This is a genomic window from Parabacteroides sp. AF21-43 (genome assembly GCF_003635435.1).
Classification (GTDB): Bacteria; Bacteroidota; Bacteroidia; order Bacteroidales; family Tannerellaceae; genus Parabacteroides; species Parabacteroides distasonis.
This window is the reverse complement of the sequence record NZ_QTMG01000001.1, coordinates 230,686-346,028: the sequence shown is the minus strand read 5'-3', so window position 1 is coordinate 346,028 and position 115,343 is coordinate 230,686. Positions and strand designations below refer to the sequence as shown.

General features: G+C 42.1%; 106 protein-coding genes and 3 pseudogenes (2 of these 109 only partly in view). 61 read left to right on the top strand and 48 right to left on the bottom strand.

Translation table 11 applies throughout. The features are described from left to right. The 5 genes from prfA to lpxA form a co-directional block, all read left to right on the top strand. Positions 1-425: the final stretch of a peptide chain release factor 1 gene (gene prfA / locus DWX84_RS01575; RefSeq protein ID WP_048927563.1), read on the top strand. The gene continues 685 nt to the left of window position 1, outside the view; 425 of the gene's 1,110 nt are visible here — the last part of the coding sequence; its start codon lies beyond the left edge, outside the window; it ends in the stop codon at positions 423-425. A gap of 32 nt (positions 426-457) precedes the next feature. Continuing rightward, on the top strand, positions 458-1,300 hold the full coding sequence (gene pyrF, locus DWX84_RS01570) for an orotidine-5'-phosphate decarboxylase (protein WP_005864353.1): 843 nt from the start codon (positions 458-460) through the stop codon (positions 1,298-1,300). An 89-nt stretch (positions 1,301-1,389) separates the two neighbouring features. Further along, positions 1,390-2,433 carry a UDP-3-O-(3-hydroxymyristoyl)glucosamine N-acyltransferase gene (gene lpxD / locus DWX84_RS01565; protein WP_005864351.1) on the top strand — a complete coding sequence of 348 codons (1,044 nt, stop codon included), beginning with the start codon at positions 1,390-1,392 and terminating at the stop codon, positions 2,431-2,433. A gap of 6 nt (positions 2,434-2,439) precedes the next feature. Further along, the gene (locus DWX84_RS01560) at positions 2,440-3,825 is read left to right on the top strand and encodes a bifunctional UDP-3-O-[3-hydroxymyristoyl] N-acetylglucosamine deacetylase/3-hydroxyacyl-ACP dehydratase (RefSeq protein WP_048927562.1); all 1,386 of its coding nucleotides are present in this window, start codon (positions 2,440-2,442) and stop codon (positions 3,823-3,825) included. A 17-nt stretch (positions 3,826-3,842) separates the two neighbouring features. Then, the gene (gene lpxA, locus DWX84_RS01555; RefSeq protein ID WP_008773552.1) at positions 3,843-4,628 is read left to right on the top strand and encodes an acyl-ACP--UDP-N-acetylglucosamine O-acyltransferase; all 786 of its coding nucleotides are present in this window, start codon (positions 3,843-3,845) and stop codon (positions 4,626-4,628) included. Positions 4,629-4,729: 101 nt separating this feature from the next. Here lpxA and DWX84_RS01550 read toward each other — a convergent pair. After that, positions 4,730-5,586, bottom strand: a pseudogene (locus tag DWX84_RS01550) (PD-(D/E)XK nuclease family transposase). 121 nt (positions 5,587-5,707) lie between these two features. Next, entirely contained in the window at positions 5,708-5,833 is a 126-nt protein-coding gene (locus DWX84_RS22095) for a hypothetical protein (protein WP_255352131.1), read from the bottom strand. Between the two features lie 72 nt (positions 5,834-5,905). Between DWX84_RS22095 and DWX84_RS01540 the strand changes: the two genes are divergently transcribed. Together DWX84_RS01540 and miaA are read left to right on the top strand one after the other, a co-directional pair. Then, complete coding sequence (locus tag DWX84_RS01540) at positions 5,906-6,466, top strand: hypothetical protein (RefSeq protein ID WP_005854369.1); 561 nt, start codon at positions 5,906-5,908, stop codon at positions 6,464-6,466. Beyond that, positions 6,466-7,365 carry a tRNA (adenosine(37)-N6)-dimethylallyltransferase MiaA gene (miaA, locus tag DWX84_RS01535; protein WP_005854367.1) on the top strand — a complete coding sequence of 300 codons (900 nt, stop codon included), beginning with the start codon at positions 6,466-6,468 and terminating at the stop codon, positions 7,363-7,365. The genes DWX84_RS01540 and miaA overlap by 1 nt, the downstream gene beginning before the upstream one ends. Before the next feature lie 127 nt (positions 7,366-7,492). Here the strand turns inward: miaA and DWX84_RS01530 are convergent, their stop codons facing one another. Then, a complete protein-coding gene (locus DWX84_RS01530; protein WP_005854365.1) occupies positions 7,493-7,864 on the bottom strand; it encodes a DMT family protein in 372 nt (123 codons plus the stop codon). A 1-nt stretch (position 7,865) separates the two neighbouring features. Continuing rightward, the gene (locus DWX84_RS01525) at positions 7,866-8,612 is read right to left on the bottom strand and encodes a tRNA 2-thiocytidine biosynthesis TtcA family protein (protein WP_005864345.1); all 747 of its coding nucleotides are present in this window, start codon (positions 8,610-8,612) and stop codon (positions 7,866-7,868) included. A 111-nt stretch (positions 8,613-8,723) separates the two neighbouring features. Here DWX84_RS01525 and DWX84_RS01520 point away from each other — a divergent pair, with 111 nt between their 5' ends. The 5 genes from DWX84_RS01520 (at position 8,724) to rpiA (ending at position 13,348) form a co-directional block, all read left to right on the top strand. After that, positions 8,724-10,172, top strand: coding sequence for a tetratricopeptide repeat protein (locus tag DWX84_RS01520; RefSeq protein ID WP_005864344.1), 1,449 nt, complete (start codon positions 8,724-8,726; stop codon positions 10,170-10,172). Positions 10,173-10,180: 8 nt separating this feature from the next. Continuing rightward, on the top strand, positions 10,181-10,669 hold the full coding sequence (locus tag DWX84_RS01515; protein ID WP_005864342.1) for an NfeD family protein: 489 nt from the start codon (positions 10,181-10,183) through the stop codon (positions 10,667-10,669). Positions 10,670-10,679: 10 nt separating this feature from the next. Continuing rightward, positions 10,680-11,672, top strand: coding sequence for a flotillin-like protein FloA (floA, locus tag DWX84_RS01510; RefSeq protein ID WP_005854361.1), 993 nt, complete (start codon positions 10,680-10,682; stop codon positions 11,670-11,672). Positions 11,673-11,760: 88 nt separating this feature from the next. Further along, the gene (locus DWX84_RS01505) at positions 11,761-12,630 is read left to right on the top strand and encodes a nucleoside phosphorylase (RefSeq protein WP_005864339.1); all 870 of its coding nucleotides are present in this window, start codon (positions 11,761-11,763) and stop codon (positions 12,628-12,630) included. Between the two features lie 13 nt (positions 12,631-12,643). After that, positions 12,644-13,348, top strand: a complete 705-nt coding sequence (gene rpiA, locus DWX84_RS01500; RefSeq protein ID WP_005864338.1) for a ribose 5-phosphate isomerase A — start codon at positions 12,644-12,646, stop codon at positions 13,346-13,348. Here the strand turns inward: rpiA and DWX84_RS01495 are convergent. Together DWX84_RS01495 and DWX84_RS01490 are read right to left on the bottom strand one after the other, a co-directional pair. Further along, positions 13,338-14,084: a nitroreductase family protein gene (locus DWX84_RS01495; RefSeq protein ID WP_005854358.1), complete on the bottom strand. Its 747-nt coding sequence runs from the start codon at positions 14,082-14,084 to the stop codon at positions 13,338-13,340. The two genes, rpiA and DWX84_RS01495, sit on opposite strands and share 11 nt — an antisense overlap. 21 nt (positions 14,085-14,105) lie before the next feature. Next, on the bottom strand, positions 14,106-15,290 hold the full coding sequence (locus DWX84_RS01490; protein ID WP_005854357.1) for an AAA family ATPase: 1,185 nt from the start codon (positions 15,288-15,290) through the stop codon (positions 14,106-14,108). A gap of 77 nt (positions 15,291-15,367) precedes the next feature. Here DWX84_RS01490 and DWX84_RS01485 point away from each other — a divergent pair, with 77 nt between their 5' ends. The 7 genes from DWX84_RS01485 to DWX84_RS01455 all read left to right on the top strand — a co-directional run bounded on the left by DWX84_RS01485 (position 15,368) and on the right by DWX84_RS01455 (position 22,809). Continuing rightward, the gene (locus tag DWX84_RS01485; protein WP_008780034.1) at positions 15,368-16,486 is read left to right on the top strand and encodes a DUF362 domain-containing protein; all 1,119 of its coding nucleotides are present in this window, start codon (positions 15,368-15,370) and stop codon (positions 16,484-16,486) included. Positions 16,487-16,494: 8 nt separating this feature from the next. Next, complete coding sequence (mnmE, locus tag DWX84_RS01480; RefSeq protein ID WP_048927560.1) at positions 16,495-17,880, top strand: tRNA uridine-5-carboxymethylaminomethyl(34) synthesis GTPase MnmE; 1,386 nt, start codon at positions 16,495-16,497, stop codon at positions 17,878-17,880. Between the two features lie 272 nt (positions 17,881-18,152). Then, positions 18,153-19,031 carry a helix-turn-helix domain-containing protein gene (locus tag DWX84_RS01475; protein WP_122377394.1) on the top strand — a complete coding sequence of 293 codons (879 nt, stop codon included), beginning with the start codon at positions 18,153-18,155 and terminating at the stop codon, positions 19,029-19,031. A gap of 115 nt (positions 19,032-19,146) precedes the next feature. Next, positions 19,147-20,259, top strand: a complete 1,113-nt coding sequence (locus DWX84_RS01470) for a site-specific integrase (protein WP_122377398.1) — start codon at positions 19,147-19,149, stop codon at positions 20,257-20,259. A 174-nt stretch (positions 20,260-20,433) separates the two neighbouring features. After that, positions 20,434-21,255: a hypothetical protein gene (locus DWX84_RS01465; protein ID WP_122377393.1), complete on the top strand. Its 822-nt coding sequence runs from the start codon at positions 20,434-20,436 to the stop codon at positions 21,253-21,255. A gap of 100 nt (positions 21,256-21,355) precedes the next feature. Next, entirely contained in the window at positions 21,356-21,733 is a 378-nt protein-coding gene (locus DWX84_RS01460; RefSeq protein ID WP_008773567.1) for a helix-turn-helix domain-containing protein, read from the top strand. A gap of 2 nt (positions 21,734-21,735) precedes the next feature. After that, positions 21,736-22,809, top strand: a complete 1,074-nt coding sequence (locus DWX84_RS01455) for an AAA family ATPase (RefSeq protein ID WP_122377392.1) — start codon at positions 21,736-21,738, stop codon at positions 22,807-22,809. Between the two features lie 1,160 nt (positions 22,810-23,969). On the opposite strand, the gene DWX84_RS01445 is transcribed toward DWX84_RS01455, so the two are convergent. Genes DWX84_RS01445 through DWX84_RS01410 form a run of 8 tightly spaced genes read right to left on the bottom strand, consistent with a single transcriptional unit; the run spans position 23,970 to position 35,502 of the window. Continuing rightward, the gene (locus DWX84_RS01445; protein WP_122377391.1) at positions 23,970-24,992 is read right to left on the bottom strand and encodes a virulence RhuM family protein; all 1,023 of its coding nucleotides are present in this window, start codon (positions 24,990-24,992) and stop codon (positions 23,970-23,972) included. A 27-nt stretch (positions 24,993-25,019) separates the two neighbouring features. Then, positions 25,020-25,529, bottom strand: a complete 510-nt coding sequence (locus tag DWX84_RS01440) for a very short patch repair endonuclease (RefSeq protein WP_122377390.1) — start codon at positions 25,527-25,529, stop codon at positions 25,020-25,022. A 45-nt stretch (positions 25,530-25,574) separates the two neighbouring features. After that, entirely contained in the window at positions 25,575-27,548 is a 1,974-nt protein-coding gene (locus tag DWX84_RS01435) for a UvrD-helicase domain-containing protein (protein ID WP_122377389.1), read from the bottom strand. Beyond that, positions 27,530-29,692, bottom strand: a complete 2,163-nt coding sequence (locus DWX84_RS01430) for an ATP-dependent endonuclease (protein ID WP_122377388.1) — start codon at positions 29,690-29,692, stop codon at positions 27,530-27,532. The genes DWX84_RS01435 and DWX84_RS01430 overlap by 19 nt, the downstream gene beginning before the upstream one ends. Before the next feature lie 7 nt (positions 29,693-29,699). Continuing rightward, positions 29,700-32,009, bottom strand: a complete 2,310-nt coding sequence (locus DWX84_RS01425) for an LlaJI family restriction endonuclease (protein ID WP_233573902.1) — start codon at positions 32,007-32,009, stop codon at positions 29,700-29,702. Between the two features lie 7 nt (positions 32,010-32,016). Continuing rightward, a complete protein-coding gene (locus DWX84_RS01420) occupies positions 32,017-33,999 on the bottom strand; it encodes an McrB family protein (RefSeq protein WP_233573901.1) in 1,983 nt (660 codons plus the stop codon). Next, positions 33,983-35,287, bottom strand: coding sequence for a DNA cytosine methyltransferase (locus tag DWX84_RS01415; RefSeq protein ID WP_122377387.1), 1,305 nt, complete (start codon positions 35,285-35,287; stop codon positions 33,983-33,985). Before DWX84_RS01415 ends, DWX84_RS01420 begins: the two co-directional genes overlap by 17 nt. A gap of 5 nt (positions 35,288-35,292) precedes the next feature. After that, positions 35,293-35,502, bottom strand: coding sequence for a helix-turn-helix transcriptional regulator (locus tag DWX84_RS01410; protein ID WP_122377396.1), 210 nt, complete (start codon positions 35,500-35,502; stop codon positions 35,293-35,295). A gap of 702 nt (positions 35,503-36,204) precedes the next feature. Here DWX84_RS01410 and DWX84_RS01405 point away from each other — a divergent pair. From DWX84_RS01405 to DWX84_RS01370, 7 genes are all read left to right on the top strand, one after another. Continuing rightward, entirely contained in the window at positions 36,205-36,786 is a 582-nt protein-coding gene (locus DWX84_RS01405) for a metallophosphoesterase (protein WP_122377386.1), read from the top strand. A 16-nt stretch (positions 36,787-36,802) separates the two neighbouring features. Then, complete coding sequence (locus tag DWX84_RS01400; protein ID WP_122377385.1) at positions 36,803-37,345, top strand: hypothetical protein; 543 nt, start codon at positions 36,803-36,805, stop codon at positions 37,343-37,345. Between the two features lie 13 nt (positions 37,346-37,358). After that, positions 37,359-38,126, top strand: a complete 768-nt coding sequence (locus tag DWX84_RS01395; RefSeq protein ID WP_122377384.1) for a metallophosphoesterase — start codon at positions 37,359-37,361, stop codon at positions 38,124-38,126. A gap of 806 nt (positions 38,127-38,932) precedes the next feature. Next, entirely contained in the window at positions 38,933-39,844 is a 912-nt protein-coding gene (locus DWX84_RS01385; protein ID WP_005859021.1) for a helix-turn-helix domain-containing protein, read from the top strand. A gap of 84 nt (positions 39,845-39,928) precedes the next feature. After that, a complete protein-coding gene (locus DWX84_RS01380) occupies positions 39,929-41,035 on the top strand; it encodes a site-specific integrase (RefSeq protein WP_118403265.1) in 1,107 nt (368 codons plus the stop codon). Between the two features lie 9 nt (positions 41,036-41,044). Further along, a complete protein-coding gene (locus DWX84_RS01375) occupies positions 41,045-41,410 on the top strand; it encodes a hypothetical protein (protein ID WP_005859029.1) in 366 nt (121 codons plus the stop codon). A gap of 264 nt (positions 41,411-41,674) precedes the next feature. Then, the gene (locus tag DWX84_RS01370) at positions 41,675-42,550 is read left to right on the top strand and encodes a hypothetical protein (protein WP_005859030.1); all 876 of its coding nucleotides are present in this window, start codon (positions 41,675-41,677) and stop codon (positions 42,548-42,550) included. A 30-nt stretch (positions 42,551-42,580) separates the two neighbouring features. On the opposite strand, the gene DWX84_RS01365 is transcribed toward DWX84_RS01370, so the two are convergent. Continuing rightward, positions 42,581-43,438, bottom strand: a complete 858-nt coding sequence (locus tag DWX84_RS01365) for a reverse transcriptase family protein (RefSeq protein ID WP_005859032.1) — start codon at positions 43,436-43,438, stop codon at positions 42,581-42,583. Positions 43,439-43,462: 24 nt separating this feature from the next. Continuing rightward, positions 43,463-43,678, bottom strand: coding sequence for a hypothetical protein (locus DWX84_RS01360; protein WP_005859034.1), 216 nt, complete (start codon positions 43,676-43,678; stop codon positions 43,463-43,465). Between the two features lie 466 nt (positions 43,679-44,144). Between DWX84_RS01360 and DWX84_RS01355 the strand changes: the two genes are divergently transcribed. The 7 genes from DWX84_RS01355 (at position 44,145) to DWX84_RS01320 (ending at position 49,673) form a co-directional block, all read left to right on the top strand. Then, positions 44,145-44,510, top strand: coding sequence for a helix-turn-helix domain-containing protein (locus tag DWX84_RS01355; protein WP_005859036.1), 366 nt, complete (start codon positions 44,145-44,147; stop codon positions 44,508-44,510). An 11-nt stretch (positions 44,511-44,521) separates the two neighbouring features. Then, entirely contained in the window at positions 44,522-45,898 is a 1,377-nt protein-coding gene (locus tag DWX84_RS01350; protein WP_005859037.1) for a DUF3987 domain-containing protein, read from the top strand. Between the two features lie 78 nt (positions 45,899-45,976). Next, a complete protein-coding gene (locus DWX84_RS01345; protein WP_005859039.1) occupies positions 45,977-47,056 on the top strand; it encodes a DUF6371 domain-containing protein in 1,080 nt (359 codons plus the stop codon). A 138-nt stretch (positions 47,057-47,194) separates the two neighbouring features. After that, a complete protein-coding gene (locus tag DWX84_RS01340; protein WP_004316509.1) occupies positions 47,195-47,503 on the top strand; it encodes a MobC family plasmid mobilization relaxosome protein in 309 nt (102 codons plus the stop codon). Next, positions 47,493-48,434: a relaxase/mobilization nuclease domain-containing protein gene (locus tag DWX84_RS01335; protein ID WP_005859041.1), complete on the top strand. Its 942-nt coding sequence runs from the start codon at positions 47,493-47,495 to the stop codon at positions 48,432-48,434. The genes DWX84_RS01340 and DWX84_RS01335 overlap by 11 nt, the downstream gene beginning before the upstream one ends. A 34-nt stretch (positions 48,435-48,468) precedes the next feature. Further along, positions 48,469-48,867, top strand: coding sequence for a hypothetical protein (locus DWX84_RS01330; protein ID WP_005859043.1), 399 nt, complete (start codon positions 48,469-48,471; stop codon positions 48,865-48,867). A gap of 74 nt (positions 48,868-48,941) precedes the next feature. Beyond that, a complete protein-coding gene (locus DWX84_RS01320) occupies positions 48,942-49,673 on the top strand; it encodes a restriction endonuclease subunit S (protein ID WP_106390636.1) in 732 nt (243 codons plus the stop codon). Here DWX84_RS01320 and DWX84_RS01315 read toward each other — a convergent pair. The 7 genes from DWX84_RS01315 to DWX84_RS01285 are packed head-to-tail and all read right to left on the bottom strand — an operon-like array spanning position 49,594 to position 57,166. Next, positions 49,594-50,202 carry a restriction endonuclease subunit S gene (locus DWX84_RS01315; RefSeq protein ID WP_008779798.1) on the bottom strand — a complete coding sequence of 203 codons (609 nt, stop codon included), beginning with the start codon at positions 50,200-50,202 and terminating at the stop codon, positions 49,594-49,596. The genes DWX84_RS01320 and DWX84_RS01315 overlap by 80 nt on opposite strands. 10 nt (positions 50,203-50,212) lie before the next feature. Then, entirely contained in the window at positions 50,213-50,644 is a 432-nt protein-coding gene (locus tag DWX84_RS01310; RefSeq protein ID WP_005859071.1) for a hypothetical protein, read from the bottom strand. A 36-nt stretch (positions 50,645-50,680) separates the two neighbouring features. Beyond that, on the bottom strand, positions 50,681-51,106 hold the full coding sequence (locus DWX84_RS01305) for a hypothetical protein (RefSeq protein ID WP_005859074.1): 426 nt from the start codon (positions 51,104-51,106) through the stop codon (positions 50,681-50,683). Between the two features lie 12 nt (positions 51,107-51,118). Beyond that, entirely contained in the window at positions 51,119-52,120 is a 1,002-nt protein-coding gene (locus DWX84_RS01300) for a virulence RhuM family protein (protein WP_005859076.1), read from the bottom strand. Then, entirely contained in the window at positions 52,113-53,789 is a 1,677-nt protein-coding gene (locus DWX84_RS01295) for a class I SAM-dependent DNA methyltransferase (RefSeq protein ID WP_005859077.1), read from the bottom strand. Before DWX84_RS01295 ends, DWX84_RS01300 begins: the two co-directional genes overlap by 8 nt. Positions 53,790-53,791: 2 nt before the next feature. Then, a complete protein-coding gene (locus tag DWX84_RS01290) occupies positions 53,792-56,956 on the bottom strand; it encodes a type I restriction endonuclease (protein WP_005859079.1) in 3,165 nt (1,054 codons plus the stop codon). 6 nt (positions 56,957-56,962) lie between these two features. Continuing rightward, positions 56,963-57,166 carry a helix-turn-helix domain-containing protein gene (locus tag DWX84_RS01285; protein ID WP_005859081.1) on the bottom strand — a complete coding sequence of 68 codons (204 nt, stop codon included), beginning with the start codon at positions 57,164-57,166 and terminating at the stop codon, positions 56,963-56,965. A 193-nt stretch (positions 57,167-57,359) separates the two neighbouring features. Here DWX84_RS01285 and DWX84_RS01280 point away from each other — a divergent pair, with 193 nt between their 5' ends. Both DWX84_RS01280 and DWX84_RS01275 read left to right on the top strand, forming a co-directional pair. Continuing rightward, positions 57,360-58,187 carry a GIY-YIG nuclease family protein gene (locus DWX84_RS01280; RefSeq protein ID WP_008779797.1) on the top strand — a complete coding sequence of 276 codons (828 nt, stop codon included), beginning with the start codon at positions 57,360-57,362 and terminating at the stop codon, positions 58,185-58,187. A 91-nt stretch (positions 58,188-58,278) separates the two neighbouring features. After that, entirely contained in the window at positions 58,279-58,791 is a 513-nt protein-coding gene (locus DWX84_RS01275) for a DUF6155 family protein (RefSeq protein ID WP_005859085.1), read from the top strand. Between the two features lie 101 nt (positions 58,792-58,892). Here the strand turns inward: DWX84_RS01275 and DWX84_RS01270 are convergent, their stop codons facing one another. The 4 genes and pseudogenes from DWX84_RS01270 to DWX84_RS22135 form a co-directional block, all read right to left on the bottom strand. Next, entirely contained in the window at positions 58,893-59,168 is a 276-nt protein-coding gene (locus DWX84_RS01270; protein WP_005859087.1) for a hypothetical protein, read from the bottom strand. Between the two features lie 2,027 nt (positions 59,169-61,195). Further along, positions 61,196-61,426 (bottom strand): annotated as a pseudogene (locus DWX84_RS21755) (hypothetical protein); the annotation flags it as partial. A 28-nt stretch (positions 61,427-61,454) separates the two neighbouring features. Then, positions 61,455-62,033 carry a metallophosphoesterase gene (locus DWX84_RS01255; RefSeq protein WP_048927558.1) on the bottom strand — a complete coding sequence of 193 codons (579 nt, stop codon included), beginning with the start codon at positions 62,031-62,033 and terminating at the stop codon, positions 61,455-61,457. A gap of 599 nt (positions 62,034-62,632) precedes the next feature. Further along, positions 62,633-62,872 carry a hypothetical protein gene (locus tag DWX84_RS22135; protein WP_082210341.1) on the bottom strand — a complete coding sequence of 80 codons (240 nt, stop codon included), beginning with the start codon at positions 62,870-62,872 and terminating at the stop codon, positions 62,633-62,635. 317 nt (positions 62,873-63,189) lie between these two features. Here DWX84_RS22135 and DWX84_RS01240 point away from each other — a divergent pair, with 317 nt between their 5' ends. Then, positions 63,190-63,798 carry a type 1 glutamine amidotransferase family protein gene (locus DWX84_RS01240; RefSeq protein WP_048927557.1) on the top strand — a complete coding sequence of 203 codons (609 nt, stop codon included), beginning with the start codon at positions 63,190-63,192 and terminating at the stop codon, positions 63,796-63,798. Positions 63,799-63,865: 67 nt separating this feature from the next. Here DWX84_RS01240 and DWX84_RS01235 read toward each other — a convergent pair whose 3' ends face one another. Together DWX84_RS01235 and DWX84_RS01230 are read right to left on the bottom strand one after the other, a co-directional pair. After that, entirely contained in the window at positions 63,866-65,941 is a 2,076-nt protein-coding gene (locus DWX84_RS01235; protein WP_122297668.1) for a BT4734/BF3469 family protein, read from the bottom strand. A 183-nt stretch (positions 65,942-66,124) separates the two neighbouring features. Beyond that, positions 66,125-66,565: a DUF6078 family protein gene (locus DWX84_RS01230; RefSeq protein WP_008773634.1), complete on the bottom strand. Its 441-nt coding sequence runs from the start codon at positions 66,563-66,565 to the stop codon at positions 66,125-66,127. A 362-nt stretch (positions 66,566-66,927) separates the two neighbouring features. Between DWX84_RS01230 and DWX84_RS01225 the strand changes: the two genes are divergently transcribed. The 7 genes from DWX84_RS01225 (at position 66,928) to DWX84_RS01195 (ending at position 76,936) form a co-directional block, all read left to right on the top strand. Beyond that, positions 66,928-69,903, top strand: a complete 2,976-nt coding sequence (locus tag DWX84_RS01225; protein WP_087342607.1) for a type I restriction endonuclease subunit R — start codon at positions 66,928-66,930, stop codon at positions 69,901-69,903. 4 nt (positions 69,904-69,907) lie between these two features. Continuing rightward, a complete protein-coding gene (locus DWX84_RS01220; RefSeq protein WP_008780021.1) occupies positions 69,908-71,188 on the top strand; it encodes a restriction endonuclease subunit S in 1,281 nt (426 codons plus the stop codon). Beyond that, positions 71,185-72,297 carry an AAA family ATPase gene (locus DWX84_RS01215; RefSeq protein ID WP_122377382.1) on the top strand — a complete coding sequence of 371 codons (1,113 nt, stop codon included), beginning with the start codon at positions 71,185-71,187 and terminating at the stop codon, positions 72,295-72,297. Before DWX84_RS01220 ends, DWX84_RS01215 begins: the two co-directional genes overlap by 4 nt. Before the next feature lie 4 nt (positions 72,298-72,301). Then, positions 72,302-73,951 carry a type I restriction-modification system subunit M gene (locus tag DWX84_RS01210; RefSeq protein WP_008780019.1) on the top strand — a complete coding sequence of 550 codons (1,650 nt, stop codon included), beginning with the start codon at positions 72,302-72,304 and terminating at the stop codon, positions 73,949-73,951. A gap of 30 nt (positions 73,952-73,981) precedes the next feature. Next, positions 73,982-74,809: a GIY-YIG nuclease family protein gene (locus DWX84_RS01205; RefSeq protein WP_008780018.1), complete on the top strand. Its 828-nt coding sequence runs from the start codon at positions 73,982-73,984 to the stop codon at positions 74,807-74,809. 96 nt (positions 74,810-74,905) lie between these two features. After that, positions 74,906-76,021: a Fic family protein gene (locus DWX84_RS01200; protein ID WP_008780017.1), complete on the top strand. Its 1,116-nt coding sequence runs from the start codon at positions 74,906-74,908 to the stop codon at positions 76,019-76,021. 21 nt (positions 76,022-76,042) lie between these two features. Further along, positions 76,043-76,936: a HEPN domain-containing protein gene (locus tag DWX84_RS01195; protein WP_008780016.1), complete on the top strand. Its 894-nt coding sequence runs from the start codon at positions 76,043-76,045 to the stop codon at positions 76,934-76,936. Between the two features lie 42 nt (positions 76,937-76,978). Here the strand turns inward: DWX84_RS01195 and DWX84_RS01190 are convergent, their stop codons facing one another. Continuing rightward, on the bottom strand, positions 76,979-78,019 hold the full coding sequence (locus DWX84_RS01190; protein ID WP_121960942.1) for an alcohol dehydrogenase: 1,041 nt from the start codon (positions 78,017-78,019) through the stop codon (positions 76,979-76,981). A gap of 173 nt (positions 78,020-78,192) precedes the next feature. Here DWX84_RS01190 and DWX84_RS01180 point away from each other — a divergent pair, with 173 nt between their 5' ends. The 3 genes from DWX84_RS01180 (at position 78,193) to DWX84_RS01170 (ending at position 79,682) form a co-directional block, all read left to right on the top strand. Further along, positions 78,193-78,735 carry a flavodoxin gene (locus tag DWX84_RS01180; RefSeq protein WP_121960943.1) on the top strand — a complete coding sequence of 181 codons (543 nt, stop codon included), beginning with the start codon at positions 78,193-78,195 and terminating at the stop codon, positions 78,733-78,735. 6 nt (positions 78,736-78,741) lie between these two features. Further along, positions 78,742-79,305, top strand: coding sequence for a flavin reductase family protein (locus DWX84_RS01175; RefSeq protein WP_005864280.1), 564 nt, complete (start codon positions 78,742-78,744; stop codon positions 79,303-79,305). 74 nt (positions 79,306-79,379) lie between these two features. Next, entirely contained in the window at positions 79,380-79,682 is a 303-nt protein-coding gene (locus DWX84_RS01170; RefSeq protein WP_121960957.1) for a helix-turn-helix transcriptional regulator, read from the top strand. Positions 79,683-79,788: 106 nt separating this feature from the next. Here DWX84_RS01170 and DWX84_RS01165 read toward each other — a convergent pair whose 3' ends face one another. After that, entirely contained in the window at positions 79,789-81,075 is a 1,287-nt protein-coding gene (locus tag DWX84_RS01165) for a TIGR01777 family oxidoreductase (protein ID WP_008773638.1), read from the bottom strand. Between the two features lie 149 nt (positions 81,076-81,224). Between DWX84_RS01165 and DWX84_RS01160 the strand changes: the two genes are divergently transcribed. The 10 genes and pseudogenes from DWX84_RS01160 to DWX84_RS01120 all read left to right on the top strand — a co-directional run bounded on the left by DWX84_RS01160 (position 81,225) and on the right by DWX84_RS01120 (position 88,672). After that, positions 81,225-82,052, top strand: coding sequence for an SDR family NAD(P)-dependent oxidoreductase (locus DWX84_RS01160; protein ID WP_121960944.1), 828 nt, complete (start codon positions 81,225-81,227; stop codon positions 82,050-82,052). A 14-nt stretch (positions 82,053-82,066) separates the two neighbouring features. Further along, positions 82,067-82,624 carry a GNAT family N-acetyltransferase gene (locus DWX84_RS01155; RefSeq protein ID WP_121960945.1) on the top strand — a complete coding sequence of 186 codons (558 nt, stop codon included), beginning with the start codon at positions 82,067-82,069 and terminating at the stop codon, positions 82,622-82,624. Continuing rightward, a complete protein-coding gene (locus tag DWX84_RS01150; protein ID WP_009018044.1) occupies positions 82,621-83,166 on the top strand; it encodes a GNAT family N-acetyltransferase in 546 nt (181 codons plus the stop codon). Before DWX84_RS01155 ends, DWX84_RS01150 begins: the two co-directional genes overlap by 4 nt. A gap of 7 nt (positions 83,167-83,173) precedes the next feature. Next, positions 83,174-83,611 (top strand): annotated as a pseudogene (locus DWX84_RS22130) (GNAT family N-acetyltransferase); the annotation flags it as partial. After that, positions 83,591-84,034 carry a GNAT family N-acetyltransferase gene (locus tag DWX84_RS22125; protein ID WP_310592305.1) on the top strand — a complete coding sequence of 148 codons (444 nt, stop codon included), beginning with the start codon at positions 83,591-83,593 and terminating at the stop codon, positions 84,032-84,034. The pseudogene DWX84_RS22130 and the gene DWX84_RS22125, both read left to right, overlap by 21 nt. A gap of 42 nt (positions 84,035-84,076) precedes the next feature. Next, on the top strand, positions 84,077-84,589 hold the full coding sequence (locus tag DWX84_RS01140; RefSeq protein WP_121960958.1) for a hypothetical protein: 513 nt from the start codon (positions 84,077-84,079) through the stop codon (positions 84,587-84,589). 3 nt (positions 84,590-84,592) lie between these two features. Then, positions 84,593-86,134 carry a family 43 glycosylhydrolase gene (locus DWX84_RS01135; RefSeq protein ID WP_121960946.1) on the top strand — a complete coding sequence of 514 codons (1,542 nt, stop codon included), beginning with the start codon at positions 84,593-84,595 and terminating at the stop codon, positions 86,132-86,134. Continuing rightward, on the top strand, positions 86,134-87,771 hold the full coding sequence (locus DWX84_RS01130) for an RluA family pseudouridine synthase (protein WP_121960959.1): 1,638 nt from the start codon (positions 86,134-86,136) through the stop codon (positions 87,769-87,771). Before DWX84_RS01135 ends, DWX84_RS01130 begins: the two co-directional genes overlap by 1 nt. 39 nt (positions 87,772-87,810) lie before the next feature. Next, entirely contained in the window at positions 87,811-88,041 is a 231-nt protein-coding gene (locus tag DWX84_RS01125; protein ID WP_121960947.1) for a hypothetical protein, read from the top strand. A 28-nt stretch (positions 88,042-88,069) separates the two neighbouring features. Continuing rightward, positions 88,070-88,672: a sugar O-acetyltransferase gene (locus DWX84_RS01120; RefSeq protein WP_005854288.1), complete on the top strand. Its 603-nt coding sequence runs from the start codon at positions 88,070-88,072 to the stop codon at positions 88,670-88,672. Positions 88,673-88,692: 20 nt separating this feature from the next. Here the strand turns inward: DWX84_RS01120 and DWX84_RS01115 are convergent, their stop codons facing one another. From DWX84_RS01115 to DWX84_RS01095, 5 genes are all read right to left on the bottom strand, one after another. After that, entirely contained in the window at positions 88,693-88,896 is a 204-nt protein-coding gene (locus tag DWX84_RS01115) for a hypothetical protein (protein ID WP_122377381.1), read from the bottom strand. Beyond that, entirely contained in the window at positions 88,865-90,238 is a 1,374-nt protein-coding gene (locus tag DWX84_RS01110) for an MATE family efflux transporter (protein WP_121960949.1), read from the bottom strand. The genes DWX84_RS01115 and DWX84_RS01110 overlap by 32 nt, the downstream gene beginning before the upstream one ends. A gap of 214 nt (positions 90,239-90,452) precedes the next feature. Then, positions 90,453-92,729, bottom strand: a complete 2,277-nt coding sequence (locus DWX84_RS01105) for a GH92 family glycosyl hydrolase (protein WP_121960950.1) — start codon at positions 92,727-92,729, stop codon at positions 90,453-90,455. Positions 92,730-92,815: 86 nt separating this feature from the next. Then, positions 92,816-93,409 (bottom strand): acyltransferase, encoded by a 594-nt coding sequence (locus DWX84_RS01100; protein WP_121960951.1) that lies wholly within the window; start codon positions 93,407-93,409, stop codon positions 92,816-92,818. A gap of 10 nt (positions 93,410-93,419) precedes the next feature. Continuing rightward, positions 93,420-94,124, bottom strand: coding sequence for an SAM-dependent methyltransferase (locus DWX84_RS01095; protein WP_005854278.1), 705 nt, complete (start codon positions 94,122-94,124; stop codon positions 93,420-93,422). 53 nt (positions 94,125-94,177) lie between these two features. Here DWX84_RS01095 and DWX84_RS01090 point away from each other — a divergent pair, with 53 nt between their 5' ends. Next, positions 94,178-95,575, top strand: coding sequence for an rRNA cytosine-C5-methyltransferase (locus DWX84_RS01090; protein WP_005864240.1), 1,398 nt, complete (start codon positions 94,178-94,180; stop codon positions 95,573-95,575). Positions 95,576-95,691: 116 nt separating this feature from the next. Here DWX84_RS01090 and DWX84_RS01085 read toward each other — a convergent pair whose 3' ends face one another. The 3 genes from DWX84_RS01085 to DWX84_RS01075 form a co-directional block, all read right to left on the bottom strand. Further along, positions 95,692-96,696 carry a DUF4837 family protein gene (locus DWX84_RS01085; protein ID WP_122377380.1) on the bottom strand — a complete coding sequence of 335 codons (1,005 nt, stop codon included), beginning with the start codon at positions 96,694-96,696 and terminating at the stop codon, positions 95,692-95,694. Positions 96,697-96,893: 197 nt separating this feature from the next. After that, on the bottom strand, positions 96,894-97,577 hold the full coding sequence (locus DWX84_RS01080) for a hypothetical protein (RefSeq protein ID WP_005864237.1): 684 nt from the start codon (positions 97,575-97,577) through the stop codon (positions 96,894-96,896). A gap of 5 nt (positions 97,578-97,582) precedes the next feature. Further along, positions 97,583-99,661, bottom strand: coding sequence for an RNA degradosome polyphosphate kinase (locus tag DWX84_RS01075; RefSeq protein WP_005864235.1), 2,079 nt, complete (start codon positions 99,659-99,661; stop codon positions 97,583-97,585). 58 nt (positions 99,662-99,719) lie between these two features. Between DWX84_RS01075 and DWX84_RS01070 the strand changes: the two genes are divergently transcribed. Further along, complete coding sequence (locus DWX84_RS01070) at positions 99,720-100,220, top strand: metallophosphoesterase (protein ID WP_005864233.1); 501 nt, start codon at positions 99,720-99,722, stop codon at positions 100,218-100,220. Between the two features lie 5 nt (positions 100,221-100,225). Here DWX84_RS01070 and DWX84_RS01065 read toward each other — a convergent pair whose 3' ends face one another. The 5 genes from DWX84_RS01065 to DWX84_RS01045 all read right to left on the bottom strand — a co-directional run bounded on the left by DWX84_RS01065 (position 100,226) and on the right by DWX84_RS01045 (position 106,893). After that, entirely contained in the window at positions 100,226-101,344 is a 1,119-nt protein-coding gene (locus tag DWX84_RS01065) for a hypothetical protein (RefSeq protein ID WP_005864231.1), read from the bottom strand. A gap of 62 nt (positions 101,345-101,406) precedes the next feature. Further along, positions 101,407-102,252, bottom strand: a complete 846-nt coding sequence (gene lipA / locus DWX84_RS01060; protein WP_005864229.1) for a lipoyl synthase — start codon at positions 102,250-102,252, stop codon at positions 101,407-101,409. Positions 102,253-102,255: 3 nt separating this feature from the next. Then, on the bottom strand, positions 102,256-104,430 hold the full coding sequence (locus tag DWX84_RS01055; protein WP_009275624.1) for a S9 family peptidase: 2,175 nt from the start codon (positions 104,428-104,430) through the stop codon (positions 102,256-102,258). A 375-nt stretch (positions 104,431-104,805) separates the two neighbouring features. Next, positions 104,806-106,548 (bottom strand): T9SS type A sorting domain-containing protein, encoded by a 1,743-nt coding sequence (locus DWX84_RS01050; RefSeq protein ID WP_008778701.1) that lies wholly within the window; start codon positions 106,546-106,548, stop codon positions 104,806-104,808. 12 nt (positions 106,549-106,560) lie between these two features. Next, the gene (locus DWX84_RS01045) at positions 106,561-106,893 is read right to left on the bottom strand and encodes a lipoprotein (RefSeq protein ID WP_005867279.1); all 333 of its coding nucleotides are present in this window, start codon (positions 106,891-106,893) and stop codon (positions 106,561-106,563) included. Between the two features lie 321 nt (positions 106,894-107,214). On the opposite strand from DWX84_RS01045, the gene DWX84_RS01040 reads away from it, so the two are divergent. Further along, entirely contained in the window at positions 107,215-108,141 is a 927-nt protein-coding gene (locus DWX84_RS01040) for a TIGR01212 family radical SAM protein (RefSeq protein WP_048927536.1), read from the top strand. Here DWX84_RS01040 and DWX84_RS01035 read toward each other — a convergent pair. The 3 genes from DWX84_RS01035 to DWX84_RS01025 form a co-directional block, all read right to left on the bottom strand. Beyond that, positions 108,127-108,621: a DUF4251 domain-containing protein gene (locus DWX84_RS01035; RefSeq protein ID WP_005854264.1), complete on the bottom strand. Its 495-nt coding sequence runs from the start codon at positions 108,619-108,621 to the stop codon at positions 108,127-108,129. The genes DWX84_RS01040 and DWX84_RS01035 overlap by 15 nt on opposite strands. A 114-nt stretch (positions 108,622-108,735) precedes the next feature. Further along, positions 108,736-109,710: a S9 family peptidase gene (locus DWX84_RS01030; RefSeq protein WP_005867275.1), complete on the bottom strand. Its 975-nt coding sequence runs from the start codon at positions 109,708-109,710 to the stop codon at positions 108,736-108,738. Positions 109,711-109,729: 19 nt separating this feature from the next. Beyond that, positions 109,730-110,065, bottom strand: a complete 336-nt coding sequence (locus tag DWX84_RS01025; RefSeq protein WP_005867274.1) for a DUF6565 domain-containing protein — start codon at positions 110,063-110,065, stop codon at positions 109,730-109,732. Between the two features lie 122 nt (positions 110,066-110,187). Here DWX84_RS01025 and DWX84_RS01020 point away from each other — a divergent pair, with 122 nt between their 5' ends. Next, the gene (locus DWX84_RS01020; RefSeq protein ID WP_122144596.1) at positions 110,188-112,866 is read left to right on the top strand and encodes a calcium-translocating P-type ATPase, PMCA-type; all 2,679 of its coding nucleotides are present in this window, start codon (positions 110,188-110,190) and stop codon (positions 112,864-112,866) included. A 154-nt stretch (positions 112,867-113,020) separates the two neighbouring features. Continuing rightward, positions 113,021-113,608, top strand: coding sequence for a hypothetical protein (locus tag DWX84_RS01015; RefSeq protein ID WP_009275619.1), 588 nt, complete (start codon positions 113,021-113,023; stop codon positions 113,606-113,608). Between the two features lie 5 nt (positions 113,609-113,613). On the opposite strand, the gene DWX84_RS01010 is transcribed toward DWX84_RS01015, so the two are convergent. Further along, on the bottom strand, positions 113,614-115,343 hold the 3' portion of the coding sequence (locus tag DWX84_RS01010) for an outer membrane beta-barrel protein (RefSeq protein WP_057326343.1). It continues 385 nt past the right edge of the window; 1,730 of the gene's 2,115 nt are visible here — the last part of the coding sequence; the start codon falls outside the window, past its right edge; it ends in the stop codon at positions 113,614-113,616.

The following is a 115,343-nucleotide window of genomic DNA, read 5'->3' as shown; positions in this document are numbered from 1 at the left end:
CCTTCCGCTCCGGTGGTGCCGGTGGTCAGAACGTAAACAAGGTGGAATCAGGTGTTCGCCTGCGTTATGTCTGGAAGAACCCCATTACAGGTGTGAGTGAGGAAATCTTGATCGAATGTACGGAGACACGAGACCAACCGAAGAACAAAGAAAGGGCGCTTACCCGTCTTCGTTCGTTTATTTATGACAAGGAACACCAGAAATACTTGGACGATATCGCCAGCAAGCGTAAGACCATGGTATCTACCGGTGACCGCTCCGCGAAGATCCGTACGTACAATTACCCGCAAGGGCGTATCACGGATCACCGTATCAATTACACGATCTATAATCTTTCAGCCTTTATGGACGGTGAAATTCAAGATTGCTTGGATCACCTGATCGTAGCGGAGAACGCTGAGCGACTGAAAGAGTCTGAATTGTAAACACATCCAATCATTTCATACTGAATAAGAAAATGAACAAACAACAGCTATTCGAGAATATTAAAAAGAAACAATCCTTCCTTTGTGTCGGATTAGATACAGATATAAAAAAGATCCCGCAACATCTATTGTCGGAAGAAGATCCTATTTTCGCATTCAATAAAGCGATCATCGACGCTACCGCCGATTATTGTGTCGCTTACAAGCCGAATCTGGCTTTTTACGAGAGCCTCGGCACAAAGGGTATGATGGCTTTTGAGAAGACTGTGGCTTACTTACGGGAGAATTATCCCGATCAATTTATCATCGCCGACGCGAAACGTGGTGATATCGGAAATACCTCCGAGATGTATGCCCGTTCTTTCTTCGATCATATCAAGGTAGATGCCGTAACGGTCGCTCCCTATATGGGCGAGGATAGCGTAAAACCATTCTTGATCTACCCGGAGGCTTGGGTAATCTTATTGGCCTTGACCTCCAATAAAGGCTCACATGATTTTCAAATGACGGAAGACGCGAATGGTGAACGTCTTTTCGAGAAAGTATTAAAGAAATCGCAAGAGTGGGCAACCGACGAGCAAATGATGTATGTAGTGGGCGCTACCCAAGGCAAGATGTTCCTTGATATTCGTAAACAGGCTCCGAATCATTTCTTGTTAGTCCCGGGCGTGGGCGCTCAAGGCGGAAGCTTGGCGGAAGTAGCTCAATACGGGATGAACGACCAATGCGGTCTTTTGGTAAATTCTTCCCGTGCGATTATTTACGCGGATAAGACGGAGGCTTTCGCCAACGTAGCCCGTGAGGCGGCACATGCCGTACAGAAAGAAATGGCCGGTTATCTACATGATAAGGGAATTATTCCCTGCAAAGCATAGGCTATATAAAGAATTTTCACCATTTTTGCAAACTAACTGTCTATAAACAGCGGACAGTCAACGAAGATACATATATAATTGAATAAGTAATGGAGTTTTCAGCCCAACAAATTGCCGGCTTCCTGAACGGAACGATTGAAGGAGATCCGAACGTTAAAGTCAGCAACTTCTCTAAAATAGAAGAAGGAAAGCCAGGTACATTGACCTTTTTGGCGAATCTTAAATATGCGCATCATATTTATAATACCGAGGCAAGCATTGTTTTGGTGAATAATGATTTCAAACCGGAACAACCGATAAGAGCCACACTTGTAAAAGTAGAGAACGCTTATGCGGCGCTCGCGATGTTATTAAATTTGGTAGAGCAATCGAAGAGCAAAAAGAAGGGGGTTGATTCTACCGCTTTTATCGCCGCTTCCGCGACCGTGAGCGACGATTGTTATGTCGGTAACTTCGCCTACATCGGAGAAGGCGTAAAAATGGGTAAGAACTGTATGGTATACCCGCACGCTTATATCGGTGATCACGTGACGGTAGGAGATAACTGCGTATTCTATCCGCATGCCACCGTTTACGAGAATTGTACGATCGGCAATAATTGTATCCTTCATGCCGGTAGCGTAGTCGGGGCTGACGGTTTCGGATTCGCTCCCGAAGGTGAGACTTACAAGAAAATCCCGCAATTAGGCAACGTTATTATCGAGGATGATGTAGAGATCGGAGCCAATACGACAATTGACCGTGCGGTGATGGATTCTACGATCATTCGCCGAGGCGTTAAGCTGGACAATCTCGTACAAATCGCTCATAACGTGGAGGTAGGCGAGAATACCGTGATGGCGGCGCAAGTCGGCATCGCCGGTTCCGTAAAAGTAGGAAAGCATTGTATGTTTGGCGGACAAGTTGGTCTGGCCGGACATATCCATGTGGCGGACCACGTCGTATTCGGAGCTCAGGCTGGCGTTATCAGCGACGTGAAGGAAGCGACGACATTGCTCGGGGCGCCGGCGATCAACGCTAAGAACTTCATGCGTTCCAGCGCGATCTTCAACCGTCTTCCGGATATATACCGCTCGCTGGGGCAAATGCAACGGGAGATCGAACAACTCAAGAAAGAAATTAATAAACAATAAAGACCTATGCAAAAACAGAAAACGCTTGCGGCAAGTTTCTCCTTGAAAGGAAAAGGGTTGCATACCGGATTAGATATAGAGATTACGTTTAATCCCGCACCCGAGAACCATGGATACAAGATCAAACGTGTCGATATGGAAGGCCAACCGACGATTGACGCCTTGGCCGAGAACGTGGTTAATACACAACGGGGTACGGTGCTTAGCAAGAATGGCGTTCAAGTAAGTACGATCGAGCACGCGATGGCTGCTTTATACGCTTACGAGATCGATAACTGCTTGATCGAGGTAAACGCACCCGAATTTCCGATCCTAGACGGAAGTTCTCGCTTCTTCTCCGAGGAAATCCAAAAGACAGGGGTCGTTGAGCAAAACGCTCCGAAGGATTATTATATCGTAAAGCACAAGATCGAGGTAAAAGATGAGGAAACCGGTTCTTCGTTGATCATCCTTCCGGATGATAAGTTCTGCGTGAACGTATTGATCTCATTCGATTCGCCCGTGCTTTCCAACCAATTCGCCACGTTGAACGATCTCAGCGAATTCCCGACAGAATTGGCGGCTTCACGTACGTTCGTATTCGTACGCGAAGTGGAGATGTTGCTCAACCACAACTTGATCAAGGGTGGCGATTTAGACAACGCGATCGTTATCTACGACCAAAAGATACCGCAAGAATCTTTGGACAAATTGGCAGATATGCTGAACATCCCTCACAAGAACGTGCAGGAATTAGGTTATATCAATAACAAGCCGCTTGTATTCGATAACGAACCGGCACGTCATAAATTGATCGACGTGATCGGAGATATCGCCTTGATCGGTAAGCCGATCCGCGGACGTGTGATCGCTACCCGTCCGGGACATAAGATCAATAACCAGTTAGCTCGTATGATCCGCAAGGATATCAAGATGAACGAGGTGCAAGCCCCGGTATACGATCCGAACCGTGAGCCGGTGATGGATATCAACCGTATCCGTGAATTATTGCCGCACCGCTATCCGTTCTTATTGGTTGACAAGATTATCGAGGTTGGCGGGAACTATATCGTAGGCGTAAAGAACATCACGACCAACGAACCGTTCTTCCAAGGGCATTTCCCTCAGGAGCCGGTCATGCCGGGAGTTCTGCAGGTTGAGGCTATGGCACAAACAGGTGGTTTGCTAGTCTTGAATTCCGTAGATGAGCCAGAGCGCTATTCTACCTACTTCATGAAAATAGATGGCGTGAAATTCCGCCAGAAAGTCGTTCCGGGCGATACGTTGATCTTACGTCTGGAATTATTGGCACCGATCCGTCGCGGGATCTCTACCATGAAAGGGTATGTATTCGTTGGTGATAAATTGGTTAGTGAGGCCGAGTTCATGGCTCAGATTGTAAAAAACAAATAATAAGATAAAGTACGATAATGAATATATCTCCTCTAGCAGTCGTTCATCCAGAGGCCCAGATCGGCCAGAATGTAACTATCGATCCGTTTGCCGTGATTGAGAAAGATGTCGTAATCGGTGATAATTGCCGTATATATTCTCACGCCGTTATCTTGGATGGCGCACGGATTGGTAAAAATTGCAATATTTTCCCGGGAGCGGTCGTTGCCGGTATCCCTCAAGACATGAAATTCGCGGGGGAAACCACGACGGCGGAAATCGGAGATAACACGACGCTTCGCGAATGCGTGACGATCAACCGGGGTACCGCTTCCAAAGGTAAGACCGTGGTAGGTCGCAATTGCTTAATCATGGCTTATTCGCACGTGGCCCATGATTGCGTCTTAAAAGACCATATTATCATCGGTAACGCTTCGCAAATCGCCGGGGAGGTAGAGATTGATGATTTCGCTATCGTAAGCGGAGGTTCCTTGGTGCATCAGTTCACGCGTATATCCAAGCACGTGATGGTACAAGGCGGTTCTCGTATCGGAAAAGATATCCCTCCTTATACCTTGATCGGCCGTGATCCGATCGTTTATTGCGGTATCAATATCGTAGGTTTACGTCGCCGGGGATTCACGAATCAGCAGGTATTCTTGATTCAAGACATCTATCGCACGCTGTATACCCGAGGCTTGAATAATACGGAGGCGCTGAAAGCGATCGAGACCGAGTACGAGCCTAGCGAGGAACGGGATTTGATCCTCAATTTCATCAAGTCTTCCAGCCGGGGTATCGTAAGAGGTTCGATCGACGAATAAGCGACACGGACATCCGAACAACCAAAAACAAATCGGCGCAAATCCGCATCTTACGATGAGGGGTTTGCGCCGATTCGCTATTTATGTCGCCAAAAGGTTATTTATAGGGTAATTCCCGTGATCTGCCGGATCATTTCAAGATCGATCCCCATAGCTTTCATCTTCTTGGCGTTTTCTAGATTCGCTTCTGCCTTACCTTTCGCCTCGCCTTCCGCCAGTCCTTCCATATGTCCTTCCATATGTCCTTCCATACGTCCCTCAAGCTTCGCCGAATCCAACACGTCATTTTGTATCATGACCGCATTCAAGTGTTCGTCATAAGCGTGTCTGTCCTCAGGAGTCATGGAGTAGTATTTTAATTTTTCTCGAGCTTCGCCTAATCCCGGAGCCATGGTGCCGGGACGGATCGTTCTGTCTTTAAGGTAGTTCATCCATTCCTCTAAGGGAGTGACGGCTACCTTATCGAACTCGTTGACCCGTATAAGTATGTATTCGGGGAAAATCTCGGAAGGTAGCCGGGAAACAATCGCATTCCTCTCTTTCGTGTTGACTACCAATTGATCCTTGGTATGTACGCCGATGAAATGATTCTGCCCGTGATAAAGGTAGTCCTCGCCCAGTGATATGTACTCGGTTATGGTTTTCGCCACGCCATAGAGTACCTGTTCGAGATAATATAGCTTGCGAATATTTTGTATTTTCACGATGATGATCTCGCCCTTGTCGTTAAGCGCCTTGGCGTACACCCTGTTGAACTTGTCATCCTCATGACAGTTGATTACCCTCGCTCTCCAGCAGCTCCACGATGGTAATCTTCTCTCCAAGAAAAAACCGTGAGAAAACCCTCCAGCACACCGAAGTTGGCTTTTTGCCGGAGCAGTCTCTTGATCGCCCAATCGAAACGTATGTATCGGTCTTTTAATTCTTTTATGCGTTGATCCTCCTTTTTTTTATCCATAGTTGATAGGTTTTAAGTTACGGCCCAATAGCGGGCGGTGCCATAAAGATATGTCATTTCGGGCGAAAGACAAAAGATTGATATCTGATACTGTGATTTTTATTATTTACCCATATTACAATTACCTATTCAAGGTGACAACTGCCGCTAATATCTCAGCCGCAGATTCCGTCTCTTTGACGAAGGTTGAAGACGAAGCTACGACGGTCGCCTCAGATACAGGGATCAGACGCGCACCCTCTTTCATTATTTATAGCGACGTATATTGGGTATATCCATATTTTTACTACTTTTGAGGCGATAATAAAACTAAACGACTATGCTATTTAGATTTCTAATCCTATCAGATGAAGCAGATGACTTCAAGCGCGAGATCAAGATTGATTCCGAGTCTACTTTCTTGGATTTGCAAAACGCCATCCTCGACTCTGTAGGTTATACAAAGGATCAAATGACCTCTTTCTTCATATGTGACGATGACTGGAGTAAAAAGACAGAGATCACATTAGTGGAGATGGATACCTCTTCCGAGGAAGACAGCTATGTCATGGCCGATACTCAACTGGAAGAATTGTTGGAAGACGAGCACCAAAAACTACTTTTCGTTTTCGATTATATGACCGAACGTGCCTTCTTCATGGAACTTCGTGAGATCGTTCCGGGAAAAGACTTGGATGCTCCTATTTGCAGCAAATCGGTAGGTACGCCTCCCGCCCAAATAGTTTCTTTCGATGAGTTCGAGGCTAAGAACGGCAGTACGGACGTAGGAGAAGATTTTTACGGGGATTCCGAATACGATATGGACGAATTAGACAAAAGCGGCTTCGACGGTTTAGGCGAAGGCCCGATGGATAATCCTTACGACGACGAGCGCTTTTGATGAATTCCCTCGTTATATTACTTGGGCCGACAGGAGTCGGAAAGACCGAGTTAAGCCTCCAAGTGGCGGAACGTTTCGGCTCTCCGATTATCTCTTCCGACTCCCGTCAGCTCTATAAAGACCTTCCGATCGGCACGGCTGCCCCTACACCGGAACAAATGGCTCGTGTCAAGCATTATATGGTAGGCACTCTCTCGCTTACCGATTATTACAGCGCCAGCAACTTCGAGGAAGACGTGGTCTCCCTCCTATCCGAATTACATAAAACGATCCCGACCGTCGTAATGACCGGAGGCTCTATGATGTACATCGATGCCGTATGTAAAGGTATTGACGATATCCCGACAGTTACACCGGAGATCCGGGATGCCCTATACATGCAATTTGAAACCGAGGGACTAGCCCCTATCCTCGCTGAATTAAAAGAAGCAGACCCTGTCCATTATGAGGAAGTGGACCGGAATAATTATAAACGAGTGATCCATGCCGTAGAGATTTGCCGGATGACAGGCAAGCCTTACTCCTCCTTCCGCACGAACATTAAGAAAGAGCGTCCGTTCCGGATCATCAAAGTAGGGCTTAATAGAGATCGCGACGAATTATGCGACCGCATCAACCAACGTGTAGATCTAATGATGAGCGAAGGATTATTGGAAGAGGCTCGCCGGGCTTATCCCTTCCGTCATTTGAATTCCTTGAACACGGTAGGTTATAAAGAATTATTCAATTACTTCAGCGGAGAATGGACATTAGACCTCGCCGTGGAGAAAATCAAACGAAACTCCCGGGTCTACGCCCGGAAGCAAATGACTTGGTTTAAACGGGACCCAGAAATAACATGGTTCCATCCGGATGAGACCGAAGCTATATTTACACATCTGAGCCAACAGATCATATAGCGTTTTAACAATGCCCATTATAAGGTGTTTACAATGGGCATTATAAACATGCTTGAATAGGCATTGTAAGCATCTTACAATAGGCATCAAGGTTTTCCGCTGATTATCAAAGCCAAATGCAACGACTTTATTTCTTGAAAACCAGATAAACCGCCGCTACCAAGAATACGAAAGCAAGCGCATGGTTCCATTTAAACGACTCCCCCTTAAAAGCGATGGTACTGAAGGCCACGAATACCACCAACGTAATCACCTCTTGGATCACTTTCAATTGAATCAAGTTGAACGGTCCCCCGTTATCCCGGAAACCGATGCGATTCGCCGGTACTTGGAAACAATACTCAAAAAAAGCGAGAAACCAACTAAACAGGATTACGCCAAACAAAGGAAGATGCTCGAACCAGCTAAACTGTTGCTTCATCTTCAAATGACCATACCAAGCGCATGTCATAAAAATATTAGACACGATCAACAATAAAATTGTATAAACACTTTGCATATTATCTTATTTTTCGAGGTAAATAATCTTCTTGTATATTCGTCATGCTCCCCCAAAGGCTGTAACGAGCCTCCGGATTGATCGCTTCCAGACTTCTCAGCAGCTCTTTCATATCCGAACGACTGGAACCCGACTCATAAGGACAGTTCTTCAATTGTTTCCGGTACCCTTTCCATACGGCGACCTGAATCAACTCCCTCTCTTCCACCAGACACATCGGACGGATAATCTCCATATCAAACTTATCCATTCTCAACCGGGGAGGCATTGTTCCGAAAGCCCCTTGGTGGGTCAGGTTCATCAACAGTGTCTCTAGGATATCATCTTGATGATGCCCTAGCGCAATCTTATTGCATTTATGAGCCTTAGCGATCTCAAACAAAGCTTTCCGGCGAGTCCAAGAGCATAAAAAGCAGGGGGATTTGCGAGTGTCCGTAGAAGGATCGAAACTTGTCTCATGGACAATGAAAGGCAAATCATGCTCCTCTGCGCAACTTCTAAGATATTCCCGATCCGAACAATAAGGGATATTCGTCATCACGATATGTGCTACCACGACCTCAAACCGAGGACAATAGATTTTCGACCTGCGCCCCAGTAAATCCACCAAGGCCAAGGAATCTTTTCCTCCGGACAACCCGACCAAGATCCGGTCGCCATCATTGATCAAGCCATAGTCGAAAATCGCTCTCTTTACCTTATCCTCTATCTTGCGAAACAAACGTTCGTCCTCTGTCAATTTTGCCATATACTTCCTTTACGGGCGCAAAATTATATATTTATCTTTTCGATTTGTATGCCTCTACAAAAATATTCTTATCTTTGAAACTGCATAACTATATAATCTAGAATAGACAAAATGAAACGGTTATCCAAAAAGCTGCTTTATACGCTAGGAGTTACACTCCTATGCGGAGGAATGCAACTACATGCGCAAAGTCTTGATCAGGCAAAAAAATTATATAACGACGGGAAATACGCAGAAGCAAAACCTGTGTTCGAGAAACTAGTGAAACAAGCGCCAAGCAATGCCTCTTACAATCAATGGTATGGTGTTTGCTGTTTCGAGACCGGAGATTTAGCAGGAGCGGAGAAACATCTTAAGGTTGCCGTAAAGCGTAGGGTACAAGACGCTTATCGATACCTTGGAGAAGTATACTACCAGACCTATCGTTTTGACGAAGCCGAGGAGATGTTCGACGAATACATCACCCTCCTAACAAAAAAGAAACAAGATGTGGAGCCTTACCAGATCCGTATGGACTTGGCGAACAAAGCAAGCCGTATGCTTGATAAGGTAGAGAATGTCCAGATTATCGATAGCTTGGTCGTTGATAAAGATGATTTCTTATCAGCCTATACCTTAAGCGAGGAAAGCGGTACGTTGACCACTTACCAAGATTTCTTCCAGACTAACGATCCGGGCAACTCATCGGTATACATGAACCAGAAGGGGGATAAGATTTATTACGCCCACTCGACAGACGGTAACCACAATTGTCTTTTTACCCAATCCAAGCTCATGGATCAATGGGGAGACGAGAAACAGTTACCGATGAATATCAATAGTGACGCCGACGATGGGTATCCATTCGTGCTATCCGATGGCGTAACGATTTATTACGCATCCAAAGGGAACGGCTCTCTGGGCGGATATGATTTATTCGTCACTCGCTACAACATCAATTCCGATACTTATCTTACACCGGAGCAATTGGGCATGCCCTATAACTCCCCGTTTAACGATTATATGATGGTGATCGACGAAGCCAAGCAATTGGGATGGTTCGTTTCCGACCGCTATCAACCGGAAGGAAAAGTCTGCGTATACCTATTCATCCCGAATGACAACCGCGAGCGAGTAGATAGCGAGGATATCGAACTAAAACGTGCCCGGGCCTCTATTGCCTCGATCAAGGATTCATGGAAACCCGGATCGAATTACGAAGAGCTTATTCATTTAGCTCATACCGAGATTCCTTATGGACGTATAGAAATAAAGAAAGATTTCACGTTCCCGATCCATGATGATATCGTTTATTACACCTTAGACGATATCCAAAGTCCGGAAGCGAAGAACTACTACGAGAAAGTAGTTTCCATCCATAGACAGATCAAGGAGCTAAATGAGAAACTAGAGAGTTTACGAGCCAGCTACATCAAAGGGAATAAGGCGAAGCGAGAACAACTGAAGCCTACGATTCTTGATGCGGAAGAAAAGTTAAACAACCTGCTCGCTCAACCGGACGAATGGGAGAAAAAGGCACGTAACGCAGAGATCGTATACCTAAGAAACAACCATAAATAAGAAGAACTATGCTACTGGACATAGCCATCATCGTCTTCCTCATGGTAGCGGCCATCCTACTGATACTGGCTGAGATATTCCTTCTTCCGGGAATAACACTCGCGGGTATAGGCGGGGCTATTTTCGCTATCGGCGGAGTCGTTTTCGCTTATACGGTAGGTATATGGGTAGGGCATCTGACTTTATCCTTATCAATCATTACATTCGGAATAATCTTCGCTTGGTTATTGCGTTCCCGGTCTTTTAACAAGATCGCTTTAAAGACAGATATCGATTCCAAGCTGATATCCAGCAGGGATCTCGGAATAGAACCCGGAGACGAGGGGATCACGCTCTCACGCTTAGCCCCTATCGGCAAGGCCCGGATTAAAGGTATTAACGTGGAAGCGAAATCTCAAGACGAATTAATCGATGAGAACACGCCGATCGTAGTGATCAGGGTAGACAGTTACAACGTAATTGTCCGTCCTAAAGAAGAAACAAATATTCACGCTTAATTTTATATATATGGAAATAACCTTTTTGCCACTTATCCTATTGGGGGCCGCAGTACTTCTGCTGGCAATCTTTTTCTATTATGTGCCGTTCCTGTTATGGATCTCGGCCAAAGTATCGGGAGTCAATATCTCCTTGATCCAGTTATTCTTGATGCGTATCCGAAAGGTTCCTCCCTACATCATCACTCGTGCGATGATCGAAGCGCATAAGGCAGGAATAAAGACGCTTACACGCGACGAGCTGGAAGCGCACTATTTAGCGGGTGGACATGTCGAGAAAGTAGTGCATGCGCTGGTTTCCGCGTCGAAAGCGAATATCGACCTTCCTTTCCAGATGGCTACCGCTATCGACTTGGCCGGACGTGACGTATTCGAGGCTGTACAAATGTCGGTAAATCCGAAAGTGATCGATACCCCTCCGGTAACAGCGGTAGCAAAAGACGGAATCCAGTTAATCGCCAAGGCACGTGTCACCGTTCGTGCGAATATCAAGCAATTAGTGGGTGGTGCCGGAGAAGAGACGATCTTAGCCCGTGTAGGTGAAGGTATCGTATCTTCCATTGGTTCATCCGAAAGCCATAAGACCGTATTGGAAAATCCGGATTCCATCTCGAAATTAGTGCTTCGCAAAGGGCTTGACGCCGGAACAGCTTTCGAAATCCTTTCCATCGATATCGCCGATATCGATATAGGTAAGAACATCGGCGCTTTCTTGCAAATGGATCAAGCTCAAGCGGATAAGAATATCGCTCAGGCGAAAGCCGAGGAACGCCGTGCGATGGCTGTCGCCCTCGAGCAAGAGATGAAGGCGAAAGCACAAGAAGCCCGTGCCAAGGTGATCGAGGCAGAAGCGGAAGTTCCCAAGGCAATGGCAGACGCTTTCCGCACAGGAAACCTAGGCGTAATGGACTATTACAAGATGAAGAACATCGAGGCGGACACTTCTATGCGTGAAGCGATAGCTAAACCGACCGGTACTCCATCAAAACCATTAAAGGACTAAAATAGTTATATACATGGAACTATCTCCAAGGGCAGGGTCGCACCTTGCCCTTTTATGATTAAAAGTAAACTTAATTAGCTGATCGAATATGAGAACAATCCCCGCTTCAGAATTAGCGATCCATTCAGATGGTAGTGTTTTCCACCTGCATTTAAAACCAGAACAACTCGCGGATCGTGTGGTACTTGTTGGTGATCCCGCACGAGTTACAACCGTCGCTTCCTATTTTGAGTCTCAGGAATGTGAGGTTTCCAGCCGGGAGTTTCATACCATCACAGGCCAATACAAGGGAAAACGTATCACGGTTGTATCCCATGGCATCGGTACAGATAATATTGATATCGTATTAAATGAGTTGGACGCTCTCGCTAATATTGACTTCTCAACCCGTACGATCAAGCCGGAATTCAAGCAACTTTCCCTAGTTCGTATCGGGACTTCCGGAGGGTTACAGCCATTTGTCCCGATTGGGACTTACGTAGCTGCGGAGAAATCGATCGGATTCGATGGAGTCATTTATTTCTACGCAAATAGTAATTCCGTTCGTGACGCAGACTTGGAATCTGAATTAATAAAACAGCTTGATTGGCGGCTTAGCGGCATATGGCCTTATGTCGTATCGGCAGATCCATCGTTGATCGAGCAAATCACCCGTAATGATATTATCCGGGGAACGACTATCGCAGCCAATGGCTTCTACGGGCCGCAAGGGCGCGAGCTCCGATTGCCCTTGACTGATCCGGAATTGAACCGGAAAATAGAGGCTTTCGAGTACAACGGGCGAAAGATTACGAACTTCGAGATGGAGAGCTCCTCTTTAGCTGGTCTGGCCGCTCTCATGGGACACCGGGCAATGACCGTATGTTGTATTATCGCCGGACGTGTGGATAATCATATGAATACGGATTATAAAGGTTCTTTGGAGGAACTGATTGAAACTGTATTAGACCGTATATAATAATATCAAGACTATGAAGTGGGATCATTCACTAATCGATACGTTGGAATGGGGGAATCAGATCTCCCATAAGGAAGATAAAATAAAGATAGCGGACCTTATCGCATCTAAAGTCGAAAACGGACAAGTCATAGGTGTTGGCTCCGGTTCTACCTCCTATCTAGCGTTGATTCGCATAGCGGAACGTATCCGGACGGAACGTCTTTCCATCTTGGCGATCCCCACTTCATTAGAAATCCGGATGACTTGCGCCCAGCTAGGCATTCCGGTTACCAGCCTGTTTTCCCACAAGCCGGACTGGACCTTCGATGGGGCTGATGAAGTAGATTCCCACTTTAACTTGATCAAAGGGCGTGGAGGCGCCATGTTCAAGGAAAAGCTATTAATCAGTTCCAGTCCGCAGACCTATATACTGGTCGATCCTTCCAAGAAAGTGGAGAGGCTGGGAGCTAAATTCCCGATCCCGATAGAGATTTTCCCGGAAGCTCTCACCTATGTAGAGGACAGACTCCAGCGTTTGAATCCCGGTGAGATAAAACTTCGTATGGGGCAAGGTAAGGATGGACCGATCATTACCGAGAATGGCAATATGATCCTAGACGTATGGATGGACTATATCCCTGAAAATACAGAATCCACTCTCAAGTCGATTACGGGCGTACTCGAGAGTGGACTCTTTATGAACTATAAGGTAGAAGTATTAGGGCTTACTTCATGAATCCTTGTTGTTTCAATACCTTCAAGAGCACCTCGGAGAAATGTTCACTATTTTTCTTCGTATAGCGTACGTCCGTAAAGACCTGCGCCAGTGTTTCCTTATTATTCTCCCTTACAAACTGCTTATTCACCTCTAATGCCTCTTTCTCACTATACAAGGCATCGATGGAAGCCGGAGTAAAGTCCGTATAAGTCTCGTTTTGTACCACAGCCGCCAATGGTAAACGTTCTACTTGAGCGGGTATAGGCTCTGCCGGATAACCCACCGTAACCGTAACGATCGGGACAACCAGACGGGGAAGAGAAAGCGCCTCAATGATCTGGTCCGCATTATAAGCCGTCGTACCCAGATAGCAAATGCCTAAGCCTTTTTCCTCAGCGGCATTGCAGAAACTCTGGGCGAACAACATCGCATCTATCGTCGAAGCGATAAACGTTTGTAAATTATCGAATCCGGCCTCCGCTTTCCTGCACTCCGCCCATTTCACGAAACGGTTCGCATCCGCACAAAAAGTAAGTACCACCGGGGCTCCCGTAATCATTGGTTGGTTAAAATGAGCCGGAGCCAGTTTCTCTTTGTTCGCAGGGTCGCGGGTAACCACGACACTATACAATTGCATATTTCCTGTATTCGAGGCACGAGTAGCCACTTCCAATAATTCATTCAGCAAAGACTCCGGGATATCCTGATCCGTATATTTACGGATACTTCTTCTATTCTTCATGCATTCTAACATAGTAATCCTATTTTTAAATTCTCAATAACTAAATCCTAATATCCATGCCGGCATACGGTTAAACACGCTTTTCGGTAACCCGTAGATAGCCGCATAAGCGTCGGGTACGAAGCGGAGACGATCATATCCCCTTAAGGGATCACCTACGGCGAAGATATATTTACCGCCAATCAAGAAATCTCCGTTCTCCATGAATTCCACGTTCGCCACGGAACGCATCTGGCTTAAGAAATAGGTTTCACACATCAATTGCCGATTCTCCTTATCTCCGAAAAAAGAGATCAGCAAGTTGGTATCCCCCATAAAGACTTTCTGCTTGGCCGGAGTGGTTCCCAGTTGGTCTGCCGAGTAATAAATAAGCCTCACATCGTGAAAGAAACGCAACAGGCTATCGCTTTGCTGACGAAGCATATTTGTCTTACGGGTTACATCAATCGATTTCGGACGTAAAGGAGCCGACTCAGCCACCATCATAAAATATTTTTGAGCTCGTTCCAGATTACTCATCGAAATAGAAACCACCGAAGGCAAATCCCGGCAAATCTCTTTTCTCACTAATTCTTGCAGACGGAAATAATACATATCCGGGTCTTGCCAATAAAAAGGATAACATCCATGTTCCAGATAGTTCCGGTAAATCGGCACAATATTCATCTCCGCATTGATCTCCTTCACCAAATCATGATGGTTCGCTAAGATATCCTCCAACGGAATGGGATCTTTATCCAGAATGCTTTCGTAAGAAAGGAATTCACGGAACGACATCGGATGCATGGTATAAAAAGCAGCCTCATGCCTTAACCCGTTCCGCACCTCTGTCTGCGAGTACAAAGAAGTGGTAGCGAAAACAATCTTTAAGGCGGGGTTGGCATCCAATAAAGTTGAGACCTCTTCCATCCAGCCCGAATAGAAATGGATCTCATCCAAAAACAAATAATGCCCCCCGGCTTGCAGGAACTCCTTAACCGCATCGGTCAATGAATGTGTCTCAAACCAGAAATCATCCAGATTCACATACAGGGCTTCCCGTGAATCTTCAAATTTCAACTTAATATGCTGTAACAACAAGGTAGTCTTACCAACCCCTCGAGAGCCGAAGATGCCGATTAACCGATCCTCCCACTCTATCCGTGCATGCAAATAACGCAGGAATGTACAATTTATTCCTTTCAACAATAGCTGATGATTCCGCTGAAGCAAGTCCATATACAAATCTGTTTTACGCGAATATAAAAAATGTTCCGTGTTTTTCGTACCTTTGTCAACACTAAACCAATAAAAAGATGAATACATCCAAAGTCTACTTTACTAATTTACGCACGACCCCCAGCAGCAACCTGCTGGATAAGATGGAACGTCTGGTAAAACGTGCCGGTATCGCCAATATCGACTTCAAAAATCAATTTGTAGCCATTAAGATCCACTTTGGCGAACCGGGGAATTTGGCATACATTCGTCCTAATTACGCCGCTCGCTTGGTAAGCCTGTTACGTGAATTAGGCGCGAAACCGTTCCTTACCGATTGTAACACCTTATACTCGGGCCGCCGCTCCAACGCTGTCGATCATCTTCAAAGCGCCATGGAAAATGGGTTCAATCCCATGTCCGCCGGTTGCAACGTTATCATCGCCGATGGCGTGAAAGGTACGGACTACCGGGAAATCGAGATCGACGGACAATATTGCAAGGCCCCGAAAATAGGTGCCGCTATCGCCGACGCCGATATCATCATTTCCATGAACCATTTCAAAGGTCACGAGCAAGCCGGTTTCGGCGGTGCGCTGAAAAACCTCGGGATGGGATGCGCCAGCGTAGGCGGTAAACTGGAATTACATTGTGCCTCACAGCCTCGTATTGATACGGAGGCTTGTAAAGGCTGTAACATCTGTGTAAAGCACTGCGCTCACGATGCCATCCATTTGAATAACAACCGAAAGGCCGAAATTGATTACGAGCGTTGTGTAGGTTGCGGGCAATGTGTGGCTCTTTGCCAGTACGACGGTGCCGTAATGGGCGAAGGTGATACTTCCGAGCGATTGAATTACAAGATCGACGAGTACACGAAAGCCGTATTAGCAGACAAGCCCCATTTCCATATTAGTTTTATCATGAACGTATCTCCGGAATGCGATTGCTGGAATCATAACGATGCCGCCATCATCCCTGATTTGGGGATCGCCGCATCTTTCGATCCGGTGGCCTTGGATAAGGCTTGCGCCGATATGGTTATCAACGCTCCTATCATCGGAGGTAATAAATTAGCCGAGACTCATCCTCACGAACACCTTGAGGGAGAGGATAAATTCCATTTGATTCATCCGGATACGAACTGGCAAGCCGGCCTACGTTATGCGGAGGAAATCGGACTGGGTTCTCAAGCGTATGAATTAATAACGGTTTAATAGACGGAATGAGTACAATTTGCGCTATATCTACAGCTCCGGGAGTAGGAGGAATCGCAGTGGTCCGTGTCTCCGGGCCGGATGCTTTCAAGATTTGTGATCGGATATTCCGGCCGAAGAAGGCAGGTAAGAGTTTATCTACCCAAAAGGCTTATACCTTAACGTATGGTTCCATCGTCGGTAACAATGACGAAACCATAGATGAGGTGATCGCCGCTGTTTTCCGTGCCCCCCATTCTTTCACGGGGGAGGATACGGTGGAAATCACCTGCCACGGCTCGACGTATATCCAACAACAAATCCTGCAATCCCTTATCTCCAGCGGATGCCGTATAGCGCAACCGGGTGAATATACGCAACGTGCTTTCATGAATGGCAAGATGGACCTTAGCCAAGCGGAGGCCGTTGCGGATTTAATCGCCTCCACTTCGGCCGGCCAACATCGTTTGGCTCTAAGCCAGATGCGAGGTGGTTTCAGTAGGGAACTCGCCGAACTTCGAAACCAACTGCTCCATTTCACCTCTCTCATGGAATTGGAACTGGATTTCAGTGACCATGAGGAATTAGAGTTCGCTGATCGTAGCGAGCTTCGCACGCTTGCGGATCATATCGAACAGGTCATCTCCAAACTCGCCCAATCTTTCAGCGTAGGTAACGCTATCAAAAACGGTATTCCCGTCGCCATCATCGGTGAGACGAATGCCGGCAAATCTACTTTACTAAACGCCTTGTTGAACGAGGATAAAGCGATCGTCAGCGACATCCACGGAACGACCCGTGACGTTATCGAGGATACGATCAATATCAACGGCCAGCTCTTCCGTTTCATCGACACCGCCGGTATCCGTGAAACAAGCGATACGATCGAAGCTCTTGGTATTGAACGTAGTTTCAAGGCTCTAGACCAAGCACAAATCGTCATCCTCATGTACGACTTAACCCGTGACCTCAAAGATTTCGAGGCTTTCTATCAAGAAATAGCTCCGAGATTAACGAATAAGTCTGTTATCTTAGCGATGAACAAATGCGATGTATTACCCGTATCCTCTCTCCCGACCTTCTCTTTCCCCACCGAAGGCTGGCATCAAATCGCTATTTCCGCCAAAGGCAAGCTGCATATCGCAGAGCTACAACAACTCCTCACGGAAGTATCTTCCATCCCCACCCTCCACCAAAGCGACATCATCGTAACGAATGCCCGCCACTTCGAGGCGCTTACGCATGCGCTGGAAGCTATACATAGGGTACAAGAAGGTTTGAACTCCAGCCTTTCCGGGGATTTCATCTCGCAAGATTTACGGGAGTGTATATTCCATTTATCGGATATCGTAGGAGAGGTTACGACGGATCAGGTGTTGGGGAATATATTTCAGCATTTTTGCATCGGAAAATGATATATCGCAATTAACCGCAACGAATTAGAACAAACCATAACGAAGTCGCTGAATTTCAGCGGCTTTTTTATTTATCCAAAATCCAGTTCATAGCGATTGGATAGTGTTGTTCACCATATTTTTCTACCGTATTTCTACCGCGAAACAAATTGGGGTTTGTCCCCGATGTCACACTGAGGTAGTCAACAACATGTGTTGACAATGGTTTACATAGGTAGACAAAAAGCGAAATTAAAATTATATGGTTTCACTAAAAATATGGAGAAAACAACATGGAAGTAAAAAGAATTTGCCAATGGTGTGGAAAACCATTCATTGCGAAGAAAACAACCACTAATTATTGTAGCCACCAATGTGCCAGTCAAGGCTACAAACACCGAATGAGAGAACGAAGACTCGAACTTCGTGAGTTACAGGATTTGATAGAAGTAAAAAGTAAACTTGACCATCAAGACTACTTTACTTTTGCACAAGCCGCACAGTTGATGGGCGTTTCTCGCCAATACATTTACAAACTCGTCAAAGAGGATAAGTTGAGAGCTTCAAGAATCAGTGCAAGAATGTCAATCATTCGCAGAGCCGATATTGAACTGATGCTCAAAACCCGCCCCTATGAACGAAGAAGAGTAAAAGATGATCTTGATATAACTGAGTACTACACTGCCGAGCAAATTTCCGAAAAGTACAAAGTATCGCAAAAATGGATTTGGGCATATACAAGAGAGAACAATATCCCCAAAATCCGTATTCGCCAGTTCAACTATTACAGCAAAAAGCATATTGATACTGCGTTTGCCAAATACAAGACAGACGATGCACTGACCGAGTGGTACACTCCTGATGAGATTGAACAAAAGTATGGGATGAGTCGAGTTGCCATCCGCTCCCATGTCTATCGTAACAACATCCCGTCCAAAAAAGAACACGGTCAGATATTCTACTCGAAGCTACATTTTGACCTATCCAAGCAGACTGCCGAAGATAATGCTTCGGAGTACTACACCGTGCAGGAAGCCATGAAGAAATACAATCTCACACGGGATTCTGTCTATGGTATTCTGCAGTTCCACGAAATCAAACGTAAGAAGAAAGGTCGTTTCGTGAGATTCCTGAAAGTAGAATTTGATCATGTAATGGGTGTCAGAAAATAAGCCTAAGTCTGAATTTAGGCAGACCAGAAAATGATTCTAAAAATGAGCATTGTCTGTGTCAAGTCATTACGGACATTTGCAGCAAATCAAGTATAAACTAATAATAATTGTAACCATGTTAGAATGTAAAACAGTAACATTGAGAACACGTCCTTTAAAAAACGGGATGCTTTCTTACTATCTGGATTATTATCCAGGCTATCGTGACCAGGAAACAATGAAAACCATCCGCCACGAAGGATTGAACATTTATATTTATGCCAATCCTAAGAACGAGCGCGAACGTAACTTCAATGCCACTATGTCTGAAAAGGCAGAAGCCATCCGATGCAGACGCTTTGAATCTATCGTAAATGACAGGTATGATTTCTTTGACAGGCACAAACTCAAAGCGGATTTTTTGGAATACTACCGCAGACAGCTTCGTAAGCATGACCAAAAATGGGAATTTGTGTACCACCATTTCTACAACTTCGTTCATGGCAAATGTACTTTTGAAGAAATTGATATTGACCTTTGTAATAAGTTTCGTGAGTATCTGCTAAATGCCAAGCAACTCAGGCGTGACGGTCGCATTTCAAAGAACTCTGCTTCCGGCTATTGGTCAACATTCAGGGGACTTTTGAAAATCCTTTATCGCAATCGGCTAATCACAACCAATATCAATGACTTTTTGGATAAAATCGCAACAGAAGATACTCCAAAAGATTATCTAAGTGTGGAAGAACTATACAAATTGGCAGAAACACCTTGCAAAAAGCCGATTCTGAAAACAGCGGCATTGTTCTCATGTCTGACCAGTCTTAGAATCAGCGACATACTATCGTTACAATGGCATGAAATCGTTGACTTTGCAGCTGGAGGAAAATGTGTCCATACAATTACCCAAAAGACCAAAACAGAGGACATCATTCCAATCAGCGACGAAGCCCTGCAATTAATCGGCTATTCTCCGGAAAAAAACGGATTAGTATTTAAAGGATTGAAACGAAGTTGGACACAGCAACCCATGAAAGAGTGGATTCGCGAAGCCGGTATTACCAAGAATATCACTTTCCACTCCTACCGAAGAACATACGCAACACTTCAAGGAGCAGCCGGCACAGACATACGTACCATTCAAAGTAACATGGCACATAAAAGTATTACCACGACACAACGGTACATGAAAGTTGTGGACAGCAACAAGCGTGAAGCCAGCAACAGAATTTCTTTAATCCGCAAGTAAGAGTTAAGGTTCAAATAATCCCGTTTTTATTGCTCAGAATATGATATTTTGCTCTAAATCATACTCTGAGCATATTTTTTCTTAAATCCTGAACGATTATCCATTACAAACAGCGACTATTTGGAAATCTGCATATACATTTGTCTTATTGTAAAACTCAAACAGTATCAGTTTATGACGAATAGTATTAAAATCACTCCTCAACAAACCAGTTTCATACTTTCAGTAAGTGTCATCCTTTATTGGTCAACAGACTCCTATTTATATCTTAATTGCCATATCGACATGATGGAGTATTCCACTCCAGTTATCCTATATATTACGGCAATGATACTCGCTTGTGGAGTACTTAAGCATTTCTTCTTCCGATTCATTACAAAGAATGAATTAAGTTTGTCTTTTGGCAAGCAAGCAAAACCTTTTCCTGCTAAACTAACTGAACAAATTAAGGAGATTGAACCGGAGTGTCCAAACGACAAGGACATAAATCCGGTAAATTTAGTTGCAGAAAGTGTTGTAAAACAAGATTATATGGATAATTATGAAGAACGTGTGGCTGAGGTTGAACGTAAAAAATCCGAAAGACAGGCAGACATTAAACGTGTCATTCATGAATACACCACCTTTGTAATGACTGAATTTCTCTCAAAAGAAAATCTTGAAATTCTGCATGAAAACATAGAGTATTTCGCACACGGACAATCTGAATTATACAAGCCAATCCGTTCAAGATTAGATAATCCCCTCCGTTCTATCGACCTGATGCACTTTGTGTGGAACATCGGAGAGAGATTGAACATTTCTCTTATAGACAGAGCTACATTCATACATATTATATTCCCACATGAATTAAAAGATGCTTCGATTAAATATCTGTCTAAAAATCTCCGGACATGCGGAGTCTGCAAAATAGCACTTGATATTCCCGAAACCGGAGATTATCACTTCAAATGTATGAAGAATGACCTTGAATCGGACTTAGATTCAAGCAATTAGGGTTATTCAACGCAGACCGAAATATTATTGCTTTCTGAGGTTTGTCAGCGTTATATCATTGTGTTGGTTTGCAGCATGTTAAACAAAACAATGTTATATTATGCAAAGAAACAAATTAACATTCAATGACCTACCGGAAGTGGTAGGTGAACTCTGCGAGAGAATCTCAAGTATGGAAAATCTGCTGACAGAAAAACTTCATCAGCAGCATAACGAGGTAAAAAAGGATACCCATGTTCCAATGACTGTTGATGAAGTCTGCGAGTATCTAGGTATCTCGAAATCATCCTTTTATTACAAAGCCAAACATGGAGGTATTCCAATCATTAAACAAGGCAAGCACCTATTTGTCTATCGTGATGAATTGGACAAATGGTTGGAAAGCGGACGAAAAGGAGACACGCCTATAAGCATAGAGGAAGAACACGCCCGAATGCTTGCAGCTACACGGCGCAAAGCCAATCCTAAAAACTGGTGAGTATGGAAACGATAGCACCCAATCAAGATCTCGCTCAGGTCGCCACAAAATGGCAAGACACCATGCTCAGTTTGGAAAAGGTGTACGAACAGGAGCCGGAAGTTCTGAAAATAGGCGGAGTGGCTATCGGGACATTGGGAAATTTCAGTGCATCCATTGGCAAGGCAAAAAGTAAAAAGACTTTTAATGTATCGGCAATGGTGGCAGCAGCTTTGTCCGGAAAGGAAGTCCTTAACTACACAACGGATTTTCCCGATGGAAAGAACCGCCTCCTTTACATTGACACAGAACAGAGTCAAAACCACTGTATGATTGTGATGCATCGCATCATGAAACTGGCAGAGTTGCCTGCCAATCAGGATTGTGACCGTTTCTATTTTCTCGCTTTACGCAAGTTCAATCCGAAGGAGCGTTTGGCCATTATAGACGATGCCATCAGTCAGATTGAGGGGCTCGGCTTTGTCGTGATTGACGGAATCCGCGACTTGGTTTATGACATCAATTCACCAAGTGAAGCCACCTGCGTAATATCCAAACTTATGCAATGGACTGACGAATACCAGATTCATCTTCACACCATTCTTCATCAGAACAAAAGTGATGAAAATGCACGAGGGCACATTGGCACGGAAATCAACAACAAAGCGGAAACGGTCATTCAAATCGAGAAAGACAAAGACAACAGCAACATCAGCAAAGTGGAAAGTGTGCATACACGTTCCAAAGACTTCCTGCCATTCGCTTTTTGCATCAATGACCAATCACTTCCCGAACTTCTGCCGGACTATGTGCCGACAAAGAAGAGCGCAGGTCGTCCCAAGCAGGAACCATTCTCCCCTTATAAGAACATTCACGAATCCATCCATCGCAAGGCTCTCGAACTGGCTTTTGACGGAAAAGAAACTATTTTTGGATATAAGGTTTTGGAAGAAGAACTGACTACTGCCTACGAACTGGCAGGAACGAAATTGAATCACAACAAGATTGTGGAGCTAATAAAGTTTCTCACGAACAAACGGATGGTGGTTCAGGAAAGCCGTGGCATTTATCGGTTCATGCCGGATTACCACTATTGACGCTCCACTTGACTTTATTCTAAAAGTGTCTATTCGTATATAAATCAAAGTTTAAGCGCAACGACTGGTTTCATGATAATTCTCGAAACTGGTCGTTGCCATTTTATTTACCAACGCCCTTGTGGATCATTCCTTTGGAATAGGTTGTGGCAATCAATATGGAAAGATTGTTCCTCTTCTGCCATTTGTAGATTTTGACGCCTGTACAATTAAGGTTATGACAAAATAGCAATCTTTGTATTGGCATATAAAATGACACTTTACTTTGTCAATAATTTCTATTTTCGCTGTTTTTCAATATGAGCCTCTGTTATATTTCAGCAAACCTGCTGGAACAATTCATATTCGAGTACTGGCAAAACGATATGCCAAATGCCAAACTAATTTCGGCCTTTTCCTCACTTTCTCTGTTGGCCAAATGCTCTGATACAATTTAGAAATTCTGAATCGGCACTACTGTAACACCAAATGTGACATTAATGCCATTTAAGTTGCCATATAAATACACATTTATACGACAATTATTCTCTCTAAATCGTCTTTGACAGTCAATCAAAGCCATAAATATCAAACATTTTACTTCAAAGCACGTCTTTTTTAAGCCACGGGCTTGCCCGTTGTACAGACATTATCTTGTATGGGGAGCCTAATACCCCAAGCGACCAATCGGCCGTTTGAGAATGCCAATTTTCCAGCAAGCTGATTGGATGAAAAATAGCGTTATTTAAGCACTTTTTCTTTTCGCCAGCCTCTATCGTCTTTCTCGACAAAAAGCGAAATTTGCACACTTAATTGCGCCCTGGGCTTGCCCATTATACGACCTCTATTGAGTTAGGGTAACTCAATACCCCAAACGATAAATCGCTCGTGAGAAGTTGCCAATCCCAGACAAGCAGGATATGGCTTTATTGCGATTATAGAATACCTTAACTCTCCACGCAATCATGTTTTGGATGGGCTTGCCTCTGTTTGATAGCTGGCACGAATAAGCGCATTTCAGTAGTGCTTCAATTTCCACAAAAGATTTGTGGCTGTTGGCCTTCATAAAATGCAGACACCTGATGACTAATACAGGACTATTCCGAATGATTTCCAATTAACCGAAATGAATCTGCCATACGCCCAAGATTGATTTAGCCAACCTCAAAATGGCATCATAATCATTCCATATCCAATGGAGGAAGACTATTATCCTCAAATCTATCAAAATCAGATTGGAAAATACGGTCTTGAATGATCCTGTACTTTTCAAACTCAGATTCAGCAAACTCCTTAGCATATTCAGCAGAAACCTTTCCACTATCCTGCAATATCGGGCTATCAAATAGATTAATGAATTTGTCTATTCGATTTGCCCAATCTTCCATTGTCATTGGTATATGACGCATAGCCATACTCTCTGCCATATCAAGCGAAGCATTGACTATTCTGCCCATTTCTTCCAATTCTTTTTCTCGCAAATAGTTCTTTGCAACAGACACATCGGTTTTGACAATTTTTCCATTCGGAGCGTTTTCCCAAGTGGTCAATCCCATGTGCTCTTTATCTGCGTTAGCTCGTTCTACAATCAACTCCGCAGCGGTATGCCCATGTACGGCATAGTGTATTTTGTTCTGCACCTTCTTGAAAAATAGACGAGTTGTCGGAGCGTCCTTGTTATAGTCTATTGCCGTAGCATAGATATCCGTGAGTTTCTGATAAAAACGACGCTCACTCAGCCTTATCTCCCTTATTTCGGCAAGCAAATGCTCAAAGTAATCCACACCTAAGAAAGCCCCGTTCTCCATTCGCTTATGGTCAAGCACATATCCACGGATGGCAAACTGCCGGAGGATAAACGTACACCACTGCCGGAACTGAGTGGCACGAACTGAATTGACTCTATATCCGACACTAATAATGGCATCGAGATTATAATAGGTCGTGTTATAGTTTTTCCCATCCGAAGCAGTTGTTTCCATTTTGGAAATAACTGAATTTTCAACCAACTCTCCACTCTCAAAGATGTTTTTAAGATGCTTGCTGATTGCAGGTACTCCCACATCAAAAAGCTGCGATATAGCCTTTTGTGTTGCCCAAATGGTCTCATTCTTATACATCACCTGAATCCCATCCTCTTCGCCTTTAAGCATAAAGATGAGAAACTCAGCTGTACTATTTCGTATTTCTATATTCTTTGCCATAATTTAAATTATCATCTTTACGATTACTCATTTCGATTTGCTATAACTTTCAACGGGTTCTGCCACCATGTCATATTCTTCTTCAGTCGTCTCGTATGATTTGATTCTTCTATCCTCAAGATAGATATGGCAAAGCGTGTATTCCAAAGCTGCTAAAGTCTGTTGGCGAACTTTTGGTTTCAACTGACATTCCCAAACGGTAAGGCAATGCCATCCCATTGAAGTTAACTGCTGCCGTTCCTCTATATCCCTGCTCCGATTGCGTTCAATCTTATTCTGCCAAAATTCGACATTTGTTTTCGGAAGAACATAATATTTGCATCCTTCGTGACCATGCCAAAAACAGCCGTTTACGAAAATAACAGTTCTGTATTTGCGCAAAACCAAATCAGGATGTCCGGGAAACCTTGGGTGATTTAGTCTATATCGAAAACCACGGCTGAACAAGAACTTTCTCACCAATAATTCCGGCTTTGTGTTCTTGCCCTTTATTGCAGACATGCAACGATGACGCTGTTCTCTGGTCAGTTTGTCCATCTTTAAATGAAACCATTATATCCTACTATTGTTCCTAATGTATATTTAATACTTGGGGATTTCCATCACATTAGGGATTCCAAACAATTCTCGTGCTTTAGCTAAAACTGCAGCAGTTGGCTTATGATAATAGACAGCCAATTTCTCCTTTGTTCTAGTACAACACACATAGAAAATTTTCCTAGTACGTTGCACTACAGATTCCTGGAGTTCATCAATAGAAGCAGTGAACAATTTTTCAAAATTGTAGTTGTTCCACCTTCCATTATCAAGAATAACAAGAACATTATCAAATTCTGCCCCTTTTGTTTTATGCTGAGTGGAGAATGGTGTTTGTCCTTCAAGATAATCATACAAGTTTACAAATTCGCTATATGAAACCTCCATCATTCTGTCGTAAATATAAGGGTAACGCTCTTTATAATTATCGACCTTGTCATCAATCAAACAAATATTCTCTTTGTCTGCTAGTTCTATCATATCCTTTATAGTCTTATTATCCGCATTCTGTAGCTTATTAATAGACTCATTTAATTTTATCTTGTCTGCTTTACTCTTTATTTTTCTATCGTCACCAGAATAACGACTTTGCGTATATCCTGTTACTTTGAGAAATTCAGAGATATTACCTTCTTTAAACAGCCTAATAGCTTGTTCTATCTTGCAAAGATGTTTTACTAAGGGAGAACGTTTCGACCCCGTCTTGCTCTCTTCATCTTCACTCTGTTTCTTGTCATCAACCAATTGTGACTTATCTACATAAGTATGTATTAAACTCTCAAATTTATACTTCTTTGCCCTTTCGTATAAGAGAGCATGGCTTGTGATAAAACTTTTTTGAGTTTTAGTCGGTTCGTATTTATTTGATTCAATTCCTTTGGCTTGCAGATCATTCAAAATGTCAGCCAATGTTTTCCCCTCCATTTCATCCTCTGTAAAATGAGCTTCCACACATGGCTTAACTTTGTTTTTCACATACGCAAGAATTGGATCTCCATTATATATTTCAATTAAAGTTGCAAAACCGGCTTTTCCAGCAATGAGGTTATGAGTCAAATTCAGCTCTTTGGTTACTTTTGCATCATGGAAATTCCAACCTTTTTGTTGAGCAAGATATAATTTCACATTTGGCAACATGTTTCCTTCTTGCTGTGAAAATACAAACAAAATCTCACCACTCTTAACATGACCGTTTTCCATATTTGGCGCCTTATCATCATTAGAAGGTTTTTGTACCAACCCATCTGTGCGAATTTTATTAGCCAAATCAATAACTGATGAAGGATTTCGTCTGTTCTGACGCTTCTGAACTTCATACACATCTCCATTCGTACCATCATACTTATATTTATTCAAATCGCCAACACCTTTATCATAAATACACTGCATAGCATCTCCAAAGAAACCGATGATACTCTTTTTGTCGGACCGCTTCAAAAAATCGAGCATAATCTCAACTACCATAGGAAATGTATCCTGATATTCATCAATCAAAATAAAAGGATAGCGACTCTTTAAAATATCACATAGTTTCTTGTATCCTTTAAACATTTCATAGGCAACAGCTATCACTTCATCATGAGACAAAATTCCTTCCTTAAGATTGGTATGCTCTTGGTAACTTATGGTGACAGGTTTATCTCTATTACAAAAATAATCCACCGGGACTTCATTTAGACCAGAAATATGCAATCCGGAATCTGGCATATTCAGTAGTCTAATAACGGTTTTGGATAATTCTTTTTGATAATTTTTAATATTATCCCAAAGGAAGTCATGTATTGTAGAAACTACGAGATTATCATGATTCACCCGTTCAGCTATTTCTTTAACGGCCGCATTTGTATATGTAATACAGGCCACTTGCGATGATGGATAATGTTCAATAATCCACTTGACAACTTGCACAAGTGTATAAGTCTTACCACTACCTGCACCACCACTTAATAAGAAGTGATGACCTTTAGTTATTTGCTCAGTTATATTTTGTAATTCATCTTTTAATTTTTCCTTAGCCATAATAGTCCTTCTTTTATATATGTAGGAATCTTCCAATTTGAAAAATCGCAAGCACCTTCCTTTTTGCTGTTGAGCAATATTTCAATAGCAAGGGATGACTTTCCACTCACGCCATTGTTTGCTAATTCATAAGCATCTTTATCGCTTTTAAATTGCTCTAAGCTATTTGATTGTAGTGAAGAAAAGGTATTTTCAGTAATGAACTTTTCGTTTTCACTAAAGAAGGCATCTTCAAAACTACGTGGTTGATATGTTTTCTTACCATATTGGAATGCAAGTCTTAAATATCCTTTTTCATCTGTTTCCCACTTTTTATTCTCAAAGTTCCATGATAGAATGGCGGGGTGCATTGCAAGAATATCCTTGACTTTTTGAGTGTTATTCAAAAAGTATTTGATAGACGCATTAGAAGTAACTAGCGAGTCATCCGTTGCATCATATTTCGTTTTTTCAATATATTTCCTTTCTTTTCCGTTCTTGTCTCTTTTTGTCACAGGCTTGCAACAGTCAATATCTGTTATAACTAGACATTTTCTCAATCCAATAAATCTCAAGAATTTCTCAAATATATGAGAATATGCTCCAACTTCGACAATAGAAATGTTCTGCGACATGAGAAATTCTTCATTACCTTCCAACTCGCATTCTTGGTCTATTTTTTTCATCATAGCAGGAAGTAGCATTCTTTCCGTATCGCCTTCAATAAAGATCGCCTTATCCGCAAAGAATAATTCACTCCTATTCAGCGTCAGATATTGTTTTAGAAAGGCAAAATAGTGTTTATGGTCATCGTCGTATTCATTTTGAAGCACTTTTAAGTTTTTTGCTATGACTGCATTTCTTTCAACACTTCCATCGCAAATAGGGTGTGTCAAATACTTAATATCATCGAAATCACAATCAGATACGATATGAGAAGAATGAGAACTTATGATGTATTGTAGCTTTCGCTTTATGCCATTTTTGTGTTGTATTCCTTGAAGCAAAAGATTTTTGATATTCTTAATAAATACATATTGCATTTGTGGATGTGTATGTGCTTCCGGCTCCTCTATAAACAATAGATTGATATCCGCAGGCTTTCGTTCCTTATTTCTTTGCATTCTCTTTATTATCAAATCAATATCAAAAATCATCGAAATAAGGTTCATATACCCAAGTCCATTATAGTTTTCTGGAAGTTCTTTGTCTTCCTGTTGATAAACCACTGTAGTATTTCCTTTCAACATCTCTCGATGTTGTAAAGATGATACAACCTTAATGACCGTTTCGTTTTTTGACATGCCTCCGAATCTTCTGACTTTATCAACTATATCTGAAAACATATTGTCATAAATAGAAGATAGGACCTTATCAGTATCTTTTAAACTATCTTGAAACTTTTCAATGGCATCCTGTTGTTCATCTGCCGCTTCTTGAATTTTATATAATTCGGAAGTCTGAGATGACAAAGTTTTATCTACATCCTTGTTATCAACATTTCTTTTAGCATTGATATATTGGAAATTGATGACATCACATAACCTAAAGTTAGTAGCATCTTTCAAATTAATATATTGTTCCTCTATAAAGGTTCCGTCTGTTTTGTTTATCAAAATAGATTTACGAATAGTTACAAAATAGTTTGATTGTTTTGAATTCAAAAAATCATCAAGAGTTTTTGCTGTATATTCTCCTCCATTCTCACGTGATTTCTCTTCTTTACTCTTTTCGTGTTCAACAAACTTCTGGTAGGCATTCTTCAAATTGACATACATGTCATAAGTGAGGATGTAATCAAAGCCCAATCCCAAGAAATTATTGTCAGCATCCAAGTCCATAAGGATTGGACTAATATATTCCAAATCATCATGGTCATCATACTCAATTAAAAGCCTTAACTGAATACCAATCTCTTTATATTTTGTATCATCAACTACCTCCTTTTCTATCAAATCTTTCAATTGGCAACGAAAATCCAAATTGAAGTCATTGTATTGAAATCCTTTGCGGTCTCCTTGATTCAAGAATTTGTCAAGTATCACAAGTAACGAGGTCTTCCCGACATTGTTTTTCCCTATGACAAGAGAAAGCTCATTCTCCATTTCCATCGTGAACTCTTTCAACAAACGAAAGTTCTTAACTTGTATTTGCCTAATTACCATATCTATGTTATTTGATAGTTAAAATTTCATTTATTTCCGTATATTGAGCATCATACCTTGTTGTTGGAGTATATGCTTTATTCACTGAATGGATAGATGAAGTATCCAACTCGCTTAAATTATCAAAAGCAACTAAGACGTATATCTCTGTAGTAGAGACATTTTTGTAGATATTTGTAGGCACTTCCTCTGCAGATTTTACAAGACGGATATTCGTTGCTGGAAACAGATGCTGACCCATATCCTTACGCGTGTGGAATAGTACATATCCTATAGATTGAAGATTTTCTACAATTTCTATACTGTCTCTTGTATATTTGATACCAATAGCAATCTTCCCGGTAGGAAGGAACTTGGAACTTTTCATTTCATAATTTTCCATCATTACCATCAATACTCCAGATTTCTTTGATTGCTGTGGCAATTGTTCCAATGTGCCTACATTAGGAATATCTTCTATCTGCAATTCCGTAGTAAGTTCAAATGCTTCACTCACATAGAAATGGGGTTGCATGTTTTGTATTATAGATTCATTCTCTGCAATTTCATCTTTTATAACAGCATCCCTAACCTTTAGCCGTTTCCAAAGTCCCTTGCTTTCTTCATCATCTTTCATCAAAGCAAGAACCAAGTAGTTCTTATTCGACATAGAACGATAAAGCTTTCCGTTTAGCTGACTGAAGTTTTCTTTCAAGAACTGATAGCAATCCATTCCTTTACGTGGCTGGATGACACGAAAAGTATACAGTTGGTTGAGAGTGCCTTGAATCTTATTCCTGAATTCTTTTCGGACATATTCTCGCCATGCCGCTTGCGCACTCTTATTGTTGCGACCATACAACGATACAATGTACAGGAAGTTTACATCATAGTGACACAGCAACAGTGTATCCCTGTCAAACAAACGGTTCTCAAACTGGCGGTTAAGTTGCACTCCACCCTCCTGTACTTTCAATTCTCTGTCATCAAAGGACAGGAATTTACTGCTGCCTGTCTTCTTATTGGGAATACGGGCACTGATAAAGAAATTGGGGATGGGATTATATCCTTCAGTCAATGAATCTCTTAACTGAGGATGTTCTCCGTTTCCGTCACCATCCAAAAATAAATTCATATTCCACTGAATGACATTTCTGGCGTATGTATATTGTTTGTATATTGATTTGTCGCCGAGCTGTGTCTTGTCATTCTTGGAACGCTTGTAATACTTACTATCTCCGATATAATAGGTAAGTTCGGAAACCATGTCAGATTGTTCAATCAGGCCTTGCCCAATAAACATATGGTCAACCAGTTTTCCGTCTCTTTGCTCGGTAAGTTCCTTCGGCAGATTTTGCTTGTCATTGCCACTTACCAAAGTGTCAATCATGACTTCAAAGATGTGCTCGAAATCTTTCGCCAGCAGATAGTCCTCCGCCTGCCTGTTCATCGCAATCTTATACTCCCTGTCAAAGAATGCATAGCACAAATCCCATATTCTGAGAGCCTTGTCAGAGAAATACTTATACTTGATTTGTTTTAGTCTTCGGCATCCCAAATTCCTGCCTATATAGGACTTCTTCAACTTCTCGCAGCTGATAAGAAGATACTGGATATTGATTTCAAAAGAGAAACCATGTGTCTCTCGGATGTAATTCAAAATGGAGAAATATATGACAAGCAGCTCTTCGTCAAAATTCACCATTTTCTTCCTGTTGACAGGCTCGATGTAAACAGGACTTCCACTTTGTATGATGGCTTGCGATAAAGCCATGGTCTTGTTCCAATTGATTTTGTTATAACCGGAATGAACGTTCTTGACCACGAATGTAAAATAGTCTTGATTGTTTCTGTTGAAATCTCTCAGTGCTATTATTACATCAAGCAGTGTATTGTGTTTCTGTTTCTTGCCTCTACTCTCGGACAGATATTCCTTGCTTTCAAGTATATTGTCGTTGTGGGTCTGTCTATATACACTTATTGTCCGGTATATCCAAATCGAAAGAGTGGACAGAAACTCCTTGTATTCCTTACAGCCTTCTTCAGTAAATTTGGCTTTTACCGTATCGGACTCAAAGTCTATTATTTCCTGGGGTGAAGCACCGAATATCGTATCATCCCCACTCTCCTTGTTTATCTCACCAGTCAATACTACTTTGGGCAGGAAGAATACAACATCTTTTGCTGCCTTGCTATAGCAATACCCGACATACCCAAATGAATATTTGTCCTCCTTTACAGGAATAGACACGACATCCTTGAGTATGTCTCTTACCGTCAGATTATCCTTGACTATGTCATTCAGACTATATGGGTATCCTTCAATAAACAGCAGCATAGATAGATTATTGTAGTTTTTCTACTTTCAGATTCCAACTCTCAGGAATAGCACTTATTAGACTATCCATAATACCTTGTCCTCCCCATCCATTGGTGGAAACATAAATACTCTCATTACCGCACATAAGGACTCTAACTCTTGGCTCTTTATCTGTTCGAGTATTATATTCTTCCTGCGTCTCTATAAAATGAGAAACAAATTTTCCTAAAGACTTCCAGTTTCCAACTACTTCTGAAGCGGACAAAGTGGGATTCTGTGTGATATACAATTTTACCAGTTCAGCTGCTAAATTTTTCTTTGCATATTTACCAACACCATTTATTGCATACCGAGTCATATCTTTCCCCATATTGCCAGCTTCTATTTCGGTGTCATCGCTATCATCAATACCATCTTCGTTGTTATCGAATTTGAAAATGTTGAGATAATCCATCATGGAAATAAGTTTCGGTTTGCCTCCATTACCGTACAATTCAGAGAACGAAACTTCTTCCGTTTCGCTAATTTTGAATATATCCCCCTCTCCATCCTTACAGACATCATTCCACAGATAGAATAATATCTTGTTCAATAAAATTTTATCAGTAATTACTCCATCTGATGGATTTACGAAATAATCGCCCAACATCTTATCTTCAGAACTGGTTGCACTCAAGATTTTGTCATTGACTTTTCTTTGGAATGAAGTCCATGAATATTCTGTATTGTCAATGACAATTTTCCAATCAGTATTTTTATACTTGATAGGTTCATACTCCCAATCCCAACGACGTTTGAATGCGCTGTCTATCGGAAATAGAGATTGGTCGGAAGTATTCATGGTTGCATAGATATAGAGATTTGATGGCAAACAAAGTTCTCCATCTTTTATGCCCGGATTGTCTTCGCCAAGCTCCTCTTCTAAGAAAGATTTCAAATCAGCATCAGCCTTGATTGTATATTCTGATATACCGTTTTCATCCCTGTCAAGGAGTTGGAACAAGTCGCCGAATATTTGGGCACAATTACCCCTATTGATTTCTTCTATTATCAGATAGACATTCTCGTCTGTCTGATACGCACGGATATAGGCATTAAGGAATGACTGAGGAATGAATTTGTAGGTTATCATATCCTCAAACAAGTCTTCTCCATCTTTCATCCTGACTGTATCTTTTCCGAACAGACCATACAAAGGACGTTTCCCTCTTGTCGGTTTGTATGCTCCGACAAAGGTAGAGTAGTCGCTGTCCGGATGGAATGTGATCCTGAATATGTTTTCTTTAGAAACACCTTCAAGTTGCGCCTTTATTTTATGGGATTTGCCTGTACCAGGAGCACCATAATAAATAATTTGGCGGCACGTTGGTTCTATATTATCTGAGGATGCTAAATATTCAATATTTGAATCCACCTCAAAATCAGATATATTATCAAAACCTATCAACCAAAATGCAGCATACTCATTATTGTTGTTCTTATACAACGAAATTTTATATGCAGAGTTGGGAAGAAGTATTTTCCTAATTATTTTAGCAAACACCCCATTACTTTCGAATTGTTTAAAATATGGTCGCAATTTTGTTGCTCCAGTTGATAATTTGAATAATGATTTCGTAGAAATCATTCCTTCTGTAGCAGTTGATTGCGCGATGAAATTTAAAATTTCTTCAACTTGGGCAGCAATATCATAATGATGTTCATGATTGTATTGGCATACATATCCCAGCATACTTATGATATTACTTTTTAAAAAATAGTGCGTTATTTCGATTGCCCCATTAGTGGCATCTATCTCGTTTTGCACGGAAGCATAATACTGAGGGAACTCTTTACGGAGTTCTTCATCCGCCGCCCCTAAAAAAACGTGAATTGTTCCGTTTCCGCTTCCTCTTTTCCGTTCAGGAACTAACAATTCATCCTTAACATTTTCCCAATCTAGGAAAATGTCACAGACATGCTGGTCATAACCAACTGCTTGCATTTTGTTTTTATAAATCTGTTCCATATTGAGTTATATCCATTTGCTTTAATATTGCGATTAACACATCTACAACAATACTATTGCCTGCCTGTTGGTACATAGCAGTATCAGAAACGACTATTTTAAAGGAATCTTTAAACCCCATCAAACGCAAACATTCCCTTGGTGTAAGTTTTCGGATCCGTCCCTTATGCGTAACGTAATTATCAACGCCAGCCCTGTGCATTTTATGCATAGATTGCAAAAGAGGACGAGCAATATCCAAATCTGTTTTTGTTGATGTTTTAAAATTCTTTGTCCCCCCAGCAAGCACGTATTTTGCAACTTTATCTGAAAGATAATATTTTTCTTCTACATCCTTTACATCAAAAACGAACTCGTCAAACGCTTCATCTGTTGGTGTCAATTCTGAATCCGGATGAAAAACAAAGTCACCGTGCCAATTGAATTGTTGATTACGCTTTTGGCACAATTGTATATCACCATTGATCTGAGTGTAACTTTTATCTCGATTCTTATGGCTGGTCACAAATTTGACACCTTTTTCTTTTAGAAAGTATTTGGTATCAATATAATCCTCCAAAAAATCATACATTTTGTATTCAAGAGACACTGGAGCAGGATATTCAAATTTAGTTTTCTGTCTAAAACCAAGACAATACACTCGCTCTCTATGTTGAGGGATACCATAATCACAACTATTCAGCACATGAAATTTCACATCATATCCCAACTCTTCAAAGATGTCATGTATAATTTGCCAAGTTCGTCCTTTGTCATGATTTAATAGCCCTCTTACGTTTTCAAAGAGAAAAACTTTAGGTTGAGTTTCTTTTACGACTCTTGCAAATTCATAAAATAAAGTACCTCGCGCGTCTTCAAAGCCCAATCTATGGCCAACCATTGAAAACGCTTGACACGGAGCTCCCCCTATGATAAAATCAACTTGATGCAAATACTTCCTTGCATCAAAATTACGGATGTCATCAAACCAATCTTCTTCATTAATATTATAATTCGCGAAGTAACTTTGTTTGCATTTCGGTTCAATATCACCTGCAAACATTATTTGATGTTTTAATCCAAGTCTTTGGAAAGCATGTTCTATGGCTCCTATTCCACTAAAAACAGTCCCTATACGTACTGTCCTTCCAGGATGAGAAAACTTCAAATCCTTCCAAGGGACACCTTCTGATATAGGTGTCTGTAACAGCTCTTTTTCTTTGAGTTGTTCAGCCCGCTTCTTAACAATCTTCTTTACTTCGGTAATTTTTTCAGAAACTTCTGTAATATCTTTTTTTACTGTTGCCATTTTTACTACTCCACTACTTCATATAAATCCTTCAAATCACACTGCAATATCCGTGAAATCTCAATTAATTGCGGTGCACTTGGCTGTGTAGTATTGGTACACCAGCGACTTATTGTCATTTTCGACACGCCAAGCTGTTCTGCCAAATAGGTATTTGTAATCATCTTCTCGGCTAAAATGATCCGAATGCGATTCCTATACTCTTTCTTTTCCATTGAATTCATATCTACATTTATGTGCAAAAATAAACAATTTTGTGGATACCGCCAAGCAAATAGTCTGTTATATTTGATTTGAAATGAGACAGAGTGTGTTTCGGGGACAGAATGGATACATAGACCGATTATCAGCCATGTTGGTTTTCCCGCCCCTCTATATTGGGATAATTCACATATAGCCGCTTTTATGGTCGTTTCCAGTCGGATAGTTAAATTATCGTTTTTGGGAGATATTTCTGATCCCATATTCTTTCGCCAGCCACAGAATATTATCGTCCAACTGATTAGCATAAGTTCAAAAGCTACAACTTTAACGGCAAAATTCATTGTGGTTCGCCTAATTTATCGTACCTTTGTAATCTAATATAAAGAATAACAACGCAAAGAAACAAAATGAACATATTATCTATAACAACCGCAATTCAGAGTAATAAACGCGCTGAATCTGTGTCGAGTGTTCATGTTTCACGCATTGAACCTCGTATAACAAACACTTTCCAACGAACATAGCAAGTACATTATCGTACTTTGAGAGAATAGAAACTGAATAGTTGGAGAGTCCTTACCAAACTTTCCAACTATTGTTTTTTATGCCCATTTGTGACAGTCGCCTTTATGATGCTCTTCTGCCATTTCCGTCTGATGGGCTGTGGGTAACCAGATTATTAACGTGCAGTGATGCACATAAATCGAGAAGAAATGAACTATAAATTTGATGGCAGCAAAGTGTTCTTTACATCTGACACCCATTTTTATCATGGGAATATCATTCGTTTCTGCAACAGACCGTTTAAGGATGTGGAAATGATGAATGAGACTATAATCTCCAATTGGAATGATACAGTCGGTCAGGATGATATCGTTTTTCATTTGGGCGATTTCTGTCTTGGCGGTTCAGCCGAATGGACTAAAATCCTTGACAGGTTGAACGGTAAGATATATCTGATTATGGGCAACCATGATTTGAAGAATATACGCCAAGGCTACATTGCCAGATTTGAATATATGGCTATGCAGATGCACATAGAGGTCGGTAAGCAGAGGATATATTTGAATCATTATCCCTTTCTATGCTTTGATGGAGGATACAAAGATGTGTGGCAACTTTTCGGACATGTTCACACAAGAAAGAATAACACTGGAATAGACGCAGCTCGGCTTCAGTATCTCTATCCAACACAATATGATGTAGGAGTTGATAACAACAACTTTATACCCGTATCATTTGAACAGGTAAAAAGGAGGATTGAAAAACAAGTAGAGCAATTTCATAAGAAATAAAAAAGGAGGTTTAGGTATGAGTGAATATACAACGGTCTATTTAAGACACAAAGAAATGCCTTTGTTGAAAAACAAAGAGTATCCGTCTCATGAAGAATATCAAAGTCTTTCTAAAGAAGATTTTATGGAAGTCATTTGCGAAATAGATGAGTATAACAAACAGGTTGCAAAGCCCTTGAGGTGTAAATTGTTTTATCTTTCTACTACCCCAAGCCGGGAATTGACTGTGCTTCCATATAGTCCATCTCCAAGTGTGCTTACAAATGTCCTACTTGAGGAGGTTTTATGCTTTTACAAAGAAGAAATCAAACATTGTAAAAAGGCTATTGCAAAGAATAAAGAAGATATTGCCAAATTGGAAGTACGAATAACCAAAACGACCATCGATTTGTACGATAAAATCAACAAGGAGATAGACAACTGCTATGAGAACATAGACTTTGAGGAAGAAGAACTTGAACACTATCAATTCCTGTATAATAAATTTTCTTTCTTGGAGGGTATTATTGGCAATGAATCGAATTCAAAGAATTATGAACTGATTTATACAAAATATTAATAAACAAAAGATTATGAAGATACAATATATGAGCGACCTGCATTTGGAGTTCAGTGACAACAGCAGGTGGTTGAAGCATAATGAATTGCCTGTAACGGGTGATGTTCTAGTTCTTGCCGGAGATATATTCTATTTGAAAAACAAGGTTGCACCTTTGAGCAATTTTTGGAAATGGGCATCTGCAAATTATCGGCAAGTGCTCATTGTGCCAGGAAACCATGAGTATTACAATTATTGTGATGTGATGGACAAGGGATTGCAATGGAAATGGTTGTTCAAGAACAATGTAGGATATTATCAGAATCAAGTACTGCGGATAGATGACACCGACTTTATCATTAGCACTTTGTGGTCTCAAATACCTCCACCTGACGAGTATTTTGTGTGGAAAGGCATGAACGACTTTCGGCAGATAATGTATAATGGCAAATTGCTCCAAACAGAGGAGTTTAATCAGATGCACAGCTTCTGTTTGGATTTCATCAAACAAAGTCTGGTGGAAACCACCGCCAAACACATTGTGGTAATAACGCATCATCTTCCCACATTGGAGGTCGTTGCACCTTACCATAAAGGTTCAGTGTTGAATAGTGCATTTGCTACCGATTTGAACCAGCTTATAGCTGACAATCGCATTGATGCGTGGATTTACGGACATTCCCACACCAATATTGATGCTGAAATAGACGGTACGAAGGTCGTGTGCAATCAAATGGGATATGTTTTTGAAAACGAACATATCGCCAATGGTTTTGATTCAGGTAAGTACCTTGTCTTGTGAAATGCGTAAGCTAATCAGCAATACGCTTTAAAGCCTCAATATATCATATAGTAAACAAAAATACGCCTGTTTGCATATTATATGATATGTTGTGGCTTAACACTTTCAGTTATTCGAAAATTTCCAATAACAGAATTTTTGCTTGCCAAAAGAAAAAGATATAACTCCACTCTCAACTTGACTTTAATGACCGTTATTATATACACGGGCAATAAAGTCAAGTCAAACAGAGGGGAAGAAAAGAAAAAAGGCTTCAACTGAATATTTCTCTTTTGGTCAGCATACAATATCCGTGAAAATATCTTGCACTTAGTTGACATTATCGGCGAAAACGTCCCTAAATTTTGTACCTTTGTAACCGATAGGAAACAGGTGAACTTCATTGAGGATGCAATACTTCCTCATAGTTCTGATTCATTGGGAAAAAAGTGTAATACAGCCTTAAAAACAAGTCTAGGAGGCTCAAAAACAACTTTTCTACCAATTAATTTGCAATAATCTATCATTCAAGCAGCTATGTATGCTGCATCGGTAAGTAGGTAGTGATTACCAGCGATTAGCATATATCATCAATGATTATTAAGGCGTTCATTTTGAGCGCCTTTCTTTTTAGCCTTATAAGCGATGGTTATCGTTTATAGGGCTTTTTCAGCTCATTTTTGTACCGTATTTGTTACTCGCTTGTTACTCTCCGATTTTAGGTCGGAAAGGTCGTGGAGAAAGTTGACTGTGGTTGACTATGATTGACGATAGTTGAACAAAATGGAGAAATAACAAGAGAAATAAACCTCTAAAAAGTAACGAATATGGCAACAAGTAAAATGAAAATCAAAAAGGTATGCGAGTGGTGTGGCACAACATTTTATGCCCAAAAGCTAACAACACGCTTCTGTTCTCATCGGTGCAATAATCTTGCATACAAAGAAACGGTACGGCAGAAGAGAATACAAGAAGTAGAAACCAAAGTCCAAACGATCATCAGTGAACAACCCATATCCGATTTCAAGGATAAAGAATATCTATCGTTCAAAGAAGCTGCGACTTTATTAGGGCTGAGTAAACAAGCCGTATATAAAATGGTATATGCCGGAAAGCTGCAAGCATTCCGCATCAGTAGCAGGTTGTCTTTTATCCGTAAAAAAGATATTGACCGGATGGTAGAAGCTCGTCCTTATGAACAACGACATCCGAAGGACACTATTCCTATCACCGATTTCTACACCACAGCCGAAGTCAAAGAGAAATATCATGTAAATGAATCATGGATATTTGCGGTAGCCAAGAAGAACAACATTCCTCGCACTTTCAATCGTGGCAAGACCTACTGGAGCAAGAAGCACATGGACACTTACTTTGCCAAGAAAGCCCCGAGTCCAGACATCAATGAATGGTATAGTACACAAGAAATGCAGGAAAAATTCGGCATGACCTTATCCGCTATCTACACTTTCGTTTCTAAGAATGCCATTCCAAAGAAGAAAGAAGGTATCATGGTGTATTATTCCAAGAAACATGTCGATATAGCCAAAGGAGTGGAAGTACCCGAAGAACCTCAGTATTATACGGTAGCCGAAGCTATGGAGAAGTTCAATCTTACCCGTGACCAACTCTATCATTATGCGAAATATCATAATATCCCAAAGGTCAAGAAGGGCAAATACACGCTTATCTCCAAACCTGAATTGGATAAGCTACTTGCAGCCCCAAAAATTGAATAAGTTATTTATCGATGAATGTTCTCACCATTGAATCACCTTATTCCTTTGCACCAAACAAATGTAAAACTCTAAATATTAAACAGTATGACACACACGTGTACAAAAGTAACAGTTCGTCAGAGAGCGATTCGGAATAATCGCATCTCCTTGTATCTGGATTATTATCCGGCAGTTCGTAACCCCGAAACCATGCAGATGAGCCGTCGGGAATATCTCGGCATCTACATCTATGCCCATCCTAAAAATGAAATGGAACGGGAATTCAACAACGATATGCTAAACAAGGCAGAGGCTATCCGTTGTATCAGAGTGCAATCGCTCATCAATGAAGAGTTCGGTTTCTTAGACAAGACCAAACAGAAAGCCGACTTTCTCGCCTACTTCAAAAAGATGTGCCGAAGCAAAGACCAGAAATGGATGTTTGTCTATCAGCATTTCTACAACTTCGTCAAAGGGCAATGTACCTTCGGCGAAGTGAATGTGGATTTATGTAAGAAGTTCCGTGAGTACCTGTTGAATGCCAAGCAGCTCAAACACAGCAATCGTCCCATATCTCTCAATTCGGCATCCGGCTACTACTCTACTTTCAGAGGATTGTTGAAGATTACTTACCGAGACAAATGGCTTCGAGAAAACATCAATGACTATCTTGACAAGATTGAACCACAAGATGTGAAGAAAGAATACCTGACACTGGACGAAGTGAAACAACTTGCCGCCACTCCTTGCGACATCCCCGTTCTGAAAGCCGCCTCATTGTTTGCTTGTCTGACAGGTTTACGCATCAGCGATATTCTCAATCTTCAATGGGAAGATTTTGCCATTGCTCCCGACCAAGGCTATTGCTTGCGTATCAGAACTCAGAAAACCCAAACGGAAGCGACACTCCCCATCAGCTACGAAGCCTATGAACTATGCGGTATGCCCGACACAGGTAAGGTATTCAAAGGGTTGAAACGAAGTATGATTAATTATCCGCTGAAGAACTGGCTCAAAAAGGCAGGAATAACGAAGCCGATAACCTTCCACGGATTTCGTCACTCCTACGCAGTTATCCAAATCTCTTTAGGCACAGATATTTACACTGTCTCAAAGATGCTAACCCACAAGAACGTTTCCACTACTCAAATCTACGCAGATTTGGTCAATGTAAAGAAACGAGAGACAGCCAATAAGATTTCACTGAAATAAATTACAGCTATGAAACGAGGAATCATAACAAACAACGGACATGGTATCCATATTTCTGATGGAGAAGTATGGATGACCGTTTGGGAGATTGCCGACTTATTCTATACAACAGTTGGATCAATCAATTCCCGTTTAAAAGCAATATTGAAAGCCAATGTCTTAAAGAAGTATGACATCTGCCAATGTATAAAGTTGGAAAATAGGAATAGTGCCGATGTATATAATCTCAACATGATTATAGCTCTATCCTATCAAATAGACACTGGACATTCTGCAGCATTCAGGAGATGGTTAATAAACAAAGTTACTCATAATCAAGATTACAACATCCTGTTATATCTCAACAAAGGTACAAACCATACATTGTATTGCTAATAAACTATACCTCTATACCCTATTGATTATCTGCATTGTTTATCCCAAATGATGCAGATAATTTTTATTTTTGAGATACACAAGTTTGTTGCACCAACTATTTTCATCTAAAAACAAGAAATTTGCAATACGCTTATTATTAAGCATGTAACATGATGAAAAGTGATGAAATATATCGTCAAAAGCCCATTGACAAGCAAAACTATGGATTTTCTCAAAAATTAATCCTATATATTTGCACACAAACGATTAATACAACTCACTATGGAGCAGAAAAAGATAGAACAGATAACATTGCATCTGATTGTTTTTGGTACAATCATTATCATTAGTGTTTTAGCCCGTCAGACCGTACTTCACTATGGTTGGGACGAGTTCAGCAGCTACCTTATTCTTATAGTATGCTCTATTGTCATAGGAGCTATCTACCTCAATCTACAAATGGCATTCAGACAACTCCTTTCCCCAACAATAGAAAGATGCATTTTGAGATTTGAGGGCTACCGTAATAAGGCTGTGGTGGTAGAAGCTCTAGTGAAACATTCGAAACTTGCCGAAAGTACCATTATTTCAAAATCCATCATTTCTGAACCTGAAATTGAAATTAAATCTGACACAACAGAAGAAGTTTCTACCCCTTCGTGTTCTGAACTCAATGAAGATGTGACAGAACTTCCAAAGGAAGAAGCCACACCTTCTACCATCAATAATATACCCATCGCAGAATCCAATCAGCCATCAGAATACGAGATATTCCGTGCCAACGCTATGGCTGAGAAGGAACGAGCATCGCAAGAAAAATTAGATAAGGTTCTCGCATATACGAAACAAAACTTGGTTCTCTACCTTAGCGAAACTGACCTCAATCGTCTATGTGGATATATTACAGAATATTACTTATCAGATACTATGCCCAAAGTCGAGCAAATAAAGGTTGATGCCCAATTAAAAACCATTGACATCATGCACTTTGGTTGGAATATAGGTAAGGCATTTGGCAAGCCACGTTTGCAGACAGCCACATTTATCAAAAGGGTATTTGCTCATACCCTCCGTGATTCAGAAATATCTACCATTGAGCGTAAGATGTCGCATACGGAATCCGTATGCAAGATTAAATTAGATAGGAGAATTGCATAAAATCACCACATATAATGACAACATAAATAGTCAAAGCGAACTTGATTTTTCAATTATTGACAAATACGCTTTTATTCCTTGTAGCTTATTCTTTATAAATTCGTGCGTTGAGAGCTGCTTGGATAGTATTGCTATCTTTTTTTTATAACCCAAAGGAGCAAGAAGTCGGTTATTTTGGCATATTACACCTGTTATAATAGGATTTTTAGTTTGATAATGTGTCTTTTTGTGACTGATTCTGAATCCTGACTTTTTAATGATTGCAAGGAACTGAGGTACTAGATTTTTAAAATCAACTTTAGATGACAAAGTTATATCATCAACAAACATTGAAAATTTAATATGATGCTCCTTTGCTAACTGGTCAATTTCCGTACCTATGGGTTTAAATACCAAATTAGCAATTAAAGTTGAGGTTGGAACACCTTGCGGAACTTGATATTTATGAGTAGTTAGTTTAGTTAATATTCTTGCTATAGCAGGCGTACAACCCTCTCGAAGAAACATTTGAAAAACTTGCTTATGAGAAATAGATGGAAAAAATGACTTCAAGTCTGTCGTAAATATATATTTATTTCCTTGATGAAGACGAGCATTACGCACATTATTTTTCCCCCGAATACCACCATAAACATATTGAGGAATTTTAACTTGCTTTGACATAAAATCGTAAAGGCGCGTTTGAACCTCTTTTAGTTTTCCTCTAGACGAGTTTATTTGTCTAGTGGCAATTTCTCCATTACTATTCTTCTTTGGTTTGTCAGTAAACTTATTAAATTTTACTCTTTCAAAAGAATAATAGTAATCTTCTATGTGTGCCAATAAGTAATCCAACTGTCCCTTATTAACACCCAGTATATATAGTAAATATTTTTCGTTTGTTATCATCAAAAAAAGAAATTAGAGAGCTGATTATAACAATTCAAAAAAAGATTTGCACCATTCAATCAAAGGCTTCATTACATTCGATAATTGAATCAATGCCTTTATAAATTCAGCAATGGCTTTAATCCATTTTGCCAATTTTTTTATCTTCTTCTCCTGTGTTACAATCATTGGAGAACAATGGAGGGAAATTTTGTAAGCCTTCTTCCCTCTCTTTGAAGGCTTCTTCTTTTTTTTAGCCATAAGCATTTAATTTTAGTTCGGGCAATATTGCCACGTGCCTAAAATCAATATGACCTAACTAAAATATGCTTAGACATTGTCTTCCATTGTACTCTCTATTTTCACGTGCCTAAAAAATGGACACAAATTAATGAAGTAGATACGAATCTTCCATGTATCGACAATCGGAAATAATGAACGAACTATATGAGATGTTCTTGTCTCCATTCTGCCATACTTCAAAACTATATCCGCCCCATTTTACCAATGACTTGGTGCGATTGCTCGCTTTAGGTTTTAGCATAATCTAGTCTCCAAAGCCTTCCTCAGTCTATCAAAGAACTAATACATTGTAAACATAGCGAAATCTTCGCAATTATTCTACCAACTACATCAAAAAGTTATTCATCAGTTATATTTTGGTGAATAATTCCACCATTGAAACACCTGTTTCCTTTGCCATCGAACAATTAAAAACGATTGGCGTATGCAAAAAGAAACAGTAACATTTGATAAGCTGCCCGAAGCGGTAGGTTATCTGACCGAACAAGTCATCGAGTTGAAAAGAATGGTATCGGAACTTCAACCGCCCGCATCAGACAAACACGTGTTGGTTGAAATTGAGGATGCTTGCCGTATTATCAGAAAAGCCAAGCCTACCATTTATACATTGGTACGCAAAGGGCTGCTTCCTGCCTATAAGAAAGGAAAAAAACTCTATTTCTACGAAGACGAACTTCTAGCATGGATTGAGAATGGTCGAAGAAAAACTTCCGAGCAAACATACGAAGAGATGCTTGCCAATATGCAAGGCGGCATCCGTCATAAGCCCAAATCATCCGTGAAACTTTAATAGGTGTGGCTATGGATACATATTCTATTAATCCGGCATCCATCATTGACGAAGCGGTTGATTTAAGTATGCGACTAACGGGTACTGATTTCCCTGTTAGCATATTCCCTACAAGAATCCAACGTATCATCAGCGAGGTACACGAATGCCATAACTACCCAACCGACTACATTGCCGCAGCTATCCTTACGGCACTAGCAGTCGGCATTGGCAACACGCATCTTGTCCAAATCAAGCAAGGCTGGGTGGAAAGCCCTATCCTATATATAGCATTAATTGGACGACCGGGAGCAAACAAAAGCCATCCGCTCAGCTTTGCGATGAAGCCGTTTCTTGATTATGACTACCGACAGAATCAGGAATTTGAAAAGGCACTTGCAAAGTACGATGAGCTGATGAGCATGAGCCGCAAGGAACGTGCGGAAAGCGGTAGTGAGCAATTTCCACAAGAGCCTATCCGCAAACGCTTCTTGGTTTCGGATGTAACGCCCGAAGGATTGAGCCTCATTCATGCTCAAAACAAACGTGGGTTATGCTTGTGGGCTGATGAATTATCCGCTTGGTTCAAGAATTTCAACCGCTATAACAACGGTTCGGAGGAACAGTTTTGGCTCTCAGTATTCAGTGCAAAGACCACCATGTCCGACCGCAAGAACGCCAAGAGTTCCATCTTCATCAAGCGTCCGTACATATCGGTTATTGGGACTATCCAAAATAAAATCTTGAATGAGTTGGCTAAAGGTGAACGTTCCAGCAACGGGTTTATCGACCGCATCCTGTTTGTAATGCCGAATCTGCAACAGAAAGCACGGTGGAATGACAAAGAACTGCCGGAAGATATAGAGCAAGAGTGGAATGCCATCATTGACAAGCTGATACAATCAGAGTGCCACCTCAATGAACATGGAGAGATTGAACCACAAATCCTTTTTTTCTCAGAGGATGCCAAGAAACGGCTTTACGAGTGGCAGCACCATTTTTCTGAGCTGTGCGACCGGGAAACAAACGACACCATCGTAAGTATCTATTGCAAGCTGGAAATATACATCATCCGTTTCTGTCTGATTATCCAATTAGCACGATGGACTTGCGGAGAATGTGATAAGACCTGTATCGACCTGTTGACAGTGGAACGAGCAATCAAACTGACGGAGTATTTCAAAGAGTCTGCATTGAACGTTCAAAATGTCCTCAATGAAAATACGCTCAACAGCCAACAACAGACAATAGTCAATCTGCTTCCTCCATCCTTTACAACCGCCCAAGCTATGCAGATAGCCGAGCAAAACGGGATGAAGGAGCGCACGTTTCAACGCTTTCTCAATGACAACATCGGGACATTGTTTCGCAAAGAGAAACATGGAGAATATTCAAAGACTAACCCGTGACATTTTTGTCGGTATTGACACTTTCCAAACGAAAACGACAATAACGACAAAAGTGACACACTAAAAAAGAAACATACAATGAGTACACATAGATTCATATTAGAACCCTACAAAGGTGTCAGCACTCGACATACTTGTCCGAACTGTCACCGCCAAAGATGCTTTTCCAAATACATTGATACAGAGAAGCAAATCAAGTTCCCAGAATACGTGGGGCGTTGTGATCATGAGCAGAAATGTGGTTATCACTTCACGCCTCGTGATTACTTTGAGCAGAATCCATCTGAGAAAGAAAAGTTTGCAGAGAATAGCTTCGGAAGTTATACACCTATTAAAGAAGTAAAACCGATAGCCATCTCCTACATGGATTTGGATATAGTCAACCAATCATTACGAGGCTATTCTGCGAACAAGTTATTTCAGTTTCTATCGGCCCAATTCGGAGAGACGGAAACATTGAATCTTATGAAGAGATACAAGGTTGGTACATCCAAGTATTGGGATGGTGCAACCGTATTCTGGCAAACGGACAATCGGAGTAAAGTCAGAACTGGTAAGATAATGCTTTACAATTCCAAAACGGGTAAGCGAATAAAAGAACCATACAATCATGTTACGTGGGTGCACTCCGTATTACACAAAGATGATTACAATTTGAAGCAGTGCTTCTTCGGTGAGCATCTGCTTTCCGAAGACAAAAACCGTCCAGTTGCGCTGGTCGAAAGCGAGAAAACGGCAATTATTGCATCTTACTATCTGCCGCAATTCCTATGGATAGCATCAGGTGGAAAGAACGGTTGCTTCAATGTCAACAGCCTATCCGTTTTAGCAGGAAGAAGCGTTGTATTATTCCCTGATTTAGGTGCAACCGACTATTGGCAGAGCAAAATCAGCCTGATGAAAAGCTGCGGAATTGAAGTACAAATGTTCGATTATCTGGAAGCCAACGCTACCGAAGACGAACGCAAAGAGGGCTACGACATAGCTGATTATCTACTCAAAGTGAAGCCTGACGAAGCCATTCTTCAACAAATGATAAGGAAGAATCCTGTCTTGAAAACACTGATAGAGACATTCGATTTAAAGCTCATCAGCGTACAACAAGGCACTCCACAACCGAAGGTTTTACCACCCAAGAAGCGAGGATTCAGACTTTGAACTCAGGGAGAGGAATCGAGACTTTTTTACTGTAGCAAGTTAATGTCGGTGTATTACATTCCCCGACCACTTGCTCCTCAAAAAGTCTGAGGAGGCGGCTCCCGATGGTCACACATTATTCACTAAAAACAGATTCAAATGGAAAAGAAATATACAGTAACACTCCGTCTGTCATATCAGCAATACGCATGGCTTGGTGCGCTTTGCAGACGGAGCAAGCAGACTCAAAGCGAAGTGATCCGTTCGCTCATCGAAAACGGTTCGGTACGTGAACGAATCACGCAAGAGCATATTCACATCATCCGTCAACTGATTGGCGAAAGTACCAATCTTAACCAGTTGGCAAGACAGGCAAACACCTACGGTTTCTTCGCCGTAGCGGACAGATGCAAGGAAATGGCTCAGCACATTAACCTACTTATAAAACGTTTGAAAGATGATAGGTAAACAGACTAAAGGGACATCGTTCGGTGGCTGTGTTAGCTATGTTCTCAAAGAGGAGAAATCCAAATTGCTGGAAGCAGTTGGAGTAGAAGGTACACCCGAACAGATGGCGGAGCAATTTGAGTTACAATCGCTGCTCAATGATAAGGTAAAGAATATTGTCGGACATACTTCGCTCAACTTCTCACCGGAAGATAGCGAACGCTTGAAATATGATGATGAACTGATGTTGCAAATTGCCCACGACTACATGAAACTGATGGGAATCGAAAACACGCAGTACATCATTGCCCGGCACATCGACCGTGAACATCCGCATTGCCACATCGTCTTTAATCGAGTGGACAATGACGGCAAAACGATTAGCGACAAGAATGACTTTCGCAGGAATGAGAAAGTTTGCAAAATGTTGACCGCCAAATATCGCTTGCATTTTGCCAATGGTAAAGACCATATCAAGGAGGAACGATTGCGCCCTTATGACCGAGCAAAGCATGAGATATACAAAGCGTTGAAAGAGGAACTGTCCCAAGTACAAAATTGGGCTGACTTAAAGGATGCACTTGCCGACCGAGACATTGATATGAAATTCAAGGTCAGCCGAACTACACGGGAAATACAGGGTGTAAAATTTGAGTACAACGGTTTTTCTTTCTCCGGCTCTAAGATTAGCCGAGAGTTCAGCTACTTGAATATCGACAACCGACTGGAAGAGAATGCTTGTGCATCCTTGTTTGAATCACCCAAACAGGAATCCAGACATAAGGAAGATAATGTACAACAAAGCGTTTCCCATTCCGATGATGGCTCAAGCATCAGTCTCGGCTTGCTAAACGGCAACTCGTCCTACGATGCCACTGCCGCAGAAGAAGCCGAGTTCAATCGGCTGATGAAAAAGAAAAAGGCTAAGCGCAAGCGAGGCTTTCATTTATAATCCACTTTTTATTAACACTTTAAATCAATTATTTATGGAAGATTTGATTCTAGATTTCAATCTCTACTTGTGTGAGAAGTTCGGCTACAGAAACAGTTGTAGCGTGATGCAAAATGCCAATGGCTTTTGTGTGAACATCAGTGAACGTGATCTAGACTGCTACATCCGCTTCTGGGAGTATAGTTGTGGAAGAGGCAATTTCCCCGACTGGTCTATCATCATTGTGCGCAGTAACTTCAAGAAGAACCAAGAAGAAAGCCTGAAAGATTTGGCTCGCTTCTTCAAGGAGTACATGCCACGCTACGGTTACAAATACCTTTGTACCGAAGGTGATAACTACAAGTATTATCAAACACTCGGTTTAAAGCTCATCTATCGAGGAATCTTTGATCAAAACAATTATGGATTGCCGATTAAAGACTTAAATGTCTGACACATCGTTTAAAATTGAGGAGGGGACTTTTCCTCTCCTTTTCTTATATACCGATAAATCAGAATTTAGAAGCAATGGCAAAGCAGCTTTACGATTACTGGTTTGTGCAATTTGACTTTCCAGATGAGAATGGAAGACCATATAAGTCAAGTGGCGGTGAAATGGTTTGGAATGAGAAGTTGAAACGTAAGATTCCTGCATCTTGGGAAAACAAAAATATAGAGGATATTGCTGATGTTTACAATGGTGCAACCCCTTCTACTATTAATGAACAAAATTATGGAGGAGATATTGTTTGGATTACTCCGAAAGATTTATCTGACCAGAAGCAAAAGTTTGTATATCAAGGAGAACGCAATATTTCGCAAGCAGGATATAATTCTTGCAGTACTCATTTATTGCCTCCAAATACAATATTGATGTCAAGCCGTGCGCCAATAGGTCTGTTATCTATTGCTAAGACTGAGTTGTGTACCAATCAAGGATTTAAGAGCTTTGTTCCCAAAGCGGAAAACATATCAACTTACCTGTATTATTATCTAAACATTCACATCAAGCAGATAGAACAACTAGGCACTGGAACAACATTCAAAGAGGTGTCTCGTGAAGACGTGCTGAAATTTCCAATTCTAAAGCCAAGTGATGCAATCTTGGATTTATGGGAAAAGCAAGTGTCAGCTCTTAATAACAAACAGTTTGTAATTCAAAAAGAAAACGAATTCCTTACTAAGCAACGAGACGAACTTCTCCCACTTTTGATGAACGGTCAAGTATCGGTAAATTCTGATTTATCGAACGGTTTATAGCCGTTTTCCCATCGATAGTACGAATAGTTTTGGCCAGTTTCTTTTGCTCAGCAATAGAAATTGGCTTTATTTCAATGGCTTGGTATGCCTGCTCTAGTTGTAGGTTCTTAATTCCTGAAGTTTTGCCCTCAAAATTGAAGAAAGCTCCCATGTTATAAAAGTGCTGAATGTAGAGATAAATGTATTCCGCATCCCACTCTTTTTTCACACGGAATGCTGCGCAAAAGTTTGAACAATCAACCGATTGCAACTTTTCTATAAGGTTAGGCGTTATAAGGCAAACTCTTCCTGTCGATTGTGTGGGGCTGCCTCCTGATTTTTCTACAATTATATCACCTACTTGTAGCAGCTTATTTTCATAACTACGTTTTGAAATATACCTTTTGGGTATATGATTATAATCTTGGTTTTTGATGGGCTCAATATCTGCACCACGTACACAGAAGACTTCGCAAGGAGTGTCTTCCGTATGTGATTCATTGCCCCAATCACCTGATATAAAAGTCTCTATGGTTTCTATTAGTTTCATTATTAAGAAATCAGATAGCGTTAATACTTATTGAAAGGATGACAGATATGAGCGCAACTATCAATGCCCACTTTGCAATTAAACGAGAGTATTTTGCTTCATACAATGATGCAAGAATACTATGGTATCTTTGCTCTTGACAAGCTTTATAGCCTTCTGGTGTGAGAGACATTTGCTGTGAGTTTTCATCAAAATTGATGAGACCCAACCATAACATTTCATGGACCCAAAGTTCAGTTTGTGCATGAATAGAGTCAATATAGTCAAATGTGCATTGTTTGTCAAGATACGTATGGATGTCCTTATATGATACATAGTCCTTACCAATATAAAATTGATTGGCAAGTAAATAATCCAAGATTTTACAGAATAGCCAATATTTCACTCGGCAATCTTTTGATATTTTGGTTTCACTTTTAAGAAATTCTTTAATTTCAGTCATTATATCTAATCGTATATATTTACTTTTGTAGTTTTATTACCAGTTTCTTTTTTCTTCAAAATTAGCTATTTTCTTTGACTCCCAATGCTCGTTGAGAATTTCGTAGAAGCGGTCATATATCTTTCTTTTAATAGACTCAGAGTCAAATTCGTTATCATAATAGCATTGGCTATAATCCACAAAGAACCGCTCTTGCGGCAATAGTTTCTCGTACTCATTGTCCAATACCCCCTCTATGGCGTCCTCTAAGCAGGGTGATATTTCATCGTAACACTTGCTTTGGTACTCTATTGAGAGAATATTAAAAAAGTTAAACGAAGAAGGATAATCATCTGTACCTATGTGAATGTTCCAGGAGTTTATTTTACGAATGGCTCGCTTACAAAGACTGTTTATGATGCCTTTTGCAAAATACTCGCATTGATCCTGTACTTCTTGGATAAGTTTTTCGTCTTCTGTCATACTATATCTATATTATTCACCCAACATTCCCCTAACTTCTTTATCGAAGTCAGAATCAATCCGTTGGGTTTTATTAAAAATATCGTATTCGCTTTCTGCCTTTGTCTTGGCTTGTGCCGCAGAGATTCGCCCTTTGTCGGGCAATATCTGATATTTGCGGAAAGTCAGAAACTCATTGACACTGGCTGCAAATTGCTCCATATTGAACGTGTTTTCACGCTCTATAAGGTCTTCTATATAGTCGAAATATCCTGTTACTACACGTTCCAACCGACGGATTTCATTTTCCTGCAAATAGTTCTTGGCTATTGACACATCCGATTTCAAGATACGCCCATCGGGAGCATTCTTCCATGTAGTCAGCCCCATGTGTTCTTGGGTATGGTCAGCCTTAGTGTAGATGATTTCTGCTGCTGTTTGCCCGGTAATGGCATAGTGAAAACGGTTCTGTATCATGGCATAGAAATCGTGTGTGGTAGGCGAGTTCTTGTCATAGTCAATACTGCACTCTGCATATATATCGGTAATCTGTTGCCAAATACGCCGTTCACTGGCACGGATGGAACGTACCCTTTCCAACAATTCACGGAAATAGTCTTTTCCGAATACTGCCGTTCCCTGTTTTAAGCGTTCATCGTCAAGCACAAAGCCTTTCTTGATATACTCATTCAGAATCTTGGTAGCCCACTGACGGAACTTGGTAGCTTTTGGAGAAGATACACGATAGCCAACAGCAATAATCATATCAAGATTATAGAAATCAACCAACTCTTCAACCTCGCCTCTTATGCCTCGATTTACGACGGTTGCAATTTTTGCAACCGTCGTGTCTTGCTGTAATTCTTCCTCTCTAAATATATTGGCTATGTGGCGGCTAATACCTGATTTATCAATACCGAAAAGCTCTGCCATAGCCTTTTGCGTACACCAAATGGTTTCGTCTTTTATAACCACCTGTACTCTTCCCTCTTTATCGGGAAGATTGTATAACAAAAACTGTATTTCGTTACTCATTGTTTCCTACATTTTCGTTGAACTGCAAAGCATCCAACTGCTTCATAATTTCCTCTTCCAACCGATGGCTTTCTTTAAATTGCTCGGAGAGTATTTGTTTATAATTTGCCATACGGTTGTTAAACTCTTCTTCCGTTATATCTACATAATCTATCTTGATGTCGAAATATTGTCCAGCAGAAAGAGAATAGCCCTTTTCCTTTATCTCATCGTAAGAAACAGCTACGGAAAAATCCTCTACAACTTCTTTGTTGCGGAACGTATTGACTATTAAATCTATCTCATTATCAAGCAAACGTCGTTTCTGGTTATTGCCTTCTTTATATTCTTCACCTAATTTGCTTGCATCAATCAAAATTACTTTATCTGCTGTTGCCGACTTATCAAAGAATATAACGGACACATTCGTTCCGGTAGTAGCAAATACATTAGTAGGCATTGATATACATCCACATACTATATGTTCATCTACAATTTTTTGAAGAATATTATAGGCAACAACATTGTTACGTTTTTTTGATGTAATAAAACCAGTTGGGACTACGACAGCTGACTTCCCTGTATCCTTTAAAGAGTTTATTACATGCTGTAAGAAACACAAATATATTCCCATCTGAGGCTTTTCGGGATTGATTTTTTTAACCTTATTCGGAACTCCAGCCCAAAACCGAATCGTATCAGCAGCTAATGTATCACGATACTCTGGAAAATCAAGTTTAAATGGAGGATTTGAAACGATAAAATCAAATTTCTTCAATGCGCCACTTAATTCTGTATGTGATGGTTCTGTCAATGTATTGCCCTGTACAACATTTGGCAGAGAAGCAGACAAACTATTCAGAATAAGGTTTAGACGCAACATTTCACTCGACTTTTCTGATATATCCTGACTATAAATCGAGCATCTATCTTCTCCTATCTGATGAGCAAGAGCCATAAGCAATGTACCTGTTCCAGCCGATGGGTCGTAACAAGTCACGCCTCGTAAATCTGCATTGTCCCCGACCAATAATCTCGCCATAACTTGGGCTATGGCACGTGGAGTATAATATTCGGCATATTTACCACCTCCGGCATTATTAAATCCCTTCAGCAAATGCTCGAATATTCTTGAAAAGAAGTCATACTTCTCAATAAATACATGTTCAAAATTGAATGAAGCAACATTACGCATCAGCGATTTTGCAAATTCATCACGCTTTTGTTGGTCAGTTACAAATGTTGTTATGGCACTGAAGATATTTACCTTACTTTTTCCGGAAGTTGTTACAGAAAAGGTATCTGCATTGATATTGGCTATATCTATTAATGTAGCATCCAACAATGTAGAGAAATCTCCCTTTCCTGTGAAATTATATAGATGAGAGAGTGTATGTTCAGGTTTAAGTCTCGGCACAGAAGCAGGCAAATAACTGAAAAGGTCTTCTACCTCTTCCTCTGTAAATGTATCATATTCGGCATCCCACTTTTCTGCTTTGCTTAGCCGTTCTCCGTACATTTTATCTCGCTTGGCTTCATAGCCGAACTTATCATTAAAGAACTTGTACAGAAACATTTCTGTGACAATTTTATATTCGCTTCCTGTTCCTGCCAAACCAAATGCACCTGTTGTACTTTTCAAAGAATCAATCAGGGCAATCGTTGATTCTGTTATATTTATATCGCTCATAATCAATATGCAAAATTACGTTGTTGGAAATATTCTGTTGTGATAAGATTGTTGATATATTTACGGTCTGTCAAATTTGCCTTAATTCCAAGGTCTATTAATTTACGACCAATAATAGCCAATACATCACGCTTAAAGGCATCTTCATTATCCAAAACATTGATATTCAAGAATAACATATTGTCTATTTGAGACTTCATCTGTGACAGATTCTCGGCTATTTCATATTCGTGTGCAGATATAATAGGCTGTTCACGTTTTTGATTTTCCTCCTCAATCCGCTTGTGAATACGAACAAAACGCTCATCACCCTTATATTTTTTCTTCAAGATATTATTCCGTCTGTTTATTTCCCGAATCTTTTTCATTACATTATCCATGTAATCAATGCTGTCTTTTGCATCTTGAGTATTTTGCGGAACAAAACCTTTTTTACGGAAATATGCTCGGAACTCATCTGCAAGGATGACATATTTTTCTTCATTCCTATCAAAATTGGCATCAAATTCAGTTTGTACCTTTTCGCAACGCTCACGAATATCATTGACAACAATTCTCAGTTCCTCAGATATTCCCTTTTTGAACTCAAATTCCAATTCTGACAGAGCGACATTGATTATTCCGGCAACATCTGCTTTATGCTCTGTACTTTCAAACAGATTCATCCTCTCTATGCGATGCGTAACCTCTGTAACCAAAGTAGGAATACCACCAAAAGCCAAAGACTCTATTTTTTCTTTCAATTCATCATCACCAAAGGCTCTGACTTGATTCAAAATAGCTTTAGCATCATTCAATACTGACCGTAGTTCATAGAGCCTGTCTTTATCCTCAATTTCATCAATTTCCTGTCTGAACTCTTCCGGATTATCGCAAGTGAAATTAAAGAGAATACTCTTGATTTCTTTCATTTTCGCTATTATCTCTTCCTTATCTTCGATAATAGCATTACCAACAGGCTCGTCCTGTTGGATCTCCTTAATATCCGCTGTACGGTTTAATTCTCTCAGATAGCGGTCATTTGTAGAATCAAAGTTTTCCTTTATATCTACAAAGTCAACCACATAGCCATATTTAAAATCTTTATACGGACGATTTACACGCGTAAGAGCCTGTAACAAATCATGACCGTCAAGACTACGTCCCAAATATAGTTTCTTCAACCTGGGAGCATCAAATCCGGTAAGCAACATTTGATTGACAATCAGTACATCTACTGTCTGCTGCTTCTTATATTCTTCAATATATGCCTTTCTTTCTAATTTGTCTCCTTCATCATGCAATATCAGAGAGGCACGTAATGGTTTGGCATGACCATACGCAACCATTGGCTCTGCTACCATTCCCAACTGTTCTTCCCATTTATCTTCAATGCGCTGCGCAAATCTAAAACGCTGCTGCCATAAACGAAACATTTCACGAGCCTGTGGATTTGTTTTGCACACGATCATTGCCCCGATAGAATCATCAGCTTGTTCTTTTCTGAATCTTCGCAAATCAGAAATGATATAATCAAGCAAAGCATTCAGGTAACTTTCATGCTCAATTATTTTATTTTTGTCTATATCACTTTTCTTGACCTCTACGTTTCCAGCCAATTTATCAAGAATGCTCTCAATACGCTCTTTATAAATGGTTTCTATCGGTTCACGCATCAGTTTTAGCGTATAACCATCCGCTATCGACTTATCATAATAGTAGGTGTCAATGTAATCACCAAAGACACGCCAAGATTCTTTTTCTTCTCGCAACAAAGGAGTTCCTGTCAATGCGATTTTTACAGCATCCTTATCAGCTTCCAGAAGATTTGCAAGAAAACTACCCTGTGGACTATATCCTCTGTGTGCTTCGTCTATAAAGAATACACGCTGAAGATTAGTATTATAGCCTGACTCTATCTGTATTTTAGTGGAATCCTCCTTAAATTTCTGTATGTTTACAACCATTATTTCCGCTTTACCCTCACTGTTCACTACAGGGGTGGTATCGCGGATATCTTTCATTAAATCATCCCGACTATTGACATTCCTTACGACTAAGCCACGTGCAACAAACTCATCACTCGCCTGCTCCATCAGCGCAATACGGTCCACTATAAAGTAGAATTTAACAGCCGTCTCGCGTTTTGCATAATAATCGGTCAAACTACGAACTGAATAATACGCCAATGCTGTCTTGCCACTGCCTTGTGTATGCCATATTATTCCACTCTTGACACCTTTAGATAGTTTTTTGCGAATAGCCAATGATGCAAACAATTGCTGATAGCGCATCACATGTTTTTCAAGAGTTGTGATTTTACTGCCATCTTCCAGCTCTATAGTTCGATTAACATACGCAAAGCCATATCTTAACAGAAACAAAAACCTCTCCCGGCAAAGCATTGATGTCAAAACACGATTCGTTGGAGTATCTACCTTCTTATTGGTTTCATAATCGGGCAAGTTTTTAATAACGATACAGTTCCTATGTTTGAGAACCTGTTTTTCTGAATCTTCCGTCAACGCTAAATATGGATATTTCGACACGAAAGTAGCATCAGCCTCTCTAAACACATTAAAGAAAGCTCTCTCTTTTGCTGCACAACAATAAAATGCACCTTGTATCGGAACTCTGTTTTCATTATCGTATTCCTGATTATTGGAAAAAATCATCAATTGGGTAAGATTGATAAAGCGACGAAAACTCTTGCTCCGCATCCGTTTATTAATCCTATCCCGCTCTGCTAAAATTCCATCGTGATTATTAGGCTTCTTGACTTCGATAAAAGCTAAAGGCAAGCCGTTTATAAAGCACGTAATATCCGGACGGAAGCTATCACCGGATTCGACATTTTCGCATGTAAACTCTGTCGTAACGTGCCATTCATTATTATTCGCATCAGCGAAATCTATCAACTTCACACCACTGTTGGAAGAAAGCATAGTATAGAATTCCTTGCCCAAATCATCATTATTCAAGATTCCGACAATTTTATCCAGTAACTGGCTGCATTCCAAGTCCGTCAAAGCAGGATTCAGACGTTTTACTGAACGGATAAAAATATCCGTCAAAATATTCGTTTGGGGATTGTATGATGTTAAATCATCCAAATATGTATAACCGAGCTTGCAAAGATGCAATGCAGCCGGGACTTGTACTCTTGTATTCTCCGTAAAGTTTTTCATTGCATTTTACCTTTCCTCTTTATCTGTTATCAAATCCTTTAAATCCACCTGTAAAATCTCAGCAATCCGCTGAAGTGTTTCCAAATTCGGCTGAATTCTATTGCACGCATAAGCATTGACCATGCTAAAACTTTTATCAAGTTGCTTGGCTAACCATGTCTGGGAGATGCCTTTATCCGACAAAACAGTCTTTATTTTATTTAGCTTCATTGTTTAATGCGATTTTATAGTGCAAATATAGCGAATTATATTCGATAATGGTGTATATTTGCATTAAGAAAAGGCTATACTTAAATAAGTTATACCTCAAAACAGTTGAAATTAGACATATTTATGCAAAATCTTCGATTACGAATATAACAGTAAGTACAACTATCCTCAAAATCACTGAAGTTGAATAACAATGGGAAAGACTGTAACAACATATTTAATCGACGGAGATCCTAAAGGAACTCAATATGCATTCATTAGCAACAAAATTTGCCAAATGTTTGTCGTACCACGTTCTAATCTCTCCTATTTGAATACACAAGAGAAATTACAAAAACCTGCATTCTATATATTACTGGGGGAAGATGAATCAACAAAACCGCAGGCATATATAGGTGAAACGGAAAATTTCAAAGAACGTGTAAAAGACCACGACAGCAAAAAAGCGTTTTGGCAAAAAGCACTCATATTCGTATCGAAAGATGCCGATATGACTAAAGTTGATGTGCAATACCTAGAACATAAAGCGATAGCCGAAGCCAAGAAAGCAAACGCTTTTGTTTTAAGCGATAATAAACAAATCCCTAAAGCACCGAATCTACCAGAGCATCAACAGGACTCAATGGATGAATTTTTCGAAGATGTGAAGTTTCTGGCATCATTTATCGGTTGCAATATTTTTGATGTATCACAACCCAAAGAAGAACATCTATTCTACACCAAAGGTAGAGGATGCAATGCAAAGGGCTTCTATAGTTCCGATGGCTTTACAGTCCTAAAAGGAAGTACTGTTGCCAAAACAATGGTTCCGTCTTTCAACTGGAAAGAAAAACGAGAAAAAATGCTTCAAGATTACACTTCTACTGAGAACGGAATATTGGTATTGACATCAGATAAAACTTTTTCAAGTCCCAGTACTGCCGCAGATTTCTGTATTGGTAGCAGTAATAATGGCTGGTTGATATGGAAAGACAAAGATGGAAACACATTGGATTCAGTTTATAGAAAACAGCTGGATTAATAACATATCAATTGGAAGCATATATGGAAGAAAAAGGATTGTTTGGAAATTAGCAGGAATGTAAAATACACAATCAATTGAAAATCAATCTATGTCAAAAGCAAAGCTAAAAAAACACTTGTTGTCACTTACAAAAGAACAGATAACCGACATTGTTCTTGAACTATACGATGCACGTAAAGAGGCAAAAGATTATCTGGAGTTTTATCTTGCCCCAGATTGCAACGCTGAATTAGAAAAGAGCAAGAAAGCTATCAGAAACGAGTTCTTCCCAACTCGTGGATTTTCCGAAAAGCCGTCATTTGCCAAATGTCGAAAAGTCATTTCCGATTTTCAAAAGCTAAAACCGGAGCCGACCACTGTTGCCGATTTAATGTTGTTCTATATCGAACAAGGATGCGAATACACACTTGAATTTGGCGATATGTGGGAACAGTTCTATACAACACTGGAGGGAAATTTCGACAAAGCTATGCGCTTTATCTTTCTCAACGGATTGTTAGCCTGTTATTACGAACGGATTGAAAAGCTTATTGATAGCGTATCGGATTGTGGTTGGGGATTTTATGATACATTACAAGATATTTATTCTGAATATCGGTAGTGTTTTTAATCTTTGATAAAGCCTTGCCCTACACAAAAAAGTAAGGAACTGAACCTGTGCGCATAATGGCACAGATTTAGTTCCTATCCTGTCCCTTTAAACTACTCCATTGATTCCCGAATAATACGCAAAGTTTCTTTCTTATACTCTTTGCGGTCATATTCAAATCCTCTGCACATCCAGCAACTACACGGAGTTCCTGTAGTTTTGTAAACTTGTGCCCATTTGTCTTTTGCCAACTCAAACCAATGAGGATGTTCATAATAGCTTCCATCCTCACGAATGATGCAATGACCATAAGCGGCATACAGAATCATACGAGTCTTAAACACACGAGCCATTTGTTGGCGTCTCCACAATTTATTTCTTTTGTCCATCGTCTCTTTCTATTAAAGTTAGGATGAACAATGATGTTACTTTGGTGAGACTTAATATATCCATAGCATAATACCTTTAATGTTATACCCTTTCGGATACAAAATTAAGACAAAACATCAACAATATACCAGTATGGGTATAATTTGTTTGTATCTTTTAGAGGTATGTAATACGCGCATACATTTTTTATGCGAATAATTCAACCTTATTACACTTTTCCCAACGTATATCACCCATTGCACATTGCTCTACACTTTTTCAAGCGAATCAAACGTAAACCTTACAAAAGTTTTCAGGTTTTATGACCGATTCTATCATCCAACACCTTCTGGAAAATAAAAAACACACCGCAAACCACAGAAATTCCAAGAAAACCACTACCTTTGTATTCAACAAGTGTTCTGTAACATACCTGCGGAAATGCCCTATCATTCAACACCTTGTATCTGATAGCGGACATTCGCAAAAAAGGCTAAAAGAAAGCGGTACAACACATATATGCAAAGCTATGAAATACACCGATTTGCATTTGTCCCCACATTCTGTGTATTTGTCAAAACAGAGGTTGTACCGATTAAAATGAACAGTCACTGATAATCAGTGATGTAAATATGCTGCATCGACAATTATCATTTCATAAAGCTGTTTGGATCTCTTATTTGTGAATACATACAAATGTTATAATAATGATATACAGCTAAATATAAACAAAATATCTATAGCTAAAGTTACTACAAATGATATTCCGTTTAGAATGTTAGAAAAATATCCTCGTTAATTATTTCAGCAACTCTAGAAGTTGTTATCAACGAACTCCAAGTTTATTGAAATTATCCTCGATATGCTAATAGAATCTTACACCATTACTCTACAACTTATTATTTCGTTATTGAATACTATTCTTGATCTCCATCTAGTGAAACTGCTGGAAGATATCTCATCCAATCCATCATATTAGAAAGATTTCTTATTCTTTCATCTATCGTAGGGAATTCTATTGCATCGAACAATGCCTGTTAGTTAGAATTTGATTAAGTCATATTTGAAATATCAGAATTATGCAAATTATCGGTACTATTTCGAATCAGTGCCGATAATTTGCATGTTACTGACTAACCAAACGGATTGCCAGATGTGCGTTAACATATGAAATATGACATTAGTCTACCTTCACCCTCTCCTCTTCCTGCCATTCAGCAAACGAGACAATCTCTTTGTATTGCTCAGCAGTCAGAGATGATCCGCTATCTTCACTACATTCATATTCCCACGGTAGCTCATAAACGGAGCCTTCCTCCTGATAGCCCATATAGTTATGGTATGAATAAGGAACCAACCTGACATAATCTTCTTCCTCAAGAATCTTCAGAAGCTTGTCGGCATCGTGGATTATTAATGGAACACCGGACTTATACAGAGCTGTGGCAACTTCAATGGCGAGACCGGCATTCGCAGAATAACTGTTGGAAACGACAATCACCCATCCTGACCGTTCTGTATCTGATGCAAAGATATTCAGGCAGGAAAGCCCCAGTTCTCCATAATGATCCTTGGCAAACCAGATGAAATCATCCGGACTATCAATATCGTACTGCTCATCAATTTTTGCAAACTTCATCCGATTATAATAAGCTACGTCATGCAATTCATTAGGGCCATAAGTCTGTTCAGTCTGGTTGTATTTACTGACAGGCAAATTTCTGTAGAACGACTCATACACTTCGTGCGCTATACGGAAATATTTGCAATATTGTCGTATTGTCATAGTCTCTAATGGAGGCACAGAACGTCCGTTCACGGAATATTCCAAAGCTTTTATGGAAGTTTCCCTACACCATTCATCGTTATAGTATTCATTATTATCCGAAACATACGAAGAATAATTTGAAACAACGAAACGGGTATATTTCCGGTCTGTAAACCGGATTGCCCTTCGCTCCATGTATATGGAAGAAGCGACATGAAACCAGCGTGTTTCCATCGGGTTGAATGAATGCCAATCCCGAAAAAAATCTTCCTTATTTTCATACTTTCCCGAATCAAACCCATTCATAAGATGCTCGTTCTGGAAAACATATCCCATCTGATTGGATAATACTTTGGTTCCACCAATCTCTGCATCAATATTCGTATGTGAATGACCGTATATCCAGACATCAATCCGGTCGTTGCTCATCAAGTCTCCATAGTCACTCGCAAAGGCACTGTTCAGCACCGAATCTTTATGACAAGGCGCAACTACCTGAAAAGTGGGCATAGGCGCAGATCACTCATGTATTGTATTCTCATTTCTTTGATAGTTCAACCTGTTTCTCTATGATTGCCTTTACCTGTGCGAATGAAACCGGAGTGAAGTCGTTATTGTCAACTCCCACATCATATTGTGTAGAGAAAAGCATTTGAAGGCGAGGCTTATCTTTTCCGGTGTTATTCCTGCTTGTATGCACATGGCCGAAAAGCTGCCAAGTATCATCGTATGAGCCGCTATAGCAAAGGAACGGGCAATGATTCAGATAAATCTTCTGTTTATCCACCTCGATGTACATCTGCATCGTGATCAGTTCGAAATATTTTGTATAATTCTGCCTCAAGTTCTTCATGTCATGATTACCGGCTATGAGATAGATTTTCCCATTCAACCTTTTGAGTATCTTTGTCCATTCAGCTGAGCCACCAATACAGAAGTCGCCAAGATGAAATACGATATTATCCGGACCGACCACACGGTTCCAGTTGGCAATAAGTGTTTCATTCATGTGTTCCACATCCTTGAATGGTCTGCTACAGAACCTGATGATATTGGTATGATTGAAGTGGGTATCGGATGTAAAGAACACCCCGCTTCCGTTGAATTTGTAATCCATAATCTTCTTTTTTTATGCACATCACTGCGCTGGTTAATAAAACTGAAGTTTTCAATGCCCATGGACGGAAATGACGGAGTAGAGCGCATAATGCGAACGTCACCAATGGGCAAAAACAAAGCCGTTGAAAAATTTAGTAAGGACTTTTCAACGGCTTCAATTTATCTTTTTAATTAGGAATACCTGCATCTAATGTACTCCTACCTGTCTATAAAACGTTCGCTGGAAAGTGTTTTTGAATTTACCGAATGACTCAATGCCTAAAGTATGAACATACGACATACTCTCAAAGCATACTGTGCTTCGACATAATGTGTTTACTAATATGTTCACTCTATTCTGCAGCATTGTAATTTTTTTAATGTTTTTATTCAATTGTGAGTGCAAAAATACTGAATTTTCTTGAGAACCAATCAACTATTCGCTAACTTTTTGATAGCTTTATAACACTATTATTGTCAAACAGACGTGGAGAAATAGAGTACCTATAACCAAGCAACCTTTTCAAATGGTTGAAATAGAATAATTCAGTCAATCCTTCACCGACAATATGAATGACCTGTCTAGTTGCTGTATTCTTTCTAACTTTTCTCATAAGGTTACTGATTATAGGTTAGGAACTGCACCAAATTTACCGAACTTGTATGCTTTTTGGAGAGAACTGATTCTTTGATAATACGCAAAGTCTCTTGCTTATATCCTTTGCGGTCGTACTCCTCCCCTCTACACATCCAACAACTACATGGAGTTCCCGTAGTTTTATAAACCTGCGCCCATTTATCCTTTGCCAATTCAAACCAATGAGGATGCTCATAACAACTACCATCTTCACGAATAATGCAAAATTACGATAAATATTGGCAATTATATCAGATGGGGTATATTATCATAATAAACAAAGATTGAAATAAAGCAATTCCAATAAAAGCATTACCTTTGTAAACAACAAGCATTCTGTAACATCCATGCAAAAAAGTAACTGCAACAACTGCCCCCTAAGGAAAAAATACGATAAAAGCCCTCAGTCATTAATGGGACGCTTTTGGCGTTGGCACATAAACTTCTGCCCAGGCTGGAAAGGATATTTCAAATCTCTTTCGCCTGACGAGCAAAACGAGATTAGAAAGAAGTATAACTTCGATAAATACAATAAATAATGAAAAAAGAAATTCTATTCGTCTTGTTAAAAGACTTTGCCGATTGGGAAGGAGCTTATATCGCTCCAAACCTCAATGCAGGTGTTGAGCCCGGAAGTGAAAGCAAATATATAGTTAAAACCGTATCTGTCAGGAAAGAGCCGGTTGTATCGATCGGAGGGTTCAAGGTGCTGCCCGACTATGGGATCCATGACATTCCGGCCGATTATGCAGGAATCGTATTAATAGGAGGCATGAGCTGGTTCACCCCGGAAGCCGAAGCCATTGTTCCTCTGGTAAAAGAGGCCATCGAGAAGAAGAGGCTGGTGGCCGGTATTTGTAACGCCTCCGTTTTTCTTGGTATACACGGTTTCTTGAACCATGTAAATCATACCAGCAACGGATTGGATTACCTCAAACAATTTGCGGGGGTTAATTATACAGGTGAAAATCTTTATATGGATGAACCGGCTGTCAGAGCCGGAAACATTATTACCGCCAACGGATTTGCAACTCTGGAGTTCTGTCGTGAAATACTCTATGCGCTGGAGGCAGACTCTTCCCAAAAGATAGAGAGAAGCTATCGAATGAACAAAACAGGTGTTTGGGAAGATCCAGAAGTGGGATAAATCACTTATCTAATGGTGGTAGATAATAAAACATCTACCACCAACAACTTACATCTACCACCATTTACTACTTTTCGACCACTAAATACAACCGTCCCCTACTCGCTAACTGCGTCTTAAGCCCTATCTTTTTCAAGAAACGACCAAAGACGGAGACATTGCTCATCGGAAGTTTTACGCCGCTCTTTTTTTGCAGCGATAGGTAGATCTCTCCGGCAGAGATCTTCAAACCTTCCTCCTTGTGCGAAGCGGGACGATAATATTGAAAAAACAGATCCTCGAACAAAGGACGTTGTTGAAACGCCTCGTTCGCTTGCATCTGCGAGACCTCTTCCTCATGCGTCAGCCAATAACGCTCGTTATTCTTCAAGGCGGCAACCGCTTGCGCATAGAGCTGGAGATAATCGATAGGCTGGTCATTGTCTATCAATCCTTTCACCTCGATACAAATGAAACGGCGGCTGCCGGAAGGATCGCCCAGCAAATCCGTATGGTTGCTCGTAGCGATAAAGGAAGCGTAACGTTTCACCGATTCCACCTGCGTAGCATGAGGCTTGCGCACATTTACGACCGGCTTCTGCAACAGATGCTTCAAGAAGCCTTGATGCCTCGCGCTCACTTGGTCGAACTCATCAATATTGATCAATCCGAAACGGGTAAGATAGAGTTCGGCATCCCGCTTCTTGCTGAAATCGATGCTGTCCGTGTAATACTTATTCAAGTCCGGTGGCAACAGGTTGAAGCAGAACGTGGACTTCCCGCACCCCTGCCCGCCCACCAAGAGCGGGGAAAGACTGTTGCCATGCTGTTTGTCACGTCCCTGCCAGTGCGCTACCATCGACAGGAACCAAGTGTAAAACAACTGTTCCCACCGTACGTTGTCGCAAGGGATGCGTGCGGCCAGCGGACGGATGCGATCCTTGCCATCCCACACGGGCAAGCGGGTCAAATAGTCCTCGATAGGCGCATAGTCCGGGATGCGATCTGAAAAGACAAAACGCCGTACATCCCTGTCCCATAGCTGCAATCCTTCTTTCTGGGCATTCAAGGCGATACTGTTCAGCACACGATCCGTCACGGGGCGATAGTCAAAACAGAACGTGTTTTTCTCCCGATATTCCGGTCCGCCGGACATCAGATTGTACCGGAAATCGTAACGGCGGTTCATAAACTCCTCCATTTTCAAGCTCTGTAGTTGCTCCGGCTTGTAAAGGGACGTACTGCCAAAATCAGAATCGGAGGCTAAGCGGTAAGACTGCCTCGAGGTCTCCCGGATCTCCACTTCCGAGATCAGATTCCCCAAATAAAGCATCGTCCACTTCACACAATCCTCCTCTTCTACCCCAGCCGCGAAACAAAGTCTTCCAAGAGTGACCAACAAAGGTTTGAAATCCACCTTTATGCTCAAACTTCCATGTTCCTCCAAAGCCCGCTGCAAAGCGAATTCATATTGGATGGCAACGTAACGGTATTGGTCATAAAGCGTCTGCCCGGCACTCTCTACCGGTACCGGCACCCGTTTTTCGAACCGTTCCTGGTAGGCGCTTTCGTCGGGCATAGCCACAGGCTGCTCCAGATGAATGGAAAGGGCGTCCGGATTGTAATACACATCGGCATCATAACTGAGGCGACAGCCCATCTCCAGCACCGGACGTTTCAGCTCGATGGGATAAGAAAGGCGAGGCTCATACGTCTTGAGCGCATGTCGGTAAGCGTGCGCATGAAAAACCTCGGCATCCGTACGCGAACGGGGAAGCGACCCGTCGGGATAGGTATAAGCCACCACGAACTTCACGCTCCGTCCGCTAGAGCCGATCATAGCGAACAGTGTCTGCGGATATTCCACTATTTTTTGTTTCAAGGACAAAGCCTCTTCTATGCTCTTCAATCGATTGATCTCCAGCAAAATCCAGCCATTATACTCCTTCAATTCCCCTTTTCGAAAAGTTCCGGCAAAGAGCAACTGAGGTAATTTCCGGGTAAACGGATACCGTTTGTCGGGATAAGCCCGCCTTAATTTCTCTCGAAAGAGCGCAAGCTTATCCCTCGTCCGCTCATCCTTTACCCATGCCACGATCTCCTCCATACGCATCGCCCGTTGTGCGACGGTATGTCGATAGGCTGTTTGCTTGGTTATTTTCATGTCTAATATATTATTTAAGAAGTTGAATAACTTATGCTTACAGTTTTTCCTATAGAAAAACTAAAGTTTTATTAGGGGAAAACTTTTGTTTCTTCCTAAAGAAACTTTTGTTTCCTCTAGGAGAAACTTTTGTTTTCCCTAAGAGAAACTCTTTGTTCTCCTAAGGGAAACTCTTATCAGCTCTTATCCCTTCGTCCATCGGTAGCCACTCTGCCAAGCATCAAAGACTGGTTCATCCTCTACTCCGTACGCCCGAAAGACCTGACGGATATACTGTTGGTCTTCGGGCGAGAAGGTTCTTTCCTTGCGCTTAAACTGATAAAACTTATTCTTACCGTATGTCATCAACAGACGTTGCTTGATGCGTTTCGCCTCCAGATAAGGTATCTGGTCTAATAGGTGATCCATGCCAACAGCGTATTGCACGGGAGTATCCGCCATGAAAGCCGCACACTTTCCGGTAGGACTGGTACGTGCGGGATTCACGATGCTCACCGCCCAAAGCGTATCGGGGATAAAACGGACGATTTGATGCCGCAAGCAGCGGTTGGCGTTCTTACAATTTTCATTAAAACAATGTACAAAGCCTGTCGGCACCATAGCGTAATCGAGTTTTTCTATCATATCTTTTAGATTTTCAGTATTCTTCAAATATAACACTTTTTTCCTTCACACGAAAAGAAAATTGTATGAAAATCAATAATAAATGGTAGATATTGAATAATAATTGTAGATGTTTGGAGATCTACAACCTATAGGTAATATTCTTATTTACAGAGAGTACACAACAGAGTGGTAGATATTGTAGATGTTTTTATAAATTCAATGTTCTAGAAAATCTAGGATATTGAAAAGATCAAGTCAATACAACTTCTTCATCTTTTCGCTATCACATAGCAAGATATTTTATATCTTTATTGCCAAATACAGAGAATAACATCAATATCCAATTGATATGAACCGGATAAAAAAGTTCTTGAAAAAATATGATATCTAAGGAAAAACAAATAGAAGATCATTTTATTAATAAATTAATAGATCTCAAGTACACCTATCGTGACGATATTCGTGATAGGAATGCTTTAGAGCGGAACTTCAGAACAAAGTTCGAAGCATTGAACAGGGTACATTTAACGGACTCTGAATTTGATCGTTTGCTCGAGGAGATCATTGATGCTGATGTTTTTGCTTCTTCTAAAAGACTACGAGGAATCAATACGTTTATGCGTGAAGACGGGACACCATTACAATACATGCTGGTCAATATCAAAGATTGGTGTAAGAATGATTATGAGGTGATTAATCAGTTGCGTATAAATACCAATAACAGCTATCATCGGTATGACGTGATTTTATTGATCAATGGCATTCCTGTAATCCAGGTCGAGTTGAAGGCTTCGGATGTTAGTCCTCGCCGGGCGATGCAACAAATTGTTGATTATAAAAATGATACGGGTAATGGATATACGAATACATTACTTTGTTTTATGCAACTTTTTATCGTAAGCAATCAGGCAAATACTTACTATTTCACCAATAATAACGATCAACATTTCAGTTTCAATACAGATGAGCAGTTCTTGCCAGTCTATCAATATGCGACAGAGTCAAACAGAAAAATAACCCACCTTGATGCGTTTTCTACGGCATTTTTGTCGAAATGCACATTGGGAGAGATGATTAACCGCTATATGGTTTTGGTTGTCAGTGAACAAAAGTTGCTCATAATGCGCCCCTATCAGATATATGCAGTAAAAGCAATAATAGATTGTATTCATCAAAACAGAGGTAACGGTTATATTTGGCACACGACAGGAAGTGGCAAGACGCTAACATCATTCAAAGCATCTACTCTGTTAAAAGATAATCCCGACATTGATAAATGCTTGTTTGTGGTAGACCGTAAAGATTTGGATAGACAAACACGCGAGGAGTTTAATAAGTTTCAAGAAAATTGCGTAGAAGAGAATACCAATACGGGGACTCTTGTTAAACGCATGTTGTCGGACGACTATGCCGACAAAGTAATTGTAACTACCATTCAAAAATTGGGTATCGCACTCGATTCGTCCAATAAAAATAACTATAAAGACCGTTTAATCCATCTAAAGGATAAACGAATTGTATTCATTTTCGATGAGTGCCACCGCTCTCAGTTCGGAGACAATCACAAGGCAATCAAAGAATTTTTCCCGAACTCTCAACTCTTCGGTTTCACGGGAACACCCATATTTGAACAAAATGCAACTTATACACAAATAAGCGGAGAAGAAGCCTCATATAAGATTACGGAAGATATCTTCCCAAGCAGACTACACGCTTATACCATAACACATGCGATCGAGGACAAAAACGTCTTACGTTTCCATGTCGATTATTTTAAACCCAAAGAGACAGGCGATCGTAGGGCAGATGGCACACTAAAGAAACAGGCGGTAGTAGATGCGATATTATCGAAACATGACGCAGCAACCCACTCCCGTAGGTTTAATGCCATACTTGCCACAGCCTCTATCAATGAAGCTATCGAATATTACGGACTGTTCCGCAGAGCGCAAGAAAGTTTAATGCAGCAAAATGAGAATTACGAACCGCTTAACATCGCTTGCGTATTCTCGCCTCCTGCCGAAGGGAATAAAGATATTCAGCAAATACAGGAAGACCTGCCACAAGAGCAGAATGACAACTGTAAAGAGCCTGAAGAAAAGAAAAAGGCGCTGAAAACTATTATTGACGACTATAACCGGCAATATAAAACCAACCATACAATCGCTGAGTTTGATGCCTACTACCAAGATGTGCAAAAACGCATCAAAGATCAACAATATAGCAATAAAGACTATCCACACAAAAATAAGATCGATATAACGATTGTCGTGGATATGTTGCTGACAGGTTTTGACTCTAAATATCTCAATACATTATATGTTGATAAGAATTTGAAATATCACGGTCTGATACAGGCGTTCTCACGTACCAATCGCATTTTGAACGACACTAAGCCATATGGTAACATCCTTGATTTCAGAGGTCAGCAAGATGCTGTCGATGAAGCGATAGCGTTATTCTCTGGAGAGAAGACCGATAATCCTAAAGAGATATGGCTTGTAGATTCTGCCCCGAAAGTGATAGAGAAGTTCCAAGATGCCGTTCAGAAGTTGAGTGAATATATGCAATCGCAAGGATTGGAGTGCCAAGCTGAAAATGTTTATAGTTTGCAGGGAGATGAGGCTCGTGCCGGTTTTATCAACTGTTTCAAAGAAGTACAACGATACAGAACCCAGTTGGAGCAATATACCGATATTAACGAGCAGGAGAAAGCAAAAATCGAAGAACTGTTGCCAGAAGAGACTTTGCGTTCGTTCCGTGGAGCCTATATTGAAACGGCACAACAATTACGCAAACAGCGGGAGACAGGCAAAGACCATGAGGTTAGTCCACAGGTTGAAGACCTTGATTTTGAATTTGTTCTTTTTGCTTCGGCAGTCATTGACTACGATTATATAATGGGATTAATCGCCCGCTATACGAATAGCAAAAACAGCAAGCAACGAGTAACCAAAGAGCAGTTGATCAGCCTTGTGGCATCGAGCGCCAACCTGATTGATGAACGGGACGATATTCGAGAATACATCGATAGTCTCGACGAAGTGAACGGTAAGACAGAGCAGGAGATAAAAGAGGGGTACGAAGCATTTAAGGCGGAGAAATATGCTAAACAATTGGCATCTATAGCCGACAAACATGGTATCACAGCGGATTCGTTACGCAAATTTGTAGAACAGATAATGGAACGAATGATCTTCGATGGTGAAAAACTAAGTGATTTGTTAGCTCCGTTGGAATTGGGATGGAAAGCTCGTACTAAGGCTGAATTGGCCCTAATGGATGATCTCGTTCCATTATTGAAACGTTTGGCCGCTGGCCGTGAAATTTCGGGATTGTCGGCTTATGAAGATTGATGTTATGACAAAAGATAAGAATATAAAAACGGTTGTTCCAGCTTTACGGTTTCCAGAGTTTCGGGATGGTGAAGGGTGGAAGAGAACACCAATATTGGAAATATGTGAAATTATAGGTGGAGGAACTCCATCATCATCTAATGACGTATATTGGAATGGTGACATTCCTTGGATATCCTCATCAGACATTAACGAAAATAACATATCTGAAATAACTCCTACAAGACATATAACAAAAGATGCGATTAAACACTCCGCAACCAAACTTTGTAAAGCTCCAAGTATTCACATCGTATCCCGTGTAGGTGTAGGAAAAGTAGCTTTTAGCAGAGTAGATATATGTACCAGCCAAGATTTTACTAATCTGTGTAATATAAACTGCAACTATATTTTTCTGTCTTATTTGCTTTCAACCATAATGAAACAAAAGGTTCAAGAAACACAAGGTACCTCTATTAAGGGCATTGCATCTGCTGAAATTAAAAACCTTCATGTGCCATTGCCAGAAATTGAAGAACAGCAAAGGATAGCAGACTGTTTGAGTAGTTTAGATGATTTGATAAGCGCAGTAGCAGATAAGATAGAAACCTTGGAAGAATATAAAAAGGGATTGATGCAGCAACTATTTCCTGCCGAAGGCAAAACAACTCCCGATATTCGTTTCCCAGAATTTCAAAATGAAGGAAAATGGATACTTTTGCCAATAAAAAAATGCAATATTGATATACTTACAGGTTATGCGTTTAAAGGGAGTGAAATTTTAGAAGATAACAACGGTACTCCATTAATGAGAGGGATAAATATTACAGAAGGTGTGGTGCGTCATAATAATGATATAGATCGATTTTACAGCAGAGAAGATCATACATTATCTAAATACAGATTATTATGTAATGATCTTGTTATAGCAATGGACGGTTCAAAAGTTGGACGTAATTTTGCACTGATTAACAAGCAAGACGAGGGCTCATTATTAGTTCAACGTGTGGCAAGACTAAGAGCTGATAATATTGATTTCATCATGTTTATTTATCAACAAATAGGATCAGATCGATTTAAAAAATATATTGATCGAATAAATACAAGTAGTGGTATTCCCCATATTAGCTTAAAGCAAATTGAAGATTTTAAGATATGGACAACACGTAATGACAAAGAATTTAGGATGGTTACGAATTGCCTATCATCAGTAGACGAACTCATATCCACCGAGACCGCCAAACTCGACCAACTAAAAAACCATAAAAAAGGATTAATGCAACAACTATTTCCTAAATTACAATGAGTAACGAAGCAAAAATATTCAAATACAACACATTGTCGGATGTTGCCGTCAGATTTCGTTCTGATTTAAACGATTTCGACTATGTTTTATTATATGCCTATAATGGGACGGGGAAAACTCGTCTTTCCATGGAATTTAAGAACAGAGGTAGAAATACGAAAGCTAATACAAGGGATACACTATACTTCAATGCTTTTACCGAAGATCTTTTCTATTGGGATAACGACCTTGAAAATGATACGGAAAGGGTTCTCAAGATCAATGCAGACTCGAACTTCTTTAACGGGTTTAAAGAGTTAGCATTAGAAGAGAAGATATTCGGTTATTTACAACGATATGCAGAGTTCGATTTCAAGATTGATTATGAAGAGTGGCATATCTCTTTTTCAAAGGGGGAAGAAGATAAAATAAAGATTTCTCGTGGTGAAGAAAACATATTTATATGGTGTGTGTTCCTTGCCATTTGCGAATTGGTCATTGATGGAGCCGAGGCATATTCATGGGTTAAATATATTTATATAGATGATCCTGTGTCTTCGCTTGATGACAATAACATTATTGCGATCGCCAATGATTTGGGCAATCTGCTGAAAAAGGATTCCGGAAAAAGAAAAATCGTTATTTCTTCTCATCACCATTTATTCTTTAATGTGATGTATAACGACTTAAAAAGAAATAGACGTAAAAGTTATTTCTTTCATAAAAATGGGACAAACGGCTATACGTTGAGGGCGACCGACGAGACACCGTTCTTTCATCATGTCGCAACTTTATGCGAATTAAAACGGCTCTTGCCTAAAGAAGGACAGACGATAGACGATGTGCAGATAAACACTTATCATTTTAATATGTTGCGCAGTGTTATTGAAAAAACTGCGGTGTTTTTCGGCTATAGCCATTTTTCGAAATGTATTCATGGTATAGATGATGAGGTGTTATTTGCACGAGCTTTAGATTTACTTAGTCATGGTAAATACTCGATATATGAACCTGTATTCATGGGAAAAGACACAAAACAACTGTTTGTCCGAATCCTTGATGCTTTTTTGAGAAAATATGAGTTTTACCTACCTGAGATATTAATAGAAACAGAACAAGAAAACAGATAAAGATATGACAATAAAAGAACAGCATGAATTAGGTAAAACCCTGTGGAGAATAGCAGATGATCTTCGTGGTTCAATGATGGCAGATGATTTTCGCGATTATATGCTGTCTTTTCTATTCCTGCGCTATCTTTCAGACAACTATATAGAGGCCACAAAAAAGGAACTCGGAGGAGATTATCCGGATAAAGCTCCGGAGGAATTGAAGGAGCGTGGTGTTTCGACGCCGTTGCAATTATGGTATAGAGAGAATCCAGAAGATGTTTTAGATTTTGAAAAACAAATGCGCCGTAAAGTGCATTATGTGATTGAACCGGACTATCTCTGGACTAATATTTACGAACTTGCACGGACACAAAATGATGATCTTCTGAAAACACTTGAGAAAGGATTTAAATACATCGAGAACGAATCTTTCGACAGGGCATTCCAAGGACTTTTTTCCGAAATAAACCTGAACTCGGATAAGCTGGGTAAAAATTATGAAGAACGTAACGCGCTACTTTGTAAAGTGATAACAAAGATTGCCGAAGGAATCGCTCAATTTTCAACCGATACGGATATATTAGGGGATGCTTATGAATATCTGATCGGTGAGTTTGCCGCAGGTTCGGGACAAAAGGCTGGCGAGTTCTATACACCACAACAATTGTCGAGCATTCTATCGGGTATCGTTACATTAGATACCCAAGACCCAAAGTCCGGGATGAAGAAAAAACTCGAAAGAGTATTGGACTTTGCTTGTGGTTCAGGTTCTTTGTTACTCAATGTGCGCCACAGGATGAAAGCTAATGGAGGAAATATTGGTAAGATATACGGGCAAGAGAAGAATATCACCACCTACAACTTAGCTCGTATGAATATGCTCCTGCATGGAGTTAAAGACTCGGAGTTCGAAATCCATCACGGTGACTCACTCTTGAATGATTGGGATATGCTGAATGAAATGAACCCAGCCAAAAAAGTGGAGTTCGATGCCATTGTCGCAAATCCTCCATTCAGCTACCGATGGGAGCCTACGGAAGAAATGGGCAAAGATTTCCGCTTTAACAACTATGGCCTTGCTCCCAAATCAGCCGCAGATTTTGCATTCTTACTTCACGGCTTCCATTTTTTGAAACAAGATGGCACGATGGCGATTATTTTACCTCATGGCGTACTTTTCAGGGGGGGAGCAGAAGAACGCATTCGTACAAAATTGCTCAAAGATGGCAATATAGACGCAGTAATCGGGTTGCCTGCAAACCTTTTCTTTTCAACAGGTATTCCTGTGTGTATCTTGGTACTCAAGAAATGCAAAAAGTCCGATGATGTACTCTTTATCAACGCTAGCGACAAGGAAAATTTCGAGAAAGGCAAAAGGCAAAACAAACTACGGACTAAAGACATCGACAAAATTATAGACACATATAAGCAACGAAAAGAAGAAGAGCGTTACTCACGTCCCGTCTCGATGGACGAAATCGAAAGAAACGGTTATAATCTGAATATTTCACGCTATGTCAGCATTGCTAAAGAGGATGTGAAAATTGATTTGTTGCAAGTAAATAAAAAGTTGATCGAGCTGGAGAGTAAAATAGCTGATGCATCCGAGAGACATAATAAATTTCTCGCTGAGCTTGGCTTGCCATTAATTACAAAAGCAAAGAGAGATTGACAAAGTTATAGCACCGAGCAACTAAATAATATGGGAAAAACAGTAACGACATACCTAATTGACGGAGATCCACAAGGGTCTCAATATGTGTTCATCAGCAACAAAATCTGTCAGATGTTTATTATTCCTCGTTCCAATCTGTCTATTCTTAATGAACGGACAGATTTACAAACACCGGCATTTTATATTCTTTTGGGTGAGGATGATATGACCAAGCCTAAAGCATATATTGGAGAAACAGAAAATTTCAAAGAACGGGTGAAAGACCACGATAGTAAGAAAGCATTCTGGCAAAAAGCTCTGATATTTATATCTAAAGACGCAGCAATGACAAAAGCAGATGTGCAATATCTGGAATATCGGGCGATTGCTGATGCTAAAAAAGCTAAGAATTTTGTTCTGAATGAAAACAAACAAACTCCCAATGAGCCTAATTTACCCGAATATCAAAAAGATAATATGAATGAGTTCTTTGAGGATATCAAATTTCTCACTTCATTTATAGGTTGCAATATTTTTGAATTTGTGAAACTAAAAGAGGAACACTTATTTTATACCAAAGGAAGAGGTTGTAATGCAAAAGGCTTTTACAATTCATCTGGATTTACAGTACTAAAAGGGAGTATTATTGTTAATAGTTCTGTTCCTTCGTTCAATTGGAAAGAAAAAAGAGAAAAACTGATTAACGAATATACGGTTACAAAAAATGGCTTATTAGTTATGGAGTCTGACAAGACTTTTTCTAGTCCAAGTACGGCTGCTGATTTCTGTATAGGCAGTAGCAATAACGGCTGGTTAGTATGGAAAGATAAAAATGGCCAAACTTTAGATTCTGTTTACAGGAAACAACTAGAATAAATCTTAAAATATAAGTATATAAAAATAAACGATATAGCTATATTATAGAATTCTGCATAGTTGCCTCAAATTATTACATGGATTTAAACAAATAATATGGACATAGATTTCGAATCATACATCCGTGGTAGTGAGCCTAACAAAAGAGAAAAGGCTTCAGCTTGGAAAACAGCCATTGGCTTACAAGCTGTGGATGGCTTGCGAACATCCGATTATCTAAAAGATACAGCTATAAAGCATATTGAGGGGGATATCAGTATTGATGAAGTAAAGAAACTCATTAATGGATATTACCAATCAAAGACTGTACGTACTTTGAAAGATGAAGAAACAGAAGAAGCCGATAAGGTGTCTGCTAACATCGCAAGAATCTTAAATGAACAATCGTTTGCTTTTTCAGTGACAGGATTTACCTCCATTCACCGTAGATTATTTGAAGGAATCTTTAAGTTTGCCGGAAAGATTCGCAACTATGATATTACGAAGAAGGAGTGGGTACTTCGTGGTGATACAGTGCTCTATGTCAATTCCGAAGATTTACACAAGGCTTTGGAATATGACTTGGAACAGGAAAAGAACTTCTCGTTCAAAGGCTTGTCTATGGACGATATTGTAGTACATATCGCTAAGTTTATATCAGGCATCTGGCAGATTCATCCATTCGGTGAGGGTAACACCCGTACTACGGCTGTCTTTGCCATAAAGTATTTGCGTAGCATCGGTTTTGACGTGAACAATGATTTGTTTGCCGACAACTCTTGGTACTTCCGCAATGCGCTGGTTCGTGCGAATTATAGAAATGTGCGAAAAGACGTTGAACCGGATATGAGTTTCTTGGTTGCATTCTTCAGAAACTTAATGATGGGAGAAAATAATGAGTTGAAAAATAGAACTATGATTATCAATACCCTACAGCAGCCAACCGAACAAGTCGACCGAACAAGCACCGAACAAGTACCGAACAAGCTAACCGAACAGCTCGGCACACCGCTTTTTGCTATCGTAAAGGCTATCGGAACAGAACAATGTTCATTGAAAGTAATAATGGAAAAGATAGAGTTAAAACATCGTCCCACTTTTATTGCCAACTATTTGACTCCAGCTATTCAAAGTGGCCTTGTTACCCCTCTCTACCCGGATAGCCCCAAACATCCTCGACAAAAGTATCTGTTGACGATAAAGGGACTGGCTATTTTTAATTCAACAAAATGATAAGCAATAGATAAACGAAGAATGAAAACATCCATCAACTACCTTCCCGAACAGAAACGGGATGAGCTCAGAAGAATTGTAAAGTGCGTACTGGAAGTGCTTCCCGGTTGCGAGATGATTATCCTATACGGAAGTTATGCTAGGAATACCTATGTTGACTACGACCAACGTATTGAATATGGTATTCGCACCTGTTTTATGAGCGATTATGATATCTTGGTAGTTACCAATACCCGTTTCCAAAGACACGTTATAAGCCATATCCTAAGCAAGGCCACTGATAATTACTACAAAGGAATGAACAGAAACGAATCCACTACCGTACAATTTATAGACGAAAGCATCGACGACTTGAATAAAGCCATCGATAAAAACCGATATTTCTATACCGATATCAAGCGAGAGGGTATCATGCTTTACAACAGCGGCCGTTATAAGTTGGCCCGCCGCCGTAAACAGAACTATCGGGAGATAAAAGAGTTGGCGGAGGAGTATTACAACGAAAGGTTTGAAAGAGGTAATGAGTTTCTCTTAGGGGCCATATTTTATAATGAACAAGGCCTACATAAAATGGCTTCTTTCAATCTGCATCAAGCCTGTGAAAATTACTATAACAGTATCATCTTGACTTTTACACTATACAGCCCCAAAGAGCACAGCTTGATAAAATTATCAGCCAGAGCTAAAACGCATTCGCTAGAGTCATCCAAAGCCTTTCCACGGAATACAGAAGAGGAAAAACGACTTTTCGATTTGTTGCAGGACGCATATGTTCAGGCTCGTTATAGTTTACACTTCCGCATCACTCAAGAAGATATCGAGGCGCTTATCCCCAAAGTAGAGCTACTCCGGGATATCGCACGACAATGCTGCGAGGAGAGAATCAAGGTGTATGCGGCAAAAGCAAGACATTGATGAGGTTTTCTTACTTCTCTTCCACATGGAATACAATTGTAATCATGAATTCCCCTCAATCGCCACCTTTATAACCCCATCCAACCTGTTTTCGAAGATACGGTAAGCCTCCTCGATCTCGTTCAATGGAAACTTATGGGTAATAAGAGGCGTCGTGTCTATCTTACCTTCTTCTATTAGGTTAAGAATCTCGGCGCAATCGCAGCCATCCACCCCACCAGTCTTGAACGTCAAGTTCTTGCCATACATGTCTGGCAAAGGAAGAAGCTGAGGTTTATCATAGAGGGCTACGATGGTGACAATGGCGTTCGGACGGGCACAATCCCATGCCAAGCGGAAGGTATCCTCACTCCCCGCGACCTCCAATACGACATCCGCACCGCCATGATCGCTGTTACGAAGAACAAATTCCTTACAGTTTTCGGGACCTGTCACCAAGACTTCCGGATAACGCTGGCGAACGAACCGGGCCCTTTCCGGAGACTTCTCGCAAACAATAATACGTCGTGGCTTCTTCAACAACACGCACAACAAAGTACAGGTCCCCGTAGGACCAGCGCCAATAATGAGAACCGTATCCTCCTCTGAGACCTCCGAGATGCGAGCAGCCCAAAAACCTGTCGCTAACACATCACCGACCAGCAAAGCCTGCTCATCGCTAACCGTATCTGGGATACGATTCAAGCCTCGATCCGCATAAGGAACCCGGACATACTCCGCCTGCCCCCCATCGATACGACAGCCCAACGCCCAACCGCCATTGGGATCGGTACAATTATTGACATATCCACGCCGGCAGAAGAAACACTCTCCGCAAAAGGTCTCGACATTCACGGTCACCCTGTCACCCGGCTTGACTGCAGTAACATCGGCACCCACCTTTTCCACCACACCAACCATCTCATGCCCAACGGTTATTCCGGGTACCGCACGTGGTACGCTACCATGTTTGATATGAAGATCGCTAGAACAGATACTACCCAAAGTCACACGTACGATAGCGTCCCATGAATCCTGTATTTCCGGTATCGGTTTCTCCCGCAATTCAAATTTCCCTTGTTCAATATAAGTGTACGCAAGCATGATATTTTCTTCTTTTAGTTAATCGCCTTACAAAGATAAGGATCGTATCGCCAAAAATATCAGATATATCAGTAATTTGGGTACAAACTGTTTCATTTTTCTCTCCTATCTTTATCGCCATAAATACATAGCATTCTCGTAATGAATATAAAAACAACAAAAATTCAAGAAGTATGAAACGAATCGTATTATTCATGGTCATGGTCTCAATGGTATGTATCGCCTCTTATGCGCAAAAGGCTGCCGAAGGGACAAAAGTTTTAGTGGCTTACTTCTCGGCAACGGGAAATACTGAAAAAGCGGCCCAACAAGTCGCGTCTATTGTCAGTGGTGATCTTCACAATATCCAACCTGAGAAAAGCTATACCTCCGCCGATCTGAACTGGCGGGATAAATCCTCACGCAGCAGCGTAGAGATGGACGATCCTACATCACGACCGGCCATTATCGATGATTTGAAGAACCTAGCGGAGTATGACACCGTTTACCTAGGATTTCCCATCTGGTGGAATCAAGCCCCAAGACTCATCAACACCTTTTTGGAAAAATACAATCTCTCGGGTAAAACCGTTATCCCATTCGCCACATCAGGCAGCAGCAGTATCTCGAACGCAGAGAGTGAATTGCGGAAAGCCTATCCGGATGTGAACTGGCAAAAAGGGAAGTTGATGAACGGAGCGACAGAAGAAGATATCAAGAATTGGACTAAAAAATAAATGATTATGAGAAAGAATTTTGGAGCGAAGCCTTTGAGCTATCCGCAACCCGTATTTATTATCGCCACGTATGGAGAAGATGGAACTCCCGACGCGATGAACGCCGCTTGGGGCGGTATCAGTGAGATGAATGAGATCAGCATGTGTCTTAGCGCCGGTCACAAGACAGTTAAGAATATCCTGAAGCGTAGAGCTTTCACGGTAAGCATGGCAGATGCCGATCATGTCGTAGCTTGTGATTATGTAGGTATCGTGTCAGGCAATAAAGTTACCGACAAGTTTGCCAAAGCAGGATTTCACGCTACAAAATCAGACTTCGTAGATGCTCCGTTGATCGACGAATTGGCCGTGGCTATCGAATGTAAATTGAAAGATTACGATCCAGATACTTGCATACTCCGTGGCGAGATCGTAAATGTCAGTGTTGACGAGCGTGTACTTGATGAGAACGGCAAGGTGAATGTAGCTAAAGCCGCTCCCATCATCTTTGATCCATTCAACAACGACTATTTGAGAGTGGGCGAAAAGGTAGGAAATGCCTTTTCCGATGGGAAGCAACTGAAAACATAAAAGAAAAGTCTATCTAAAGTTATTATATATGTAAACTTAATTTATATTTGCACTATGGAAAAAAAATGAATATTATGCAAGCAAATCCTAAGATCGGGAGTATGGACGCTGTATTAGATAAATTATACGGCAAGGTTGGCTCACCAGAAAGAGAGGAGTTTCGCAAAGAAGCATATTCTTATTGTGTGGCGCAAATTATTAGTGACGCACGGAAGCAAGAGAAAATGACACAATCCGAGTTGGCCGAAAAAGTAGGAACTAATAAGACCTATATATCAAGAATTGAAAAAGGAATCATAGAACCGGGAGTTGGTTTATTTTTCCGTATTATTGATGCGCTTGGCCTTAAAATTGAAATCGTAAAGCCTATCATGTGAGCAAAAGGAACTCTCTCAGATCGCCTCTGTTAAGATTGTTTTCCAATATGAGTAATAAAAGGGGCAAAGGCGTAATCACTACGGCTTTACCCCTTTATACATCAGCTCATGAAATCAATTTAGAGATATCATACCCACGTTCCGTTATCTTCCCCAGTAAATCTTCCCGAACCGCCTCCGGTAAGTTCCTCTCACGGCTCAAGATCCAGAGGTATTTATCCGTGCTGCTTCCTATCACCGCATATTGATAATCCGCATCAAGTTCTAAGATATAATAATCCGCATAGAACCATAAGAAGAAAGCCACTTTCAATTTTCCGGGATTATTTTTAGGGTCCGGTTGTTTCGCACGACCGGTGGCTTTCTTGTGAACGCCGCCTTTATATCCTTCGTTCTCCACACGGATCTTTCCGTCCGGAAGCAACGTATACGTGGCCGTCACATCCGTCATGCCTCTCTCAAAATGATTCTCATAACGGGCGATTTCATACCATCGCCCCATATACCGTTTAACATCCAGTTCCGGTACGGTATGATGATCTGTTATATTCATAAGTTTCTCTATTGTTGGATAAATGTATGTAAACCCAGATTCCTGTAATTTAGAGGGATGGACGGTTTGCCCTTTTGTCACGAACGACGCTCCCTCGCCAAACTTCAGCCGAAAAAAGAACTCAGGCAAAGGGATGATCCTACGGATCTTATCCGCTCTCGCTAACGTATGAGCCAACTGCTTTTGGGTGATAAGGTCTGGAGAAACCAAATTTACCACCCCCCTCATCTGCCTATTCCGTATGATATACCCAAAAGAGCGGCATAGATCAAACAGACTGATCCATGGAAAACGCTGTTGCCCGTTACCGATCACGACACTTACCCGTGAGAAGCGTTGCAAACGAAGCATCTCTTTCAAGGCCCCTCCATCCTCAGACAATACGACACCAAAACGGGTAATGACAAGCCTCACATCCGATGAGCATGCGGACGCTTCCTCCTCCCACGCCCCACACAACCGGGCCAAAAAATCCATTCCCCGGCAATCATGATACTCGTCATATTCCCCGAAAGCCGGATAATAACCTACGGCGGAGGCCGAAATAAACAACTCAAGTTTCACGCTTCTCGTGTTTATGGCATGCACCAACTGTCTGGTCACGCAAATACGGCTATCATACAACTCTTGTTTGTAAGCCTCCGTCCAACGTTTATTAATGGAAGCGCCCGCCAAATTAATGACGACTTCACAGGATTCCACGCATCGGCATAATTCATCAAAACAATCTTCCTTAAACAAATCCCGCCCTAAAGGGATAACATCATATCCTTTTCCCTCCAAAAAAGATGAAAGATGCTGACCGATATATCCGCTTGCCCCGCTGATCGCTATTCTCATAATCAATACTTTTCTATTAAAACAAATCCACAAGCAATTTAGATGGCAATTTCCGGTTCTATTTTAGTATCCCAAACAGAATATCGACTAAAAGAAATCGGTTCGACAGAAAACAACTATATTTGTCCTCATTTAATAGTAACTGAATCATGGCAGACAATTATCTGGAAAATAAGTACGCAGAATACCAAGCTCGGAAGACTTCCGGCACTAGAACGGGGCATACAACGAAGACACTTCATAAAACAAGAAGAGTCTTCATCACCGGTGGAGCCGAGGGGATCGGGAAAGCGATTGTAAGGGCTTTCAGAGGAGCCGGACATCGTGTGGCCTTCTGCGACAAGAACGAGACCTTAGGAAAAGAGACTGCCCTACAAACCGGGACACAATTCCATCTCGTGGACGTTAGTGATAAAACCGCACTAGAAGATTGCCTGCGAAAGATCATCGAGGAGTGGGGAGATATTGATATCATTATCAACAACGCAGGTGTCAGCCAGTTCTCTCCCATCACGGAAACAAGCGTAGAGGATTTCGACAAGATACTATCCATAAACTTACGCCCGGCGTTTATCACCTCCCGGCGATTAGCGCTCCATCGGCAATCTCTCGATACCCCCAATCCATACGGCAGGATTATCAACATCTGCTCTACCCGTTACTTGATGAGTGAACCCGGTAGCGAGGGATATGCCGCCTCTAAAGGAGGTATCTATTCTTTGACACATGCGTTGGCCTTATCGCTCTCGGAATGGCATATCACGGTAAACTCTATCGCTCCCGGTTGGATACAGAATAACAATTACGACCAGCTTCGCCCGGAGGATCATGCTCAACATCCGTCCGGAAGGGTGGGAAAGCCGGAGGATATCGCCCGTATGTGCTTATTTCTTTGTCAAGAGGAAAACGATTTCATTAATGGCGAGAATATTACAATTGACGGTGGGATGAGCAAGAAAATGATCTATCTCGACTAAATAAACATCCGTATATGACACAAACATCGAACATAGAAACCAACCGTCTCGTGCTCCGTCCTTTTAGCGAAAGCGATGCTCCTGATGTTTTTGAGAGCTGTAAGAATCCAAACCTAGGCAATAACGCCGGATGGAAACCTCTCGAAACGATCGAAGAGACTATTGATGTACTAAATACCATATTTATCGGAAAAGAAGGGGTTTGGGCTATCGTATTTAAAGAGACAAGACAAGTCATCGGCTCCATTGGCATCATTCCCGATCCCAAAAGAGAAAACCCACATGCTCGCATGCTGGGTTATTGGCTAAAAGAAGAGTGTTGGGGACAAGGCTTCATGACAGAAGCAGTGCAATCCGTATTGAATTATGGGTTCACTCAAATGAATTTACATTTGATCACGGCGAATTGTTATTCTCACAATCAACGCTCACAACGTGTATTAGAGAAGAATGGATTCGTATACGAAGGACGGCTTCATCAAGCAGAACTAATGCATACTGGACAAATAGAGGATCATTTGTGCTATTATCTTGACCATCATTCCTTTTCAAACAAAAACAATAGTTTATGATAGTAGTAACAAAAGATTTATATACGCTCAGGAGTTGGGAAGGTCAAGATACGGAATCCTTAACCTTGCACCTTAATAACAAGAAGATCTGGGATAACTGTCGGGATGGATTGCCTCATCCTTATACAAAAGAAAATGCCCGCTGCTTCATCAGCCAAGCACGAGAAAAAACTGAAATATCGGATTTCTGCATTGTGGTTCATGGTGAGGCAATCGGCAATATAGGTTTTGTGAGAGGAGCGGATGTGGAACGTTTCAATGCGGAAGTCGGTTATTGGATCAGTGAGAGATATTGGAACCAAGGGATTACCTCTGAAGCGTTAGCCGATGCGATCCAGTATTATTTTGAGCATACGGAGGTTATTCGTATATTCGCCACGGTGTATGAATATAATCTGGCATCCATGCGGGTATTAGAGAAAGTGGGATTCAAGAAGACTGGCATCTTCCGAAAAGCTTGTTACAAAAACGGGCGATTCATCGATGCGCATCATTTTGAGATCGTAGCGGATGAGAAATTAGTTGGGAACAAAGACTTATAATCCATTTATGCAAATAAGACAATTACAGGTAAACGAATACGATAGGGCATTAACCTTGTCTTTGGACGTGTTCATCCAATGTGGCAAGAGTGACTTCGACGAAGAGGGATTGGAAACCTTCAAGAATTTCATTTACAATAAGGATCTGGTAAATGAGCTAACCATTTACGGAGCATTCGAGGGTGAGTCATTAATAGGTCTAATCGCTACAAAAAATGAAGGAAAGCATATTTCCTTATTCTTCATCACGCCTATGTATCATGGAAAAGGTATCGGCAAACGATTATTCGAGGCCGCTATCCAAGATAAGCCAGTCTCGGAAATGACAGTCAACTCCTCTTCCTATGCAATCCCAATCTACCGGAAATTCGGGTTCGAACCAATCTGCGAAGAACAAACTACACATGGGATGAAGTACACCCCGATGAGGCGAACGATAACCCGTCCCTCCTTCGAGGACTTCAATGAGCTTCTTCTGCTTTGGGAAGCGTCCGTACGTAGTACCCATCATTTCCTAAAAGAAGAGGATATCTTATTTTATAAAGAACTTGTTCCCGGATATTTCCCATTGGTAGAACTTTATATCATCCGAAATGAGCGAGGAAAGATCGCCGCCTTCATGGGCTTAAGCGATGAGCTTATCGAGATGCTTTTCGTACATCCGGAAGAGCAAGGCAAAGGATTAGGTAAACGACTTATCCAATTCGCCTTGCAAGAGACACCCATCCGAAAAGTCGACGTAAATGAGCAAAACACAACCGCACTTCATTTCTATCAGCATCTGGGATTCCAAGTGATAGGAAGAGACGAGACGGATTCTTCCCACAAGCCATTCCCGATACTTCATCTTCAAGTTACACTTCCTTAAAAATTTAAGGGAATGATCTTAACACAACAACAAAGATTGAGAATGGACCTAAAAGATAGACTATCAAGCCGCTGTCATATAGAGGATATCCATGAGATATTATTTTATGTACAAGGGAACCAAGAACGGAAAGCAGAGCTATACGATCTGATATTCGATCCGGATGATGCCGTTAGTTATCAAGCGTTATGGGTCTGTAGCCATTTCTCGACCAAGGAAAACGAATGGCTATATGATAAACAGGATGAGCTGATAAATGAAGTGCTTAGCTGTGAGCACTCCGGTAAACGACGCATTCTCTTGAACCTGCTTGTACGACAGCCCCAGACGAATCCCCCACGAGTAGATTTCCTGAACTTCTGCCTGGACCGGATGCTTTCAGCGAAGGAATTACCCGGTGTGCAAACGCTTTGCATGAAACTGGGATATGAGTTATGCCGTCCCATTCCAGAGCTATTACAGGAATATAAGACACTACTCGATCTGGCGGAACCCGATTTACTACAAATCTCTTTGCGAACCGTACGTAAGAACATCTTAAAAAAAATACGATAAAACATGAGAAAGATTTTCACACTATTCTTCTGTGCCGCCTCCTTGGCCACAGGACTAGCGCAACAAGAATCCTATTTTACCAATCCCGTGATCCACGGTGACGTAGCCGATCCTTCCATTATCCGGATCGACCAGACTTACTATATCACTGGCACCTCCTCGGAATGGGCCCCTTATTATCCGGTTTTCACCTCTACCGATCTGGTGAACTGGCAGCAAACCGGACATATATTCGACGAGAAGCCGGAATGGACTAAGTCCTCATTCTGGGCTCCGGAATGGTATCAGCATAAAGGGAAGGTATATGTCTATTATACGGCCCGGAAGCAATCGGATAACATCTCGTGCATCGGTGTTGCCGTGGCGGATTCACCTACGGGCAAGTTCAAGGATCACGGCCCGGTGGTAGAGTTCGGGAAGGAAGCGATAGACGCATTTATCTTGGAGGATAAAGGCAAACTTTACATCAGTTGGAAGGCTTATGGATTGGATAACCAACCCATAGAGTTATTGGCCTGTAAGTTGACGGACGATGGGCTTCGCCTAGACGGAAAGCCTTTCAGCCTGCTGCGTGACGATGAGCGTCAAGGCATGGAAGGTCAGCATTGGTTCAAGAAAGACGGATATTACTATATCATCTACTCCGTGAGAGGCTGTTGCGGCCCGCAGAGCGATTACGCCGTATCCGTGGCTCGCTCGAAGAAGCTGGAAGGTCCTTACGAGAAATACCAAGGAAACCCGATCTTGCACGGAAGCAAGGAGGTTCTCTCCATCGGTCACGGAACGATTACGACTACACCGGACGGACGCATGTATTACCTATGCCACGCTTACCAACCGGGAAGCGGCTTCTACCAAGGTCGCCAACCTTACCTGCAAGAGGTGAGAATGGGCGAGGATCATTGGCCTCACTTCGTAACCGGGGAATACGCGAGCCGCACGCAACCCATGCCATTTGCCGAGTCCGCACAAGTGCCGGTATTCGATTTCTCGGATGATTTCACCGGTGCTACCTTGCGTCCCGAATGGAGTTGGAACTATCCTTACACGGATGTCAAGACCGAGATCAAGAACGGTAAACTCTCTCTATCCGGAACACCGAAACCCGGCGTAAAGACCGGAGCGGCACTTTGTTTACGCCCAACCTCCCCGGATTACACGTTGGAAACAGCGATCGTAAACCGGAATGACAGTTGGAAAGGAATCACGATGTACGGAGACGCAAATAACCTAATCACCTGCGGATGCGCAGGAGACCGTTTGATATTGAAATATATCCTAGAGGGGAAAGAACATCCATTGGCCGATCTTCCTCTTCCCGCCTCGCCTTTATATCTACGGATGAAAGTGACCAACGGTACGCATAGCACGTTCTACTGGAGTAAGGATGGACAAGCATGGAACGAGATCGTCGGCGAAGCTCTCTCCGCAAAAGAGACCCGGTCGTTGACCCAATGGGATCGTATCTCCCGTCCGGGATTGTATCAAGAGGGAGATCCTACGGCACCGGCCGTTTACGTTTATTGTCTATTAAAAAATGAATGATGGAATCTAAGTTTCACACGTTTGCCCAACCGATACAATCGATCCCCTTACCGGAACGATTCACGTATCCTTTTCACTATACACCGCATCCTCTATGCGTAATAGCGGCTGAGGAGACGCAGGCATACCTGAAAGAACGAACCGAATGGCGGGAAGAGTTACAAGCCGGAAAAATGTTCGGCGTATTGGTGGTTCGTACTCCCGCCGGAGAGGTCGGCTATCTGGCCGCGTTCTCCGGTAACCTAGCGGGGAAGAATGTACATCCTTTCTTCGTCCCCCCGATCTATGACCTATTACAACCGGATGGTTTCTTCCGGCAAGAGGAGGAGCGGATCAATGAGATCAATGCCCGTATCCGAACCCTGCAAGCCTCTCCAGCTCTCGAAGACGCACGGTCGAGGTTACAAAGCACGATCGAATACTGCGATTTCGTATTACAGGCCGCAAAAGACTTGATGAAAAAGAGGAAAGAGGAGCGCGACCGACTTCGGCAGTTCCCTCTCACGGAAGAAGAGACCGCACTTCTTATTAAAGAGAGCCAACACATGAAAGCCGCTCACAAGCTAACCAAGAAATCATTGCGGTCTATACTGGAGGAGGATCAAGCCAAGGTGGATCGGCTTGAGCAGGAGATCGAGCAACTGAAGCAAGAACGCAAGCGACGGTCGGCGGCCTTGCAACGCAAGTTGTTCGAACAATTCCGAATCCTGAACGCCCGGGGCGAGGTGAAGGACTTATGCGAACTGTTCGCCCCTACCTACCAAGGTGCGCCGCCTGCCGGAGCGGGTGAGTGCGCCGCCCCTAAACTCTTGCAATACGCCTACCAGCATCAGTTGGAACCGATCGCCATGGCTGAGTTCTGGTGGGGCGATTCTCCCAAGACGGAGATTCGGCACCATGGATATTATTATCCGGCTTGCAAAGGAAAATGCGAGCCGATCCTCCATCATATGCTACAGGGATTGCGGGTAGATGAAAATCCGTTATTGGCGGACTCTCACCGGGAGACGAAGCTGGATATCCTTTATGAGGACGACTATTTGTTGGTCATCAATAAACCGGAAGGTATGCTCTCCGTCCCCGGCAAGGGAGATGTGGACTCTGTCTATCAAAGGCTATCGATCCTTTACCCGGAAGCCACCGGCCCAATTATCGTACATCGCTTGGATATGGCGACATCCGGCTTGCTACTCGCCGCCAAGACCAAAGAAGCGCATCAGGACCTACAAGCCCAATTCAAGAACCGAACCATCCAGAAAAGGTATATCGCCTTATTAGAGGGTGAAGTTCCCCAAGATGAGGGTGAGATCCGTCTCCCGCTATGTTCCGATCCTTTGGACAGACCCCGGCAAATCGTAAGCGAAGAATTTGGGAAACCTGCCCTCACGCGCTACCGGGTATTGGAACGGACTTCCGGAAAAACCCTTATCGCCTTTTATCCCCAAACCGGACGTACCCACCAGCTACGGGTACACGCCGCCCATCCCCTAGGTCTTCATTGCCCCATCCTTGGCGACGAGCTTTACGGACGAAAGGCGGAACGGCTCTATCTGCACGCTGAATATCTAGCATTCACGCATCCTATCACTTTCGAGAGGATAGAGATACGTGCCAAGATTCCATTTTCTCAACACTAAAATTGTCTATTATATCCAATAACTAAACAGATACTAAAGATGAGAACTATCAGAAGTAAAATATTAATAGCCATGGGATGGGTAATGCTTATTAGCGTCATTGTTTTAGGCTTCTTCGGCATCCCTACTGGTATACTACTGTGCGCCTTGATAGGACTAGCCTATGGAGTCTATAAACAAGATAAGCCTTTCCGTCTATATTCTTCTATCGCCCTGATTGCGACTATCGCCTTTTTCATCGTCTTCTATATACAACTTCAACATATGTAAATAACCGTATCAAATCCCTGTAATCATTATGGAAACAAATTATCAAAAGTTCTTGGCGGGCGAGTATTGCAACCATCTGGATCAAGAAGTCCTGCAAATGATCGTCCAGACGAAAAACCTACTCGCTCGTTTGAACGCAACCAATATAACCGACAGCGCTACAAGAGATGCCCTCTTACGCCAAATGCTAGGAAGCATTGGCAAGTATTCCAGCATTGATATAAATTTCCATTGCGAATGCGGGAAGCACATCTTTATTGGTGACAAGGTCATTATCAATATGAACTGTACGTTTTTAGACGATAATATTATCAAAATAGGAAATAACGTCCTCATCGCCCCCAACGTACAATTATATACGGCTACGCACCCGATAAATGCGAACGAACGCTTCGTGAATGATTGGGACGAACGATCGGGGGATTTATTTTTCAGGACAAAAGCCCTCCCCATCACCATTGAAGACAATGTTTGGATTGGTGGTGGAACGATCGTCTTACCCGGCATCACGATCGGGAGGAACAGCGTGATCGGGGCAGGCAGTGTAGTGACAAAATCCATTCCCACCTATAGCGTGGCCGTCGGTAACCCATGTAGAGTGATCAGAGAATTACCCAAAGAAGACTTATAAGAACTTGCCACCCATTAAAATCACCGGCATTTCCTAGGCGCTCCATGCCATGAGCATCCTAGGCAAAATACCTCTGTCAAGTCAAATCCGGACAGATCCGTAGTGAGATCTTTGGGAACGACCTCCCCATTCTCGTAAACATACACTAAAAGACGTTCCCCAGCCGCATTCTTTACATACATAGAAGGGATATCACACTGCGGACACCGATACTTTCTCATCATCTAATCTTTTCTTTATCTTTTTATAAACATACAAAAACGCAGGTATCAAGAATAAGTCAGCGGCAACCCAAGCCAACGGATCACCGAAACAAACGCCTAAGAACCCAAAAGCGGGAACCGCATACAAGCTCACCAAGATACGTGCGATCATCTCTGAAACACCCGAGAGCATCGCAAGGTTGCTAAAACCTACCCCTTGTATCGCGTAACGCAAGATACACAGTAGCCCGACAGCCGGGAAGAACCAGCAAGAAATATGCAAAAACTGCTCCGTATAGTCCAGTATCTCGACCTCAGATGGAGCCACAAACAACAAGGCCAGCCAACGAGACCCCAGCATCAAGATCATCCATGTAGCGGCGGCATACGTAAGCATCATCAACGAACTCACCTTAATTCCCTGCAAAATACGCTCCGGCTTTCCCGCCCCATAATTCTGTCCGCAATACGTAGCCATGGCGATACCCAAACTCTCAAAAGCGCAAATGAAGAACATCTTGATACGGGCGGCGGAAGTAAAGGCAGCGACACAGGCCGTGCCCAAGGCGTTATTGGCGCTCTGCAACATGATACTGCCAATAGCGGTAATAGAAAATTGCAATCCCATCGGAACCCCCATCGCCAATAAGGTACGGGCCAGCCCGGCATGAAACCTTCGATCCTCGGAAGAAGTAGCCCGTAAGATCGGAAATTTCCGAAGCATATATAAATAACATAGAATGGCGGAAAGCCCTTGCGAGAAAACCGTAGCGATAGCCGCTCCCATCACGCCCCATCCTAGCACCAAGATGCAGAATAAATCCAAGAAAACATTCAAGACCGTAGAGAACAGCAAGAACCAGAATGGAGTCTTGCTATCTCCCAAAGCCCGCATGATACTTGCCAACAAATTATAGAAGAATGTACAAGGAATACCGATAAAAGTAACAAACAAATAATCATAGGCCCCATCGAAGATATTCCCGGGTGTCTGCATCCCCCGCAAGATATCCCGGCAATAGAAACCGGAGACAGCGGCGATCACCACGGACATCACCGTAGCCAATTGCAACCCCACCGCCACGTAACGGCGCATCGTCGCATAATCCCTCGCCCCGAACTTTTGAGCTACCGGGATGCCAAAACCGGCGCAACATCCGTTACAGAATCCCAGAATCAAGAAAATCACCGAGGTACTGGCTCCTACGGCAGCCAGCGAATTTATACCTAGAAATTTACCTACGATAGCGGCATCGATCAAAGAATAAGTCTGCTGAAGCAGATTCCCTAATAACAATGGCATCGTGAAACTGAATAGAAGAGGGAATACAGCACCCCTCGTCATCTCTTTTGAGTTTGCCATACATCTAAATTAAAAGGATAAACAAAGAGGATAGAAAAACTGATTAGTCATCGCAAAGGTAACAACCCTAAGGTAAAACGCAACTCTCTCCATCATTATTTCAAACCGGAATTCACATAAAATAACAATGCCCATCGTAAGGTCTTCACAATGGGCATCGTAAGGTGCTTAGAATGCCTATTGTAACAGGCTTACAATGGGCATCATGGTTTTCTTATTCCAAAGAGAATGAATAGGGGCGATCACTATCCTGCGTACCTCGCTGTTTATTAGGGGTATCGCTCATTTGGTATTGAATTTTTGCGCCACCTAGCAACTGCTCATGTGTCAAGAAATTGCGGGTGTATGTCTTGCCGTTTACTTTCATACCCTTGATGTAACGGTTCTCCCGATCAGCCTTGTCCGCTTGGATCAACACCTGCTTTCCGTTATCCAGATGGAGTTTTACGGATTTGAACAGAGGAGTACCTAATACATATTGGTCGGTGCCCGGACATACGGTATAGAAGCCTAAGGCAGAGAACACATACCATGCGGAAGTCTGTCCGTTATCCTCATCGCCGCAATAGCCATCCGCCTCAGCGGTATAAAGTTTGTGCATGATCTCGCGCACCCAGTATTGGGCTTTCCAAGGCTCGCCGGAATAGTTGTATAGATATACCATATGCTGGATGGGTTGGTTTCCGTGGGCGTATTGTCCCATATTCATTACTTGCATCTCACGCATCTCATGGATCATACCGCGGCTATCCATACCCAAACGACTAGGCATCTTGAAGACGGAATCCATCATGTGGTTGAATTCCTTCTTTCCTCCCATTAAGTCGATAAGACCTTGCGGGTCGTGGAAAACACAGAAACTCCAATGCCAGCTATTACCCTCGCAGAAATCACGGCTCCAGTCCGTACCTTTAAAAGAAGGGTTGAACTCGCCCTTATCAGAGCGTCCGACCATCAACTTATATTTTGGGTCGTACACATTCTTATAGTTGTTAGCCCGTTGCTTGAAGATATCGATCTCGCTTGCCGGCTTGCCTAGTTTCTTTCCTAACGCATAAATTGTCCAGTCATTATAAGCATATTCCAAGGTACGAGCTACGTTTTGTCCGATACCGATATTATTCGGTACATAACCCAGTTTATTATACTCCTCGTAAGCGACACGACCGGAAGCCGTTCTCGGCAGTTGGCTATTCGCGTCATGCTTCAAAGCTTCCCAAAGCGTCTCGATATCGTATCCTCTCAAGCCTTTGATATAAGCGTCGGCTACCACGGAAGCGGAGTTATTGCCGACCATGCAATCCCGGTGGCCCGGACTTGCCCATTCCGGCAAGAAACCGCTCTCTTTATAAGCGTTCACCAAACCTTCCTGCATCTTTTGGTTCATCTCCGGATACATCAGGTTCAAGAAGGGGAAAAGACAACGGAACGTATCCCAGAAACCGGTATCGGTAAACATATAGCCCGGCAAGACCTCACCGTTATAAGGGCTATAATGCATGACTTGCCCTTTGGCATCGATCTCATAGAAGCTACGAGGGAAAAGCAAGGAACGATACAAGCAAGAATAGAAAGTACGCAAGTTATCGATGTTCGTATCCTCTACCTCGATCTTACCTAATTCCCGGTTCCAGATTTCCTTCCCTTTGGTCACTAGCTGATCGAAACCAGTATCTCCCACCTCACGCAAGTTTAACTCGGCCTGCTCAGTGCTGATGAAAGAAGAAGCCACATTGGCATGCACCACCTCGCCGGCCTTTGTCTCAAAACCGATGATAGCGCCGGCATGGTTTGTCTTCACCTCCGACTCATCCAACTGGATCGCCCCGTTCTTAACCGTAGAGGAGAACGTGAATGGCTTATCGAATTGGATCACGAAATAATTCTTGAAGTTACGGGGAACACCGCCCGTGTTCTTCGTGGAATAACCGATGATCTTACGTTCCGCAGGCAATACCTTTATATAAGAGCCTTTATCGAAAGCGTCGATGACGATATACGCTTTCTTGGTTTCCGGGAATGTAAAGCGGAACTTAGCCGCACGTTCCGTCGGAACCAACTCGGTAGTCACGTCATGATCGGCTAGATAGACCTTATAATAATAAGGTGTAGCCACTTCCCCTTTGTGAGAGAACCAGCTAGCCCGTTTCTCCTCGTCGAAGACCAAGCCTTCGGTAGTAGGCATAATGGAGAACTGCCCGTAATCGTTCATCCACGGGCTCGGTTGATGGGTTTGCTTGAACCCCCGGATCTTATCCGCGTCGTAACGATAGGTCCAGCCGTTGCCCATCTCGCCGGTCTGGGGAGTCCAGAAGTTCATACCCCAAGGCATAGCCGTGGCCGGATAGGTATTTCCGGTAGATAATTCGTACTTGGATTGGGTACCGACTAACGTATTCACGTAGTCTACAGGATTCTCTACGGCGGAAAGCTGCGTGCAACAGGCTATCCCTATCGCTAAGAACCCTTGCTTGAAAAAAGATGTTTTCATGTTTGTATAGAATATTAATATTGTCTGTATTGTAGAGACGGGGCGTGCCCCGTCTCATCCCTGCAAAATAGTAATTTAAGATACGATCAGTCTGTGGGAGACGGGGCACGCCCCGTCTCTACAACTTGGTGATTGTATAGGCGGTAACGTTGGCCGCTTTCCGGACAGGTGGCGAATCCTTCGGAGTCAAATACAAGGCGATGGCCGTACTCGCTTACCCAACCGATCTGCCGCGATGGATTTCCTACAACCAGCGCATAAGCCGGAACATCCTTCGTTACCACCGCCCCGGCACCGATCATGGCATACCGCCCGACCGTATGTCCACAAATAATCGTAGCGTTAGCTCCGATCGAGGCCCCCTTGCCAATCACCGTCTCCTTATACTGGTCTTTCCGAGAGACAGCGCTACGCGGATTGGTTACATTTGTAAACACGCAACTAGGCCCCAAGAACACATCATCCTCGCAAATCACCCCCGTATAAATAGACACATTGTTCTGTACCTTCACGTTATTCCCTAAGACCACGCCCGGCGATACGACTACATTCTGGCCGATATTACACGCCCTGCCAATCACGCATCCCGTCATGATATGGGAAAAATGCCAGATATGGGTTCCTTCCCCGATCTCACAACCGGCATCGATTACCGCTGTCTCGTGCGCTTGATAACTCATATCAATCCTCTTATTTATAGATTAGGAAAATAGTAGGCTTCTTGCTCAGATCGGGAACTTTACCCGCCCATTCCTTGACCGGGCGAGTGTGGATATACTCATCCTCACAGGTTATATTCGAGGCGATACACAGTTTCGTAGACGGACGGCACGTACGGATCAACTCCTCGGCCAGTTTATTATTCCGGTAAGGAGTCTCGATAAACAATTGCGTCTGATGCTCGGAATAGATCCTTCCCTCCAATTTCTTGATTGTGTTCGTTCGCTCGGAAGCATCAATCGGCAGATAACCGTGAAAAGCGAAACTCTGTCCGTTAAAGCCCGATCCCATCACCGACATCAAGATAGACGAAGGCCCTACCAACGGTACCACCGGATAATCCTTCCGTTGGGCGATAGCCACTACGTCAGCGCCCGGATCAGCGATCGCCGGACAGCCCGCCTCCGAGATCACGCCTACACTCTCGCCTTTCGCCAAAGGAGCCAGATAACCAGCTACTTGTTCCGGTGAGGTATGTTTATTCAGCTCATAAAATGTCAAGTCATCGATCACAATCCCCGGCTCCACCTTTTTCAAGAAACGGCGTGCCGTACGCACGTTTTCCACGATAAAATGCCGGATAGATAAGATCACGTCACGGTTGTACTCTGGTAAAACACGGCGATGTTCCGTATCGCCCAAGGTAACTGGTATAAGGAAAAGAGATGCTCGCATACTGTTTGTTTTCCGCGAAAGTAGTACTTTTGCCGCAAACTAACAGAATAATCATGGCACTTCCTATTGATTTTATTACCCGTACACGGGCTTTACTTGGCGAGGAGTTCGATCGTTTAGAGGCAGCGTTAAACGCTGATGTTCCCGTAAGTATCCGTATCAACTCGATGAAAGGGACTCCCGCTCCCAAAGCAGGTGCTCCGGTTGCTTGGTGCGAGAGCGGTTTTTATTTGCCGGAACGGTTGTCTTTCACCTTCGATCCTCTATTCCATGCGGGGGCCTATTACGTGCAGGAAGCGTCTTCCATGTTTCTGGAACAAGCGATCAAGGCATACGTAAAAGAGCCGGTACGTTGCTTGGATTTATGCGCCGCCCCGGGTGGCAAGTCCACGCATCTGGCGAGCTTATTGCCGGATGGAAGCCTGTTAGTGAGCAATGAGGTGATCCGCAGCCGGAGTTATGTATTGGCCGAGAATATCGCTAAATGGGGCCGCCCGGACACGATCGTTATCAATAATGACCCGGAGGAGATCGGCGAGGCATTGCCTCATCTGTTCGACGTGATCGTCACCGACGTACCTTGTTCCGGTGAGGGCATGTTCCGGAAAGATACGGATAGCACAGGCGAATGGAGCGTAGATAACGTACGGCTTTGCGCCTCCCGTGGGCGGCGCATCATCCATGATATCTGGAACGCCTTGAAACCCGGAGGTATCTTGATCTACAGTACATGTACCTATAATACGGAAGAGGATGAGGAGAACATACATTATATAATAGAGGAGCTGGGAGCCGAGGCATTGCCTATCCCTACCCAAGAGGAATGGCAGATCACCGGCGCCCTCCGGTTTGAACATCCGGTTTACCGCTTCTTCCCGCATAAGACACGGGGTGAAGGCTTTTTCCTCGCCGCCCTCCGGAAAGCGGAAGGCGAGATCGAGGAGATTCGTGTCAAGTCCAAAGGGAAAAAAGAGCGAGGAAAAGCCGCTCCGTCCATCCCACAGGAGGCCCGTCTGTTCCTTTCGGATGAAACTTCGTTTTCTCTCGAATGGAACGGCAGTTTCCTTCGAGCGTATCCCAAAGCCCATTCGGATCTATTTTCACTCATCAATGCCAAGCCTTTACGGGTACTTTCCGCCGGTATTTGCCTAGGAGAAGCGAAAGGGAAAGACTTTATCCCATCTCAAGAGCTGGCTTTAAGTACTGCCTTAACTCCCAACGCATTTCCATCCGTGGAACTGGAATGGGAAGACGCTATTAAATTCTTAAAGAAAGAGGCGCTCGTCTTACCCTCCGGCATAGATAAAGGATATGTGTTGGTACGCTACCAAAGACTTCCGCTAGGTTTTGTAAAGAACCTTGGCAACCGGGCCAATAACCTGTATCCGCAAGAGTGGCGTATACGGACGGGATATATTCCGGAGGAAATCAAACTATTTTTAGGACGATAAGACCACTATATAGGCATAAAGCCACACGTATATACGTATAAGACCACACTTACGTACGTGTAGGCCGATGCGTATATACGCATGAGGTTACGCCTATATACGTGAGAGAATCAATCCTAATCCACGAATCGCAACGTAAACAAGGCGGCCTCCATCCGGCGGATCAAGTTCGCCTTTTTTGATTCCGGGGCATAGACAAAGCTTTCCGCTACGATAACCCGCCCTTTTTTCTTGTCGAGCAGGGCATGGCTGACAAACGGGCCGCCCATCTTATCTCCTTCCATACGCCAAAGACCACGCAATACGCCGCGGTATTCGCCACGGTAGGTGATCGGCTCGTAAGAAAGCTCGAAGCGCTTCTCAGTCTTCATATAAGAATTCGGGAAAGAGCCCGGTACGTTCCGCCTCACTACAGAATCACGCATAGCGACCAGATAATCTTCGGTAAATGCCTCTTGAGCCGTATAGGGAAAACTATATACCAAGATATCAGTCCGTCCCCTATTTGCGTTATTCGAGCCCCAAAAGAAATCGGTCTCTTCCTTATAGGCCGACATATCTTCCGGCACGAACAGCGAGATACCGAAACGGGACTTCAACTTCTCATTGATCCAACTGCTATGGCTCTTAGAAAGTCCAACTATCCAACGTTCCCTTTCCACTCGATTGAAATGGTTGACCAACCGTCCTTCATTTAATAAAAGGAACTCGGTTAAAGCAGCGGTAGTCGGAGCATACAGAGTCACAACATTCTGACCGCTGGCCCATTCATCGGGACTCTCTCTTGTTCCAGCTTTCGTATACCGGTTAGTATCTACGGATACGATCAAGATATTTCGTACGTATCGTAATAAACCGGAAAAGCCCGATGGCTCCGAATAGGTGACACGCATAGATGCTTCCGCTTGAGGCAAAGCAGGAATCGGCGCTCGCAATTGTTCTTGCAGCAACTCCCCCACCTCACCATTCCATGCGTCTCGATCCATTACAACCACCACCTCGAAAGGCCATCCGGTAGCCCGCCGTAGCGAGGCCACCGGAGAGGACGAAGTCCAATCACAAGCGGAAAGCCCCACCACTAGGCTAAGGCAGATCCATAGTAGTACAGTTTGTGTTCTCATAGCATTCCTGATTATTCGTTCTTAAAAATTAAATCACACACCGCAAAAGTACAGGAAGGATCGTAAAGAGGAAAGAAATGGTACCGGACAAAACAAGCGAACATCAAACAACTAATAATCAAACATATAAACCACGCAATGGGAGATAAACGGATAATATTGCCGGACAATCACGACAAACAAAATAACTTTAAGCTTTATAATAAACGGACATAGGCATCCAAATCCGTCTTTTCATCCAAGCCTAGACGTTTTTTTAAACGGCCTTTCGATTTGGTTAACGCATCCGGAGTATTATTAAACACGGCTAGTTGCTCCTTTCGGGAGAAATTCCATTTGATCAAGCAACATATTTCCTGCTCATGGCGGGTAATACTGTATTTATTTCTCAGATCGGTTAAGAAGTTATTAAACAGAAGATCGGTCATACCAATAATCTCAGCCCATTCCTCTTTACTTGGATTCACATGGAGAGGATCATCTTTAAGGGCACATAAAAGCTTAGGTACATCCACATCTACTTTTCCGGTAGCATTGTCCAATAAGTTATTATCGCCGGAAAGAACAAGGATCTCTCTCTCCAACTGCTCCATCTTCTGGCGATAGGCCGTCAGCTCCGTCTCGATCCGGTCATAAGCCTCCGAGCGGATGACCAGAGAATCCCGTTCCCGCTCCAAGCGTACGACTTGCTCTTGATAGGAGGCTAATTGTTGTTTATAGCGATACATATTCGCTTTATTCTGCCGAATGCGAGAACGGACAGATTCATTTCTCTCCCGGATACGTCCCGTACGTACTCCCAACAAAAAGCTAAATACCACCGCCACGATCAAGGCTAAGCAACCAGCCCCCCAATCAACAAATCCCCAAAACTCCCCCATCCCGGTTACCGTATGGATTTATTTCTCAGATAATCATAGATAGCCAATTGCGAACGCACTTTTACCGGATTATCATCACACTTAAAATTATTACGTAACTCGCCATCCAAATAACAAGCTTTCACGTTGTCACTTAGCTGGATATTCAAGATATCGATTATCTCCCTCTTCAGATCCGGATCAAGGATCGGGAAAGCCGTCTCGATCCGTCGGTTCAAATTCCGACGCATCCAATCAGCCGAGGTAAGGAAAAGATCCTCCTGACCATCATTCAGAAAATACCAAACCCGGGAATGCTCCAAAAACATATCCACGATACGAGTAACCCGGATGTTAGCGCTATAAGGTTGGTTCGGTACCAGGCAACAAATCCCCCGGACAATCAGATCGATCTCTACCCCCGCCTCACTCGCATGATAGAGTTCCTCGATCATATGTTGGTCATGCAGTCCGTTCATCTTTAATATGATCCGTCCTTTTCGGCCTTCCCGCACATGCTCGATCTCCCGCCGAATCCTACCAGTCAATTCCGAGACCATATTGAAACGGGCCACCAACAAATGGCGGAAAGTAGGTTCTTTCATACGCCCTTCCAAAACAGCGAATACTTTATTGATATCCGTAATAATCTCCGTATTCGAAGTCAATAACGCCATATCCGAATAGATCTTGGCCGTCTTCTCATTGAAATTACCAGTACTCAAATAGGCGAAATCACGCCGTTTAAGTCCCTCGGACGTATCCTTCCGAAGAATGACCGCAACCTTCGCATGTACTTTCAAGCCCGGAATACTATAAATGATACGAATACCGGCCTGCTCCATACGCTCTGCCGTACTCATATTATTCTCCTCGTCGAAACGGGCTTTCAATTCCACAAATACCGTCACTTTCTTACCATTCTGGGCAGCGCTGACCAGCGTATTAATCACGGCCGAATTCTCTGCCACTCGATACTGGGTAATCTTGATCTCATCCACCTTCGGATCAAAGGCCGCCTCCATCAAAAAGCGGATCAAATAATCAAACGACTCATAAGGGAAATGCAATAAGATATCCCGCTTCTTCACGGCCTTGAATACCGACCCCATCTCATCAAGGAAAGGCACACGCATAGGCACCGGTGGCTGCTGCTCCAAATGCTTTCCTGCCGGATTCGGCAATTTCATCAAGTCCTGCAAATTATTATATCGTCCACCTAACACCAAGTCCTCCGACGTAATACCAAAGGCATCGCAAACAAAAGCCAGAAAATCACCCGGCATCGCTTGATCATACATAAAACGGCTCAAGGCTCCGATCTTGCGCTTCTTCACCTTCTTACGGATATTCTCCACGATATTCGCCCGGCTCTCATCATCCAAATAAATATCCGCATCCCGGGAAATCTTGATGCTGTAACAGCCATCAATAATATAACCGGGAAAAACATTCTGTAAATTCGCACGGATAATGTCGTCGATAAACATGATATAATATTTCCCGTCATGCTGAGGCAACTCGATAAAACGGGGAACTTTCGCATAAGGAATCTTCATCAACGCATAATGATACTCGGGTACGAAGCCCGGCTCATTCATCCGCTTGCTCCGCTTAATCATACGGATCACAAGGTAAAGCCGACGATCCCGGATGAACGTACGTATATCACCGGCTTGAATCATGACCGGCGACAGGAATGGGAAAACCTCCTCATTAAAGAAATTATGGACAAACTCTTCATGGAAAGGTTCCGGCTTCTCATTCTGGTATAAGTAAACATTCTGGCGATTCAATTCCGGCAATATCTTCTCCGAGAAAATACGGTAATAGTCCCGTTGCTGGCGGTTAACCTCCCGGGTGATAGCCGCCAAGGTCTCTTCCGCCTCAGCTGCGCTCTCCTCCGAATAATTCTTTTTCATGATTACCCCCCGGTGTTCCGCAACCCGGATCTCATAAAATTCTTCCAGATTCGAGGAATAGATAGAAAGGAACTTAATACGCTCATAAATAGGCAGCGTATCATCTTCCGCTTCCAGCAAGACACGGTAGTTAAACGACAACCAGCTTAAGTCCCGTTTAAAATATTGATATGAATTCTCCATAATATTCTTATCTTAGGCGTGTAAATATAGATACTTTCGAGCAATAAAAGAAATTGTTATGATTAAAGTTGGATTGCTTTCAGACACCCATGCGTACTGGGATGATAAGTACGCCGAATATTTTAAAGATTGCGATGAAATCTGGCATGCGGGCGATATAGGCTCCGATCTTTTGGCCGCGAAATTCGAGGCATTGAAACCTTTCAGGGCCGTATACGGAAATATAGACGGACAAGCCATTCGCCTGCAATATCCTAAAGTAGCTCATTTCAAGGTAGAAGACGTGAACGTTATGATGACTCATATCGGAGGTTATCCGGGCCGCTACAATCCCGAGATCCGCAAAGAATTATACGATACACGGCCAAATCTATTCATCTCCGGACATTCGCATATCCTGAAAGTAGTATTCGATCGAAGCTTGAAGTGTCTGCATATGAATCCGGGAGCGGCTGGAAAAAGTGGCTTTCATCAAGTACGTACCTTATTACGTTTCGTTATTGCGGGAAAGGATATCAAAGATTTGGAAGTTATAGAGCTAGGGAATCGGGCATTATAAGATGATTAGTTACCGCAACAGAAACTCTCGGCGAAAAGAATCGTATTTTGCAAATAAGCGAACTCTTTCTCAAAATATTCGCTAAACACCCCGGAGCTCAAGTTCTCCTCGATTTGTTTCGCTGTCCAAAGCTTTCCGCTACGGCGCTTACATTGATTTAATTGCTCTTCCGTACGTAAACAAATAACATAGAGAGATACCAAATGTTTCACCTTCTCGTTCTCAAATGTATAACGGATCAGGAAGCGTGGAGCAATTGATTTATCTTGCGCCAAACTTCCGAGAGTCTCTTTGACCGTGCTATCTATACTATGTCGGAAGAGCACGTAATTATGGAACGGATAATCCATCGTATCCGGAGAGACAAACTCATCCTTACTTCGTCTCACCAGATATAACATACCATTATAAACAACGGCGATACGCACGATCGGATGATAGTATTTCTTCGGTAAAGAGCGGCTGACCGAACGTGCGATACAACCGATCACCTTCCCATTGTCATTCAATACGGGAAGCCACATTTCCTTTTTCAAGCTACCTTGCATCAAGGACAAACGTATTTGCTCATAAACAATGACCAAAACACCGATTACCAATCCCAACTCCCGGTATAAAAAACGTTCGGTACGCATATTCTGCATCGTTTCCGGCAAGATACTATATAACAAGATGATGAAAAGATGCAACGTGTACAGGTTCTGTACCAACTGAGCGAGGAAATAAAATTCGTTCAAGGTAGTACGAAGCAAAGTACGTTTAAAAGAGGGACGTTTCGAATCGCGTATACGTTGTATGACCGTTCTCCTCGTGAACCCCACGATCGCTAACGCCACGACCAGTAATACTTCCGTGATAAGAGGAGAGTATATAAACAACACAGGTTCAAGCTTGAGACAAAGAAATACGGAATATAAGACCAATGTGCCCGCCGATGGCAGAAGCATAAATTGGTATACCTTATCCTTGCTCAACACCTGAAACAAAAAAATACAAACAAAACAGAAAGTAACCCCAATTATAAAAGATAATAAATAAGAAAAATAGTTATCCAAAAACATGAATAACAACAATGGCAATAAACCTATCGCCTGATTATCTAGACCTTTCTTTACTCTGTTCATTCCTTCCCCCCTTTAGTCCACTTTTATATTAATAACAACAAAGATTGTCAAAAGTTCATGAATCATATATGCTTTTCCGCATGGTACGACGAGCGTACCAGCGGAGCGCTCTCTACTTTCTTAAAACCTTTGCCAACGGCTTGCTGTCTATAATATTCAAAGCATTCAGGAGTCACATATTCAGAGACGGGAATATTCTTGCGAGAAGGCTGTAAATACTGCCCGATTGTTAAAACAGAAACACCCGCCAGCAAAACATCATCCATTAATTCAAGCACCTCATCCTCGGTCTCACCCAGTCCGACCATGATACCAGTCTTGGCTACCACACCCCGCTCAGCGATTCGTCGCAAAACGGATAAGCTCACGTCATACTTAGCGGCACTACGCACTTGCGGACTGATACGGCGTACAGTCTCCATATTATGGGAGATAATCTCAGGCGCCGCATCCACGACCTGATCAACCAGATCCAATCGTCCTTGAAAATCCGGGATTAAGACTTCCACAGTCGTTTGAGGATTCACCTCTTTGATCGTACGGATCGTATTTACCCAATGAGAAGCGCCTAAGTCTGGTAAGTCATCACGATCAACGGACGTGATCACCGCATGCTTGAGATTCATTAAACGGATGCTCTCCGCTACATTCGCAGGCTCTTTCGGGTCCAACGGAAGAGGTTTACCCGTTAGCGTATTACAAAAACGACAAGAGCGAGTACAGATCTCACCACCGATCATGAATGTAGCTGTTCCCCGGCTCCAACATTCACCCATATTCGGGCATTTACCACTTGTGCATATTGTGTGAAGGCAATGAGATTCAACAATACTTTTTGTCTTCGTGAATTGCTCATTTCCGCCAAGCCGGATCTTCAACCAATCCGGCTTTCTTAAATGCTGCGCCATGTCTTACAAATTATTGAATAAATAATTAGCCATCTTCGTATACAAATGGTAACGGGTATTACCACCGTATATGCTATGATTCCGATCTTTATAAACATGCATATCGAACTGCTTACCCGCTTGAACCAAAGCCTCGGCATATTCCATTGTTTGCATAAAATGAACATTATCATCGGCGGTTCCATGAACCAGCAATAACTTGCCTTGCAAGTCTTTCACCCGGCGTAACGGAGAGGTAGCCGCATAGCCCTCGAAATTCTCTTGCGGGGTACGCATGAAACGCTCCGTATAAACGGAGTCATAATATTTCCAGTCCGTCGGAGGAGCCACGGCGATACCCACCTTAAACGTTCCGTTTCCGGTACTCAAGGCCATCAACGTGTTATAACCTCCGAAACTCCAACCCCAGATCGCAATACGATCCTTATCGATATAAGGTAACTTGCCCAACGCTTGCGCAGCCTCCACTTGGTCTCTGGATTCCAGCTCGCCCATTCTCAAATAAGTACATTTACGGAATGCCTCACCACGGGCACCGGTTCCACGACCATCCACACATACCACGATAATACCATTTGAGGCCAGATATTGCTCCCAATCGAAACCGTATTGATCCAATACTTGCTGGGAGTTAGGACCACTATATTGCGTCATCATCACCGGATATTTCTTCGACGGGTCAAAATCAGCGGGTTTTACGATCCAAGCGTTGAACTCATAATCCGAAGCCGTATGTACCTTCATAAATTCCTTCTTAGCAAAAACATATTCCTTCAGCTTACTCTTCAACGCGGCGTTATCTTGCAGAACACGTAGTTCCTTTTTGGTCTTCGTCTCATTCACCGTAATCTTCGCCGGGGTATTCGCATTGGAATAGGTATTCACGAAATAAGCGAAATTGTCACTAAAGACCGCCTTATTCATACCCTCTTCCGTAGAGAGTTTTGTCTTCACGCCTTTAGCGTCGATCTTATAGATAGAACGGCGGATCGGGCTTTCTTCGGCAGACTCGTAATAGAAAGTCTTCGTATTCTCATCCACGCCCAAGAACTTCGTGACATCCCAGTTCCCTTGAGTTACCTGACGTTGCATAACACCTGTCGGGGAATACAAATAAATATGGGAATAGCCATCTTGTTCACTCACATAGGTAAACCCATTGTTCAAGAACTGGATGGAAGTCAACCAATCAGAATCCACGTAGCATTTATTTTCCTCACGCAAGATCAAACGGAACACACCGCTCTTCGGATTTGCATAATACATATTGAATACATTCTGCTGGCGGTTCAATGTCATGATAGCCAACTGATCCGGATTCTGCGTGAAAGTAATGCGGGGAATATAGAAGTCACCTTCTACCGGGACCTTCATCTCCTTCGTGTCTTTGGTGACTACGCTATAAGAATGTACGGAAACCTTTGAATTCTTCTGCCCGGCCTTCGGATATTTATATTCGTAATACCCCGGATAAAGTCCCTCACCATACATCTGCATAGAATATTCGGGCACCTCGGACTCGTCAAAACGGACAAAGGCCAGATACTCGCTATCCGGAGACCACGCCATTAGATTTGTCACCGCAAATTCTTCCTCATACACCCAATCCGTGATGCCATTCAATATCTTATTCAACTCACCGTCCTTGGTGACTTGTACCTCCGTGTCGAAATCAAACTTACGTATCCAAATATTATTATCCCGTACATAAGCGCACATACGACCATCCGGCGAGAAAGTCGGGATCATTTGCTTACCCTTGGCATCGGAAATAGGCTTCACATAATTACGACGCACGTCATAATCATAAACCACCGCCTTAGTAGAGCGACGATAAATAGACTCCGTATCCCTCCAAACCAAGATATGATGCCCGGTACTGCTGATTGTATATCCATCAAAATCCGTAAAGGTACATTCACGAGCTTTACGGGCATTAAACAATGTATCCACAGGATTTCCCGTACGATAGGAATATTTAATGATCATACTCTTATCGGCGTTCATGGCTGTGTAGTGTTCTCCATCCGGCAAGGATCGCATCTCTCCGATAGCCGTCACTTGACGAAATTTCCCATCGGTTATTTCTTTTAAGTCAACATGCTTGCTTCCGGTTTGTGCGGCCACACTTCCGAATACGGCCAACGAAAGCAATAAACTAAAACCTAATCGTTTCATTTATACTCTTATTATTTCTGTTTGAGACGCGAAGTTAGCATAAAAAACAATACCACTAACAGAGATTCTCTATTTCCTCAGTACAACATGTAGGACAGCCATTTTTATAGCCCGAAAAATACGGCAGTACTTACTTGCCCATAGAATATATACTGCAAGTGGCAAAGGATATATACTTACTTGGCCAAGTAAGTACTGCGTTTTCCGGTTATATAAGTTATGGCACTCATTAATTTCCGCAAGACAAAGAATGACTCCACCTTGAAAAAATAGCGACAACAGCCCTTACCGGTCTATTATCGCCATTCTAACGATGAAATAATAGTTATTATGAACCATTAGTTTTTAAACAATCATAAATCACAAAGTTCTATCTTAATGTTTTACAACGACATTCAATGTCTGCGCATTTTCATCCGCAGTCTTTACATGCAAAATATAAATACCGTTCAACAAAGAAGAAACATCGATATTCAAGTTAACAACACTTTCACCTTGGCCTTTCACCGTGTTTTGATAAACACAAGTTCCCGTACTACTATACAATCCTATACTATATGTCGAAGACATGCTCAATATGGGTCGCTGCTCCGTAGCCCCCATAGCAAACGCTCCATCCTGCAAAGTCTGCATTTCCGCATTTGGCGCAATCTGTACTTGCAATGTAGAGCTTACCGGATTCCGTAAAACAGAAAGGCTATAAGTTCCTGACACATAAAGCCATCCTATTACTTGCCATTCACCCCAACCATAACTATTGTGAGCACGAGCAGAAAGATAGCAAGAACGAGGAGTGCTCGAACGATATACTTTTACACTGGATTTACTTGAGTTTTGAGCAACAACAGACCAATCACTCGGATAATCACTCTTCCATTCATATTGATCGACGTTGTAACGAGAATCACAAGAGACAGCAGCAGTAAATGATTGATCATTATCTTTTCTGAAAGTTTCAACAGATGGTTTAGGTGGTACTGTATTATACGTAGGATCCGGATAACTATAATATCTTAATCCCGAGGAATTATAGGGACAGTCGTTTATTGAATGCTCAAAAAGCGGTGATTTTCCCCATTTAGATATCAAATATCCGCTTCGAGAAGATGTTACAGCTGAATGATCATCATTTGGGAAAGATACTTTACAGTATTTACCTGACGTATTGGTGGTTTGCACGAAGCTACCATCATTCCAAAACGCATCATCCCCTGGAGTATTGATCCAAACATAACTATGCCCTTCAGAACAATACCAAGCATAGGCATGGCAATTGTAAGCGCAAGTTGCTTCTCCTTTGAATACGATTCGGTTATTATAATAACTCAACCATTCATTTTTATATTCATTTTTTTTAGAACTACTTAGCTCACCACTTGTTAATTGTAGCGCAGAAACCGCAGTGCCTTTTGGGGTATAAATAGTAGTATTGCTATATACCGCATTATCAGCAAAAGGTTGTATCGATCCACCCGCAATCAACAGGTCAATAGGATCACTATTTAATGCTTGGTTTGATTTTACAGTGGGATGCCCCAAGATCTTATTCATAAGAATCAAAGAAGATTGATAATCCGACGTAGAATATTCTACAGGATCTTCCATTTTTTGGTACAATTTCTTACGGGCTTCTCCCAACAAGTCCATACGATCAGTTTCACTCATTTTGTTGATAATCGCATCTTGAGCTAATAACAATTCAAAATAAGACCTTTTGAGAGACCAAGAAGTTTGATTGATAGCGTTGCTTTTAGGAGCCATCCTAGCTGCATCCATTTGCTTGTAAACAGATAACAACTCTACTGGTGCATCTGCTCGCTTCATCAATTCTTGTAATCCGTTAAAATTATGGATATTGATATCTATCCCGTCCTGTGGGTTATTGAATGCAGTAAAATAAAGCCAAGCAGGATAGTTCATACAAGTGATGACCAAGTCTTGAGTACTCATACTCACCAACTGGTCTTCCGGGATCTGCATAGCAGAAAAACGATCTTCTTCTGTGACTAAATTGCTCCATGTTTCCGTACCCGGTCTTACAGGGAAATTATAAACTTGCGCTTGTGATAAAACTGAAAGAACGCAAGCGATAGCGACAAATAAAAAACACTTTTTCATGGTATCATTATTTTATTGTGGTTTGTAAACCGCATGTTTATCCGTATCTTCTAAAGACAATATAAGTTTATTAAGATCTTTCTCAAACGGATACGTTTTCAGATCATTCGTATTACTACTGTGAATAGGAAACAAACTAATAGAGTCCGCATTTACATGATACGAATATGGAACAATATAAGAAGGATCAAAATTCTCATAAATAAGAGTACCACTATCCTTCCATGATTTAGAATCGGAGAAATAGAGTTTCCCCTTAGGACCGACACCAACATCATCGCTGCAACCGACAACACTAATGATTGTCATTAAAGCAACTAACTTAAACAAAAATTTCATTTTCATAGGCTTTCACTTTAAAAATGGTACAACATATATAAATTATCCCGATAATGACTCTAAAGCGTTTTTAGTAGCTTTGTAAAATAATAAAATCAACAACATTAAAATAGATCAACAAGGAACAAAGTCAAATACAGTATATCTATCTCATTAAATTTATCAACAAGACAAATATACTAAAATAGTAAAACACCAACAAAAAAAACATCAAAAAAAACAGGATTATGCTCTCGTCAAAACACGTACGTGTTTTCAGAAAAACATGTACGACTTTTTTGGAAAACACGTACGTGTTTTTCAAAAGACTTCTCTTACCTTTGCCCTATGGAAAAGACGAAACGATATTACGAATACGGCAAGTTCCTTCAGGAACGTTTTGACCATAAAGTACAGAAGATCTCCATCAACGCCGGCTTCACCTGCCCGAACCGAGACGGGGCGAAAGGATGGGGCGGCTGTACTTATTGTAATAACCAAACATTCAGTCCGGAATACTGCCATACGGAGAAAAGCGTTACCGAGCAATTAGAGGAAGGCGTACGCTTTTTCTCCCGCAAATATCCGGACATGCGGTATCTGGCCTACTTCCAAGCCTACACGAATACATACGACCGATCAGACTCTCTTATTCGTAAATATGAGGAAGCGCTTGCCTATCCCGGAGTGGAAGGATTGATTGTCGGCACTCGTCCGGACTGTATGCCGGAAGGTTTATTGGATTATTTCGCGGAGCTTTCCCAACGAAAATTCGTCATGATTGAATATGGATTGGAAAGTACGCTTGATAAGACCTTAGTCCGCATAAACAGGGGGCATACCCATGAAGAATCGGAATCCGCTATCCGTCGTACGGCGGCAAAAGGTATTTACACCGGGGCACACCTGATACTCGGACTACCGGGAGAAAGTAGGGATGAAATATTACACCATGCGGATGTCTTATCACGCCTCCCGATCACGACACTTAAACTGCACCAATTGCAGCTAATCAAGAATACCCGCATGGCGAAAGAGTTCAAGGAAGATCCTTCTGATTTCCATTTATATACGGCTGATGAATATATCGAATTAGTGATTGACTTCATAGAACGACTGAACCCCTCTATCGTAGTAGAGAGGTTCGTATCACAATCCCCCAAAGAGCTACTGATCGCACCGGATTGGGGTTTAAAGAATTTCGAATTTACCGCTAAGGTAAATAAGCGGATCGAGGAAAGAGATACATGGCAAGGACGACTATTTCAAGTCTAAGGCAACATCACCATAAAAGGTAATAGCCTGTTTATTCACGGGTGTCACATTGATTGTCACCGAGCCATTCGGATAGACTTCCACCCGAAACATGTATACATCCTCTTTGGTCTTTACACGGAACTTGATTTCGGAACTACCTTTCTTTTCAGAGGTTTGCTCCTTCTCTGTCGCCACTTCTTTAAACGTCAAGCCCTCTCCACCACCATAAGGAGCAGAGTAAGCACGTCCAAAGTAAGGAAGATAAGACAGGATCGAGTCACCATGTATTTCCAATGAGTAGGGGGAAGTAAGATTGACGGATCTCCCGGCCATCGGTACGGCACGATCCACATCGATCTTAATACGACCGCTATCCACGATCTCCCTCACCACTCTCTCTTTTTGCTCCTTCCGCTCTTGCTTACTTTGAGCAAAAAGGGATTGCCCCGCACAAAAAAGGACAATCCCTAAAAATCCAACTAACCTTGTTAATCTCATAACCTTAATAAACTAAACACACTATTAATCACTCTATATAGTAAAGACAATCCTTCGGGTGAATAGTTTAATCTAAAAAGGTCAAATTAAGGCTGTTTATATTTCATTATCATATTAACGCAAATTATCCAAGATATAATCCTGTACGGTAAAATCTTTCCGTACGATCGTATCACCGGGCACACGTTCGTCTGTCGTGATCGCTAAATTCTCATCGCCTAAGACTTGACGGCTCAAGAAGCTCATGATATCGTATTGGTTCCGGGACATAGGGAGCCCAGAGATCTCATGCCCCGCATTCTCTACCTTATAAAAATAATAGGAAGCTTGAAGATTTTCCAGACTTTTCGCTACAGCGGATGATCCCCATAAACCGCCGAGGTTCTCCATAGCGGCTTGTTCAAAAGGAACGGTTTTATCCGCATCGCCATGGAATAGCATAATCGGACAAGGCATCTTTTCCCAATGTGGAGGAAGCACACCAGAGACCGCACCGGCATATGAGATCACACCGGCATAGTTGAAACCAGCCGGTAGCCTTTTCGCCAACTCATGTCCGTTACATAAATCATACTCTGCCTGCAATACCGTAATCGCCCCGGCACTCGAACCGCTCGCTACGATCTGCTCCACATCGATGTTCCAATCCGAGCTTTGGTTGATCACGAAACCGGTAGCATCATAAAAATCCTCTACCGCCGTATCGATCGCATGCTGCAAGGCTGCGATAAAGTCCATTGGAGAAGAGACTTTAGAAGGATCCAGATTCTTCAAGGTGGTACGATAATCCGTAGAAACGACCACAAATCCGTTTCGGGCGAGGAACTCGAAATAGGGAATATATCCTTTATCCGCCTTATCTCCCCCTTTAAACCCACCGCCAAAAGCAAAAATCATCACAGGCTTTTTTGAGGCGGGCGACATAGAAGTCAACTCATACTTGTCCAAGGACAATGTATCTGTCCCTTTTATAGAGAATACGAAATTCTCTTTTTGAACTTCCACATTCGCCACAGGTTTAGGCTGCATACAGGCGAACGAACAGACGATCCATAAAGCAAATAGCGAATACACCCAATTTCTGTTCATCTTATTTTCGTATTAGAGGTTATTTTGTTCCTTCCTTCAAACCATCCAAGAACTTATCCACTTTTTTGGCAGCGTCTTTCACGCCCGCTTTCATTTTCAATCCGGCGTATGTCGCTTGCAATTTAATGATCTCCGCTTTCTCATCAGCGTTTAACTCTTCCTCGAACTTGGCGTAAATATCCGTGGATAGATCCGAGAATTTCAGATCCGCCTTCTTCCAGTCCTTATCGGTATAATCAGCGGCCTCCATTTCCACCTTATCTACAAAATCACTAAACTCCTTCACATATGAATCCTTTGATTGGCAGGCGCTCAAAGCGAACATAACCAATAACATGAATAGTACTTTCTTCATCTTTTAATTAAAAATTAATTTGTTATACAACACAAATATATGCAAAAAGGTTAAACCCTTGTATATGTCGTATAACTTTACGTAATTTGCTATCCTATTTTCTTAATCAGATTAATAAATTTATGGAGAAAAAACATCAGTACCGAGGATTAACCAAACAAGAAGTAGAAGAGAGCAGGCGCCTTCACGGCGAGAATGTACTTACCCCGCCCAAGAAAGCTTCGTTATGGAGCCAATTCTTGGAGAAATTCGAAGATCCTATTATTCGTATATTATTAGTGGCATGGCTCTTGTCCATGATAATCGCTGGCGTACATTGCTGGGGACCTGAGGCGAAAGGTTTTACGGCCTTCTTGGAGCCGATCGGCATTTTCTTCGCAATCATGCTTGCCAGTTGCGTGGGCTTTTTCTTCGAGGTGAAAGCGAACAAGGCATTCGATATCTTGAATACAGTCAATGATGATATTTTAGTGAAGGTAATCCGTGACGGGAATATCTGCCAAATACCGAAAAAAGAGGTCGTCGTAGGCGATATCGTTGTTTTGGAGACAGGTGAGGAAATTCCCGCAGATGGACATTTGCTTGAAGCCATCTCCCTACAGATCAACGAATCCACACTAACCGGTGAACCGATTATCAGCAAGACAACAAACGAGGCGGATTTCGATACGGAAGCGACTTATCCGTCCAATGTAGTCATGCGAGGAACGACGGTCGTGGACGGACATGGCGTAATGCAAGTAGAAAAGGTGGGTGACGCTACCGGATACGGTAAGGTCTACGAAGGCTCGCAAATCGAGAGCGATGTAGAGACTCCTTTACAAATACAGTTGAAAGGCTTGGCTAGCGTGATCAGTAAAGCCGGATACACGATCGCCGGAGTGACGTTCATCGCCTTGACCGTAAAATTCCTTTTATCAGATAGTTTCCCCGGGATGCCGGCGATGGACATCATCGCCCATATCCTCAACTACTTTATGGTAGCGGTTACGTTGATCGTGGTATCCGTTCCGGAAGGATTACCGATGAGTGTCACGTTAAGTTTGGCCCTCAGCATGAACCGTATGTTGAAGACGAATAATCTTGTCCGCAAAATGCACGCCTGTGAGACCATGGGAGCGACTACCGTAATTTGTACGGACAAGACCGGAACGTTGACGCAGAACCAAATGCAAGTCTACCAAACGAATTTCTACAACCTGAAAGACCAAAAGCTTGGGGAGGATGAGTTAAGTAACCTGATCAAAGAAGGTATCTCCACGAACTCCACGGCATTCCTCGATTTCTCGGAAGAAAAGGTAAAAACCCTTGGAAACCCGACGGAGGCCGCCCTTTTACTCTGGTTGAACGGACAACACCAAAATTATCTGGAATTAAGAGAGAACGCTACGATCCTAGATCAATTGACCTTCTCTACGGAACGGAAATATATGGCTACAATCGTACAATCACCGTTACTCGGCAAGAAGGTACTTTACGTGAAAGGTGCTCCCGAAATCGTACTGGCCAACAGTAACCGGGTGGCGATAGACGGAACTTACAAACCGGTGGCGGAATGTAAAGCCGGCATCGAAAAACAATTATTGGATTACCAGAACCAAGCGATGCGTACGCTTGGCTTCGCTTACCAGATAATTGAGGATGGAATGGATGAGACCTTCTTCGTTGAGGGTCGTTTACATGATACGGATTTAACGTACCTAGGTATCGTCGCTATCTCCGATCCGGTACGTGCGGATGTGCCCCCCGCTGTTCAAAGTTGCTTGGACGCAGGTATCGACGTGAAGATCGTCACCGGAGATACACCGGGTACGGCTAAAGAAATCGGACGACAGATCGGTACGTGGAAAGCGAATGATACCGACCGGAACATTATCACGGGTCCCGCATTCGAGGCGCTTAGCGACCAAGAGGCCTTGGATCGTGTCTTAGACTTGAAGATCATGTGCCGTGCCCGTCCTACGGACAAACAGCGTTTGGTACAATTATTACAGCAGAAAGGCGCCGTGGTAGCGGTTACCGGCGACGGGACAAACGATGCCCCCGCCTTGAAAGCGGCACAAGTAGGCCTCTCCATGGGTGACGGTACTTCAGTTGCCAAGGAAGCCAGCGACATTACGATTATCGACAACTCGTTCAGTAGCATTACCCGTGCGGTGATGTGGGGACGTTCCTTGTACCGGAATATCCAGAAATTCTTGTTATTCCAATTGACCATCAATGTAGCCGCTTGTTTGATCGTGCTATTGGGTTCTTTATTAGGTACGGAATCTCCTTTGACTATCACGCAGATGTTATGGGTAAACTTGATCATGGATACATTCGCTGCCGGGGCGTTGGCCTCTCTCCCACCGAATGAGCGAGTGATGAAAGATAAACCTCGCCGGAGCGGTAAGGATGGAGATTTCATTATCACCCGCCCGATGGCCTATAATATTTTCGGCGTCGGATTCGCTTTTGTCGTAATCTTGATGGGCTTGTTGTTCTATTTCCATGCGCAAGACGGTTTAACGCCGCACGATTTATCGTGGTTCTTCAGCTTCTTCGTGATGCTACAGTTCTGGAATATGTTTAACGCAAAGGCATTTATGGAAGGACGTTCCGCTTTTGCCAATTTAAAGGATAGTAAAAGCTTCTTGCTGGTCGCTTTACTGATTTTGATTGGTCAATACTTAATCGTCACTTTTGGAGGCGAGATGTTCAGCGTAATACCTTTGCCCTTGGAAGATTGGGCGATCATTATCGGATCTTCCTCTCTGGTTTTATGGATCGGTGAGTTATTCCGGTTATTCAAAAGATAAATATATATTGTCCAACTTATAGGGACGGGGCGTGCCCCGTCCCTACAACCGGAAATAGTGTACCCGTATGATATATTAAAACCAACCTAGCTATAAATAGCTATTTCCTTATCCCGCTTCGTGTCTTAACTTCACACCTCAAATTATTTAAATCATGAAACATCTATTAGAATTAGCGAAAAGAAACCAAGATAGAGCTTGGGAAGTGATCCGGCAAACCGACATTATAAATATATGGAAATCCGTCGGGGCGGAAATAAACCTAGTAGGTTCCTTGAATATGGGACTACTCATGAAACATAAGGATATCGACTTTCATATTTACACTTCTCCTTTCCGTATATCCGACAGCTTCCTAGCGATGGCCCGACTAGCGGAGAACCCGCTCATTAAACGGATCGAATACGGAAATTCGCTCGATACGGAAGAACAATGCGTAGAGTGGCACGCATGGTTCCAAGACCCGGATAACGAACTCTGGCAAATTGATATGATCCATATCGTAAAAGGTTCCCGTTATGACGGTTATTTCGAGAAAATGGCCGAACGTATAACCGCCGTACTGACTGACGAGACCCGGCAGGCCATCTTAAAACTGAAATATGAGACACCGGATACAGCGAAAATCATGGGCGTGGAATATTACCAAGCAGTCATTCAAGACGGCGTGCGTACGTATGCGGAATTAGAGGACTGGAAAAAACAACATCCAGTCACAGGCGTTATCGAATGGATTCCATAAGAACTTTATTGACCAAACCGTGAAGAATCGATCTCTTTCTTATTCTTCCGGTTCATCTTGCCCAATGTATACTTTAAGGTGAGCGATACAGAACGAGTATCCGAATAGATCGTCATATCACTCTTCTGGCTGGGATAATCAATATGCGTTTTCGCACGTAAGCCCTTTAATAAGTCCTCACCTCGTAGCATTACGCTTAATTTTTTCGGTATCGGGTTCCAGACAAGCCCTGCCGATACATTATAAATACCATCCACATCATAGATACCTTGTATCGAAGGCGCACTATAGCGAGCGTTAACTTCTAACGATAAGTTCTTTTTCCTTGATAAAGTAAACGTATTGAACAACATCAACTGCCCGAACAACTTTTTCCGATCAAACGAAATATCGATAAACACTCCCTCATCTTGAATCAAGAAGCCCGATGCCACGAACCGTGAGCTAACCACCCCACCGATCCGAAACGGGATAACTGCCATCGCCCCGAAAGTATTATGCTTATCGAAATTAACCGATTGGTAATAGGCTCTCAACGCTTTCGTATCTTGATAATACAATTGGCGAATATAATTCACATGATGATTGGCGAATAGTCCAAAAACATATTTCTTTTTCAAGATATAATTAGCCCTAGCCATATAAATACGTTCCGGTTCCAAATAAGGATTTCCCCGTACCTGACTATACACATTCAAATAAGAAACATTCGAGCTCATGACCCAATACGCCGGATACTTCTTATCGCTGGAGAAATTGACTTGAAGCATATTCGATGGATCGATCGTATAACTCAAGTTCAATTGTGGATAGAGATTTACCCCAGACCATAAGGTCCATTTCCGGCCCGCCGAATCAATCACCGCCTTATTATACTCCGCCGAAAGAGAAGCGCTCAACACCAGTTTCTTGCCAAAACGCTTAGAGAAACCGGCATACAATCCCGCCGTATACTCTTTTTCTTTTTGGGCAAACGTAGCTGACAGATCCTCCTGTTTATCTTGGTAGGTAAAGGAGCTATTATCCGTAAAGGATAACTGCACATTCGTGCCTACGTTAATTTTCCATCCTTTTCCTAATACCCGTTCGTAGTTAACGAATACATTCGCCAAATGGATATTTTGCCGGGAGGTAGCCTCCACCTCTTGTTTCGTATCGGGATAATCCGAGATCATATATTGATCCCTGCGATCCTTATAATAGGTATAATCCACCCCTGCGTTCAAGTTCTTGGAATGTGCATAATTCAACCGTACATTTTGAAGATTCTTCGGGCCCGATAACTTATTATTACTTTCCGCATTCTCAATACCCACAAATAGAGTGTTCGAATATCGTTTGGAATTAGAATCCGTTATCTTGGCATAATAAGAAATATCCACCTCACGCCCCTTATCCATAAACCAACTGGCACTTGCCCCAATCGTATGGTTCATGGAACGACCTACCGCCGTATTTTCTTGCAGGATCTCATAAGGACGATCCTTCACGATAGGATAGGCGTTCATATCCTCGGTTGAACGGGAATGGTTATAATTAGCGGAATAAGATAGATCCAGACTATATTTCTTTTTGGAGTAAGATAAATTCACTAACCCGGTTGGCGAGAAGTAGAAAGCTTGCTTTCCGGTCAAAGAGATATCGGCACTTAAATCCTCATTCACTTTCTTCTCCATAATGATATTTATACTACCTCCTTTTACGCCATATTTTGGAGGAGAGCTATACAAAAGCT

Bases quoted from the DNA above. Each gene is read 5' to 3' on its own strand.
- pyrF (WP_005864353.1), top strand. From the start codon at position 458: ATGAACAAACAACAGCTATTCGAGAATATTAAAAAGAAACAATCCTTC.
- lpxD (WP_005864351.1), top strand. From the start codon at position 1,390: ATGGAGTTTTCAGCCCAACAAATTGCCGGCTTCCTGAACGGAACGATT.
- DWX84_RS01560 (WP_048927562.1), top strand. From the start codon at position 2,440: ATGCAAAAACAGAAAACGCTTGCGGCAAGTTTCTCCTTGAAAGGAAAA.
- lpxA (WP_008773552.1), top strand. From the start codon at position 3,843: ATGAATATATCTCCTCTAGCAGTCGTTCATCCAGAGGCCCAGATCGGC.
- DWX84_RS22095 (WP_255352131.1), bottom strand. From the start codon at position 5,833: ATGAAAGAGGGTGCGCGTCTGATCCCTGTATCTGAGGCGACCGTCGTA.
- DWX84_RS01540 (WP_005854369.1), top strand. From the start codon at position 5,906: ATGCTATTTAGATTTCTAATCCTATCAGATGAAGCAGATGACTTCAAG.
- miaA (WP_005854367.1), top strand. From the start codon at position 6,466: ATGAATTCCCTCGTTATATTACTTGGGCCGACAGGAGTCGGAAAGACC.
- DWX84_RS01530 (WP_005854365.1), bottom strand. From the start codon at position 7,864: ATGCAAAGTGTTTATACAATTTTATTGTTGATCGTGTCTAATATTTTT.
- DWX84_RS01525 (WP_005864345.1), bottom strand. From the start codon at position 8,612: ATGGCAAAATTGACAGAGGACGAACGTTTGTTTCGCAAGATAGAGGAT.
- DWX84_RS01520 (WP_005864344.1), top strand. From the start codon at position 8,724: ATGAAACGGTTATCCAAAAAGCTGCTTTATACGCTAGGAGTTACACTC.
- DWX84_RS01515 (WP_005864342.1), top strand. From the start codon at position 10,181: ATGCTACTGGACATAGCCATCATCGTCTTCCTCATGGTAGCGGCCATC.
- floA (WP_005854361.1), top strand. From the start codon at position 10,680: ATGGAAATAACCTTTTTGCCACTTATCCTATTGGGGGCCGCAGTACTT.
- DWX84_RS01505 (WP_005864339.1), top strand. From the start codon at position 11,761: ATGAGAACAATCCCCGCTTCAGAATTAGCGATCCATTCAGATGGTAGT.
- rpiA (WP_005864338.1), top strand. From the start codon at position 12,644: ATGAAGTGGGATCATTCACTAATCGATACGTTGGAATGGGGGAATCAG.
- DWX84_RS01495 (WP_005854358.1), bottom strand. From the start codon at position 14,084: ATGTTAGAATGCATGAAGAATAGAAGAAGTATCCGTAAATATACGGAT.
- DWX84_RS01490 (WP_005854357.1), bottom strand. From the start codon at position 15,290: ATGGACTTGCTTCAGCGGAATCATCAGCTATTGTTGAAAGGAATAAAT.
- DWX84_RS01485 (WP_008780034.1), top strand. From the start codon at position 15,368: ATGAATACATCCAAAGTCTACTTTACTAATTTACGCACGACCCCCAGC.
- mnmE (WP_048927560.1), top strand. From the start codon at position 16,495: ATGAGTACAATTTGCGCTATATCTACAGCTCCGGGAGTAGGAGGAATC.
- DWX84_RS01475 (WP_122377394.1), top strand. From the start codon at position 18,153: ATGGAAGTAAAAAGAATTTGCCAATGGTGTGGAAAACCATTCATTGCG.
- DWX84_RS01470 (WP_122377398.1), top strand. From the start codon at position 19,147: ATGTTAGAATGTAAAACAGTAACATTGAGAACACGTCCTTTAAAAAAC.
- DWX84_RS01465 (WP_122377393.1), top strand. From the start codon at position 20,434: ATGACGAATAGTATTAAAATCACTCCTCAACAAACCAGTTTCATACTT.
- DWX84_RS01460 (WP_008773567.1), top strand. From the start codon at position 21,356: ATGCAAAGAAACAAATTAACATTCAATGACCTACCGGAAGTGGTAGGT.
- DWX84_RS01455 (WP_122377392.1), top strand. From the start codon at position 21,736: ATGGAAACGATAGCACCCAATCAAGATCTCGCTCAGGTCGCCACAAAA.
- DWX84_RS01445 (WP_122377391.1), bottom strand. From the start codon at position 24,992: ATGGCAAAGAATATAGAAATACGAAATAGTACAGCTGAGTTTCTCATC.
- DWX84_RS01440 (WP_122377390.1), bottom strand. From the start codon at position 25,529: ATGGACAAACTGACCAGAGAACAGCGTCATCGTTGCATGTCTGCAATA.
- DWX84_RS01435 (WP_122377389.1), bottom strand. From the start codon at position 27,548: ATGGCTAAGGAAAAATTAAAAGATGAATTACAAAATATAACTGAGCAA.
- DWX84_RS01430 (WP_122377388.1), bottom strand. From the start codon at position 29,692: ATGGTAATTAGGCAAATACAAGTTAAGAACTTTCGTTTGTTGAAAGAG.
- DWX84_RS01425 (WP_233573902.1), bottom strand. From the start codon at position 32,009: ATGCTGCTGTTTATTGAAGGATACCCATATAGTCTGAATGACATAGTC.
- DWX84_RS01420 (WP_233573901.1), bottom strand. From the start codon at position 33,999: ATGGAACAGATTTATAAAAACAAAATGCAAGCAGTTGGTTATGACCAG.
- DWX84_RS01415 (WP_122377387.1), bottom strand. From the start codon at position 35,287: ATGGCAACAGTAAAAAAAGATATTACAGAAGTTTCTGAAAAAATTACC.
- DWX84_RS01410 (WP_122377396.1), bottom strand. From the start codon at position 35,502: ATGGAAAAGAAAGAGTATAGGAATCGCATTCGGATCATTTTAGCCGAG.
- DWX84_RS01405 (WP_122377386.1), top strand. From the start codon at position 36,205: ATGAACTATAAATTTGATGGCAGCAAAGTGTTCTTTACATCTGACACC.
- DWX84_RS01400 (WP_122377385.1), top strand. From the start codon at position 36,803: ATGAGTGAATATACAACGGTCTATTTAAGACACAAAGAAATGCCTTTG.
- DWX84_RS01395 (WP_122377384.1), top strand. From the start codon at position 37,359: ATGAAGATACAATATATGAGCGACCTGCATTTGGAGTTCAGTGACAAC.
- DWX84_RS01385 (WP_005859021.1), top strand. From the start codon at position 38,933: ATGGCAACAAGTAAAATGAAAATCAAAAAGGTATGCGAGTGGTGTGGC.
- DWX84_RS01380 (WP_118403265.1), top strand. From the start codon at position 39,929: ATGACACACACGTGTACAAAAGTAACAGTTCGTCAGAGAGCGATTCGG.
- DWX84_RS01375 (WP_005859029.1), top strand. From the start codon at position 41,045: ATGAAACGAGGAATCATAACAAACAACGGACATGGTATCCATATTTCT.
- DWX84_RS01370 (WP_005859030.1), top strand. From the start codon at position 41,675: ATGGAGCAGAAAAAGATAGAACAGATAACATTGCATCTGATTGTTTTT.
- DWX84_RS01365 (WP_005859032.1), bottom strand. From the start codon at position 43,438: ATGATAACAAACGAAAAATATTTACTATATATACTGGGTGTTAATAAG.
- DWX84_RS01360 (WP_005859034.1), bottom strand. From the start codon at position 43,678: ATGGCTAAAAAAAAGAAGAAGCCTTCAAAGAGAGGGAAGAAGGCTTAC.
- DWX84_RS01355 (WP_005859036.1), top strand. From the start codon at position 44,145: ATGCAAAAAGAAACAGTAACATTTGATAAGCTGCCCGAAGCGGTAGGT.
- DWX84_RS01350 (WP_005859037.1), top strand. From the start codon at position 44,522: ATGGATACATATTCTATTAATCCGGCATCCATCATTGACGAAGCGGTT.
- DWX84_RS01345 (WP_005859039.1), top strand. From the start codon at position 45,977: ATGAGTACACATAGATTCATATTAGAACCCTACAAAGGTGTCAGCACT.
- DWX84_RS01340 (WP_004316509.1), top strand. From the start codon at position 47,195: ATGGAAAAGAAATATACAGTAACACTCCGTCTGTCATATCAGCAATAC.
- DWX84_RS01335 (WP_005859041.1), top strand. From the start codon at position 47,493: ATGATAGGTAAACAGACTAAAGGGACATCGTTCGGTGGCTGTGTTAGC.
- DWX84_RS01330 (WP_005859043.1), top strand. From the start codon at position 48,469: ATGGAAGATTTGATTCTAGATTTCAATCTCTACTTGTGTGAGAAGTTC.
- DWX84_RS01320 (WP_106390636.1), top strand. From the start codon at position 48,942: ATGGCAAAGCAGCTTTACGATTACTGGTTTGTGCAATTTGACTTTCCA.
- DWX84_RS01315 (WP_008779798.1), bottom strand. From the start codon at position 50,202: ATGAAACTAATAGAAACCATAGAGACTTTTATATCAGGTGATTGGGGC.
- DWX84_RS01310 (WP_005859071.1), bottom strand. From the start codon at position 50,644: ATGACTGAAATTAAAGAATTTCTTAAAAGTGAAACCAAAATATCAAAA.
- DWX84_RS01305 (WP_005859074.1), bottom strand. From the start codon at position 51,106: ATGACAGAAGACGAAAAACTTATCCAAGAAGTACAGGATCAATGCGAG.
- DWX84_RS01300 (WP_005859076.1), bottom strand. From the start codon at position 52,120: ATGAGTAACGAAATACAGTTTTTGTTATACAATCTTCCCGATAAAGAG.
- DWX84_RS01295 (WP_005859077.1), bottom strand. From the start codon at position 53,789: ATGAGCGATATAAATATAACAGAATCAACGATTGCCCTGATTGATTCT.
- DWX84_RS01290 (WP_005859079.1), bottom strand. From the start codon at position 56,956: ATGAAAAACTTTACGGAGAATACAAGAGTACAAGTCCCGGCTGCATTG.
- DWX84_RS01285 (WP_005859081.1), bottom strand. From the start codon at position 57,166: ATGAAGCTAAATAAAATAAAGACTGTTTTGTCGGATAAAGGCATCTCC.
- DWX84_RS01280 (WP_008779797.1), top strand. From the start codon at position 57,360: ATGGGAAAGACTGTAACAACATATTTAATCGACGGAGATCCTAAAGGA.
- DWX84_RS01275 (WP_005859085.1), top strand. From the start codon at position 58,279: ATGTCAAAAGCAAAGCTAAAAAAACACTTGTTGTCACTTACAAAAGAA.
- DWX84_RS01270 (WP_005859087.1), bottom strand. From the start codon at position 59,168: ATGGACAAAAGAAATAAATTGTGGAGACGCCAACAAATGGCTCGTGTG.
- DWX84_RS01255 (WP_048927558.1), bottom strand. From the start codon at position 62,033: ATGGATTACAAATTCAACGGAAGCGGGGTGTTCTTTACATCCGATACC.
- DWX84_RS01240 (WP_048927557.1), top strand. From the start codon at position 63,190: ATGAAAAAAGAAATTCTATTCGTCTTGTTAAAAGACTTTGCCGATTGG.
- DWX84_RS01235 (WP_122297668.1), bottom strand. From the start codon at position 65,941: ATGAAAATAACCAAGCAAACAGCCTATCGACATACCGTCGCACAACGG.
- DWX84_RS01230 (WP_008773634.1), bottom strand. From the start codon at position 66,565: ATGATAGAAAAACTCGATTACGCTATGGTGCCGACAGGCTTTGTACAT.
- DWX84_RS01225 (WP_087342607.1), top strand. From the start codon at position 66,928: ATGATATCTAAGGAAAAACAAATAGAAGATCATTTTATTAATAAATTA.
- DWX84_RS01220 (WP_008780021.1), top strand. From the start codon at position 69,908: ATGACAAAAGATAAGAATATAAAAACGGTTGTTCCAGCTTTACGGTTT.
- DWX84_RS01215 (WP_122377382.1), top strand. From the start codon at position 71,185: ATGAGTAACGAAGCAAAAATATTCAAATACAACACATTGTCGGATGTT.
- DWX84_RS01210 (WP_008780019.1), top strand. From the start codon at position 72,302: ATGACAATAAAAGAACAGCATGAATTAGGTAAAACCCTGTGGAGAATA.
- DWX84_RS01205 (WP_008780018.1), top strand. From the start codon at position 73,982: ATGGGAAAAACAGTAACGACATACCTAATTGACGGAGATCCACAAGGG.
- DWX84_RS01200 (WP_008780017.1), top strand. From the start codon at position 74,906: ATGGACATAGATTTCGAATCATACATCCGTGGTAGTGAGCCTAACAAA.
- DWX84_RS01195 (WP_008780016.1), top strand. From the start codon at position 76,043: ATGAAAACATCCATCAACTACCTTCCCGAACAGAAACGGGATGAGCTC.
- DWX84_RS01190 (WP_121960942.1), bottom strand. From the start codon at position 78,019: ATGCTTGCGTACACTTATATTGAACAAGGGAAATTTGAATTGCGGGAG.
- DWX84_RS01180 (WP_121960943.1), top strand. From the start codon at position 78,193: ATGAAACGAATCGTATTATTCATGGTCATGGTCTCAATGGTATGTATC.
- DWX84_RS01175 (WP_005864280.1), top strand. From the start codon at position 78,742: ATGAGAAAGAATTTTGGAGCGAAGCCTTTGAGCTATCCGCAACCCGTA.
- DWX84_RS01170 (WP_121960957.1), top strand. From the start codon at position 79,380: ATGCAAGCAAATCCTAAGATCGGGAGTATGGACGCTGTATTAGATAAA.
- DWX84_RS01165 (WP_008773638.1), bottom strand. From the start codon at position 81,075: ATGAGAATAGCGATCAGCGGGGCAAGCGGATATATCGGTCAGCATCTT.
- DWX84_RS01160 (WP_121960944.1), top strand. From the start codon at position 81,225: ATGGCAGACAATTATCTGGAAAATAAGTACGCAGAATACCAAGCTCGG.
- DWX84_RS01155 (WP_121960945.1), top strand. From the start codon at position 82,067: ATGACACAAACATCGAACATAGAAACCAACCGTCTCGTGCTCCGTCCT.
- DWX84_RS01150 (WP_009018044.1), top strand. From the start codon at position 82,621: ATGATAGTAGTAACAAAAGATTTATATACGCTCAGGAGTTGGGAAGGT.
- DWX84_RS22125 (WP_310592305.1), top strand. From the start codon at position 83,591: ATGAGGCGAACGATAACCCGTCCCTCCTTCGAGGACTTCAATGAGCTT.
- DWX84_RS01140 (WP_121960958.1), top strand. From the start codon at position 84,077: ATGGACCTAAAAGATAGACTATCAAGCCGCTGTCATATAGAGGATATC.
- DWX84_RS01135 (WP_121960946.1), top strand. From the start codon at position 84,593: ATGAGAAAGATTTTCACACTATTCTTCTGTGCCGCCTCCTTGGCCACA.
- DWX84_RS01130 (WP_121960959.1), top strand. From the start codon at position 86,134: ATGGAATCTAAGTTTCACACGTTTGCCCAACCGATACAATCGATCCCC.
- DWX84_RS01125 (WP_121960947.1), top strand. From the start codon at position 87,811: ATGAGAACTATCAGAAGTAAAATATTAATAGCCATGGGATGGGTAATG.
- DWX84_RS01120 (WP_005854288.1), top strand. From the start codon at position 88,070: ATGGAAACAAATTATCAAAAGTTCTTGGCGGGCGAGTATTGCAACCAT.
- DWX84_RS01115 (WP_122377381.1), bottom strand. From the start codon at position 88,896: ATGATGAGAAAGTATCGGTGTCCGCAGTGTGATATCCCTTCTATGTAT.
- DWX84_RS01110 (WP_121960949.1), bottom strand. From the start codon at position 90,238: ATGGCAAACTCAAAAGAGATGACGAGGGGTGCTGTATTCCCTCTTCTA.
- DWX84_RS01105 (WP_121960950.1), bottom strand. From the start codon at position 92,729: ATGAAAACATCTTTTTTCAAGCAAGGGTTCTTAGCGATAGGGATAGCC.
- DWX84_RS01100 (WP_121960951.1), bottom strand. From the start codon at position 93,409: ATGAGTTATCAAGCGCACGAGACAGCGGTAATCGATGCCGGTTGTGAG.
- DWX84_RS01095 (WP_005854278.1), bottom strand. From the start codon at position 94,124: ATGCGAGCATCTCTTTTCCTTATACCAGTTACCTTGGGCGATACGGAA.
- DWX84_RS01090 (WP_005864240.1), top strand. From the start codon at position 94,178: ATGGCACTTCCTATTGATTTTATTACCCGTACACGGGCTTTACTTGGC.
- DWX84_RS01085 (WP_122377380.1), bottom strand. From the start codon at position 96,696: ATGAGAACACAAACTGTACTACTATGGATCTGCCTTAGCCTAGTGGTG.
- DWX84_RS01080 (WP_005864237.1), bottom strand. From the start codon at position 97,577: ATGGGGGAGTTTTGGGGATTTGTTGATTGGGGGGCTGGTTGCTTAGCC.
- DWX84_RS01075 (WP_005864235.1), bottom strand. From the start codon at position 99,661: ATGGAGAATTCATATCAATATTTTAAACGGGACTTAAGCTGGTTGTCG.
- DWX84_RS01070 (WP_005864233.1), top strand. From the start codon at position 99,720: ATGATTAAAGTTGGATTGCTTTCAGACACCCATGCGTACTGGGATGAT.
- DWX84_RS01065 (WP_005864231.1), bottom strand. From the start codon at position 101,344: ATGAACAGAGTAAAGAAAGGTCTAGATAATCAGGCGATAGGTTTATTG.
- lipA (WP_005864229.1), bottom strand. From the start codon at position 102,252: ATGGCGCAGCATTTAAGAAAGCCGGATTGGTTGAAGATCCGGCTTGGC.
- DWX84_RS01055 (WP_009275624.1), bottom strand. From the start codon at position 104,430: ATGAAACGATTAGGTTTTAGTTTATTGCTTTCGTTGGCCGTATTCGGA.
- DWX84_RS01050 (WP_008778701.1), bottom strand. From the start codon at position 106,548: ATGAAAAAGTGTTTTTTATTTGTCGCTATCGCTTGCGTTCTTTCAGTT.
- DWX84_RS01045 (WP_005867279.1), bottom strand. From the start codon at position 106,893: ATGAAAATGAAATTTTTGTTTAAGTTAGTTGCTTTAATGACAATCATT.
- DWX84_RS01040 (WP_048927536.1), top strand. From the start codon at position 107,215: ATGGAAAAGACGAAACGATATTACGAATACGGCAAGTTCCTTCAGGAA.
- DWX84_RS01035 (WP_005854264.1), bottom strand. From the start codon at position 108,621: ATGAGATTAACAAGGTTAGTTGGATTTTTAGGGATTGTCCTTTTTTGT.
- DWX84_RS01030 (WP_005867275.1), bottom strand. From the start codon at position 109,710: ATGAACAGAAATTGGGTGTATTCGCTATTTGCTTTATGGATCGTCTGT.
- DWX84_RS01025 (WP_005867274.1), bottom strand. From the start codon at position 110,065: ATGAAGAAAGTACTATTCATGTTATTGGTTATGTTCGCTTTGAGCGCC.
- DWX84_RS01020 (WP_122144596.1), top strand. From the start codon at position 110,188: ATGGAGAAAAAACATCAGTACCGAGGATTAACCAAACAAGAAGTAGAA.
- DWX84_RS01015 (WP_009275619.1), top strand. From the start codon at position 113,021: ATGAAACATCTATTAGAATTAGCGAAAAGAAACCAAGATAGAGCTTGG.